This is a genomic window from Serratia sp. G204Y, assembly GCF_051172435.1.
GTDB classification, from domain to species: Bacteria; Pseudomonadota; Gammaproteobacteria; order Enterobacterales; family Enterobacteriaceae; genus Serratia; species Serratia sarumanii.
Window position 1 is genome coordinate 1 of record NZ_JBPIZA010000003.1, and the last position, 113,756, is coordinate 113,756.

At 60.6% G+C, this 113,756-nt stretch carries 106 protein-coding genes and 1 pseudogene (1 of these 107 running past the window's edge); 62 read left to right on the forward strand and 45 right to left on the reverse strand.

The window, feature by feature from the left end; genetic code table 11:
* Positions 1-441 precede the first annotated feature (441 nt).
* Together ACSBQQ_RS17050 and mdtD are read left to right on the forward strand one after the other, a co-directional pair.
* On the forward strand, positions 442-1,131 hold the full coding sequence (locus tag ACSBQQ_RS17050) for a FadR/GntR family transcriptional regulator (protein WP_060429027.1): 690 nt from the start codon (positions 442-444) through the stop codon (positions 1,129-1,131).
* Positions 1,132-1,198: 67 nt separating this feature from the next.
* Positions 1,199-2,614, forward strand: a complete 1,416-nt coding sequence (mdtD, locus tag ACSBQQ_RS17055; protein WP_025160302.1) for a multidrug transporter subunit MdtD — start codon at positions 1,199-1,201, stop codon at positions 2,612-2,614.
* Here the strand turns inward: mdtD and rbsR are convergent.
* From rbsR to kup, 7 genes are all read right to left on the reverse strand, one after another.
* Positions 2,611-3,612, reverse strand: coding sequence for a ribose operon transcriptional repressor RbsR (gene rbsR / locus ACSBQQ_RS17060; RefSeq protein ID WP_025160301.1), 1,002 nt, complete (start codon positions 3,610-3,612; stop codon positions 2,611-2,613). The two genes, mdtD and rbsR, sit on opposite strands and share 4 nt — an antisense overlap.
* 4 nt (positions 3,613-3,616) lie before the next feature.
* Positions 3,617-4,543 (reverse strand): ribokinase, encoded by a 927-nt coding sequence (gene rbsK / locus ACSBQQ_RS17065; protein WP_060429029.1) that lies wholly within the window; start codon positions 4,541-4,543, stop codon positions 3,617-3,619.
* Positions 4,544-4,604: 61 nt separating this feature from the next.
* Positions 4,605-5,492: a ribose ABC transporter substrate-binding protein RbsB gene (gene rbsB, locus ACSBQQ_RS17070; protein WP_033649580.1), complete on the reverse strand. Its 888-nt coding sequence runs from the start codon at positions 5,490-5,492 to the stop codon at positions 4,605-4,607.
* Positions 5,493-5,516: 24 nt separating this feature from the next.
* Entirely contained in the window at positions 5,517-6,485 is a 969-nt protein-coding gene (gene rbsC / locus ACSBQQ_RS17075) for a ribose ABC transporter permease (RefSeq protein ID WP_019455467.1), read from the reverse strand.
* Between the two features lie 6 nt (positions 6,486-6,491).
* A complete protein-coding gene (gene rbsA, locus ACSBQQ_RS17080) occupies positions 6,492-7,997 on the reverse strand; it encodes a ribose ABC transporter ATP-binding protein RbsA (RefSeq protein ID WP_033636505.1) in 1,506 nt (501 codons plus the stop codon).
* Between the two features lie 7 nt (positions 7,998-8,004).
* Positions 8,005-8,424 (reverse strand): D-ribose pyranase, encoded by a 420-nt coding sequence (gene rbsD / locus ACSBQQ_RS17085; protein ID WP_033649571.1) that lies wholly within the window; start codon positions 8,422-8,424, stop codon positions 8,005-8,007.
* A 170-nt stretch (positions 8,425-8,594) separates the two neighbouring features.
* On the reverse strand, positions 8,595-10,463 hold the full coding sequence (gene kup, locus ACSBQQ_RS17090; protein ID WP_033636508.1) for a low affinity potassium transporter Kup: 1,869 nt from the start codon (positions 10,461-10,463) through the stop codon (positions 8,595-8,597).
* 283 nt (positions 10,464-10,746) lie between these two features.
* Between kup and ravA the strand changes: the two genes are divergently transcribed.
* The gene (ravA, locus tag ACSBQQ_RS17095) at positions 10,747-12,255 is read left to right on the forward strand and encodes an ATPase RavA (protein WP_086556989.1); all 1,509 of its coding nucleotides are present in this window, start codon (positions 10,747-10,749) and stop codon (positions 12,253-12,255) included.
* A 2-nt stretch (positions 12,256-12,257) separates the two neighbouring features.
* On the forward strand, positions 12,258-13,721 hold the full coding sequence (gene viaA / locus ACSBQQ_RS17100) for an ATPase RavA stimulator ViaA (RefSeq protein ID WP_033649569.1): 1,464 nt from the start codon (positions 12,258-12,260) through the stop codon (positions 13,719-13,721).
* Between the two features lie 6 nt (positions 13,722-13,727).
* Here viaA and asnA read toward each other — a convergent pair whose 3' ends face one another.
* On the reverse strand, positions 13,728-14,720 hold the full coding sequence (asnA, locus tag ACSBQQ_RS17105) for an aspartate--ammonia ligase (RefSeq protein ID WP_033636511.1): 993 nt from the start codon (positions 14,718-14,720) through the stop codon (positions 13,728-13,730).
* 155 nt (positions 14,721-14,875) lie between these two features.
* Between asnA and asnC the strand changes: the two genes are divergently transcribed.
* The 23 genes and pseudogenes from asnC to ACSBQQ_RS17220 form a co-directional block, all read left to right on the forward strand.
* Entirely contained in the window at positions 14,876-15,337 is a 462-nt protein-coding gene (gene asnC, locus ACSBQQ_RS17110) for a transcriptional regulator AsnC (protein WP_004933786.1), read from the forward strand.
* A gap of 100 nt (positions 15,338-15,437) precedes the next feature.
* Positions 15,438-15,878 (forward strand): FMN-binding protein MioC, encoded by a 441-nt coding sequence (gene mioC, locus ACSBQQ_RS17115; RefSeq protein ID WP_033649568.1) that lies wholly within the window; start codon positions 15,438-15,440, stop codon positions 15,876-15,878.
* 380 nt (positions 15,879-16,258) lie between these two features.
* On the forward strand, positions 16,259-18,148 hold the full coding sequence (gene mnmG / locus ACSBQQ_RS17120) for a tRNA uridine-5-carboxymethylaminomethyl(34) synthesis enzyme MnmG (protein ID WP_033649567.1): 1,890 nt from the start codon (positions 16,259-16,261) through the stop codon (positions 18,146-18,148).
* Positions 18,149-18,286: 138 nt separating this feature from the next.
* Entirely contained in the window at positions 18,287-18,907 is a 621-nt protein-coding gene (rsmG, locus tag ACSBQQ_RS17125) for a 16S rRNA (guanine(527)-N(7))-methyltransferase RsmG (protein ID WP_033649566.1), read from the forward strand.
* 639 nt (positions 18,908-19,546) lie between these two features.
* Entirely contained in the window at positions 19,547-19,930 is a 384-nt protein-coding gene (gene atpI / locus ACSBQQ_RS17130; protein ID WP_004933796.1) for a F0F1 ATP synthase subunit I, read from the forward strand.
* Between the two features lie 22 nt (positions 19,931-19,952).
* A complete protein-coding gene (gene atpB, locus ACSBQQ_RS17135; RefSeq protein WP_025160299.1) occupies positions 19,953-20,732 on the forward strand; it encodes a F0F1 ATP synthase subunit A in 780 nt (259 codons plus the stop codon).
* A 49-nt stretch (positions 20,733-20,781) separates the two neighbouring features.
* Positions 20,782-21,021 carry a F0F1 ATP synthase subunit C gene (gene atpE / locus ACSBQQ_RS17140; protein WP_004093904.1) on the forward strand — a complete coding sequence of 80 codons (240 nt, stop codon included), beginning with the start codon at positions 20,782-20,784 and terminating at the stop codon, positions 21,019-21,021.
* A 57-nt stretch (positions 21,022-21,078) separates the two neighbouring features.
* Entirely contained in the window at positions 21,079-21,549 is a 471-nt protein-coding gene (gene atpF, locus ACSBQQ_RS17145; RefSeq protein ID WP_004933804.1) for a F0F1 ATP synthase subunit B, read from the forward strand.
* A 14-nt stretch (positions 21,550-21,563) separates the two neighbouring features.
* Positions 21,564-22,097, forward strand: a complete 534-nt coding sequence (gene atpH, locus ACSBQQ_RS17150) for a F0F1 ATP synthase subunit delta (protein WP_033649565.1) — start codon at positions 21,564-21,566, stop codon at positions 22,095-22,097.
* 12 nt (positions 22,098-22,109) lie between these two features.
* On the forward strand, positions 22,110-23,651 hold the full coding sequence (atpA, locus tag ACSBQQ_RS17155) for a F0F1 ATP synthase subunit alpha (RefSeq protein ID WP_033636516.1): 1,542 nt from the start codon (positions 22,110-22,112) through the stop codon (positions 23,649-23,651).
* 59 nt (positions 23,652-23,710) lie between these two features.
* On the forward strand, positions 23,711-24,574 hold the full coding sequence (gene atpG / locus ACSBQQ_RS17160) for a F0F1 ATP synthase subunit gamma (protein ID WP_004933811.1): 864 nt from the start codon (positions 23,711-23,713) through the stop codon (positions 24,572-24,574).
* A gap of 32 nt (positions 24,575-24,606) precedes the next feature.
* Positions 24,607-25,989, forward strand: a complete 1,383-nt coding sequence (gene atpD, locus ACSBQQ_RS17165; protein WP_004933813.1) for a F0F1 ATP synthase subunit beta — start codon at positions 24,607-24,609, stop codon at positions 25,987-25,989.
* Positions 25,990-26,009: 20 nt separating this feature from the next.
* Positions 26,010-26,429, forward strand: a complete 420-nt coding sequence (locus ACSBQQ_RS17170) for a F0F1 ATP synthase subunit epsilon (RefSeq protein WP_004933814.1) — start codon at positions 26,010-26,012, stop codon at positions 26,427-26,429.
* Between the two features lie 290 nt (positions 26,430-26,719).
* Positions 26,720-28,093 carry a bifunctional UDP-N-acetylglucosamine diphosphorylase/glucosamine-1-phosphate N-acetyltransferase GlmU gene (gene glmU, locus ACSBQQ_RS17175; RefSeq protein ID WP_039568300.1) on the forward strand — a complete coding sequence of 458 codons (1,374 nt, stop codon included), beginning with the start codon at positions 26,720-26,722 and terminating at the stop codon, positions 28,091-28,093.
* A 149-nt stretch (positions 28,094-28,242) separates the two neighbouring features.
* On the forward strand, positions 28,243-30,072 hold the full coding sequence (glmS, locus tag ACSBQQ_RS17180; RefSeq protein WP_033649563.1) for a glutamine--fructose-6-phosphate transaminase (isomerizing): 1,830 nt from the start codon (positions 28,243-28,245) through the stop codon (positions 30,070-30,072).
* 335 nt (positions 30,073-30,407) lie between these two features.
* Positions 30,408-31,448, forward strand: coding sequence for a phosphate ABC transporter substrate-binding protein PstS (gene pstS, locus ACSBQQ_RS17185; RefSeq protein ID WP_033636519.1), 1,041 nt, complete (start codon positions 30,408-30,410; stop codon positions 31,446-31,448).
* Positions 31,449-31,539: 91 nt separating this feature from the next.
* Entirely contained in the window at positions 31,540-32,496 is a 957-nt protein-coding gene (pstC, locus tag ACSBQQ_RS17190; protein ID WP_004933822.1) for a phosphate ABC transporter permease PstC, read from the forward strand.
* 1 nt (position 32,497) lies between these two features.
* On the forward strand, positions 32,498-33,388 hold the full coding sequence (pstA, locus tag ACSBQQ_RS17195; protein ID WP_033636520.1) for a phosphate ABC transporter permease PstA: 891 nt from the start codon (positions 32,498-32,500) through the stop codon (positions 33,386-33,388).
* A 54-nt stretch (positions 33,389-33,442) separates the two neighbouring features.
* Entirely contained in the window at positions 33,443-34,213 is a 771-nt protein-coding gene (pstB, locus tag ACSBQQ_RS17200) for a phosphate ABC transporter ATP-binding protein PstB (RefSeq protein ID WP_016929614.1), read from the forward strand.
* 11 nt (positions 34,214-34,224) lie between these two features.
* Positions 34,225-34,959 (forward strand): phosphate signaling complex protein PhoU, encoded by a 735-nt coding sequence (gene phoU / locus ACSBQQ_RS17205; RefSeq protein ID WP_033636521.1) that lies wholly within the window; start codon positions 34,225-34,227, stop codon positions 34,957-34,959.
* 168 nt (positions 34,960-35,127) lie between these two features.
* Positions 35,128-35,967 carry an ABC transporter substrate-binding protein gene (locus ACSBQQ_RS17210; protein ID WP_019455482.1) on the forward strand — a complete coding sequence of 280 codons (840 nt, stop codon included), beginning with the start codon at positions 35,128-35,130 and terminating at the stop codon, positions 35,965-35,967.
* A gap of 81 nt (positions 35,968-36,048) precedes the next feature.
* Entirely contained in the window at positions 36,049-36,762 is a 714-nt protein-coding gene (locus tag ACSBQQ_RS17215) for an amino acid ABC transporter permease (RefSeq protein WP_025304748.1), read from the forward strand.
* A 1-nt stretch (position 36,763) separates the two neighbouring features.
* Positions 36,764-37,486 (forward strand): annotated as a pseudogene (locus ACSBQQ_RS17220) (amino acid ABC transporter permease); the annotation flags it as partial.
* Between the two features lie 15 nt (positions 37,487-37,501).
* On the opposite strand, the gene yieH reads toward ACSBQQ_RS17220, so the two are convergent.
* Complete coding sequence (yieH, locus tag ACSBQQ_RS17225) at positions 37,502-38,170, reverse strand: 6-phosphogluconate phosphatase (protein ID WP_041037333.1); 669 nt, start codon at positions 38,168-38,170, stop codon at positions 37,502-37,504.
* Positions 38,171-38,216: 46 nt separating this feature from the next.
* Positions 38,217-38,621 carry an NUDIX hydrolase gene (locus ACSBQQ_RS17230; protein ID WP_033653947.1) on the reverse strand — a complete coding sequence of 135 codons (405 nt, stop codon included), beginning with the start codon at positions 38,619-38,621 and terminating at the stop codon, positions 38,217-38,219.
* 219 nt (positions 38,622-38,840) lie between these two features.
* Between ACSBQQ_RS17230 and ACSBQQ_RS17235 the strand changes: the two genes are divergently transcribed.
* The gene (locus tag ACSBQQ_RS17235; RefSeq protein WP_033636524.1) at positions 38,841-40,178 is read left to right on the forward strand and encodes an NCS2 family permease; all 1,338 of its coding nucleotides are present in this window, start codon (positions 38,841-38,843) and stop codon (positions 40,176-40,178) included.
* A 35-nt stretch (positions 40,179-40,213) separates the two neighbouring features.
* Here ACSBQQ_RS17235 and ACSBQQ_RS17240 read toward each other — a convergent pair whose 3' ends face one another.
* The 9 genes from ACSBQQ_RS17240 to rpmH form a co-directional block, all read right to left on the reverse strand.
* A complete protein-coding gene (locus tag ACSBQQ_RS17240) occupies positions 40,214-41,266 on the reverse strand; it encodes a hypothetical protein (protein ID WP_033649559.1) in 1,053 nt (350 codons plus the stop codon).
* A gap of 77 nt (positions 41,267-41,343) precedes the next feature.
* On the reverse strand, positions 41,344-41,910 hold the full coding sequence (locus ACSBQQ_RS17245; protein ID WP_025304752.1) for an NADPH-dependent FMN reductase: 567 nt from the start codon (positions 41,908-41,910) through the stop codon (positions 41,344-41,346).
* 161 nt (positions 41,911-42,071) lie between these two features.
* Entirely contained in the window at positions 42,072-42,797 is a 726-nt protein-coding gene (locus ACSBQQ_RS17250) for a 4'-phosphopantetheinyl transferase family protein (protein ID WP_060429031.1), read from the reverse strand.
* Between the two features lie 95 nt (positions 42,798-42,892).
* Entirely contained in the window at positions 42,893-44,206 is a 1,314-nt protein-coding gene (locus ACSBQQ_RS17255; RefSeq protein WP_060426673.1) for a lysine N(6)-hydroxylase/L-ornithine N(5)-oxygenase family protein, read from the reverse strand.
* A 107-nt stretch (positions 44,207-44,313) separates the two neighbouring features.
* A complete protein-coding gene (gene mnmE, locus ACSBQQ_RS17260) occupies positions 44,314-45,678 on the reverse strand; it encodes a tRNA uridine-5-carboxymethylaminomethyl(34) synthesis GTPase MnmE (RefSeq protein ID WP_060429032.1) in 1,365 nt (454 codons plus the stop codon).
* A gap of 96 nt (positions 45,679-45,774) precedes the next feature.
* Positions 45,775-47,412 carry a membrane protein insertase YidC gene (yidC, locus tag ACSBQQ_RS17265; protein ID WP_016929601.1) on the reverse strand — a complete coding sequence of 546 codons (1,638 nt, stop codon included), beginning with the start codon at positions 47,410-47,412 and terminating at the stop codon, positions 45,775-45,777.
* A 2-nt stretch (positions 47,413-47,414) separates the two neighbouring features.
* Entirely contained in the window at positions 47,415-47,672 is a 258-nt protein-coding gene (yidD, locus tag ACSBQQ_RS17270; protein ID WP_004933881.1) for a membrane protein insertion efficiency factor YidD, read from the reverse strand.
* Positions 47,636-47,995, reverse strand: coding sequence for a ribonuclease P protein component (rnpA, locus tag ACSBQQ_RS17275; protein ID WP_004933883.1), 360 nt, complete (start codon positions 47,993-47,995; stop codon positions 47,636-47,638). The genes yidD and rnpA overlap by 37 nt, the downstream gene beginning before the upstream one ends.
* 17 nt (positions 47,996-48,012) lie before the next feature.
* Positions 48,013-48,153, reverse strand: a complete 141-nt coding sequence (rpmH, locus tag ACSBQQ_RS17280; RefSeq protein WP_000831330.1) for a 50S ribosomal protein L34 — start codon at positions 48,151-48,153, stop codon at positions 48,013-48,015.
* Positions 48,154-48,835: 682 nt separating this feature from the next.
* Between rpmH and dnaA the strand changes: the two genes are divergently transcribed.
* The 5 genes from dnaA (at position 48,836) to yidA (ending at position 55,839) form a co-directional block, all read left to right on the forward strand.
* Entirely contained in the window at positions 48,836-50,230 is a 1,395-nt protein-coding gene (gene dnaA, locus ACSBQQ_RS17285) for a chromosomal replication initiator protein DnaA (protein ID WP_080431119.1), read from the forward strand.
* 4 nt (positions 50,231-50,234) lie between these two features.
* On the forward strand, positions 50,235-51,335 hold the full coding sequence (dnaN, locus tag ACSBQQ_RS17290; protein ID WP_004933892.1) for a DNA polymerase III subunit beta: 1,101 nt from the start codon (positions 50,235-50,237) through the stop codon (positions 51,333-51,335).
* 45 nt (positions 51,336-51,380) lie between these two features.
* Complete coding sequence (gene recF / locus ACSBQQ_RS17295; RefSeq protein ID WP_033653950.1) at positions 51,381-52,466, forward strand: DNA replication/repair protein RecF; 1,086 nt, start codon at positions 51,381-51,383, stop codon at positions 52,464-52,466.
* Between the two features lie 18 nt (positions 52,467-52,484).
* Positions 52,485-54,899 (forward strand): DNA topoisomerase (ATP-hydrolyzing) subunit B, encoded by a 2,415-nt coding sequence (gene gyrB / locus ACSBQQ_RS17300; protein WP_039568277.1) that lies wholly within the window; start codon positions 52,485-52,487, stop codon positions 54,897-54,899.
* Between the two features lie 124 nt (positions 54,900-55,023).
* Positions 55,024-55,839, forward strand: a complete 816-nt coding sequence (gene yidA / locus ACSBQQ_RS17305; RefSeq protein ID WP_033649554.1) for a sugar-phosphatase — start codon at positions 55,024-55,026, stop codon at positions 55,837-55,839.
* A gap of 25 nt (positions 55,840-55,864) precedes the next feature.
* Here the strand turns inward: yidA and ACSBQQ_RS17310 are convergent, their stop codons facing one another.
* The gene (locus ACSBQQ_RS17310) at positions 55,865-56,806 is read right to left on the reverse strand and encodes an ornithine cyclodeaminase family protein (RefSeq protein WP_039568275.1); all 942 of its coding nucleotides are present in this window, start codon (positions 56,804-56,806) and stop codon (positions 55,865-55,867) included.
* Positions 56,793-57,761, reverse strand: coding sequence for a threonine/serine dehydratase (locus tag ACSBQQ_RS17315; protein WP_039568273.1), 969 nt, complete (start codon positions 57,759-57,761; stop codon positions 56,793-56,795). Before ACSBQQ_RS17315 ends, ACSBQQ_RS17310 begins: the two co-directional genes overlap by 14 nt.
* 218 nt (positions 57,762-57,979) lie before the next feature.
* Between ACSBQQ_RS17315 and ACSBQQ_RS17320 the strand changes: the two genes are divergently transcribed.
* Together ACSBQQ_RS17320 and ACSBQQ_RS17325 are read left to right on the forward strand one after the other, a co-directional pair.
* A complete protein-coding gene (locus ACSBQQ_RS17320) occupies positions 57,980-58,714 on the forward strand; it encodes an acid phosphatase (RefSeq protein ID WP_060429036.1) in 735 nt (244 codons plus the stop codon).
* Positions 58,715-58,804: 90 nt separating this feature from the next.
* On the forward strand, positions 58,805-60,085 hold the full coding sequence (locus ACSBQQ_RS17325) for a DUF3748 domain-containing protein (RefSeq protein WP_041037321.1): 1,281 nt from the start codon (positions 58,805-58,807) through the stop codon (positions 60,083-60,085).
* A 30-nt stretch (positions 60,086-60,115) separates the two neighbouring features.
* Here the strand turns inward: ACSBQQ_RS17325 and ACSBQQ_RS17330 are convergent, their stop codons facing one another.
* Positions 60,116-60,463, reverse strand: coding sequence for a YceK/YidQ family lipoprotein (locus tag ACSBQQ_RS17330; protein ID WP_049197081.1), 348 nt, complete (start codon positions 60,461-60,463; stop codon positions 60,116-60,118).
* Positions 60,464-60,773: 310 nt separating this feature from the next.
* On the opposite strand from ACSBQQ_RS17330, the gene ibpA reads away from it, so the two are divergent.
* The 3 genes from ibpA (at position 60,774) to ACSBQQ_RS17345 (ending at position 63,541) form a co-directional block, all read left to right on the forward strand.
* Positions 60,774-61,187 (forward strand): small heat shock chaperone IbpA, encoded by a 414-nt coding sequence (gene ibpA / locus ACSBQQ_RS17335; RefSeq protein ID WP_004933919.1) that lies wholly within the window; start codon positions 60,774-60,776, stop codon positions 61,185-61,187.
* Between the two features lie 100 nt (positions 61,188-61,287).
* The gene (ibpB, locus tag ACSBQQ_RS17340; RefSeq protein ID WP_004933922.1) at positions 61,288-61,716 is read left to right on the forward strand and encodes a small heat shock chaperone IbpB; all 429 of its coding nucleotides are present in this window, start codon (positions 61,288-61,290) and stop codon (positions 61,714-61,716) included.
* Positions 61,717-61,882: 166 nt separating this feature from the next.
* Positions 61,883-63,541, forward strand: coding sequence for a putative transporter (locus ACSBQQ_RS17345; protein ID WP_033649549.1), 1,659 nt, complete (start codon positions 61,883-61,885; stop codon positions 63,539-63,541).
* A 10-nt stretch (positions 63,542-63,551) separates the two neighbouring features.
* Here ACSBQQ_RS17345 and ACSBQQ_RS17350 read toward each other — a convergent pair whose 3' ends face one another.
* The 4 genes from ACSBQQ_RS17350 to ACSBQQ_RS17365 all read right to left on the reverse strand — a co-directional run bounded on the left by ACSBQQ_RS17350 (position 63,552) and on the right by ACSBQQ_RS17365 (position 67,678).
* Positions 63,552-63,932, reverse strand: a complete 381-nt coding sequence (locus tag ACSBQQ_RS17350; protein ID WP_033649548.1) for a type II toxin-antitoxin system VapC family toxin — start codon at positions 63,930-63,932, stop codon at positions 63,552-63,554.
* Positions 63,932-64,153 (reverse strand): ribbon-helix-helix domain-containing protein, encoded by a 222-nt coding sequence (locus ACSBQQ_RS17355; RefSeq protein ID WP_039568270.1) that lies wholly within the window; start codon positions 64,151-64,153, stop codon positions 63,932-63,934. The genes ACSBQQ_RS17350 and ACSBQQ_RS17355 overlap by 1 nt, the downstream gene beginning before the upstream one ends.
* Before the next feature lie 75 nt (positions 64,154-64,228).
* Entirely contained in the window at positions 64,229-65,479 is a 1,251-nt protein-coding gene (locus ACSBQQ_RS17360) for a valine--pyruvate transaminase (protein ID WP_060388266.1), read from the reverse strand.
* Positions 65,480-65,614: 135 nt separating this feature from the next.
* Entirely contained in the window at positions 65,615-67,678 is a 2,064-nt protein-coding gene (locus ACSBQQ_RS17365) for an alpha-amylase (RefSeq protein WP_060388267.1), read from the reverse strand.
* 196 nt (positions 67,679-67,874) lie between these two features.
* Here ACSBQQ_RS17365 and ACSBQQ_RS17370 point away from each other — a divergent pair, with 196 nt between their 5' ends.
* The gene (locus ACSBQQ_RS17370; RefSeq protein ID WP_019455508.1) at positions 67,875-68,027 is read left to right on the forward strand and encodes a hypothetical protein; all 153 of its coding nucleotides are present in this window, start codon (positions 67,875-67,877) and stop codon (positions 68,025-68,027) included.
* A 1-nt stretch (position 68,028) separates the two neighbouring features.
* Here the strand turns inward: ACSBQQ_RS17370 and ghrB are convergent, their stop codons facing one another.
* The 8 genes from ghrB to ACSBQQ_RS17410 all read right to left on the reverse strand — a co-directional run bounded on the left by ghrB (position 68,029) and on the right by ACSBQQ_RS17410 (position 75,467).
* A complete protein-coding gene (gene ghrB / locus ACSBQQ_RS17375) occupies positions 68,029-69,006 on the reverse strand; it encodes a glyoxylate/hydroxypyruvate reductase GhrB (RefSeq protein ID WP_016929588.1) in 978 nt (325 codons plus the stop codon).
* 72 nt (positions 69,007-69,078) lie between these two features.
* A complete protein-coding gene (locus ACSBQQ_RS17380) occupies positions 69,079-70,347 on the reverse strand; it encodes an MFS transporter (protein ID WP_033636543.1) in 1,269 nt (422 codons plus the stop codon).
* A gap of 139 nt (positions 70,348-70,486) precedes the next feature.
* Positions 70,487-71,452, reverse strand: a complete 966-nt coding sequence (locus ACSBQQ_RS17385; protein WP_060429101.1) for a sugar kinase — start codon at positions 71,450-71,452, stop codon at positions 70,487-70,489.
* A 7-nt stretch (positions 71,453-71,459) separates the two neighbouring features.
* Entirely contained in the window at positions 71,460-72,212 is a 753-nt protein-coding gene (locus ACSBQQ_RS17390; protein ID WP_033653959.1) for a sugar phosphate isomerase/epimerase family protein, read from the reverse strand.
* Between the two features lie 166 nt (positions 72,213-72,378).
* Positions 72,379-73,413: a LacI family DNA-binding transcriptional regulator gene (locus tag ACSBQQ_RS17395; RefSeq protein ID WP_060429038.1), complete on the reverse strand. Its 1,035-nt coding sequence runs from the start codon at positions 73,411-73,413 to the stop codon at positions 72,379-72,381.
* A gap of 126 nt (positions 73,414-73,539) precedes the next feature.
* Positions 73,540-74,202: an OmpA family lipoprotein gene (locus ACSBQQ_RS17400; protein WP_033631402.1), complete on the reverse strand. Its 663-nt coding sequence runs from the start codon at positions 74,200-74,202 to the stop codon at positions 73,540-73,542.
* A gap of 249 nt (positions 74,203-74,451) precedes the next feature.
* Positions 74,452-74,904 carry an N-acetyltransferase gene (locus ACSBQQ_RS17405; RefSeq protein WP_060429040.1) on the reverse strand — a complete coding sequence of 151 codons (453 nt, stop codon included), beginning with the start codon at positions 74,902-74,904 and terminating at the stop codon, positions 74,452-74,454.
* Positions 74,901-75,467, reverse strand: a complete 567-nt coding sequence (locus ACSBQQ_RS17410) for a DNA-3-methyladenine glycosylase I (protein WP_033636547.1) — start codon at positions 75,465-75,467, stop codon at positions 74,901-74,903. Before ACSBQQ_RS17410 ends, ACSBQQ_RS17405 begins: the two co-directional genes overlap by 4 nt.
* A 196-nt stretch (positions 75,468-75,663) precedes the next feature.
* On the opposite strand from ACSBQQ_RS17410, the gene ACSBQQ_RS17415 reads away from it, so the two are divergent.
* The 7 genes from ACSBQQ_RS17415 to ACSBQQ_RS17445 all read left to right on the forward strand — a co-directional run bounded on the left by ACSBQQ_RS17415 (position 75,664) and on the right by ACSBQQ_RS17445 (position 86,747).
* Positions 75,664-77,652, forward strand: coding sequence for an autotransporter outer membrane beta-barrel domain-containing protein (locus ACSBQQ_RS17415; protein WP_060429042.1), 1,989 nt, complete (start codon positions 75,664-75,666; stop codon positions 77,650-77,652).
* A gap of 737 nt (positions 77,653-78,389) precedes the next feature.
* Positions 78,390-79,307, forward strand: coding sequence for a glycine--tRNA ligase subunit alpha (glyQ, locus tag ACSBQQ_RS17420; RefSeq protein ID WP_004933966.1), 918 nt, complete (start codon positions 78,390-78,392; stop codon positions 79,305-79,307).
* A 9-nt stretch (positions 79,308-79,316) separates the two neighbouring features.
* Positions 79,317-81,386 carry a glycine--tRNA ligase subunit beta gene (gene glyS, locus ACSBQQ_RS17425; RefSeq protein ID WP_033649541.1) on the forward strand — a complete coding sequence of 690 codons (2,070 nt, stop codon included), beginning with the start codon at positions 79,317-79,319 and terminating at the stop codon, positions 81,384-81,386.
* A 329-nt stretch (positions 81,387-81,715) separates the two neighbouring features.
* Positions 81,716-82,435: a DUF3053 domain-containing protein gene (locus ACSBQQ_RS17430; protein WP_033636551.1), complete on the forward strand. Its 720-nt coding sequence runs from the start codon at positions 81,716-81,718 to the stop codon at positions 82,433-82,435.
* 542 nt (positions 82,436-82,977) lie between these two features.
* Positions 82,978-84,897 carry a PTS mannitol transporter subunit IICBA gene (locus ACSBQQ_RS17435; RefSeq protein WP_041037303.1) on the forward strand — a complete coding sequence of 640 codons (1,920 nt, stop codon included), beginning with the start codon at positions 82,978-82,980 and terminating at the stop codon, positions 84,895-84,897.
* A gap of 58 nt (positions 84,898-84,955) precedes the next feature.
* The gene (locus ACSBQQ_RS17440) at positions 84,956-86,101 is read left to right on the forward strand and encodes a mannitol-1-phosphate 5-dehydrogenase (protein ID WP_033649538.1); all 1,146 of its coding nucleotides are present in this window, start codon (positions 84,956-84,958) and stop codon (positions 86,099-86,101) included.
* Between the two features lie 91 nt (positions 86,102-86,192).
* Complete coding sequence (locus tag ACSBQQ_RS17445) at positions 86,193-86,747, forward strand: MltR family transcriptional regulator (RefSeq protein WP_033638634.1); 555 nt, start codon at positions 86,193-86,195, stop codon at positions 86,745-86,747.
* Here ACSBQQ_RS17445 and ACSBQQ_RS17450 read toward each other — a convergent pair.
* Positions 86,744-87,352, reverse strand: coding sequence for a LysE family translocator (locus tag ACSBQQ_RS17450; protein WP_033649537.1), 609 nt, complete (start codon positions 87,350-87,352; stop codon positions 86,744-86,746). The two genes, ACSBQQ_RS17445 and ACSBQQ_RS17450, sit on opposite strands and share 4 nt — an antisense overlap.
* Before the next feature lie 142 nt (positions 87,353-87,494).
* On the opposite strand from ACSBQQ_RS17450, the gene ACSBQQ_RS17455 reads away from it, so the two are divergent.
* On the forward strand, positions 87,495-88,961 hold the full coding sequence (locus ACSBQQ_RS17455; RefSeq protein WP_033636555.1) for a PLP-dependent aminotransferase family protein: 1,467 nt from the start codon (positions 87,495-87,497) through the stop codon (positions 88,959-88,961).
* 73 nt (positions 88,962-89,034) lie between these two features.
* Positions 89,035-89,397 carry a YibL family ribosome-associated protein gene (locus ACSBQQ_RS17460; RefSeq protein WP_004933989.1) on the forward strand — a complete coding sequence of 121 codons (363 nt, stop codon included), beginning with the start codon at positions 89,035-89,037 and terminating at the stop codon, positions 89,395-89,397.
* A gap of 11 nt (positions 89,398-89,408) precedes the next feature.
* On the opposite strand, the gene ACSBQQ_RS17465 is transcribed toward ACSBQQ_RS17460, so the two are convergent.
* From ACSBQQ_RS17465 to sodA, 4 genes are all read right to left on the reverse strand, one after another.
* On the reverse strand, positions 89,409-90,188 hold the full coding sequence (locus ACSBQQ_RS17465; protein WP_033649536.1) for a class I SAM-dependent methyltransferase: 780 nt from the start codon (positions 90,186-90,188) through the stop codon (positions 89,409-89,411).
* A 101-nt stretch (positions 90,189-90,289) separates the two neighbouring features.
* Complete coding sequence (gene yiiM / locus ACSBQQ_RS17470; protein WP_033649535.1) at positions 90,290-90,961, reverse strand: 6-hydroxyaminopurine reductase; 672 nt, start codon at positions 90,959-90,961, stop codon at positions 90,290-90,292.
* Between the two features lie 99 nt (positions 90,962-91,060).
* A complete protein-coding gene (locus ACSBQQ_RS17475) occupies positions 91,061-92,989 on the reverse strand; it encodes a methyl-accepting chemotaxis protein (protein ID WP_047569926.1) in 1,929 nt (642 codons plus the stop codon).
* Positions 92,990-93,115: 126 nt separating this feature from the next.
* Entirely contained in the window at positions 93,116-93,736 is a 621-nt protein-coding gene (gene sodA / locus ACSBQQ_RS17480) for a superoxide dismutase [Mn] (RefSeq protein WP_004934003.1), read from the reverse strand.
* A 415-nt stretch (positions 93,737-94,151) separates the two neighbouring features.
* Here sodA and fdnG point away from each other — a divergent pair, with 415 nt between their 5' ends.
* From fdnG to ACSBQQ_RS17530, 10 genes are all read left to right on the forward strand, one after another.
* The gene (fdnG, locus tag ACSBQQ_RS17485; RefSeq protein ID WP_140367573.1) at positions 94,152-97,199 is read left to right on the forward strand and encodes a formate dehydrogenase-N subunit alpha; all 3,048 of its coding nucleotides are present in this window, start codon (positions 94,152-94,154) and stop codon (positions 97,197-97,199) included.
* 12 nt (positions 97,200-97,211) lie between these two features.
* On the forward strand, positions 97,212-98,114 hold the full coding sequence (fdxH, locus tag ACSBQQ_RS17490; protein WP_033649532.1) for a formate dehydrogenase subunit beta: 903 nt from the start codon (positions 97,212-97,214) through the stop codon (positions 98,112-98,114).
* Positions 98,111-98,746 carry a formate dehydrogenase cytochrome b556 subunit gene (gene fdoI / locus ACSBQQ_RS17495; protein ID WP_004934017.1) on the forward strand — a complete coding sequence of 212 codons (636 nt, stop codon included), beginning with the start codon at positions 98,111-98,113 and terminating at the stop codon, positions 98,744-98,746. The genes fdxH and fdoI overlap by 4 nt, the downstream gene beginning before the upstream one ends.
* Positions 98,746-99,675: a formate dehydrogenase accessory protein FdhE gene (gene fdhE, locus ACSBQQ_RS17500; protein WP_033649531.1), complete on the forward strand. Its 930-nt coding sequence runs from the start codon at positions 98,746-98,748 to the stop codon at positions 99,673-99,675. Before fdoI ends, fdhE begins: the two co-directional genes overlap by 1 nt.
* A gap of 114 nt (positions 99,676-99,789) precedes the next feature.
* Entirely contained in the window at positions 99,790-100,440 is a 651-nt protein-coding gene (locus ACSBQQ_RS17505) for a DcrB-related protein (protein WP_033636562.1), read from the forward strand.
* A 40-nt stretch (positions 100,441-100,480) separates the two neighbouring features.
* A complete protein-coding gene (locus ACSBQQ_RS17510; RefSeq protein WP_033649529.1) occupies positions 100,481-101,086 on the forward strand; it encodes a glutathione S-transferase in 606 nt (201 codons plus the stop codon).
* 69 nt (positions 101,087-101,155) lie between these two features.
* Positions 101,156-102,550 carry an L-seryl-tRNA(Sec) selenium transferase gene (gene selA, locus ACSBQQ_RS17515; protein WP_060429046.1) on the forward strand — a complete coding sequence of 465 codons (1,395 nt, stop codon included), beginning with the start codon at positions 101,156-101,158 and terminating at the stop codon, positions 102,548-102,550.
* On the forward strand, positions 102,547-104,388 hold the full coding sequence (gene selB, locus ACSBQQ_RS17520) for a selenocysteine-specific translation elongation factor (protein ID WP_060429048.1): 1,842 nt from the start codon (positions 102,547-102,549) through the stop codon (positions 104,386-104,388). The genes selA and selB overlap by 4 nt, the downstream gene beginning before the upstream one ends.
* A gap of 82 nt (positions 104,389-104,470) precedes the next feature.
* Complete coding sequence (locus ACSBQQ_RS17525; RefSeq protein WP_033649526.1) at positions 104,471-104,731, forward strand: CopG family ribbon-helix-helix protein; 261 nt, start codon at positions 104,471-104,473, stop codon at positions 104,729-104,731.
* Positions 104,731-105,006: a type II toxin-antitoxin system RelE/ParE family toxin gene (locus tag ACSBQQ_RS17530; protein ID WP_060429050.1), complete on the forward strand. Its 276-nt coding sequence runs from the start codon at positions 104,731-104,733 to the stop codon at positions 105,004-105,006. Before ACSBQQ_RS17525 ends, ACSBQQ_RS17530 begins: the two co-directional genes overlap by 1 nt.
* An 11-nt stretch (positions 105,007-105,017) precedes the next feature.
* On the opposite strand, the gene ACSBQQ_RS17535 is transcribed toward ACSBQQ_RS17530, so the two are convergent.
* Positions 105,018-105,929, reverse strand: coding sequence for a LysR family transcriptional regulator (locus ACSBQQ_RS17535; RefSeq protein ID WP_033636572.1), 912 nt, complete (start codon positions 105,927-105,929; stop codon positions 105,018-105,020).
* Positions 105,930-106,050: 121 nt separating this feature from the next.
* On the opposite strand from ACSBQQ_RS17535, the gene ACSBQQ_RS17540 reads away from it, so the two are divergent.
* Positions 106,051-106,677 (forward strand): LysE family translocator, encoded by a 627-nt coding sequence (locus ACSBQQ_RS17540; protein ID WP_047569917.1) that lies wholly within the window; start codon positions 106,051-106,053, stop codon positions 106,675-106,677.
* A gap of 53 nt (positions 106,678-106,730) precedes the next feature.
* On the opposite strand, the gene ACSBQQ_RS17545 is transcribed toward ACSBQQ_RS17540, so the two are convergent.
* Positions 106,731-107,978: an MFS transporter gene (locus ACSBQQ_RS17545; RefSeq protein ID WP_041038165.1), complete on the reverse strand. Its 1,248-nt coding sequence runs from the start codon at positions 107,976-107,978 to the stop codon at positions 106,731-106,733.
* A 217-nt stretch (positions 107,979-108,195) separates the two neighbouring features.
* Between ACSBQQ_RS17545 and ACSBQQ_RS17550 the strand changes: the two genes are divergently transcribed.
* Positions 108,196-109,188 (forward strand): acyltransferase, encoded by a 993-nt coding sequence (locus ACSBQQ_RS17550; protein ID WP_049213612.1) that lies wholly within the window; start codon positions 108,196-108,198, stop codon positions 109,186-109,188.
* Here ACSBQQ_RS17550 and ACSBQQ_RS17555 read toward each other — a convergent pair.
* The 3 genes from ACSBQQ_RS17555 to ACSBQQ_RS17565 form a co-directional block, all read right to left on the reverse strand.
* Positions 109,183-110,106 carry a GlxA family transcriptional regulator gene (locus tag ACSBQQ_RS17555; protein ID WP_033636576.1) on the reverse strand — a complete coding sequence of 308 codons (924 nt, stop codon included), beginning with the start codon at positions 110,104-110,106 and terminating at the stop codon, positions 109,183-109,185. The genes ACSBQQ_RS17550 and ACSBQQ_RS17555 overlap by 6 nt on opposite strands.
* 2 nt (positions 110,107-110,108) lie before the next feature.
* Complete coding sequence (locus ACSBQQ_RS17560) at positions 110,109-110,660, reverse strand: isochorismatase family protein (protein WP_033636578.1); 552 nt, start codon at positions 110,658-110,660, stop codon at positions 110,109-110,111.
* A 100-nt stretch (positions 110,661-110,760) separates the two neighbouring features.
* Entirely contained in the window at positions 110,761-112,149 is a 1,389-nt protein-coding gene (locus tag ACSBQQ_RS17565) for an amidohydrolase family protein (protein WP_041037271.1), read from the reverse strand.
* Between the two features lie 206 nt (positions 112,150-112,355).
* Here ACSBQQ_RS17565 and ACSBQQ_RS17570 point away from each other — a divergent pair, with 206 nt between their 5' ends.
* On the forward strand, positions 112,356-112,976 hold the full coding sequence (locus ACSBQQ_RS17570; RefSeq protein ID WP_041037269.1) for a nucleotidyltransferase domain-containing protein: 621 nt from the start codon (positions 112,356-112,358) through the stop codon (positions 112,974-112,976).
* The gene (locus ACSBQQ_RS17575; RefSeq protein ID WP_041037267.1) at positions 112,927-113,367 is read left to right on the forward strand and encodes a hypothetical protein; all 441 of its coding nucleotides are present in this window, start codon (positions 112,927-112,929) and stop codon (positions 113,365-113,367) included. Before ACSBQQ_RS17570 ends, ACSBQQ_RS17575 begins: the two co-directional genes overlap by 50 nt.
* Positions 113,368-113,373: 6 nt before the next feature.
* On the opposite strand, the gene ACSBQQ_RS17580 is transcribed toward ACSBQQ_RS17575, so the two are convergent.
* Positions 113,374-113,756, reverse strand: partial view of a LysR family transcriptional regulator gene (locus ACSBQQ_RS17580; protein ID WP_033649519.1) — the 3' end only. 472 nt of this gene lie beyond the right edge of the window; 383 of the gene's 855 nt are visible here — the last part of the coding sequence; the start codon falls outside the window, past its right edge; the stop codon is at positions 113,374-113,376.

Genomic DNA, 113,756 nt, shown 5'->3' on the forward strand with positions numbered 1-113,756 from the left:
TTACTGCATGAATTTTACTTCAGTTAGTCACTCTTCAAGACTTGATATTTTTTTGCATCCGAAGATGCTGGATATCGTCTTGTGGAGTGCCCACACAGATTGTCTGATAAATTGTTAAAGAGCAGTGAGTTAGGCGCTTTCGCTTGCTAACTCGAGGTGGCGTATATTACGCTTTTCACCCGGAGAGTCAAGCGTTTATTTCGCTTTCCTCTCGCTGACCCGGCGGCTTGTCAGTCGTTGTTCCCGGTCAGTGGAGGCGCATTATAGGGAGTTCTCGGCGGGCCGCAACCCCTAATTGCAAAAAACTTTTCAAGCGCGCTTTTTTTCAACAAAAGGGCGAAAAAGCGACGAATTTATGTCACTTTTTCCGGCAAACAGCCATAAAAGCTGGCGATCACTGGAGTAAAATAGAAATAACGATGTCAGTAAGGACCCGCAGCCATGCAGCTAAATGCACAACAACAGGCCGCCCAACGCAATCTTTCTTATCTGCTTGCAGAGAAACTCGGCCAACAAATTCTGGCGGGCGATTATCAGGCCGGCAGCATCCTGCCCGGTGAAATGGAACTGGGCGAGCAATTCGGCGTCAGCCGCACCGCAGTACGCGAAGCGGTAAAGATGTTAGCCGCCAAAGGCATGTTGTTGCCGCGCCCACGTATCGGCACCCGCGTGATGCCGCAAAGCCAATGGAATTTTCTCGACCAGGATTTACTGACCTGGTGGATGACGCGGGAAAACTTCGATCAGGTGATGCAACACTTCCTTATCCTGCGCACTTCGCTGGAGCCGCAGGCCTGCGCGTTGGCGGCAAACCACGCCAGCCCGCAGCAAACCAAGCTGCTGGCGGAGCTGATGGCGGAAATGCGCGCGCTGCATACCCAGTTTGATCGCGAGCGTTGGATCCAGGTCGATACCCAATTCCACCAGCTCATCTACGAGGCCAGCGGCAACCCGTTCCTGACCTCGTTCGCCAACCTGTTCAGCTCGGTGTACCAAAGCTACTTCCGCGCCATCACCGGCAATGAAGTGATCAAGCTGCGCCATCATCAGGCTATCGTCGATGCGATACTCGCCGGAGACAGCGCCGGCGCGCTCGTCGCCTGCCAGATACTGCTGAAAGAGAAAGACTAGACACGCTCCCCGCTTATATATAGAAGAAAGAGACGAGGGACAGACGACCATTTAACCAGGACCGACCATGACCCAATCCGCGCGCAGTATGGCAGGACTTCCGTGGATCGCCGCAATGGCGTTCTTTATGCAGGCGCTGGACGCCACTATCCTCAATACCGCGCTGCCGGCGATCGCCCAAAGCCTGGGGCGTTCGCCGCTGGCGATGCAATCGGCCGTCATCAGCTACACGCTGACGGTAGCGATGCTGATCCCGGTCAGCGGCTGGCTGGCGGACCGCTTCGGCACCCGGCGCGTGTTCATCTTCGCCGTCACGTTATTCACCCTCGGCTCGCTGCTGTGCGCTCTGTCCCCTACGCTGAGCGCGCTGGTAGCCTCTCGCGTGCTGCAGGGCATCGGCGGCGCGATGATGATGCCGGTCGCGCGATTGGCGCTACTGCGAGCCTACCCGCGCAGCGAACTGCTGCCGGTGCTGAACTTCGTCACCATGCCCGGCCTGGTCGGGCCGATTCTGGGGCCGCTGCTGGGCGGCTGGCTGGTCACCTACGCCACCTGGCACTGGATTTTCCTGATCAATATCCCTATCGGCCTGCTCGGCATCTTCTATGCGCGTAAATACATGCCGGACTTCACCACGCCCAAGCGCCGCTTCGACTTCCTTGGCTTTATGCTGTTCGGCCTGAGCCTGGTGCTGATCTCTACCGGGCTGGAACTGTTTGGCGAGCGGGTACTGGCGAGCTACGTTTCGCTGGGCATTCTGCTCAGCGGCTTCGTGATGCTGTTCGGCTACATCGCGCACGCACGCCGTCATCCTCAGCCGCTGATCGGTCTCGACCTGTTCAAAACCCGCACTTTCTCGGTCGGCATCGCCGGCAACGTCGCCTCCAGGCTGGGCACCGGCTGCGTGCCGTTTTTAATGCCGCTCATGCTGCAGGTGGGATTCGGCTATACGGCGATCGTCGCCGGCTGCATGATGGCGCCAACCGCCATCGGTTCGCTGATGGCGAAATCCACCGTCACTCAGGTGCTGCGCTGGTTCGGCTACCGAAAAACGCTGGTCGGCATCACCGTCATCATCGGGGTGCTGATCGCCCAGTTCGCCCTGCAAAGCCCGGGCATGCCGCTGTGGCTGATGATCCTGCCGCTGTTCGTGCTGGGCATGGCGATGTCCACCCAGTTCACCGCCATGAACACCATCAGCCTGGCGGATTTGAACGACGCCAACGCCAGCGCCGGCAACAGCGTCCTGGCGGTCACCCAACAGCTGTCCATCAGCTTCGGCGTGGCGATCAGCGCGGCGGTGCTGCGTTTTTACGAATCCCTGTCGTTAGGCACCATGATCGACCACTTCCATTACACCTTTATCACCATGGGGATCGTCACCGTGGCATCGGCGCTGGTGTTTATGTTGCTGAGAAGGAAGGATGGCCGCAATTTGATCAGCGGCCAGGAAAGCAAGAAAGAAGCGAAGGCGGCGAGTTAACGGCGGCCCACCGAGGCGCGTTCCACCAGCTCGGGCGTCAGCACCAGCACCTGGGGGGCGCGCTCCGGGTTTTGCAGACGGTTGATCAGCGCATCGATCGCCAGTTCGCCCAGCGAATCCTTCGGCTGATGAATGGTGCTCAGCGGCGGCGCCAGATAGCGCGCCAGCTCAATGTCATCGTAGCCCATCACCGCCATATCCTGCGGCACGGAGAGCCCGGCCTGATACAGCGCCTGATAAACGCCCACCGCCACCGCGTCGTTACCGGCGAACACCGCATGCGGCGGCTCATCCAGCGCCAGCAGTTGGCGCATGGCGTTCACGCCGCCCTCAAACTCAAAATCGCAGTGCACTTCATACCCTGGCGGAACCGGCAATCCGGCGCGCCGCATCGCGTTGCGATAGCCTTCCAGCCGGTGACGAGCGGTGGTTTTATCCTGCGGGCCGGCGATGCAGGCGATCTTGCGGTAGCCGCGGGCGATCAGATGATCGGTCGCCATCTCGCCGCCCAGCAGCGAGTTATCCTGAATAATGTCGTTGGCACCCTCGAACGGCGCCCAGTCCATCATCACGATCGGCAGTGACGGGTAGCGGCTCAGGGCATCCTGCGACGGCCGGTGGTTTTCGGTGCACATCAGCAGCAAACCGTCGACGCGCTTTTGCAGCAGCGTCTCCATGCTGCGGTTCATGCGCGCGGCGTCTTCTTCCGTGTTGCACAGGATTAAACTGTAGCCGCGTTCATAGCAGCTGCGCTCCACGCCGCGCACCACTTCGGCATAAAACGGGTTGTTGCTGGCGGTCACCAGCATGCCGATGGTGCGCGTCTGGTTGAGCTTCAGGCTGCGCGCCAGCGCGGAAGGCGCATAGTTCAGCTGTTCTACGGCCGCCATGACCTTGTCGCGCACGCTGTCGCTGACAAAGCGATTGTTGTTGACCACATGCGAAACGGTAGAGGTTGAAACACCCGCCAGGCGGGCGACATCTTTCATGGTGGCCAAAGGATCACCCCTGCTGCTGCAAGAAGGCGTCAATATCTTCACGCCACGGCACCGAAGGCTGCGCGCCAGGGCGGGTCACGGCGATCGCCGCCGCCGCATGGGCGAAACGCACCGCGTCGGCCATGGCCTTGCCTTCCAACAGGGCAGTGACCAGCGCACCGTTAAAGGTATCGCCGGCGGCGATGGTATCCACCGCTTGCACCTTGAAGCCGGGCACCCGTTTGCCGTGGCCGTTTTCACTCAGCCACACGCCGCGGCTGCCGAGGGTGATGATCACCGTCGCGATGCCCTTGTCGTGCAGTGCCTGCGCCGCGCGCGCCGCATCGGCGTCGTTGTCCACGGCGATGCCGGTCAGGCGCTGGGCTTCGGTTTCATTCGGGGTGATCATATCGATCATGCCCAGCAGCTCGTCCGGCAGCTCACGCGCCGGGGCCGGGTTGAGGATCACTTGCGTGTGATGCTGCTTCGCCAGGCGGGCGGCGGCGATCACCGTCTCCAGCGGCGACTCCAGCTGCATCAGGAGGGCATCGGCGTCGATCACTTTTTGTTGGTAGCGTGCCAGGTAATCCGGCGTCACCGCCGCGTTGGCGCCGGCATCGATACCGATCACGTTCTCGCCTTCGGCGTTGACGAAGATCAGCGCCACGCCGGTGGTGCTGTCGGCGATGGCTTCAATCGGTTGGGTATCAATACGATCGCTCGCCAGCTGCCGGCGGACACGTTCGCCAATGTCGTCGGCGCCCACGCAGGCGATAAAGGCGATCTCCGCCCCGCTGCGCCCGGCCGCCACCGCCTGATTCGCGCCCTTGCCGCCAAACGCCACCTTATACTGTTTCCCGATCACCGTTTCGCCCGGGTGGGGGAAGTGTTCAATATTGAGGATATGGTCGGCATTGATGCTGCCAAGAACCACCAGCTTACCTGTTTCCATCGCATTGATTCCTGAATTGCGCGCCATCGTAAACACCCCGTTCCGATGGCGCTGGTATGACTTATTTAGTGACCAGTTTCAAATCGACCGGGATGGTCGCCGGCACTTTTTCGCCTTTCAGCACTTTATCGGCGGTTTCCACACCGATCACGCCGATCTGATCGGGACGCTGCGCCACGGTCGCCGCCAGCTTGCCGCCTTCAACCGCTTTCACGCCGTCGGCGGTGCCGTCGAAGCCTACCACGATCACGTCGGTTTTACCGGCGGTTTGCAGCGCGCGCAGCGCACCCAGCGCCATTTCATCGTTCTGGGCGAACACCGCCTGCACGTCCGGGTGCGCGGTCAGCAGGTTCTGCATCACGTTCAGGCCCTTGGTGCGATCGAAATCGGCCGGCTGGCTGGCCAACAGTTTGAATTTATTCTGATCCAGCGACTGCTTGAAGCCTTCACCGCGTTCACGCGCGGCGGAAGTGCCGGCGATGCCTTCCAGCTGAATCACCTTGGCATCGGCGCCCACTTTCTTGGCGATGAAGTCGCCGGCCATTTTACCGCCCACGCGGTTGTCCGAAGCGATGTGGCTTACCACCTCGCCCTTGCTCGCCACGCGATCCAGCGTGATGACCGGGATCTTAGCCTGGTTGGCCATCTTGATCGCGTTGCCCACCGCATCGGAGTCGGTCGGGTTGATCAGCAGCAGCTTGGGCGCGCGCACCATCAGATCCTGCACGTTGGCCAGCTCTTTCGCCGGGTTATTCTGGGAATCCAGCACCACCAGGTTGTAGCCCAGCTTGTTGGCCTCTTGCTGCGCGCCATCCTTCATCGAGACGAAGAACGGGTTGTTGAGGGTGGACACCACCAGCGCGATGGTGTCTTTGGCCATGGCATTGGCGCTCAGGGTGGCGCTCAGCGCGAGGGCGGAAGCTAAGGTTGCCAGTTTTTTCATTTTCATCATCGTGATTCCTGTAGGGGGAGGTTACTTGTTGCTTTTGTTATCTACCAGAACCGCCAGCAGTATCACCACTGCCTTCACGATCATTTGGTAGTAGGAAGAAACACCCAGTAAATTCAGGCCGTTGTTCAGGAAGCCGAGGATCAGCGCCCCGATCAGCGTGCCGACGATGCGGCCCTTGCCGCCGGCCAGGCTGGTGCCGCCCAGCACCACGGCGGCGATGGCGTCCAGCTCATAGCCGGTGCCGGCGGTCGGCTGCGCTGACGACAGGCGCGCCACTTCGATCACCCCGGCCAGCGCCGCCAGCAGGCCGCACAGCGAGTAGACGATAATCTTCACTTTATCGACGCTGATGCCGGACAGGCGGGTTGCCGCTTCGTTGCCGCCCAGGGCATAAATATAGCGGCCCAGGCGCGTATGGTGCAGCATATACCAGGCGGCGATGAACACGATCGCCATGATCCAGATCGGCGTAGGCACGCCCAGCGGGCGGCCGATGCCAAACCAGCCGAAGGTGTCGGCCACGTCGGTGAAACCGGTGTTGACCGGGCTGCCGTTGGTGTACACCATGGTGACGCCGCGCAGCAGCAGCATCATCACCAGCGTGGCGATAAAGGCCTGCACTTTGCCTTTGGCGACGATCACCCCGGTGCAGGCGCCAACCGCGGCGCCCAGCGCCAATGCCGCCGCCACCGCCACCAGCGCGTTGACCTCAAAGCCGACGATCGACGCCGCCACCGCGCCGGTCAGCGCCAGCAGCGATCCCACCGACAGATCGATGCCGGACGTAAGGATCACCAGCGTCATCCCCACCGCCATGATGGCGTTCACCGAGGTTTGCTGCAGAATATTGAACAGATTGTTCAGGGTGAAGAAGTTCGGGCTCATGGAAGAGACCACGGCGATTAGCACCAGCAGCGCAATCAACGACTTCTGCTCTAACAGCCACTCTTTACTGAACCAGCGCTTGGCTGCGATAGTCTGGGAACTCATATCTGATTACTCCTGCTTTACGCCGTATTGCTTGCCGACGGCTGCCGCCATCAACGCTTCCTGGGTGGCCTGTTCAATCGGGAACTCGCCGCTGAGATGCCCTTCGTGCATCACCAGAATGCGATCGCTCATGCCCATCACCTCCGGCATTTCCGAAGACACCAGAATGATGCTCAGCCCTTCCTGCTTGAACTGGTTGATTAACTGATAGATCTCTTTTTTGGCGCCGACGTCGACGCCGCGCGTCGGCTCATCGAGGATCAGCACCTTCGGCCGAGTCATCAGGCCGCGGGCGATCGCCACTTTTTGCTGATTGCCGCCGGAAAGCAGACCGATCGGCTGTTCCATCGACGGCGTTTTGATATTAAACAGCCGGATGAAATCCCCCACCGCCTGCCGCTCGTCGGCCTGTTTCAGGCTGCCGTCGGCGCGGCTGAAGTAGCGCAGCGCGGTCAGCGACATGTTTTCCTTCACCGACATGCCCAGCACCAGGCCGTCGCGCTTGCGGTCTTCCGAGATATAGACGATGCCGTTCGCCAACCCGTCCTGCGGCGAATGGGTGACCACCTCGCGGCCATCCAGGCTGACGGTGCCGGCCTTGCGCGGCGCGGCGCCGTACAGGATCTTCATCAGTTCGGTGCGCCCGGCGCCCATCAGCCCGGCCACGCCGAGGATCTCGCCGCGATACAGCGTAAAACTGACGTCCTCAACGCCGGGGCCGGAAAGGTGGCTGACTTCCAACCGTTTTTCCCCGCGCGGCAAATCAAGGCGCGGGTACTGCTCTTCCAGCTTGCGGCCGACCATCATCTCAATCAGCGAATCTTCCTGCAGCTCGCTCACCGGCCGCTCGGCGATAAACTGCCCGTCGCGGAACACGGTCACGTCGTCGCAGATTTCAAAAATCTCTTTCAGGCGGTGCGAGATATAAACGATGCCGCGCCCTTCGGCCTTCAGCTCGTTGATCACTTTGAACAGCGAGGCGGTTTCGGTGTCGGTCAGCGCGTCGGTCGGTTCGTCCATGATGATCACTTTCGATTCGAAGCTCAGCACCTTGGCAATCTCCACCATCTGCTGATCGCCGATCGACAGCTCGCCCACCAGCCGGTGGCTGCTGTAGCGCAGGTTGAGGCGCGCCAACAGGCGATCGGCCTCGGCGTACATACGCTTCCAGTCAATGCGGCCGAAACGGTTGACGAACTCGCGGCCGAGGAAGATGTTTTCCGCAATCGTCAGCTGCGGGATCAGATTCAGCTCCTGATGGATAATGCCGATGCCCGCTTCCTGCGAATCTTTAGGCCCGTTGAACGCCACCTCGTTACCGAGAAAATACTGGCTGCCGGCGTCTTTCTGGTAGATGCCGGTCAGCACTTTCATCATGGTGGACTTCCCGGCGCCGTTTTCCCCCACCAGCGCCATCACCTTGCCGGGATAAACGCTGAGGGCGGCGCCGGAAAGCGCCTTCACGCCGGGAAAGGCTTTATCAATCCCTTTCAGTTGCAGTAAAGGTTGCATAAACGCCTCAGAAAGTTACGCCGGCGCACAGGATCAGGTTCGCGTAAGGCGAACACTCCCCGCTGCGGATCACCGCCCGGCTGTGCTCGGTTTGCGCTTTAAACGCCTGATGGCTGATATAACGCACGCTGATGGTATTGCCCTGGCGTTGGCCCAGTGCGGTCAGTTCAGCCAGCAGTGCCTCGTGAAGCGACGGATTCTGTTTCACGATCTCTTCCGCCAGGATGGCGCTTTCTACCTGCATCTCTTGCGTAACCGCCGCGAACACCTGCATGAAGGTCGGCACGCCCTGCGTCAGCGCCAGATCGATGCGCTGCGTCGCCGCCGGTATCGGCAGGCCCGCGTCGCACAGGGTGAGCTGGTCGGTATGCCCCAGCCGGGCAATCACGGCAGACACATCGGAATTCAGTAATACGCCTTTTTTCATCTTCTCACTCCGCTAGCGAAACGTTTCGCTCTCTGGGGGAGTTTAAAAAAACGGCAGGGGAAGGCAACCGGGACAATGCAGAAGTGTGATCGCTATCGAAACGTTTCGTTCACGCACGGACAATGCGCAAACAAAAGGGGCTCAGCCATGCTGAGCCCCTGTCAGGCGGGTTAGATCTCGACCTGCGTGCCGAGCTCGATGACCCGGTTCGGCGGGATCTCAAACTGATCCGGCGCGCGCAGCGCGTTGCGGCTCAGGGCGACGAACAGCTTGCCGCGCAGGTAGAGGTACCACGGCCGCTTGGTGAGGATCAGCGATTCATGGGACATGAAGAACGAGGTCTCCGACATGCGGCACGGCAACCCTTCCAGCCCGCAGCGGTGGAATACCTCCTCGACGTTCGGCGTTTCCCGCCAGCCGTAGCTGGCCACTACCCGCCAGAAGGTCGGCGACAGCTGTTCGATGGTCACCCGGCGCACGTTGTGCACGTAAGGCGCATCCTCGGTGCGCAGCGTCAGCAGCACCACACGCTCATGCAGCACCTTGTTGTGCTTCAGGTTGTGCAGCAGCGCAAAAGGAATGACGTTGGTGGCGCGCGACAGGAACACCGCGGTACCCGGCACCCGCACCGGCGGCGATTTCTCCAGCGAGGCGATCATCGCCTCCAGCGAGTTGCCGTGTTCATGCAGGCGGCGCAGCAGGCGGAAGCGCTCGCTCTTCCAGGTGGTCATAATGATAAACATCACCAGCGCCAAGGTCAGCGGCAACCAGCCGCCGGAGAACAGCTTCAGGGCATTGGCGGAGAACATCGGCACGTCGATGATCAGCAAGATGGCAGCGATGCCGAGCGCCAGGAAGCGATTCCAGTGCCAGTTGTTGATCGCCACCGAGGTGACCAGAATGCTGGTCAGCACCATGGTGCCGGTGACGGCGATGCCGTACGCCGCCGCCAGGTTGCTGGAGTGTTCGAAACCGACAATCACCAGCACCACCGAGATGTACAGCGTCCAGTTGATCACTGGAATGTAGATCTGGCCGGATTCCATTTCCGAGGTGTGAATAATGCGCATCGGCGACAGATAGCCCAGGCGCACCGCCTGGCGGGTCAGCGAGAAGACGCCGGAAATCACCGCCTGCGAAGCGATAACCGTCGCCAGGGTCGCCAGAATCAGCAGCGGGATCAGCGCCCAGTCGGGTGCCAGCAGGAAGAACGGGTTTTTGATCGCCTCAGGGTTTTTCAGCAGCAGCGCGCCCTGGCCGAAGTAGTTGAGCACCAGCGAAGGCAGCACCACGGTGAACCAGGCCAGGCGGATCGGGAACTTACCGAAGTGCCCCATATCGGCATACAGCGCCTCGACGCCGGTGATCGACAGCACCACCGCCCCCAGCGCAAAGAACGACACCTTCTTATATTCCATGAAGAAGTTGAGCGCCCATTTGGGGTTCAGCGCCTGCAGCACTTCCGGGTTCGAAATGATGCTGCGCGCGCCCAGTACCGCCAACACGATGAACCACAACAGCATTACCGGGGCGAACAGCTTGCCGACGCTGCCGGTACCGTGCTTTTGGATAACGAACAGCAGCGTCAGCACCAGAATGGAGAGCGGCACGATATAGGCATCGAGCGCAGGCGCGGCGATTTCCAGCCCCTCTATCGCCGACATCACCGAGATAGCCGGGGTGATCACCACCTCGCCATAGAAGAAGCTGCCGCCGATCAGGCCCAGTATCACCAGCACCGCGGTGGTGCGCGCCGAAGTGTTGCGCCCGGCCAGCGACATCAGCGTCAGAATGCCGCCCTCGCCGGCGTTGTCCGCGCGCATCACGTAGGTGAGATATTTGAGGGAAACGATCACGATCAGCATCCAGAAAATCAGCGACAGGAAGCCGAAAACCACGTCTGGACGAACATCGAAGCCGTAATGGCCGGAGAAACACTCTCTCAACGTATAGAGAGGGCTGGTGCCGATATCACCGTAGACCACGCCGATGGCCGCCAGGGTTACCGCCGATAAGGACTGCTTATGCTCTGCGCTCATAATTCGTTTCTTTATCAGAACATCCGTTAGCGATGCATCCGCATCAGGCAAAATACGGGCTCAAAGATCCGTCACGCCCACCAGAAAGCCGCACAGTATGCACCATTTATACGGCTTGCCTACCCTTATATCAGAGCCGAAAAATAAACAAAATGTGAACCGGATATCCGGCTCAACTTAGAAAAATATTACTAATCAACAAGCTATACCACTAAAAATAATGGTGGTTTATCATCGGATTATCGACCAAGATTGGCTAACTCTCGGACAATGCGACAATTATATGACGCCATCATCCCTTCTGGCAGAACGAATTTCCCGCCTCAGCAGCGCGCTGGAGAGCGGTCTTTATGAGCGGCAAGAAGCGATTCGCCTGTGCCTGCTGGCGGCGCTGAGCGGCGAAAGCGTATTCCTGCTCGGCCCGCCCGGCATCGCCAAGAGCCTGATCGCGCGCCGGCTGAAGTTTGCCTTCCGCAACGCCCGCTCCTTTGAATACCTGATGACGCGCTTTTCCACGCCGGAAGAGGTCTTCGGCCCGCTCTCCATTCAGGCGCTGAAAGATGAGGGGCGCTATCAGCGCCTGACCGCCGGCTACCTACCGGAAGCGGAGATCGTGTTTCTGGACGAGATCTGGAAGGCCGGCCCGGCGATCCTCAACACCCTGCTGACGGCGATCAACGAACGGCGCTTTCGCAACGGCAACAGCGAAGAACCGATCCCGCTGCGCCTGCTGGTCACCGCCTCCAACGAACTGCCCGAAGCGGACAACAGCCTCGAAGCCTTATATGACCGCATGCTGATCCGCCTGTGGCTGGATAAGGTGCAGGATAAGCAGAATTTCCGCTCGCTGCTGGTCAACCGCCAGAGCGAAAGCCAAAACCCGGTGCCGGCGGCGCTGAGCGTCAGCGACGAAGAGTTTCTGCAGTGGCAGCCGCAGATCGATAAGGTGGCGCTGCCGGAAGCCTGCTTTGAGCTGATTTTCCAGCTGCGCCAGCGGCTGGACGCGCTGGAACAGGCGCCGTACGTCTCTGACCGACGCTGGAAAAAAGCCCTGCGCCTGCTGCAGGCCTGCGCCTTCTTCAGCGGGCGCGACGCTATCGCCCCGCTCGACCTGATGCTGCTGAAAGACTGCCTGTGGCACGATCTCACCTCGCTGAAGCTGCTGCAACAGCAGATCGATCAGCTGTTGACCGAATCGGCCTACCAGCAACAGTCGATGCTGATCCAACTGCAACAAATCCACACCCGCTGGCTGCAGGATCAGCAGCAACAAAGCGACCGGCAGGCCATCAGCCTGGTGAAAAAGGGCGGCATGTTCAGCCGTAAACCGCAATACGCACCGGCCACGCCGTTCGCCGGCGGCACCCTCACCCTGTTGCTGCAAAAGCCGCTGCAGCTGCATGACATTCAGGTCAACCATCTGAGCATCGAAAGCAGCGTGCTGGACAACTGGCTGCAAAAAGGCGGCGACGTGCGCGCCAAGCTGAACGGCATCGGCTTCGCGCAGCCGATCGATTTGGAGGTCGACGACCAACTGCACCTGACGGTGCTGGACGTCAGCCGCCAGCCGTCGCTGCTGGCGCTGCCAGGCAAACAGGCCACCGCCACGCCGCAGGCGCTGCTGGACGAAATGGACGCGTTGGCCCAACGCCTGGCGGAGCAGCGCCGCGCCTTCAGCCAACATCAGCCCTGTCTGTTCACACCCGCCGCCGGCCTGGCCAAGATCGAAGCCAGTCTGCTACAGGTGGCGGAGCAGGTTAAACAGCAACTGCAGCAAATGCGCGGCCAGTAACCATGCTCAGTCTGGAGACGCTCGATCTGCTGCTGGCGATCGCCGAAGGCGAAATGATCGAGGAGATGATCGTCGGCATGCTGGCGGCGCCGCAGCTGTCGGTGTTCTTTAAAAAGTTTCCGGCCCTTCGCCGGGCGTTGGATCGCGATCTGCCACGCTGGAAACTGCAGCTCAAGGAGCGTCTGCAGGAAGCTATGGTGCCGCCGGCGCTGGCGCAGGAATTTTACCGCTACCAACAGTGCCAGCTGGAGAACAACACCCAGTTCTATCACAACCTCAACGACACGATGGAGCTGCTGCGCCAGCTGGTCTCGCCGTTTTATGAACAGGCGCGCGCGCTGGTGGACGCCGCCGATCTGCCCAATCATCCGCTGGACGACAGCTTCCAAACCCTGTTCCTGCAGCGCTGGCGCATCAGCCTGACGCTGCAGGCCACCATGCTGCACCACCAGCTGCTGGAACAGGAGCGCGAGCAACTGATGGCGGAACTGCAGGAGCGATTGGCGCTGAGCGGCGCGCTGGAGCCGCTGCTGTCGGAAAACGACACCGCCGCCGGCAGGCTGTGGGACATGAGCAAAGGCCAGCTACAGCGCGGCGATTACCAGCGGCTGGTGGAGTACGGCAACTTTTTGCAGCAGCAGCCGGAGCTGAAAAAGCTGGCGCAGCAGTTGGGCCGCAGCTATCAGGCCAAGGCGGTGCAGCAACAGGACGCGCAGCCGGAGCCGTTCAGGGTGATGGTGCAGGTGCCGGCCACGCTACCGGAAGAAGTGAGCGGCATTCATCAGAGCGACGACATCCTGCGCCTGCTGCCGCCGGAGCTGGCGACGCTAGGCATTGAAGAGCTGGAGTTCGAATTTTATCGCCGCCTGTTGGAAAAGCGGCTGCTGAGCTACCGCCTGCAGGGCGACGTCTGGCAGGAGCAGATCCTGATCCGCCAGGTCACCCATCAGCAGCAGGATCAACAGCCGCGCGGGCCGTTTATCGTCTGTGTGGACACCTCAGGATCGATGGGCGGCTTCAACGAACAGTGCGCCAAGGCGTTCTGCCTGGCGCTGCTGCGCATTGCGCTGGCGGACAACCGCCGTTGCTACATCATGCTGTTCGCCAACCAGATCGTGCATTATGAGCTCACCGCCGCCAGCGGCATCGAACAGGCGGTGCGCTTTCTCGGCCAGCAGTTTCGCGGCGGCACCGATCTGGCGGCCTGCCTGAACGCCACCGTCACCAAAATGGCGGAGAGCGGCTGGTTTGACGCCGATGCGGTGATCATTTCCGATTTTATCGCCCAGCGGTTGCCGGAGGAGGTAATAAAGAAGGTGAAACAGCAGCAGCAAAGCCACCAGCAGCGTTTCCATGCGGTGGCGATGTCCGCCTACGGCAAACCCGGCATCATGCGCATCTTCGATCATATCTGGCGCTTCGATACCGGGCTGAAAAGCCGTTTGATGCGCCGCTGGCGGCGCTAGGCGGGATCAGAGCAGGCCTTCGACCGCCCCGCGCACTTCCGGCGACCACACGCCGCACTGCACCTGGCCGATATGCGACAGTTGCAGCAGCAGCATCACCAAGCGCGACTGACCGATGCCGCCGCCGATAGTCTGCGGCATATCGCCGCGCAGCAGCGACTGGTGCCACTCCAGCTTCATGCGCTCTTCATCGCCGGTCAGCGCCAGCTGACGTTTCAGCGCGGCGGCGTCGACGCGGATGCCCATAGAGGACAGCTCGAAAGCGTCCTGCAGCACCGGGTTCCACACCACGATATCGCCGTTCAGGCCCGCCAGGCCATCCGCCGCCGGGGTGGTCCAATCATCATAATCCGGTGCCCGCACATCGTGCGATTTGCCGTGCGACAGCTTGCCGCCGATGCCGATCAGGAACACTGCGCCCAGCTCTTTGGCGATCGCCCGCTCGCGCCCTTTGGCGTCCAGATCCGGGTAACGCTGCAGCAGGGTTTCGCTGTGCACAAAGTGGATCTGTTCCGGCAGGAACGGGGTCAGACCATGCTCGCGGCTGACTTCCGCCTCCGTCGCCTTGATGGCGGCGTAAATGCTGCGCACGGTGCTTTTCAGGTAGTCCAGGCTGCGCTCTCCGTCGCCCATCACCCGTTCCCAGTCCCACTGATCGACGTACACCGAGTGGATAGGCGTCAGGCGATCTTCATCCGGGCGCAGCGCCTTCATATGGGTGTACAGGCCTTCGCCGGCGCCGAAATCGTAGCTGCCCAGCGTTTTACGTTTCCATTTCGCCAATGAATGCACCACTTCGAAGGTGGCGTCCGGCAGGGTTTTCACCTTAACCTGCACCGCTTTCTCGCTGCCGGAGAGGTTATCCTGCGTGCCGTCGCCCAGACGGCTGAGGATCGGCGCCTGCACTTCGATCAGGCCAAGCTGTTGCTCCAGCTGGCGGGAGAAGAAGGATTTGACCTGGCTGATTTGTTGTTGTTTTTGGATAAACTGTTTTTTCATTGCCATATCTCTTGTAAACCTGTCTCTGTTGCCATCGATTAAGCAACAAAATGACATGTCAATTCAATATCCATTAATCAATATTGCCTTTTCACTTTTAATCGTTCATTTTTATCCGGACAGAATTCAACAATCGTTAATTAATGGGGGATTAAATGGCGGAAATTTATCAGATCGATAATCTCGATCGCGGCATCCTCAACGCTCTGATGGACAACGCGCGCACGCCGTACGCCGAACTGGCGAAAAACTTCGCCGTCAGCCCCGGCACCATTCATGTGCGGGTAGAGAAGATGAAACAGGCCGGGATCATCACCGGCGCGCGCATCGACGTCAGCCCCAAACAGCTGGGCTACGATGTGTGCTGCTTTATCGGCATCATATTAAAGAGCGCCAAGGACTACCCTTCGGCGCTGAAAAAGCTGGAAAGCCTGGAGGAAGTGGTGGAAGCCTATTACACCACCGGCCACTACAGCGTCTTTATCAAGGTGATGTGCCGATCGATCGACGCACTGCAGCAGGTACTTATCAACAAGATCCAGACCATCGACGAGATCCAGTCTACCGAAACGCTGATCTCGCTGCAGAACCCCATTATGCGCACCATCGTGCCGTAACCCGCCAAATTGCATACCCACATTATCCACAGGTAGATCCCAGCCGATTCACAGCGTACAATGCAGCCACTTTGAGTGAGAAGGTTGGGATCGTTGGTTCATGGCAGACATTACTCTGATCAGTGGCAGTACGCTTGGCAGCGCCGAATACGTGGCTGAACATTTGGCTGAAAAGCTGGAAGACGCGGGTTTCTCTACCGAGATGCTGCACGGCCCTGAACTGGATGAACTGCCGTTGACCGGCCGCTGGCTGGTGGTCTCTTCCACGCACGGCGCCGGCGAACTGCCGGATAACCTTCAGCCGCTGCTGGAGCAGATCGCCGAACAACAGCCGGATCTTTCCGAGGTGCAGTTCGGCGCCGTCGGTTTGGGCAGTTCGGAATACGACATCTTCTGCGGCGCGATCAAACAGATCGACGATCTGCTGATCGCCAGAGGCGCGAAAAGGATCGGCGATCGTCTCGAGATCGACGTGACCGAGCATGAAATTCCCGAGGATCCGGCCGAGGAATGGGTAAAAAACTGGATTAATTTACTCTAGTTTGTCTAAAGATCGCGCGAACGATTGTGGATAACTAAGCTTAAAAGCAGGGTAAAAGCCGTAGTTATCCAAATAACAACCGTAGGTCGCTTTTTGTCCTGTGCATAACAAGCCTTTTAGATCCCAGCTTATCTGCGTCGGGATCACCGATCATTCACAGCAAACGATCCTCCTTAATCTGCTGATCTTCTTCGTGAATAGTTACTTATCCACAGAGGATCGCGATCCTAATAAGAGATCTAATAAAGAGATCTTTAAATAAAAAAGATCTTCTTTTAATTACCGACGATCCTGACCGCTTGGTCGATCGTCTAAACTTGAGTAGAATCCCCCACCCCAGGGCAAATACGATCGTTCGCAATACGGCGAGGTGCAGTTCCATGTTTTATCCAGATCAATTTGACGTCATCATCATCGGTGGTGGCCATGCAGGTACCGAGGCCGCCATGGCCGCGGCGCGCATGGGACGTCAGACTTTATTATTGACACACAATATCGATACGCTGGGACAGATGTCCTGTAACCCGGCGATTGGCGGTATTGGTAAAGGGCATCTGGTTAAGGAAATTGATGCACTCGGCGGCCTGATGGCCACGGCGATCGATCATGCCGGCATCCAGTTTAGGATACTAAACGCCAGCAAAGGCCCTGCCGTCCGCGCCACTCGCGCGCAGGCGGATCGCGTACTGTATCGCCAGGCGATCCGCACCGCGTTGGAGAACCAGCCCAACCTGATGATCTTCCAACAGCCGGTTGAGGATCTGATCGTCGAAAACGATCGCGTAGTGGGCGCCGTAACCCAAATGGGCCTGAAATTCCGCGCCAAGGCGGTGGTATTGACCGTCGGCACCTTCCTGGACGGCAAGATCCATATCGGCCTGGAGAATTACAGCGGCGGCCGCGCGGGGGATCCTCCTTCGATCTCGCTGTCGCAGCGTTTGCGTGAACTGCCGCTGCGCGTCAACCGCTTGAAAACCGGTACGCCGCCGCGCATCGACGCCCGCACTATCGATTTCAGCGTACTGGCGCCACAACACGGCGATACGCCGGTGCCGGTATTCTCGTTCCTGGGCGATGCCAGCCAGCACCCGGAACAAATGGCGTGCTACATCACCCACACCAATGAAAAAACCCATGACGTGATCCGCAATAACCTCGATCGCAGCCCGATGTATGCCGGGATCATCGAAGGGATCGGCCCACGTTACTGCCCGTCGATCGAAGACAAGGTCATGCGCTTTGCCGATCGCAACGCGCACCAGATCTTCCTCGAACCGGAAGGCCTGACCAGCAACGAAATTTACCCTAACGGCATTTCCACCAGCCTGCCGTTCGACGTGCAGATGCAGATCGTCCGTTCTATGGAAGGGATGCAGAACGCGCGTATTATTCGCCCTGGTTATGCCATCGAGTACGATTTCTTCGATCCGCGCGATCTGAAGCCGACGCTGGAAAGCAAATTCATTCAGGGGCTGTTCTTCGCCGGCCAGATCAACGGCACCACCGGGTATGAAGAAGCCGCTGCGCAGGGCCTGTTGGCCGGCCTGAACGCCGGGCGCTTCGCCGACGAACAGGAAGGCTGGGCGCCACGTCGCGATCAGGCCTACCTGGGCGTGCTGGTGGACGATCTCAGCACCCTCGGCACCAAAGAACCGTACCGCATGTTTACCTCGCGCGCCGAGTATCGTCTGATGCTGCGCGAAGACAACGCCGATCTCCGCCTGACGGAAAAAGGCCGTGAACTCGGCCTGGTGGACGACGTGCGTTGGGCGCGTTACAGCGAGAAGCTGGAGCGAATCGAACGCGAACGTCAGCGCCTGCGCGACATCTGGATGCACCCGCACGCCGAGAACGTCGAACAAGTCAATGCGCTGCTGAAAGCGCCGCTGTCGCGCGAAGCGAACGGCGAAGAGCTGCTGCGCCGTCCGGAGATGGATTACGCGCAGTTGACCGGCACCGAGGCCTTCGCGCCGCCGCTGGACGACGTACAAGCCGCCGAACAGGTCGAGATCCAGGTCAAATACGAAGGCTACATCGCTCGCCAGCAGGAAGAGATCGAAAAACAACAGCGCAACGAGAACACCGTGCTGCCGTTGGATCTCGACTACCGTCAGGTTTCTGGGCTGTCGAACGAGGTGATCGCCAAGCTGAACGATCACAAACCGAACTCCATCGGCCAGGCTTCGCGCATCTCCGGCATTACGCCGGCGGCGATCTCGATTTTGCTGATCTGGCTGAAAAAGCAGGGACTGCTGCGCCGCAGCGCATAAATCCCGCATCCAGGCGGCCGTTTGCTCATCCCGTAGCCAAACGGCCGCTGACATCACTTGCGCCCTGAATTATCATAGGCGCCTCATTGCGCCAGCTAACCATCCGCTGGTCGTTCAGCGCCTGCCAAAGGATCCGTTGTGCAAAAAAAATTAGACTCGCTGCTCGCGGCAGCAGGCATTGAGCTGCCCGATCAGCAGAAACAGCAGCTGCTGGGCTATGTCGGCATGCTGGATAAGTGGAACAAGGCTTATAACCTCACGTCGGTGCGCGATCCGCAGCAAATGCTGGTGCGCCACATCCTCGACAGCATCGTGGTCAACCCGCATCTGCAGGGCTCGCGTTTTATCGATGTCGGCACCGGCCCCGGCTTGCCGGGCATTCCGCTGGCGATCGTGCGCCCGGACGCGCATTTCACGCTGCTCGACAGCTTGGGCAAGCGCGTACGTTTCCTGCGTCAGGTGCAGCATGAGCTGGGCCTGAACAATATCGAGCCGGTGCAGAGCCGCGTTGAGGAGTTTCCGGCCGAGCCGCCGTTCGACGGCGTGATCAGCCGCGCGTTCGCTTCGCTGCAGGATATGCTGTCCTGGTGCCATCACCTGCCGGCGAAAGGGCAGGGGCGTTTTTACGCGTTGAAAGGCGTGCGCCCGGATGAAGAGCTGGCGCAGCTGCCGGCGGGCGTTAGCCTGGAATCCATCGTGCGGTTGCAGGTGCCTGAACTGGAAGGCGAACGCCACCTGGTGATTCTTAAGGCAAACTGAGTTTGCTTTTGATCAAACAAGCGTGAATTAAAGTCAGTACCAGGAAGAAAGATAAGCAGGCTAATTAGTTGGTCGCTTTTTTTAGTTAATTTACTTTCTATTAACACAAAAAACGCGGCTAATTAGCGACAATAGAGTAATTGCATTTGGAAATAGTCACGTTAGCAATCATGTGCGAAAGATTGGCGTTTGCTGCTAATGTTAATTGGCTGTTGGAATATTGCCCCGCGGCTTGTCAATAAAAGGTTTTCGTCGGGTATACGGATTGTTTTTGAACAGTTAACTGATAATGTTTTGATTTATATAATCTTTTGATCGCTCAAATTGCTAAAGACGGTTTGGTTGACCATCGGCTATAAATCAGGAAGGGACATTACTGTGATCGGCTTCGCGTTTCTAAACGCAACGCTGGAATAATCAGACAATTAAATGCGCCCTATTATTCCGACCGTTTTCTTGTGAAAATAGGCTGGAATAGGGAAATTTAAATAATTGTTCACCTTTTCGCTACTTATCGATTGAATTCGTTGGTATGCCCCGTATAATTTGCTCGTTTTTTGCTGCTTGACTCTGGACAGCAAAAACAGTTGTATACGTCACTCAGCATACCCCCTCTGGGGTACGGAGAGAACAAACGTCATGTCTGTGTCCCTTTACAGCGGGAAAGTCGCACGCAAACTGCTGTTTTTGCAGTTAATGACTTTTGTTCTGATCAGCGTTGCTTTCTGGCTGAAAAGCCCGGAATGGAGCGCTTCGGCGCTGGCGGGCGGTCTCGCCGCCTGGTTGCCGAGTGCAATGTTTATGCTGTTTGCCTTGCGCCATCAGGCGCAAACGCCGGCGCCCGGTAGGGTTGCCTGGTCGTTCGCCATCGGCGAGGGGCTAAAGGTCGTGATCACCATCGTTTTGCTGATCGTGGCGCTGGGGGTGTTCAAGGCGGAGTTTATACCGCTTGGCCTGACCTATTTAGCGGTGTTAGTGGTGCAGATAGTGGCACCGGCCGTGATTAACAGTTACCGAACTTAACTAAATAAGGGTAAGAGGCATCATGTCTGCAGGAGAAGTCTTGACTCCACAGGAGTATATCGGTCACCACCTGACGCAGCTTCAGGTCGGGACTGGGTTTTGGTCGATTAACCTCGACTCGATGTTTTTCTCCGTCGTCCTCGGGGCGCTCTTCCTGGTGATCTTCCGCAAAGTGGCCAAAAACGCCACCAGCGGCGTGCCGGGTAAACTGCAAACCGCCGTGGAGCTGGTGGTCGGTTTCGTCGACAGCAGCGTGCGCGACATGTACCACGGCAAGAGCAAGGTCATTGCGCCGTTGGCACTGACCGTGTTCGTCTGGGTGTTCCTGATGAACCTGATGGACCTCATCCCGGTTGACTTCCTGCCTTATCTCGGCACCCACGTTCTCGGTCTGCCTGCGCTGCGCGTCGTGCCTACCGCCGACGTGAACGTCACGCTGTCTATGGCGCTGGGCGTGTTTATCCTGATTCTGTTCTATAGCATCAAAATGAAAGGCGTTGGCGGGTTCGTTAAAGAGTTGACCATGCAGCCGTTCAACCACCCTGTATTCATTCCTATCAACCTGATTCTTGAAGGTGTCAGCCTGCTGTCCAAACCTGTTTCACTGGGTCTGCGACTGTTCGGCAACATGTATGCGGGTGAGTTGATCTTCATCCTGATTGCCGGCCTGTTGCCGTGGTGGTCACAGTGGGTCCTGAGCTTGCCTTGGGCTATCTTCCACATCCTGATCATTACGCTTCAAGCCTTTATTTTCATGGTTCTGACGATCGTCTATCTGTCGATGGCGTCTGAAGAGCACTGATTTTCTTAAAACACTTGCACTTTTAAACTGAAACAAACTGGAGACTGTCATGGAAAACCTGAGTATGGATCTGCTGTACATGGCTGCCGCTGTGATGATGGGTTTAGCGGCAATCGGTGCTGCGATCGGTATCGGCATCCTGGGTGGTAAATTCTTGGAAGGCGCTGCTCGTCAGCCTGACCTGATTCCTCTGCTGCGTACACAGTTCTTTATCGTTATGGGTCTGGTCGACGCCATCCCGATGATCGCTGTAGGTCTGGGTCTGTACGTGATGTTCGCCGTCGCGTAAGTAGAGCAACCCTCTACGACGTAACCAAACTATTAACTTTTAAAGAGGCATTGTGCTGTGAATCTTAACGCAACAATCCTCGGCCAGGCCATCGCGTTCGTTCTGTTTGTCTGGTTCTGCATGAAGTACGTATGGCCGCCGATCATGGCTGCCATCGAGAAACGTCAGAAAGAAATCGCTGACGGCCTCGCTTCTGCAGAGCGTGCCAAAAAAGATCTGGACTTAGCGCAAGCCAATGCGACCGACCAGCTGAAAACTGCTAAAGCAGAAGCTCAGGTGATCATCGAGCAAGCGAACAAACGCAAAGCTCAGATCATGGATGAAGCGAAAGCCGAAGCCGAGCAGGAACGTAACAAAATCGTGGCGCAGGCTCAGGCTGAGATCGAAGCCGAACGTAAGCGCGCTCGTGAAGAGTTGCGTAAGCAAGTCGCGATGCTGGCAATTGCCGGCGCCGAGAAGATCATCGAACGTTCCGTGGATGAAGCTGCTAACAGCGACATCGTTGATAAACTGGTCGCTGAACTGTAAGGAGGGAGGGGCTGATGTCTGAATTTGTCACTGTAGCTCGCCCCTACGCCAAAGCAGCTTTTGACTTTGCCGTTGAGCACCAAAGCGTAGAGCGCTGGCAGGAAATGCTGGCGTTTGCGGCTGAAGTCACTCGCAATGAACAGATTTCTGAACTGCTGTCTGGCGCGGTCGCGCCAGAAACGCTGTCCAAGACGTTCATCGCGGTTTGTGGCGATCGGCTCGACGAACATGGCCAGAACTTTATCCGCGTAATGGCCGAAAATGGACGTTTACTGGTTCTTCCTGCCGTGCTGCAGCAGTTCATCGAACTGCGCGCCTCGCTGGAATCCACCGTCGAAGTCGAAGTGCTCTCTGCGAGCGCGCTGAGCGACGAACAGCAGGCGAAAATCGCCGCTGCGATGGAAAAACGTCTGTCACGCAAAGTTAAGCTGAATTGCAAAATTGACAAGTCTGTACTGGCCGGCATCGTTGTTCGCGCCGGCGATATGGTGATTGATGGCAGCGTTCGCGGTCGTCTTGAACGCCTGACAGACGTCTTGCAGTCTTAAGGGGACTGGAGCATGCAACTGAATTCCACCGAAATCAGCGAACTGATCAAGCAGCGCATTGCTCAGTTCAATGTAGTGAGCGAAGCTCACAATGAAGGTACTATCGTTTCCGTCAGCGACGGGATCATCCGCGTACACGGCCTGGCCGACGTTATGCAGGGCGAAATGATCGCGCTGCCTGGCAACCGTTACGCAATCGCATTGAACCTGGAGCGCGACTCCGTCGGTGCCGTGGTTATGGGTCCGTACGCGGATCTGGCCGAAGGCATGAAGGTTAAATGCACCGGCCGTATCCTGGAAGTTCCAGTCGGTCGTGGTCTGCTGGGCCGCGTAGTTAACACCCTGGGCGCGCCAATCGACGGCAAAGGCCCGATTGAGAACGACGGTTTCTCTCCGGTAGAAGCTATCGCGCCAGGCGTTATCGAGCGTCAATCCGTTGATCAGCCGGTTCAGACTGGCTACAAATCCGTTGACGCCATGATTCCAATCGGCCGTGGCCAGCGTGAGCTGGTGATCGGTGACCGTCAGACCGGTAAAACCGCGCTGGCGATCGATGCGATAATCAACCAACGCGACTCCGGCATCAAATGCGTTTACGTGGCTATCGGCCAGAAAGCGTCCACCATCGCTAACGTGGTGCGCAAACTGGAAGAGCACGGCGCACTGGCCAACACTATCGTGGTTGTGGCGACCGCTTCCGAATCCGCTGCACTGCAATACCTGGCGCCATACGCCGGTTGCGCAATGGGCGAATATTTCCGTGACCGCGGTGAAGATGCGCTGATCGTGTACGATGACCTGTCCAAACAGGCCGTTGCTTACCGCCAGATTTCCCTGCTGCTTCGTCGTCCGCCAGGTCGTGAAGCTTACCCAGGCGACGTATTCTACCTGCACTCCCGCTTGCTGGAGCGTGCAGCGCGCGTTAACGCCGAATACGTTGAAGCCTTCACCAAAGGTGAAGTTAAAGGCCAAACCGGTTCACTGACCGCTCTGCCGATCATTGAAACCCAGGCGGGTGACGTTTCCGCGTTCGTTCCGACCAACGTAATCTCGATTACCGATGGTCAGATCTTCCTGGAATCCAACCTGTTCAACTCCGGTATTCGTCCGGCAGTTAACCCGGGTATCTCCGTATCCCGTGTTGGTGGCGCCGCGCAGACCAAGATCATGAAGAAACTGTCCGGCGGTATCCGTACAGCGCTGGCGCAGTATCGTGAACTGGCTGCGTTCTCCCAGTTCGCATCCGATCTGGACGACGCGACCCGCAAACAGCTGAGCCACGGTCAGAAAGTGACCGAGCTGCTGAAACAGAAACAGTATGCGCCGATGTCGGTCGCACAACAGTCTCTGGTGCTGTTTGCCGCAGAACGCGGTTACCTGAACGACGTCGAAGTCGCCAAAGTGGTGAGCTTCGAAGCCGCGCTGGTCGCCTATGCGGACCGCGAGCACGCCGAGCTGCTGAACCACATCAACCAAACTGGCAACTTCAATGATGAGATCGAGGGCAAGTTGAAAGACATCCTCGAGACCTTCAAGAAAACCCAGTCCTGGTAACGCCGAACGGTCCTGCTGTTGAAAGACAGCAGGCCGTCTGGCACTGAGGAGAAGCAGAGATGGCCGGCGCAAAAGAGATACGTAGTAAGATCGCTAGCGTGCAAAACACGCAAAAGATCACTAAAGCGATGGAAATGGTCGCCGCCTCCAAAATGCGTAAATCGCAGGATCGCATGGCGGCCAGCCGTCCTTATGCAGAGACCATGCGCAAAGTGATTGGTCACCTTGCGTTAGGGAATCTGGAGTACAAGCACCCGTACCTGGATGAGCGTGACGTTAAGCGCGTCGGGTATCTGGTGGTGTCTACTGACCGTGGTCTCTGCGGCGGCTTGAACATCAACCTGTTCAAAAAGCTGCTGGCGGAGATGAAAGCCTGGTCCGAAAAAGGCGTCGAAACCGATTTGGCGCTGATTGGCTCTAAAGCGGCCTCTTTCTTTGGTTCCGTGGGCGGCAACGTGGTTGCCCAGGTGACCGGCATGGGGGACAAACCTTCCCTGTCGGATCTGATCGGGCCGGTGAAAGTGATGCTGCAGGCCTACGACGAAGGTCGTTTGGACAAGCTGTACATTGTCAGCAACAAATTTGTTAATACGATGTCCCAAGAGCCGCAGGTGCTTCAGCTGCTGCCGTTACCGCCAGCCGATGACGAAGAGCTGAAGAAAACGCCTTGGGATTACCTGTATGAACCCGATCCAAAAGTGCTGCTTGATACCTTGCTGCGCCGCTATGTGGAGTCGCAGGTTTATCAGGGCGTCGTGGAAAACCTGGCCAGCGAGCAGGCCGCACGAATGGTCGCGATGAAAGCCGCAACCGATAACGGCGGTAGCCTGATCAAAGAGCTGCAGTTGGTATACAACAAGGCGCGTCAGGCCAGCATCACTCAGGAACTCACCGAGATCGTTTCGGGAGCCTCCGCGGTTTAAGCTAGGTTTACGAATTACGTAGAGGATTCAAGATGGCTACTGGAAAGATTATCCAGGTAATCGGCGCCGTGGTGGACGTCGAGTTCCCTCAGGATGCCGTACCGAAAGTGTACGACGCCCTTGAGGTAGAAAACGGCACCGAAAAACTGGTGTTGGAAGTTCAGCAACAGCTGGGCGGTGGCGTGGTTCGCTGTATCGCAATGGGGACCTCCGACGGTCTGCGTCGCGGTCTGAAAGTGAACAACCTGGACCACCCGATTGAAGTGCCGGTGGGTAAAGCTACCCTGGGCCGTATCATGAACGTATTGGGTCAACCGATCGACATGAAAGGCGACATCGGCGAAGAAGAGCGTTGGGCGATTCACCGCGCGGCGCCAAGCTACGAAGAGCTGTCCAGCTCCCAGGAACTGCTGGAAACCGGTATCAAGGTAATGGACCTGATTTGTCCGTTCGCCAAGGGCGGTAAAGTCGGTCTGTTCGGTGGTGCGGGCGTGGGTAAAACCGTAAACATGATGGAGCTGATCCGTAACATCGCGATCGAGCACTCCGGTTATTCCGTGTTTGCGGGCGTGGGCGAGCGTACTCGTGAGGGTAACGACTTCTACCACGAAATGACCGACTCCAACGTTCTGGACAAAGTATCCCTGGTTTACGGCCAGATGAACGAGCCACCAGGTAACCGTCTGCGCGTTGCGCTGACCGGCCTGACCATGGCGGAGAAATTCCGTGACGAAGGCCGTGACGTTCTGCTGTTCGTTGACAACATCTACCGTTACACCCTGGCCGGTACCGAAGTGTCCGCACTTCTGGGCCGTATGCCATCCGCGGTAGGTTATCAGCCAACGCTGGCGGAAGAGATGGGCGTTCTGCAAGAACGTATCACCTCGACCAAGACCGGTTCCATCACTTCCGTACAGGCCGTTTACGTTCCTGCGGATGACTTGACTGACCCGTCACCAGCCACCACCTTTGCGCACTTGGACGCAACCGTGGTACTGAGCCGTAACATCGCTTCTCTGGGTATCTACCCGGCCGTTGACCCGCTGGATTCCACCAGCCGTCAGCTGGATCCGCTGGTTGTTGGCCAGGAGCACTACGACGTAGCGCGTGGCGTGCAGTCCATTCTGCAACGCTACCAGGAACTGAAAGATATCATCGCGATCTTGGGTATGGACGAGCTGTCTGAAGAAGACAAACTGGTCGTATCCCGTGCGCGTAAGATCCAACGCTTCCTGTCTCAGCCGTTCTTCGTGGCAGAAGTCTTCACCGGTTCTCCGGGCAAGTTCGTATCGCTGAAAGACACCATCCGTGGTTTCAAAGGCATTATGGACGGCGACTATGACCACCTGCCGGAGCAGGCGTTCTACATGGTTGGCACCATTGAAGAAGCAGTGGAAAAAGCCAAGAAACTGTAACGCCTTGAGAGGAGGGTGATATGGCTATGACTTACCATCTGGATGTAGTCAGCGCGGAAAAACAGATGTTTTCCGGCCTGGTGCAGAAGATCCAGGTGACAGGCAGCGAAGGTGAACTGGGGATCTTCCCTGGCCATGCGCCGCTGCTGACTGCCATCAAGCCTGGCATGGTGCGTATTGTTAAGCAGCACGGTGAAGAAGAGTTCATCTACCTGTCCGGCGGCATCCTCGAGGTGCAGCCGAGCGTGGTTACCGTGCTGGCGGACACTGCTATCCGTGGTACTGACCTCGACGAAGCGAGAGCGTTGGAAGCTAAGCGTAAAGCTGAAGAACACATTCGCAGCTCTCATGGCGATGTCGACTATGCTCAGGCATCCGCTGAACTGGCGAAAGCGATCGCGAAACTGCGCGTTATCGAGCTCACCAGAAAAGCGATGTAATGTTTGGGTGCAAAGCACCCAACTTTAAGAAAGCGGCCTATAGGGTCGCTTTTTTTTTACTTTAAAATAAGCATTTCAGCCCGGCGGGCGGTGTGGTGTATAACCCCTGATATCGGGAAATAAACGTCGCCGATCGCCGACAGTTTTTTCGTCCCGGCGCCGAATTGGCCACGATAGCGGCAGGCCAAGGCCCACGCGGCCTGCGCCGGGTTCGTGATGAGAAATATGTAGTAATATTGTCGCTAAACGGTTTTACTTTCGTCTATCAAAATGGAGTTATCAGGTTGCTTATGTCGAACAGCGCAATGAGCGTGGTTATCCTCGCCGCGGGCAAGGGAACACGCATGTATTCCGATCTTCCCAAGGTTTTACATCCGTTGGCCGGTAAGCCGATGGTGCAACACGTCATTGATGCCGCGATGAAACTGGGCGCGCAACATGTTCACCTGGTATACGGCCACGGCGGCGATCTGCTGAAAAGCACGTTGACTGACGGCGCGCTGAACTGGGTGCTGCAGGCAGAGCAATTGGGTACCGGCCATGCAATGCAGCAGGCCGCGCCGCACTTTGCCGACGATGAAGACGTGCTGATGCTGTACGGCGACGTGCCGTTGATCTCCGTGGATACGCTGCAACGCCTGCTGGCGGCCAAACCGCAGGGCGGTATCGGTCTGCTGACGGTCAAGCTGGACGATCCGAGCGGCTACGGCCGCATCGTGCGCGAGCAGGGCAACGTGGTGGGCATCGTCGAACACAAGGATGCCAACGAGGCGCAGCGCCAGATCAACGAGATCAATACCGGCATCCTGGTGGCGAACGGGCGCGATCTGAAGCGCTGGCTGGGGATGTTGAATAACGACAACGCACAGGGCGAGTTTTACATCACCGATATCATTGCGTTGGCCCATGCCGACGGCAAGAAAATCGAAACCGTGCATCCGTCGCGCCTGAGTGAAGTGGAAGGCGTGAACAACCGCCTGCAGCTGGCGACCCTGGAGCGCGTCTTCCAGTCGGAACAGTCTGAAAAGCTGCTGTTGGCCGGCGTGATGCTGCTGGATCCGGCGCGTTTTGACCTGCGCGGGGAACTTGTTCACGGCCGCGACATCACTATTGATGCGAATGTGATTATCGAAGGTCACGTCAAGCTGGGCGACCGGGTGAAAATCGGCGCCGGCTGCGTGCTGAAAAACTGCGTGATCGGCGATGACTGCGAGATCAGCCCTTACAGCGTGCTGGAAGACAGCGTGCTGGAAGCCGACTGCACCGTGGGGCCGTTCGCCCGCCTGCGCCCTGGCGCGGAGCTGGCGGCAGGGGCCCACGTCGGCAACTTCGTGGAAATGAAAAAGGCGCGTTTGGGCAAAGGCTCCAAGGCCGGTCACCTCAGCTACCTGGGCGATGCCGAAATCGGCGATGACGTGAATATCGGCGCCGGCACCATCACCTGCAACTACGATGGCGCCAACAAGCACAAGACGCTGATCGGCGACGGCGTGTTCGTCGGTTCCGATACTCAGCTGGTGGCGCCGGTGTCGGTCGGCAAAGGCTCCACCATCGCCGCCGGCACCACGGTGACGCGCGATATCGCCGAGAACGAACTGGTGCTGAGCCGCGTCAAGCAGGTGCACATTCAGGGCTGGCAACGTCCGGTGAAGAAGAAGTCATAGTGTGTTTTGCGTTGGGCTCCGTTCAGAGCCCAATATAAAACATAATAACCCCCACCATCTACAGGCTCGGGGACGCACGGTAAAACCGGCAAAAATCAGGTCAAGACATCGAAAGCGCCCATGAAGGGCGTTCATTAGGAATACAACTGATGTGTGGAATTGTAGGCGCAGTAGCGCAACGTGATATCGCAGAAATCCTGTTGGAAGGTTTACGCCGTCTCGAGTACCGCGGTTACGACTCCGCCGGTCTGGCGGTGGTCGACGAAAAAGGCAACGTCAGTCGCCTGCGTCGCGTAGGCAAGGTGCAAAAACTGGCCGAAGCGGCGGAGCAGACCGATCTGCACGGCGGTACCGGCATCGCTCACACCCGCTGGGCAACGCACGGTGAACCGACCGAAGCGAACGCGCACCCGCATGTTTCCGACTACATTACCGTGGTGCATAACGGCATCATCGAAAACCACGAACCGCTGCGCGAACTGCTGATCGAACGCGGTTACCGCTTCAGCTCCGAAACCGACACCGAAGTGATCGCGCACCTGGTGCATTGGGAACAACAACAGGGCGGCACGTTGCTGGAAGTGGTTCAGCGCGTGATCCCACAGCTGCGCGGCGCTTACGGCACCGTGGTGATGGACAGTCGCGATCCGAGCGTATTGGTCGCGGCGCGCTCCGGCAGCCCGCTGGTTATCGGCCGCGGCGTCGGGGAAAACTTCATCGCTTCCGATCAGCTGGCGCTGCTGCCGGTCACCCGCCGCTTCATCTTCCTGGAAGAAGGCGACGTGGTGGAAGTGACTCGCCGCACCGTCAACATCTTCGACAAGCAGGGCAACGCCATCGAGCGCCCTGAGATCGAATCCCAGGTGCAGTATGACGCCGGCGACAAGGGCGCTTACCGTCACTACATGCAAAAAGAGATCTACGAACAGCCGCTGGCGCTGAAAAACACCCTGGAAGGGCGTTTCAGCCATGGCCAAATCAACCTGAGCGAGCTGGGCCCGCGCGCCGACGAGCTGCTGGCCAAGGTGCAGCACGTGCAGATCATCGCCTGCGGGACTTCTTACCACTCCGGTATGGTGGCGCGCTACTGGTTTGAAGCGTTGGCCGGCGTGCCGTGCGACGTCGAGATCGCGTCCGAATTCCGTTACCGCAAATCGGCGGTGCGTCCGGGCAGCCTGATCATCACCCTGTCGCAGTCCGGCGAAACCGCCGATACGTTAGCGGCGCTGCGTCTGTCCAAAGAGCTGGGGTATCTCGGTTCGCTGGCAGTTTGTAACGTGGCCGGCTCTTCGCTGGTGCGCGAATCGGATCTGGCGTTGATGACCAAAGCGGGCACGGAAATCGGCGTGGCCTCGACCAAGGCTTTCACCACGCAGCTCACCGTGCTGTTGATGCTGGTGGCGCGTCTGGGCCGCCTGAAAGGCATGGCGGAAAGCGTGGAGCAGGAAATCGTGCATGGCCTGCAGGCGCTGCCGGCGCGTATAGAGCAGATGCTGTCGATGGATAAAGAGATCGAAGCGCTGGCGGAAGGGTTCTCCGACAAGCACCATGCGCTGTTCCTCGGCCGCGGCGATCAGTATCCAATCGCCATGGAAGGGGCGCTGAAGCTGAAAGAGATCTCCTATATTCACGCCGAAGCCTATGCGGCGGGTGAGCTGAAACACGGCCCGCTGGCGCTGATCGACGCCGATATGCCGGTGATCGTGGTGGCACCGAACAATGAACTGCTGGAAAAGCTGAAGTCCAACATTGAAGAAGTGCGCGCGCGCGGCGGCCAGCTGTACGTGTTCGCCGATCAGGACGCCGGCTTCGTCAGCAGCGAAGGCATGACTATCATTCCTCTGCCGCACGTCGAGGAAATCGTGGCGCCGATCTTCTACACCGTGCCGTTGCAGCTGCTGTCTTACCACGTGGCGCTGATCAAAGGCACCGACGTTGACCAGCCGCGCAACCTGGCGAAGTCTGTCACCGTAGAGTAATCTGCCGCAGGTAAACTGCAAAAGCCGGCCTTTGCGCCGGCTTTTTTCATGAGCGGCCTTAAAGATGACAGCGCGACCGATTCGGCGATAAACATTGTCATATTCAAGCGGATAGGCCGCGCCAAACCGTTTTTTTATTGCACGTCAATTGCGCTGTTTTTTGACTAATTAATTGATTTTTAAAGAAACAAACGTCTGTCTGGCGCACTGTAATATAACTGTCATATTGCGTACATTTTTCTGTCACCAAACTGTCCTATTTTCCCTCCTGCAGCAATACTTACTCTGATTAAAACGACTCGAAGTCGATTTTAAATATCCCATTAGGAGGGATTATGAAACTGATGCGTACCACCGTCGCCAGTATTGTGGCAGCGACCTTCTCCCTGACCACCGTGTCCGCGTTCGCTGCTGCCAGCCTGACCGGTGCAGGTGCGACATTCCCCGCTCCGGTTTACGCCAAGTGGGCAGATTCTTATCAGAAAGAAACCGGCAACAAAGTTAACTATCAGGGCATCGGCTCCTCTGGCGGCGTGAAGCAAATCGTGGCCAACACCGTTGACTTTGGCGCTTCCGACGCCCCGCTGTCTGACGACAAACTGGCGGCCGATGGCCTGTTCCAGTTCCCGACCGTGATCGGCGGCGTGGTGCTGGCCGTGAATATCCCGGGCATCAAATCCGGCGAACTGACGCTGGACGGCAAAACCCTGGGCGATATCTACTTGGGCAACGTCAAAAAATGGAACGATCCGGCTATCACCAAGCTGAACCCAGGCGTGAAACTGCCTGACCAGAACATCGCCGTGGTGCGCCGCGCCGACGGTTCCGGCACCTCGTTCGTGTTCACCAGCTACCTGTCCAAGGCCAATGCGCAGTGGAAAGAGAAGATCGGCGCCGGTTCTACCGTTAACTGGCCGACCGGTCTGGGCGGTAAAGGCAACGACGGCATCGCCGCCTTCGTTCAGCGTCTGCCTGGCTCTATCGGCTACGTAGAATACGCTTACGCCAAGCAGAACAACCTGGCTTACACCAAGCTGGTATCCGCCGACGGTAAACCGGTCAGCCCGACCGAGGAGAGCTTCAGCAACGCGGCCAAAGGCGTGGATTGGAGCAAGACCTTCGCTCAGGATCTGACTGACCAGAAAGGCGACAACGTGTGGCCGATTACATCCACCACCTTCATCCTGGTGCACAAAGAGCAGAAAAACCCTGCTCAGGGCGCCGAAGTGCTGAAGTTCTTCGACTGGGCTTACAAAACCGGTGCCAAGCAGGCTAACGAGCTGGATTACGCCACCCTGCCGGCAGAAGTGGTTGAGCAGGTGCGCGCGGCCTGGAAAACCAACGTAAAAGACAGTTCAGGCAAAGCGCTGTACTAACAACGCAGGGGCGCGGGTTCGCCGCGCCCCACACAGTTCTTCAGGCTCCGATCCCGGTTGGGGCTGCCAGGGTTCAAACAGAGAGTAATCTATGGCTGAGTACAAGCCGACCATCAAAGCACCGGGCAAAAACGGTGACATCATTTTCAGCGCGCTGGTGAGACTGGCTGCGCTGATTACCCTATTGTTGCTGGGCGGCATCATTGTTTCGCTGATCTTCGCCTCCTGGCCAAGCATGCAGAAATTCGGCTTCGCCTTCCTGTGGACCAAAGAGTGGGACGCGCCGGCGGAGCAGTTCGGCGCGCTGGTGCCGATCTACGGCACCGTGGTCACCTCGCTTATCGCGCTGATCATCGCCGTGCCGGTGAGCTTCGGCATCGCGCTGTTTCTGACCGAGCTGGCGCCTAACTGGCTGAAGCGGCCGCTGGGCATCGCCATTGAGCTGTTGGCGGCCATCCCCAGCATCGTTTACGGCATGTGGGGCCTGTTCGTGTTCGCGCCGCTGTTCGCCGAATACTTCCAGACGCCGGTCGGCGAAGTGCTGTCGGGCATTCCGATCGTCGGCGAGCTGTTCTCCGGCCCGGCCTTCGGCATCGGCATTCTGGCCGCCGGGGTGATCCTGGCGATCATGATCATTCCTTACATCGCGGCAGTCATGCGCGACGTGTTCGAACAGACCCCGGTGATGATGAAAGAGTCGGCCTACGGCATCGGCTGCACCACCTGGGAAGTCATCTGGCGCATCGTGCTGCCGTTCACCAAAAACGGCGTCATCGGCGGCGTGATGTTGGGCCTGGGCCGTGCGCTGGGGGAAACCATGGCGGTGACCTTTATCATCGGCAACACCTACCAGCTCGACAGCGCTTCGCTGTACATGCCGGGCAACAGCATCACCTCGGCGCTGGCCAACGAATTCGCCGAAGCCGAGTCCGGCGTGCACACCGCCGCGTTGATGGAGCTGGGCCTGATTCTGTTTGTTATCACCTTTATCGTGCTGGCGCTGTCGAAACTGATGATCATGCGTCTGGCCAAGAATGAGGGGCGTTAACATGGCGACGATGGATATGCAAAACGCAGTCGTTCTGGCGGAAAGCCGCCGCAAAATGCAGGCCTGGCGCCGGCAGAAAAACCGTCTCGCGCTGTTCCTGTCGATGGCGACCATGGTGTTCGGGCTGTTCTGGCTGATCTGGATCCTGATCGCCACCGTGACCAAAGGCTTCGACGGCATGTCGCTGGCGCTGTTCACTGAAATGACCCCGCCGCCGAACACCGCAGGCGGCGGTCTGGCCAACGCCATCGCCGGCAGCGGCCTGTTGATCCTGTGGGCGACCATCTTCGGCACGCCGCTGGGCATCATGGCCGGCATTTACCTGGCAGAATACGGCCGTAAATCCTGGCTGGCGGAAGTGATCCGCTTTATCAACGACATCCTGCTGTCCGCACCGTCGATCGTGGTGGGCCTGTTCGTTTACACCATCGTGGTGGCGAAGATGGAACACTTTTCCGGCTGGGCCGGCATCGTCGCGCTGGCGCTGCTGCAGGTGCCGATCGTCATTCGCACCACCGAGAACATGCTGAAGCTGGTGCCGGATACGCTGCGCGAGGCCGCTTATGCGCTGGGCACGCCGAAATGGCGCATGATTTCCGCCATCACGCTGAAGGCGTCGGTGTCCGGCATCATCACCGGCGTGCTGCTGGCGATTGCGCGCATCGCGGGGGAAACGGCGCCGCTGCTGTTCACCTCGCTGTCGAACCAGTTCTGGAGCACCGACCTGATGCAGCCGATCGCCAACCTGCCGGTGACCATCTTCAAATTCGCCATGAGCCCGTTCGCCGAATGGCAACAGCTGGCCTGGGCCGGGGTGCTGTTGATCACCCTGTGCGTACTGTTACTGAATATCCTGGCGCGCGTGATTTTCGCCAAGAAAAAGCATTCATAAAATTTTGAGCGCCGCTCTGGCGGCGCTGATGAAAAGAGAGAAGTCTTGATGAGTATGGTTACTGACGCTTCCAGCAGCAAAATTCAGGTACGCGATCTGAACTTCTACTACGGCAAATTCCATGCGCTGAAGAACATCACGCTGGATATCGCCAAGAACAAGGTCACCGCGTTTATCGGCCCGTCCGGCTGCGGCAAATCCACCCTGCTGCGCACCTTCAACAAGATGTACCAGCTGTACCCGGAACAGCGCGCGGAAGGCGGCATCCTGCTGGACGGCCAGAACATCCTGACCGACAACTCGGATATCGCGCTGCTGCGCGCCAAGGTCGGCATGGTGTTCCAGAAGCCGACGCCGTTCCCGATGTCGATTTACGACAACATCGCCTTCGGCGTTCGCCTGTTTGAAAAGCTGTCGCGCGCCGATATGGACGAGCGCGTGCAGTGGGCGCTGACCAAGGCGGCGCTGTGGAACGAAACCAAGGACAAGCTGCACCAGAGCGGCTACAGCCTTTCCGGCGGCCAGCAGCAACGCCTGTGCATCGCCCGCGGCATCGCCATTCGCCCGGAAGTGCTGTTGCTGGATGAGCCTTGCTCGGCGCTGGATCCGATCTCCACCGGCAAGATTGAAGAGCTGATCAGCGAGCTGAAGGCCGATTACACCGTGGTGATCGTAACCCACAATATGCAGCAGGCGGCGCGCTGCTCCGACTCCACCGCATTTATGTATCTGGGCGAGCTGATCGAGTTCAGTGATACTGATAACCTGTTCACTGCGCCGCAGAAAAAGCAGACTGAAGACTACATCACTGGCCGTTATGGTTGATAGGAAGCATCATGGATAACCTGAATTTAAACAAACACATTTCCGGCCAGTTCAACGCAGAGCTTGAGCATATCCGCACCCAGGTGCTGACCATGGGCGGGCTGGTGGAGCAGCAGCTGACCGACGCCATCACCGCGATGCACAATCAGGATGGCGAGCTGGCCAAGCGAGTTATCGAAGGCGACGCCAAGGTCAACATGATGGAAGTGGCGATCGACGAAGCCTGCGTGCGCATCATCGCCAAGCGCCAGCCGACCGCCAGCGATCTGCGCCTGGTGATGGCGATCATCAAAACCATTTCCGAGCTGGAACGCATCGGCGACGTGGCGGACAAAATCTGCCGCACCGCGCTGGAGAAGTTCTCGCACCAGCACCAGCCGCTGCTGGTCAGCCTGGAATCGCTGGGGCGCCACACAGTGCAAATGCTGCACGACGTGCTGGACGCCTTCGCGCGCATGGATCTGGACGAGGCGATCCGTATTTACCGCGAAGATAAAAAGGTCGACCAGGAATACGAAGGCATCGTGCGTCAGCTGATGACCTATATGATGGAAGACTCACGCACCATTCCGAGCGTGCTGACCGCGCTGTTCTGCGCCCGTTCTATCGAGCGTATCGGCGACCGCTGCCAGAACATCTGCGAATTTATCTTCTATTTCGTCAAAGGACAGGATTTCCGTCATTTGGGCGGCGACGCCCTGGAAAAGCTGCTCTCCCCGGGCGGTAAAGACGACAAAGCCGACTGACCCTTTCCGGGTAATATCCTTCAAAGGCGCGGTTTCCCGCGCCTTTATTCCATCTTAAGTTCTTAAAGATAAAAAGGTTATAAATATAGCTTTTTATATTATTTCCTGACCTATGTGGCGCTTGCTAGCTTATCCGCCAGCAGGACATCAACCACTTAGGAGCTCTCTATGAAACATCGCGCTTTGGCCTTAACGTTGTTAGCCAGTCTGACCGGCCTCGCCGCCGGCGCCGCGCACGCGGACAAACTTGACGATATCAAGCAAGCCGGCGTGGTGCGTATCGCGGTGTTCGACAGCAACCCGCCGTTCGGCTACATCGATCCGCAGAGCAAGAAGCTGGTGGGCTACGATGTGGACGTCGCCGATGCGATCGGCAAAGCGCTGGGGGTAAAAGTGGAGCTGCGCGCCACCAACCCGGCCAACCGCATTCCGCTGCTGGTGTCGAAGAAGGTTGACCTGATTGCCGCCAACTTCACCATTACCGACGAGCGCGCCAAGGAAGTGAACTTCAGCGTGCCGTACTTCGCCACCGGCCAGAAATTCATCGCCCGCAAAGGCGTGCTGAAAACCCCGGAAGACATCAAAAAACTGCGCATCGGCGCGGACAAGGGCACGGTGCAGGAAATCACCCTGCGCGAGCGTTTCCCGACGGCGAAAGTGATCTCCTACGATGACACCCCGCTGGCGTTCGTGGCGCTGCGCAACGGCAACGTGCAGGCGATCACCCAGGACGACGCCAAGCTGGTCGGCCTGCTTGGCAACCTGCCGGCAGCGCAGAAGGCGGAGTTTGAAATTTCGCCGTTCAGCCTGACCAAAGAGTACCAGGGCGTCGGCATTCCCAAGGGCGAAGATCGCCTGACCGCCGCGGTGAACGAGACGCTGATCAAGCTGGAAAAAGACGGCGAAGCGGTTAAGATTTACGATCGCTGGTTCGGGCCGGAAACCCAATCCGCCCAACCGCGCGGCGATTTCAAAATCGCGCCTTTGGATCAGCAACCGAAAGCCTGATTTAACCGCTCGCGGTGAGATCGGCACGGAGGGGCGCAGCTTGCTGCGCCCCTGATGCATTCTGCAAGACAAGGATTGAACATGAACCTGGACTGGCTGCTGGCGCCGCAATACCTGAGCTGGCTGTGGCACGGTTTTCTGCTGACGCTGTGGCTTTCCGCCTGCGCGGGCCTGGCGGCCACGCTGCTGGGCTTCGTGCTGGCGGCGATGCGCGACAGCAGCCTGCGGCCGTTGCGTTGGCTGGCGATGGGCTACAGCTCGCTGTTTCGCAATACGCCGCTGCTGGTGCAGCTGTTCTTCTGGTACTTCGCCGCCGGGCAGATCCTGCCGTCCGCCGCCATGCAGTGGCTGAACAGCTCACATCAGGTCGGCCCGCTGGAATGGCCGTCGTTCGAGTTTCTCGCCGGTTTCTTCGGCCTGACGCTCTACTCCACCGCCTTTATCGCCGAAGAGATCCGTTCCGGCATTCGCGGCGTCGCCGGCGGGCAGAAATATGCCGCTCAGGCGCTGGGGCTGACCGGCTGGCAGGCGATGCGCTACGTGGTGCTGCCGCAGGCGCTGAAAATCGCGCTGCCGCCGCTGCTGGGGCAATACATGAACGTGATCAAGAACTCGTCGCTGACCATGGCGATCGGCGTAGCCGAACTCTCTTACGCCTCGCGTCAGGTCGAAACCGAAACCCTGCGCACCTTCCAGGCGTTCGGCGTGGCGACGGTGCTGTATATCGCCATCATCGCGCTGCTGGAAGGCTGGGGCATGTGGCGCCAACAGCGTAAACCGCTGGGAGGGCATTGAGATGGATTTCAGCGTAATTCACGATAACCTGGGCTACCTGCTGTGGGGCACCTGGCCGGATGGTCCATTAGGCGGCGCGGCGCTGACGTTGGCGATCAGCCTGATGGCCGGCGTCGCCTCGGCGGTGCTAGGCACCTTGCTCGGCGTGGCGCTGGCGATGTCGCGCGGCGTCGCTGCCGGATTGCTGGCGGCGGTGCTGGGCTTTTTCCGCGCCATACCGGTCATCATGCTGATCTTCTGGACCTATTTCCTGCTGCCGATGGTGTTTGGCGTCGAGATCCCGGAAATCACCACCGTGGTGTGCGCGCTGGCGCTGATCGCTTCGGCCTATCTGGCCCATGCGGTGAAGGCCGGCATCGCCGCGATCGGCCCCGGCCAGTGGCAGGCCGGGCTTTCCCTGGGGCTGACCCGCTGGCAGACGCTGCGCATGATCGTGCTGCCGCAGGCGCTGCGCATGATGGTGCCGTCGTTCATCAACCAGTGGATATCCCTGATCAAAGACACCTCGCTGGCTTATATCGTCGGCGTTGGCGAACTGACCTTCCTGGCGACCCAGGTCAACAACCGCAGCATGGTCTATCCGATGGAAGTGTTCCTGTTCGTGGCGCTGGTCTATTTCGTGTTCTGCCTGGCGCTCGATCTGCTGGCCAACGCGGTCAACCGCCGCTTCGGCGCGCAAACCCGCGCGCTGAAGCGGTCGTGGCGCTGGTGGCGCAACAAGCCACCGTTGGCCGGCCAGTTAATCGGCCGTCAGCCGCCAGCCGCGTTCGCGCCACAGCGCGGGCAGCTGGGCCAGGTCGTTAAACGTCGTCACCAGCGGGTGGTCGATCGGCGGGTTATGCGGATCGGCGCAGAAGTAAAAGACCGGGATGCCGGCATTGATACCAGCCTGCGCGCCGGCGGGCGAGTCGTCCACCAGGATGCAGCGCGTTACCGGCACCTGCATCTGTTCGGCGGCGTGGAACACGATCGCCGGATCCGGCTTCCAGCGCTGAATGTCATAGCCGCTGAACAACCGGTCATCAAAATAAGGCAGCATGCCGGTCAGGCCGAGCGAGTGCTGCATCTTGCTGACCGGTCCGTTGGAGACGGTGCAGACAGGCACCGTCACCTGCGCCAGCAGCTCGCGGGCGCCGGCAATCTGCTGTAGCTCGCTGTCGAACAACCGCGCCACTTCCTGCCGATACAGCGGCTCCAGCGCCTCTTTTGCCAGGTCAGTGCCCTGCTCGGCGTTGACCCGATCGATGATCTCGTACAGCTTCACCCCTTTGTATTTCTTGAACACCTCTTCCAGCGACAGATGAATGCCGTAGCGGGCGAACATGTGCACATAGGCTTTGCTGCACAGCACTTCGCTGTCCACCAGCGTGCCGTCGCAGTCGAACAAAATGCAGTCAATCTGATTCATGCGGGACAGGTTCCTTCGGGTTAACGGCGCTGAGGCCGCTCAGCGATCACTTGATCAGGTTACGCGCCTTGAGATCGTGCAAAATCAGCGCGGCGACGTGTGAGCAGTGCGGTAAATCGCGGCTGTCGCACCACCTCAGCTCGGCGATTTCGGCGGCCGGCTGCAGCTGCCCGGTAACGTCGGCCTGATAGCAGCGAATGCGCACCTGGGTGCCGTCCTGCTTGCCGTCCGCCGGGCCGGCGAACTCGCCGTAAAACGCGATGGAGCTCGGCTGCAGCGCGACGGTCAGCTCTTCGTCGATTTCGCGGCACAGCGCCTGTTCGTCGGTTTCGCCCGCTTCGCGCTTTCCGCCCGGCATATAAAACAGCGTCTTATTGTGTGAACGCACCAGCGCCACTTTGTCATCTTTCAGCGCGATCAACGCGAGCTTATCGATAAAGGTTGAAGACATGCGGATTCCTGTTTTTTCGCGGGTAGGGTAAGAGATGCGATAGGTCATTTTATCGGCCGTGTCGGCAAACGGCAACGCGGGATGAAAGCCTGTAAATACAAGCCGTTGACGCGTTTAGCCGTAAAGATGGCGAAAAAAACCTGTGACCGGCGTCAAAAGCCCCACTTTTTGTTATAGGATAGCCGGCGACTGTCCATTCCCATTTTCGGAATTCTGATAATGACCAAACCAGTATCTGGCCTTGACGCTGAGCAAGGCTTGCTTGGGCGCGTGTTTAAACTCAAGCAACATGGCACGACGGCGCGTACGGAAACGATTGCCGGTATCACCACCTTCCTTACCATGGTGTATATCGTGTTCGTTAACCCGCAAATTTTGGGCGCGGCGGGCATGGATACCCAGGCGGTATTTGTCACCACCTGTTTGATAGCCGCTTTCGGCAGCATCTTTATGGGCCTGCTGGCGAACCTGCCGGTGGCGCTGGCGCCGGCGATGGGCCTGAACGCCTTCTTCGCCTTCGTGGTGGTCGGGGCGATGGGCATCTCCTGGCAGGTGGGCATGGGCGCCATCTTCTGGGGGGCGGTCGGCCTGCTGCTGCTGACCATTTTCCGCATCCGCTACTGGATGATCGCCAACATTCCGGTCAGCCTGCGGGTCGGCATCACCAGCGGCATCGGCCTGTTCATCGGCATGATGGGGCTGAAAAACGCCGGCATCGTGGTGGCCAACCCGGACACACTGGTGACCATCGGCAGCCTGACCTCGCACAATGTGCTGCTGGGCGCGCTCGGCTTCTTCATCATCGCCGTGCTCTCTTCGCGCAACTTCCACGCGGCGGTGCTGGTGTCGATCGTGGTCACCACCCTGATCGGCTGGATGCTGGGCGACGTGAAATACGGCGGCCTGTTTTCCCTGCCGCCGAGCATCACCTCGGTGGTGGGCCAGGTCGACGTGGCCGGCGCGCTGAACATCGGGCTGGCCGGGATCATCTTCTCGTTTATGCTGGTGAACCTGTTTGACTCTTCGGGCACCTTGATCGGCGTCACCGATAAAGCCGGCCTGACCGACAACCAGGGCAAGTTCCCGCGCATGAAGCAGGCGCTGTACGTCGACAGCATCAGCTCGGTGGCCGGTTCGCTGGCGGGCACCTCTTCCGTGACCGCTTACATCGAAAGTTCGTCCGGCGTCGCCGTCGGCGGCCGCACCGGTTTGACGGCGGTGGTCACCGGCCTGCTGTTCCTGCTGGTGATCTTCCTGTCGCCGCTGGCGGGCATGGTGCCGGCTTACGCCGCCGCCGGCGCGCTGATCTACGTCGGCGTGCTGATGACCTCCAGCCTGGCGCGGGTGAAGTGGGACGATCTGACCGAAGCGGTACCGGCGTTTGTCACCGCGGTGATGATGCCGTTCAGCTTCTCGATCACCGAAGGCATCGCGCTCGGCTTTATCTCCTACTGCGTGATGAAGCTCGGCACCGGCCGCTGGCGTGAAATCAGCCCGTGCGTGGTGGTGGTGGCGCTGCTGTTCGTGCTGAAGATCGTCTTCGTCGACGGCCATTGACCGCCAAAGGGCCGACGCCTGTCGGCCCTGAACCCCTAGGCGCCCGGCGTCGCATCCGGCGCCTTACCCAACACCCACTGCAACGGCCGCTTGAAGCGCGCCTGCCAACTGCCGGCGGCATCCTCTCCCTGGGCGAAGTGCAGCGTTTCTACCTGATTATCCTCTCCGAACAGATTGGCGAAGTGCAACGCCAGCGCCTGCTCGCTGAAATTCTGCCGATCGTAATACGCCATCACGATTTTCTTTTGCGCCGCCAGCGACTGCTGGGCCGGCTTGATCTCGCCGTTGGGGGCGATCAGCAGCGCGCCGGCGTAAAACTGCGGGTACTTCGCGATCAGGTTGGCGGCGTGCAGCGCGCCCTGGCCGCGGGCGCTGAGGTAAATCCGCCGGGGATTCAGCTTTAGCTGCGGAGCCAGCTGTTGCAGCGTACGCTGAATGGCGGTTTGGGTGCTCTCGTCGCTGTAATTCGACCAGCGGAAACTGTTTTCCGACAGCATCTGCGTGCCGTTGAGCTCGATGTAGGCCACGCCCATTTCGCCGAACAGCAGCCGTTCTTCGGGGCTGATGGCGGCGGCTTTGCCGTAGGTATGCAGGAAGATCACCGTTGGCCAGCCTTCGGGCGGCGCTTCGCCGTCCGGCATCGCGTAGCTGGCCTTGCCTTCATAGTGGCGGGCGTGCTGCAGATAGCGCGCTTTGGTGGCGGCCAGGATCGATTGGTAGGTGGCGGAGTGCTGGATGCTGTTGAAGGCGTCGTCCTCCAGCAGGTTGTAGTAGTACCACAGGCCGCGGTCGGCGCTCAGCTGCAGGTAGCGCTCCGCCAGCTCGGTTTGCCCTTTCTCCGCCGATGACACCGCCAGCTGGTAGGGCGCCCAGACGTTGCGGCCGTCTTCGCGCATCAGCGTCAGGTACAGCGACATGGCGCCCAGCTTTTTATCTTCCTGGTTTTGCGCGGATCGCGACAGCTGGGCGTTGAGCGCGCTGTGTGCCGGCAGCTCCAGCGGCTCTTCACCGGCGGGATAACGCATCTCTGCCGCGAAAGCGGGACTGGTGATGGAAACAAAAAATAACGCTAAAATGAAAAAATACATGATGCTATGGCTTTAATTTTCAATGAATTGATGGACTTCATGTCCTGTTGCGGCGCCTAAGGGGCGCCGCGAGACCTTCACTCCACGCGGCGAATAAAATCGCTGAACGCAGACAGCTGGCCGGTCAGAAAATCCAGCGTTCCCTGATCGCTCAGTTCACCGGCCTGTTCGTCGACCTTGCTCTGGATCACGCCGCCCATAAACTCAGGCTTGTTCATTACCATCGCATCGAGGAACACCAGGATCTGGCGCAGGTGGTATTGGCAGCGCGCGCCGCCGATCGGCCCCATCGAGCTGGTCTGAATGGCGACCGGCTTGCCGGCCAGCGGCTGATTCGGCAAGCGAGACAGCCAGTCGATGGCGTTCTTCAACCCGCCGGGCACGGAATAGTTATATTCAGGGGTGACGATGATCACGCCGTCGGCCTGGCGGATCTGTTCGGCGATCGCCTCGACCGCGGCAGGGAAGCCTTCACCCTGTTGCATGTCGGCGTCGTACAGCGGGATATCGCGGATGGAAGGCAGCGCTTCAATTGTGACGCCTTGTGGGGCCAGCCCAGGCAGGGCGCGGGCCACCATGGCGTTGTAGGAGCCTTTGCGCAGGCTGCCGAGCAGAGTGACGATTTTTAAGGCTTGGTCTGACATGGTGATTCTCCCTTTCGAATGAGCAGATTCAGCGTACAACATGGGCGAATAGTAGGCTAAAGCGCTGGTCGAGAATAGGCGATTGCTCAACATTTAGCTGTCTTTACAATTTAATCCAGCAACTCGTGCGGTAAAGACAGCGTTATCCGCTTTGCGCTGCGTTAACCGGGCGTCTTCAGGCCCGTCAGTTTAACGAAACGTGAGGACGCCGCCGGGCTGCGCGGCGAGATTTCCCCGTCTTTGTGCAGGCCGCCGCGCTCTTCGTAGCGCCAGCACAGCAGGCGATCCAGGCCGGGGCTGCCGGCGCAGGCCCAGCTCAGGTATTCGTCGGCGTCGCTCATCACCTGAACGTCCGGCGTGGCGCTGGAGCGCAGGTGGCCGGAGAAGGGATGCAGACGCAGCGTAGACTGGCCGCTGTTGCCGAGGCCGGAAATTTTCAGCACGCTTTGCCGAATGCTCCACAGCTGAGTCTCCGCCTCCAGCCGATCGTCCTGCGCGCCGATCCAGGCACTTTCCGCCGGCGTCTGATGCGCGTGTTGCAGCGCGCTTTGCCGGGTGCCGCGCGCCCGCATCACTTCGATATCCAACCCGACTTTGCCCTCGTCGCTGAGCAGCACGCCCACGGTGTTGCTGGCGTAAGCGAGGCTGAAATCGGGCAGCTGATGATCGGCGAAACAGGGGCGGCCGGTCGGCGTGGTGGCGATGGGGGGCAGCGTCGGCAGGCCGTACAGGTAGAACATCATTTCGGCGAGCAGAATGCGCCCTTGCAGGAAGCGCGTGCGGCGTTTAACGGAAAAGGTGCGGGTGGCGGCTATCACTTCGTCGGCGAGTCTCTGGGTATCCAGGACGGCGGAGGCCGGGGTCCATCGGGCAAAATGACACGCCATTGTTCGCTCCATGACAGAGGGTCGCTAAGAACGCAGGGGTGTTAGATTAAGACTAAGTTGAGGATTTATCATCAAAAAACGCTATGCGGATTATCCTATTTATCAGCGGTGGTAGAGATATCGCCCGGCGCGGCATCGCTCCACCATTGGATCATTGATGCGTTCGGTGCCAAATCAAAGCACGGCTTACCCAGCAAGTGATTGAGGATGCGGGCTGAACGCCAGGCCATCAGGCTCAGTCCGCCTTCTGCGCTGCCGTGGCTGTGTATTCCGGCATTAACCGCATAAATTCGATTTTGCTCCGGCCCGAGCCAGTCCAGATTAAAATTCGGCAGTAGCGGCAGATGCTGTTCCGCATCGAGAGGAATGCGCGGCAGCAAGGGTTTCAGGTAAGCGGGCAGCGAAGCGCGATAGCCGGTGGCCAGAATGACGATATCGGCCCTGAAACTTTCCTGGCGATTTTCCAGGCCGTGAAGCGTGCACAGATGAAAAGCTTCACCCATTGATTCGATGGCCAGTAGGGTGCGATGAGGCAGTAAACGCACATTGCGCGTCTGGCGCATCACGTCAAAACGCATATATAGCTCACGGTACAGGGTTCGCAGCGTATGATTGCTGATGCCGTCTGCCGGCAATTTCTGTGTTTTGATTTCACGCTCGCGGATTTCTGACGGCAGTGTATAGAAATAGTCGACGTATTCGGGAGTGAAGTATTCGTTGGTGAAGGGGGACTCATCCAGCGGCTGAAAATTGGGACGGCGCGAGAGCCAGTCCAGCTGCGCCGGTTCGCCCCAGTGCCCCTGCAATGCGTTCAAAAACACATCGGCGCCGCTTTGGCCGCCGCCCACCACCATAACTCGCTTGCCGCTGAAGTCCGGATTGCGCAGGGCTATTTCGGCGGCATGCATGCAGTTTTCGCCCAGCGCCGGGTAAAACGCGTTCGGTAACCAAGGGTTATGGCCGGTGCCCAGACAGATATTTTTCGCCCACAGCGTCTGATCATGGGTGGTTACCTTGAACAAACTCTTTTCATCGTCAAAATCAATGCGCTCTACGGACTGTGAAAACTGTAGCCCGTCTAATCTTTCGCAGGCCCAGCGTAGATAGTCGGAAAATTCTTCTCGGCTGATAATTTGCTGCTCGGTGATTAAAAACCGATAAATTTTTTTCTGTTCTACCAAGTAATTAATAAATGAAAATTGGCTGCGTGGGCTGACGGCGGTAACCAAATCCTGCAGCACATATGTCTGCATATAAGCGGAAGGCAGCAGCATGCCGGGGTGCCAGCGGAAGCTCGCGTTACGATCGAGAAAGGTATAGTTGACGGCGCCGCTTTCGGCGGCCAGAGCGGCCAGACTGAGATTGAAAGGCCCCAATCCCACGCCAATCAAGTCGAAAGGTTCGTTCATTTAAGCTTATCTCTCACGCGGAAAAATTGATGAGATAAGCTTAGGTGAGTTTTGGCGCCGGAGACGTAAAATGCGGTCGCCGAAGAGGATATGGCGCCCGCAGGCGATTATTTGCCGATGCAGAAGCTGGAGAAGATGCGGCCCAGCAGATCGTCTGAGGTGAATTTGCCGGTGATTTCGCTCAAGGCCAGCTGCGCCTGGCGCAGTTCCTCGGCCAGCAGCTCGCCCGCGTAAGCGCTCACTAACTGTTCTTTGCCCTGCACCAGATGCTGCGCCGCCAGTTCCAGCGCCTGCAGGTGGCGACGGCGCGCCAGGAAGCCGCCTTCCATGTTGCTGGTGAAGCCCATGCTCTGTTTAAGATGATCGCGCAGCACATCGACGCCTTCGCCGGTGCGGGCCGACAGGCGAATAAGCGAGTGGTTGTTCACTTCTGTCAGACCCAGCGTTTCGCCGGTGATGTCGGCCTTGTTGCGCACCACGGTGATCGGCAGCGTGTTCGGCAGGCGCGCCATAAACTCCGGCCAGATTTCGGCCGGCTCGGTGGCGGCGGTGGTGGTGCCGTCAACCATAAACAGCACTCTGTCGGCCTGTTCGATCTCGTTCCATGCACGTTCGATGCCGATGCGCTCCACTTCGTCGCTGGCGTCGCGCAGGCCGGCGGTGTCGATGATGTGCAGCGGCATGCCGTCGATATGGATGTGTTCGCGCAGAACGTCGCGGGTGGTGCCGGCGATATCGGTGACGATCGCCGCTTCGCGCCCGGCCAACGCATTGAGCAGGCTGGATTTACCGGCGTTAGGACGCCCGGCGATCACCACCTTCATCCCTTCGCGCAGCAGGCTGCCCTGGCGCGCTTCACCGCGCACGTTGTCCAGATCCGCCATCACGTCATTGAGCTGCGCCTCGATTTTACCGTCGGACAGGAAGTCGATTTCCTCGTCCGGGAAGTCGATCGCCGCCTCCACGTAGATTCGCAGGTGAGTGAGCGCTTCCACGAGCTGGTGGATGCGGGTGGAGAACGCGCCCTGCAGCGAGTTCATCGCCGAACGCGCCGCCTGCTCGGAGCTGGCGTCGATCAGGTCGGCGATCGCTTCGGCCTGCGCCAAATCGAGTTTGTCGTTGAGAAACGCGCGTTCGGAGAACTCGCCGGGCCGGGCGATGCGTACGTCGGGTAGCGCCAGCACGCGCTTGAGCAGCAGATCGAGGATCACCGGCCCGCCGTGGCCCTGCAGTTCCAGCACGTCTTCGCCGGTAAAGGAGTTCGGCCCGGGGAACCACAGCGCGATGCCCTGATCGAGAGTGTCACCGGCGGCGTCGCGGAACGGCAGATAGTCAGCGTAGCGCGGCTTCGGCAGCTTGCCGAGCAACGCCTGGGCGACGTCTTTGGCCTTGCTTCCGGAAATGCGCAGAATGCCGACGCCGCCGCGTCCCGGCGGGGTGGCTTGGGCTACGATGGTATCGGTGGTGCTCATAACGGTTCTCTCTGACGATTAAGATGCAAAAAGGCGGTCTAATGACCGCCTTTGGGGTGACTGCAAGGGTCGGCGCGCCGAACCCCTACAATACGCTTAGCTTTTTTTCTTGTCGCGGCTGTGCAGGCCACGTTTTTCCAGACCACGGTAAATCAGCTGCTGCTGCAGGATGGTCACCAGGTTACTGACGATGTAGTACAGCACCAGACCGGACGGGAACCACAGGAAGAACACTGTGAAGATCACCGGCATGAAGGTCATGATTTTCTGCTGCATCGGGTCAGTCACGGTGGTCGGCGACATCTTCTGAATGAAGAACATCGTCACGCCCATCAGGATTGGCAGGATGTAGTACGGGTCTTGCGCCGACAGGTCATGGATCCACAGGGCGAACGGCGCGTGGCGCAGCTCGACCGAACCCATCAGCATGTAGTACAGCGCCAGGAAGATCGGCATCTGAATGATCAGCGGCAGGCAGCCGCCGAGCGGGTTCACTTTCTCCGCCTTGTACAGCGCCATCATCTCTTGGCTCATGCGCTGCTTGTCATCGCCGATGCGCTCGCGCATCGCCTGCAGCTTCGGCTGCAGCATGCGCATTTTCGCCATCGAGGTGTACTGCGCCTTGGTCAGCGGGTACATGATGCCGCGCACGATGAAGGTGATGATAATGATGGAGAAGCCCCAGTTACCGATAAAGCCGTGGATGAACTTCAGCAGTTTGAACAGCGGCTGGGAGATGAACCACAGCCAGCCGTAATCCACGGTCAGATCCAGGTGCGGCGCCAGCTGGGCCATCTGGTCCTGCAGCTCCGGGCCGACCCACAGGGTCGCGTTCAGCTGCTGCTGAGCACCCGGCTGCACCACGACCGGCGTAGATTTGAAGCCGATGGTGGACAGGTTGTCACCCGGTTTGGCGGTATAGAAGGTGTTGTCACCTTTGGTCGCCGGTACCCACGCGGTGGCGAAGTACTGTTGCAGCATGGCGACCCAACCGTCTTTGGTGGTGACGCTCAGGTTTTCATCTTTGTCGAACGCGTATTTTTGGTACTTGTCCTCGCTGGACGAGTACGCCGCGCCGCGGAAGGTGTGCAGCGCGAAGTTGCTGCTGCCGGTGTCGCGGTGTTTAGGCAATTCGGTGGTCTGCTTCAGCTGGCCGAACAGGGTCAGCTCCAGCGGCGTCGCGCCTTTGTTGTCGATGCTGTAATCCACGCCGACCGCATAGTGGTTGCGTTTGAGCACGAACGTCTTGGTGTAGACTGCGCCGTCTTTATCGGTGTAGGTCAGCGGGATGCGCAGCTCGTCCTGGCCTTCCGGCAGGGTGTAGCTGTCTTGCGCCGCCTGATACAGCGGGCGTTCGCCGTTGGCCGGGTTGTCCGGGCCGTTTTTACCGGTCAGGCCGCTTTGCGCCTGATAGACGAACGACGGAGTGGTTTCCAGCAGTTGGAACGGAGTCGATGAACCCAGAGTATCCGGGTAGGCCAACAGTTTAGCCTGCTCGATATCGCCACCACGGGTGTTGATGGTCAGTGACAGCACGTCGGTGTTCACGGTAATCAGCTTACCCTGACCACTGGCTGGCACGGCCTGGCTGGCGGCATCACCGGCTACTGCGTTCGAAGTCTGTTGCGTGGTCTGTGCGGCCGGCTGCGGAGCGTTGTCCGTTTGCCATGCCTGCCAGATCATGAAAGACACGAACAGCAGAGCGATGAGGAGAAGATTGCGTTGCGAATCCATCGTTAGTGTTCTCTGTTATCGTCGGTTTTTGGCGGCACCGGATCATCGCCACCTGGGTTCAAAGGGTGGCATTTTAATACGCGTTTCAATGCTAACCAACTGCCTTTTATCATGCCAAACCTGCTTAATGCCTCAATTGCGTAATGAGAGCATGTCGGCTGGAAGCGACAACGAGGCCCTAGCAGCGGACTGATGACGAGCTGATAGGCCCGCACCAGCCCGATCAGGATGCGGGAGCCTGGCGACAGTGGCGACGCCATAATTTATCCAAAGCTTCCGTCAGCGCGCGGTTATCCAAATCCGCTATCCCCTTTTTGGCCACCACGACAAAATCCATCGCCGGTAATTCGTGCTGGCGCAGGCGGAAGCTTTCGCGGGTTAGGCGTTTGATCCGATTACGCTCGTGCGCGCGTTTGACGTGTTTTTTGGCGACGGTAAGACCGATGCGGGGATGCCCCAGCTGGTTCAGGCGGCCGAGGATGGTAATTTGCGGCGTGCCAGCCCGTTGTGGCTGCTGGAAGACGAAAGTGAAATGAGTGGGAGTTAACAAACGTAACTCCCTGGGAAAAGCGAGCTTAACCACTCAGCGGGTTAGCTTTATTACTTAGAAACAGTCAGACGAGCACGGCCTTTCGCACGACGGCGGGCCAGAACTTGACGACCATTTTTGGTGGCCATACGAGCACGGAAACCGTGGCTACGGTTGCGCTTCAATACGGACGGTTGGAAAGTGCGTTTCATAGCGATTTCTACCTAAACTTAAAATAATTACTGATCAGTAAACGCGTTTGGCTACTCGGCGTGAAGATGACCGACGCCTCAATCGCAATACATAAAGAAGCGGGATTGTAATAATTGTACAGTCCTGAGTCAATTCACATCGCGCCAGCCTACCTGGTTGTCTGCCAATAACGGAACAAAATCCGGTCTTGGCCCGTGGTCACCGCAGAATCCTGTCTGGCTAATGACGCACCATAAGGAACCAGGTATCACACGTAGGGCGAAGATTATACGGACTCGGGGTGAAATCGCAAGGATCCCCGAGAGATCCTTTGCGCGCGATCGCAGGATCCGGCGTGGATAACAGGGTATAACCGGTTGACAATGTAAAAAATGCGGCGCAGCGGCCGGGATCTGCGCGGTCATCCGGCGCCGACGGTGAAAAGATCGCCGCCGGCCGCGGCCTGTGGATAAAATGGATCTAATCTGTGAGGAAGGGGAGGATCTCTTGCGCGGATTGCGCTATGATCCGTCATTCCGATCGCGATCCCTCATGCCGGGATCGTGAGGGACACAAACCGTGAAAGGCGGTTCGCATCCCCCACAGGCAAACCGCCGATGCCGGGTATGTGTCAAAAATCATGAGTTATAAAAAAGTTGCCCGTTTCTTTTCTTTATTGATCTTGTTCGAGTGGAGTCCGCCGTGTCACTTTCGCTTTGGCAGCAGTGTCTTGCCCGATTGCAGGATGAGTTACCTGCCACAGAATTTAGTATGTGGATACGCCCATTGCAGGCGGAACTGAGTGACAACACCTTGGCGCTGTATGCGCCTAACCGCTTTGTGCTGGATTGGGTTCGCGATAAGTACTTAAACAACATCAATGGTCTGCTGAATGATTTCTGCGGCACGGACGCGCCTTTGCTGCGTTTTGAAGTCGGCAGCAAGCCGATCGCGCAGGTGATCAGCCAGACCGTGACCGCCAGCGTCAGCAGCGCCCCTGTGGCCCCCGCGGCGCGCACGGCCGCGCCTTTGCGCCCGAGCTGGGACAACGCGGCGGCGCAACCCGAGCTCTCTTACCGCTCCAACGTCAACCCCAAACACACCTTCGACAACTTCGTCGAGGGTAAGTCCAACCAATTGGCGCGCGCGGCGGCTCGTCAGGTGGCGGACAACCCGGGCGGCGCCTATAACCCGCTGTTCCTGTATGGCGGCACCGGCCTGGGTAAAACCCACCTGCTGCACGCGGTCGGCAACGGCATCATGGCGCGCAAGGCCAACGCCAAAGTGGTCTACATGCACTCGGAACGCTTCGTGCAGGACATGGTCAAAGCGTTGCAGAACAACGCCATCGAAGAGTTTAAGCGTTACTACCGTTCGGTCGACGCCTTGCTGATCGATGACATCCAATTCTTCGCCAACAAGGAGCGTTCGCAGGAAGAGTTCTTCCATACCTTTAACGCTCTGTTGGAAGGCAATCAGCAGATCATCCTGACCTCGGATCGCTACCCTAAAGAGATCAACGGGGTGGAAGATCGTCTGAAGTCGCGCTTCGGCTGGGGGCTGACGGTGGCGATCGAGCCGCCGGAGCTGGAAACCCGCGTGGCGATCCTGATGAAAAAGGCCGACGAAAACGACATCCGCCTGCCGGGCGAAGTGGCGTTCTTCATCGCCAAGCGCCTGCGTTCCAACGTGCGTGAGCTCGAAGGGGCGCTGAACCGCGTGATCGCCAACGCCAACTTTACCGGCCGGGCCATCACCATCGATTTCGTGCGCGAAGCGCTGCGCGATCTGCTGGCGCTGCAGGAAAAGCTGGTCACCATCGACAATATCCAAAAGACGGTGGCGGAGTATTACAAGATTAAAGTCGCGGATTTGCTGTCCAAGCGGCGTTCGCGATCCGTTGCCCGCCCGCGCCAGATGGCGATGGCGTTGGCGAAGGAACTCACCAACCACAGCCTGCCGGAAATCGGCGATGCGTTTGGTGGCCGCGACCATACCACGGTGTTGCACGCCTGCCGGAAGATCGAGCAGCTGCGTGAGGAAAGTCACGACATCAAAGAAGATTTCTCCAATTTAATCAGAACATTATCTTCATAGCGCTATGAAATTTATCGTTGAACGTGAGCATCTGCTAAAACCGCTGCAACAGGTAAGCAGCCCGCTGGGCGGCCGCCCGACCTTGCCGATCCTGGGCAACCTGCTGCTGCAGGTGACGGAAGGCTCCCTGCTGCTGACCGGCACCGATCTGGAGATGGAGATGGTGGCGCGCGTCGCCCTGTCCCAACCGCACGAGCCGGGCGCGACCACCGTGCCCGCGCGTAAATTCTTTGATATCTGTCGCGGCCTGCCGGAAGGGGCGGAGATCGCCGTCACGCTGGAAAGCGAGCGCATGCTGGTGCGGTCCGGCCGCAGCCGCTTCTCGCTGTCCACGCTGCCGGCGGCGGACTTCCCGAACCTGGACGACTGGCAGAGCGAGGTGGAGTTCACCTTGCCGCAGGCGACGCTGAAGCGCCTGATCGAAGCCACCCAGTTCTCGATGGCCCATCAGGACGTGCGTTACTACCTGAACGGCATGCTGTTTGAAACCGAAGGCGAAGAACTGCGCACCGTCGCGACCGACGGCCACCGCCTGGCGGTGTGCTCGATGCCGATCGGCCAACAGCTGCCGTCGCATTCGGTGATCGTGCCGCGTAAAGGGGTGATGGAGCTGGTGCGCCTGCTGGACGGCGGCGATTCGCTGCTGCAGCTGCAGATCGGCAGCAACAACATTCGCGCCCACGTCGGCGATTTCATCTTCACCTCCAAGCTGGTTGACGGCCGTTTCCCGGACTATCGCCGCGTCTTGCCGAAGAACCCGGATAAAACGCTGGAAGCCGGCTGCGATCTGCTCAAGCAGGCGTTTGCCCGCGCGGCGATTCTCTCGAACGAGAAATTCCGCGGCGTGCGACTGTACGTCAGCCAGAACCAGCTGAAGATCACCGCCAACAACCCGGAGCAGGAAGAGGCGGAAGAGATCCTCGACGTCAGCTACGACGGCGCGGAGATGGAGATCGGCTTCAACGTCAGCTACGTGCTGGACGTGTTGAACGCGCTCAAGTGTGAAGACGTGCGCCTGCTGTTGACCGATTCGGTCTCCAGCGTGCAGATCGAAGACGGCGCCAGCCAGGCGGCGGCCTACGTTGTCATGCCAATGCGGTTGTAGTCTCGTTACCTTGAATTACAGCACCGTCATCGGTAAAGAGATTGCATGGCTCTGACGCGTTTATTGATTAAAGATTTCCGCAATATCGAGGCGGCGGATTTGGCGCTGGCGCCGGGATTCAACTTCCTGGTCGGCGCCAACGGCAGCGGCAAGACCAGCGTGCTGGAAGCGGTGTATACGCTCGGCCACGGCCGCGCCTTTCGCAGCCTGCAGGCCGGTCGGGTCATTCGCCACGACCAGCCGGAGTTCGTGCTGCACGGCCGCATCGAAGGCGCGGAGCGCGAGCTGTCGGTAGGATTGAGCAAGAGCCGTCAGGGTGACAGCAAAGTACGCATCGATGGCAGCGATGGCCACAAGGTGGCCGAGCTGGCGCAGCTGCTGCCCATGCAGCTGATCACCCCCGAAGGTTTTACCCTGCTGAACGGCGGGCCGAAATTCCGGCGCGCCTTCCTGGACTGGGGCTGTTTTCATAACGAACCCGGTTTTTTCACCGCCTGGAGCAACCTGAAACGGTTACTGAAGCAGCGCAATGCCGCGCTGCGCCAGGTGAGTCGCTATGCGCAGATCCGCGCCTGGGATCAGGAACTGATCCCGCTCGCGGAGCGCATCAGCGAATGGCGGGCGGAATACAGCGACGCGATCGCCGCGGATATCACCGCGACCTGCGCGCAGTTTCTGCCTGAATTCGCCCTGACCTTCTCCTTCCAGCGCGGCTGGGACAAAGAGAGCGACTACGGCGAGCTGCTGGAGCGCCAGTTCGAGCGCGACAGGGCGTTGACCTATACCGCGGTGGGGCCGCATAAAGCGGACTTCCGCATTCGTGCCGACGGCACGCCGGTAGAGGATTTGTTATCGCGCGGTCAGCTTAAGCTGCTGATGTGCGCGTTGCGCTTGGCGCAGGGTGAGTTTCTCACCCGGCAGAGCGGGCGGCGTTGCCTGTATCTGATTGATGATTTTGCCTCCGAGCTGGACACCGGCCGTCGCCGGTTGCTGGCCGATCGCCTGAAAGCCACCCAGGCCCAGGTTTTTGTCAGCGCGGTGAGCGCTGAACAAGTGACCGACATGGCCGGTGAAAAGGGCAAGATGTTCCGCGTGGAACAGGGTAAAATAGAGGTTCAACCACAGGACTAAAATGAGCGAGAAACGTTGATGTCGAATTCTTATGACTCCTCAAGTATCAAGGTATTAAAAGGGCTGGATGCGGTGCGCAAGCGCCCGGGCATGTATATCGGCGATACCGATGACGGCACCGGTCTGCACCACATGGTATTCGAGGTTGTGGACAACGCTATCGACGAAGCGCTCGCGGGCCACTGTAGTGACATTCAGGTCACCATCCATGCCGACAACTCGGTATCGGTACAGGATGACGGCCGCGGCATTCCGACCGGCATTCACCCGGAAGAAGGGGTTTCAGCCGCAGAGGTCATCATGACCGTGCTGCACGCCGGCGGTAAATTCGACGACAACTCCTATAAGGTTTCCGGCGGCCTGCACGGCGTGGGCGTCTCGGTGGTTAACGCCCTGTCGGAGAAACTGGAGCTGGTGATCCGCCGCGAAGGCAAAGTGCACGAACAGACTTACAGCCACGGCGAGCCGCAGGCGCCGCTGACCGTGGTGGGCGAAACCGAACAGACGGGCACCATGGTGCGCTTCTGGCCGAGCCACCAGACCTTCACCAATGTGACCGATTTCGAGTACGACATTCTGGCCAAGCGTCTGCGCGAGCTGTCCTTCCTCAACTCCGGCGTGTCTATCCGCCTGAAGGACAAGCGCACCGACCGTGAAGATCACTTCCATTACGAAGGCGGCATCAAGGCGTTTGTCGAGTACCTGAACAAGAACAAAACCCCGATCCACCCGAACGTGTTCTACTTCTCGACCGTGAAAGACGACATCGGCGTGGAAGTGGCGCTGCAGTGGAACGACGGTTTCCAGGAAAACATCTACTGCTTCACCAACAACATTCCGCAGCGCGACGGCGGCACGCACCTGGTCGGTTTCCGTACCGCGATGACCCGTACGCTGAACAGCTACATGGAGAAGGAAGGCTACAGCAAGAAGGCCAAGGTCAGCGCCACCGGCGATGACGCGCGTGAAGGTCTGATCGCCGTGGTGTCGGTGAAGGTGCCGGATCCCAAGTTCTCTTCTCAGACCAAGGACAAGCTGGTCTCTTCCGAGGTGAAAACCGCGGTTGAAACGCTGATGAACGAGAAGCTGGTGGATTACCTGATGGAGAATCCGGGCGACGCGAAAATCGTGGTCGGCAAAATCATCGACGCGGCGCGTGCGCGCGAAGCGGCGCGTAAAGCGCGTGAGATGACCCGCCGCAAAGGCGCGCTGGATCTGGCCGGCCTGCCGGGCAAGCTGGCGGACTGCCAGGAACGCGATCCGGCGCTGTCCGAACTGTACCTGGTGGAAGGGGACTCCGCGGGCGGCTCTGCCAAGCAGGGGCGCAACCGCAAGAACCAGGCTATCTTGCCGCTGAAGGGGAAAATCCTCAACGTCGAGAAAGCGCGTTTCGACAAAATGCTCTCCTCGCAGGAAGTCGCGACGCTGATCACCGCGCTGGGTTGCGGCATCGGCCGCGACGAGTACAGCCCGGACAAGCTGCGTTACCACAGCATCATCATCATGACCGATGCCGACGTCGACGGTTCGCACATCCGTACGCTGCTGTTGACCTTCTTCTACCGCCAGATGCCGGAAATCATCGAGCGTGGCCACGTGTTTATCGCACAGCCGCCGCTGTACAAGGTGAAGAAAGGCAAGCAGGAGCAGTACATCAAAGATGACGAGGCGATGGATCAGTACCAGATCGCCATCGCGATGGACGGCGCTACGCTGCATACCAATGCCAGCGCACCGGCGCTCGGCGGTGAGCAGCTGGAAAAACTGGTGGCCGAACACTACGGCGTGCAAAAGCTGATTGGCCGCATGGAGCGCCGCTACCCGCGCGCGCTGCTGAACAACCTGATCTATCAGCCGACGCTGAACGAAGGCGATCTGAGCGATGAGGCCAAGGTGAAAACCTGGATCGCTTCGCTGGTGCAGGCGCTGAACGACAAAGAGCAGCACGGCAGCAGCTATGACTTCGTGATCTTCGAGAACCGCGAACGCCAGATGTTCGAACCGGCGCTGCGCATCCGCACCCACGGCGTGGATACCGACTATAAGCTGGACTTCGACTTCATCCACGGCGGCGAATACCGCAAGATCTGCCAGCTGGGCGAACAGCTGCGCGGGCTGATCGAAGACGGCGCGTTCATCGAGCGCGGCGAACGTCGTCAGCCGGTAGACAGCTTCGAGCAGGCGCTGGAGTGGCTGGTGAAAGAGTCGCGCCGCGGCCTGTCGGTGCAGCGCTATAAAGGCCTGGGCGAGATGAACCCGGAGCAGCTGTGGGAAACCACCATGGATCCGGAAAGCCGCCGCATGCTGCGCGTGACCGTCAAGGACGCCATCGCTGCCGATCAGCTGTTCACCACGCTGATGGGCGATGCGGTTGAGCCGCGCCGCGCCTTTATCGAAGAAAACGCCCTGAAAGCGGCGAACATCGATATCTGATGCGTTAATGGCTGTGAAAATCCGCGCCGGGCGACCCGCGCGGATTTTTTTACGCCTTTTTTGGCGCTGACAGCCAAGGCTGAAACGCGTTAGCATGGGAAAAAACCACTGGGAGAAGCGTTGAATGGCTATTGAACTGATTGCGATCGACATGGACGGCACGTTGCTGGATCCGCAGCACCAAATCACGCCGGCGGTAAAGCAGGCTATCGCGGCGGCGCGGCGCAAAGGGGTGCACGTGGTGCTGGCCACCGGGCGGCCTTATGTCGGCGTGCAGGACTATCTGCGCCAGTTAGACATTCAGGGCCCCGGCGATTTTTGCATAACCTACAACGGCGCGCTGGTGCTGCGCGCGGCCGACGGCGCCTGTATTCTGCAGGAAACCCTGGGTTTTGAGGACTATCTGCACTTCGAGCAGATGGCGCGCGAGCTCGGCGTTCACTACCAGGCGTTTGACTTTGACACCCTGTATACCCCGAACAAAGACATCGGCAAATACACCATACACGAGGCGGAAATGACCGGTATTCCGTTGAAATACCGCAGCGTGGAGGAGATGGATCGCCAGATGCGTTTCCCGAAAGTGATGATGATCGACGAGCCGGCGCTGCTGGACAACGCGATTGCGCGCATCCCGGCGGAAACGCGCGAGCGTTACACCATTCTGAAAAGCGCGCCTTACTACCTCGAAATCCTGCATAAGAACGTCGATAAGGGCGCCGGGGTGAGAATGCTGGCCGAGCACCTCGGCGTGGCGCGGGAAAACATCATGACGCTGGGGGATCAGGCCAACGATACGGCGATGATCGAGTATGCCGGCGTCGGCGTGGCGATGGGCAACGCCATTCCCGAGCTGAAAGCGGTGGCGCAGTTTGTCACCGGCGCCAATACCGAAGACGGCGTGGCGCGCGCCATCGAGAAGTTCGTGCTCAACGCCTGATCAAGTGGGGCGCTACGGCGCCCCTTTATATTGCCGCCAACACCCCTTTGGCGATCTGCAGATCCTGAATCGCCAGCCCGGTAAGATCGGCGATGGTGATGTGCAGCGGCTCGCTTCGCAACCGCCCTCCCAGCGCCAAGATGGCGCCCATTTCGACGATTGGCGTTGAAATCAGCCTATTTTGCCGATAAGCCGTCGCGATCTCGCCATAGTCAGCGCACTGCGCCAGCGCATCGACCAGCAGTGCGTCCGCGCGAGCCACCAGATCGGTCGCCAGCTCCTGCTTGCCGGGCGCGTCGGCACCCACGGCGGTGATGTGCGTGCCGGGCCGAATATCCGCCGCCTGTAAAATCGGTTCGCGGCTGGGCGTGGTAGTGACGATCAGCTGACAGTGCGCCGCCAGTTCCGCCGCATCCTGCGTAACCCGCACCCGAAAACCTTCGGCCTCGGCTTCGCGCCGATACGCCGCCAGCGCCTGATCGTTGCGGCCCCACACCCACACTTCGCGGCAATCGGTCACCGGTTTCAGACATTGCAGCTGCAGCCGGGCCTGCAGGCCGGTGCCGACCATGCCGATCGCCTGAATATGCGGCGGCGCGCACAGTTCGGCGGCGATGCGGCCGGCCAGTGCGGTGCGCAGCGCGGTCAGCCAGCCCTCATCCTGCAGCAGCGCCCGAGGTTCGCCGGTCTGGGCGGAGAACGCCACCACCAGCCCCTGATTGCTGGCCAAACCGCGTTCGGCGTTGCGATAGAAACCGGCGGAGACCTTGACCACGAACATCTCTTCGCCTTCCAGCCAGGCGGATTTGATGCAGCAATCGCCGGCGGCCTGCTCGAACAGGAAATGCTGTACCGGCGGCTGTTGCACCCGCCGTTGCGAATAGGCGATAAAACCCTGCTTCAACAGCGGGGTTATAGCCTCGGCGTCGAACGCGGCGAGGATTTGCTGCCGATTAAGGATGTGCATCGGCGATGGCCTTGAGGTACTTCTCCAGCACGATGTTTTTACCGCACAGCACCACCGCCACTTTTTTTCCCTGGTATTCCGGTGCCAGCTTGATCGCCGCCGCCAGCGCCACGCCGGCCGCGCCTTCGATAATCCACCGATCGCTGGCGGCGATCCGGCGCATCGCGTGCTTGATCTCCGTCTCGCTGACCAGCACTTTGCGGTCGATCAGCTGTTGGCACAGCGGGAAGGTCACGGCGCCCGGCTCGACGCCGCCGGCGGTGCCGTCGGACAGGGTGTCTTGCTCTTCCACCGGGAAGATATGGCCCGCTTCCAGCGCGCTGTACATACTGGTGGCGTTTTCCGGCCAGCAGGCGATAAGCTGCGTGTTCGGCGACAATTGCCGCAGAACGGTGCCGATACCGGCGATATAGCCACCCCCGCCGACCGCCACGAACACGGCGTCCAGACCGGTGAGCTGTTCAACCAGCTCCATGCCGCAGGTGCCCTGGCCGGCGATCACCTGCTCGTCGTTATACGGCGAGATATAGGTTTTTCCCTGTTCGCGGGCGGCCTGTTCTCCGGCCAGTTCGGCGTTCAGCGCATCGCCCGGCACCCGTTCCACGGTGCCGCCCAGCGCGCGGATGGTGTCTAGCTTGATGCTCGCCGCCGTCTCTGGCGCATAAACCGTGACGCCAACGCCCATCAGCTGCCCCGCCAAAGCGACCGCCTGGCCGTGGTTGCCGGTAGAGGCGGCGATCACGCCGCGCCGGCGTTGCTCGCTATCCAGTAACCTTAGCTTGTTGCTGGCGCCGCGAAATTTAAAGGAGCCGGTGTGCTGCAGATGGTCGCATTTCAGATACAGCTCGCAGCCCAGCTGCTGTGAAAGCAGCACGCTGCGCTCCAATGGCGTGACCCGTACCTGAGGGCGCAGCTGTTGATGGGCAGAAACAATGGCATCGAAGAGGGGGTTCATACCGGCTCCAGAATGTTTGGACTTAAAAATCCAGTTTGTACTTTTTTGTATTAATTGTAAACCCCGTCGCCCGGCCGCCGGGCAAAAGCGGGCACGGGGTAATGTGATCGCACTGGCGGCGAAAAATAATCATTAACGTATAGTTTAGCGGCACGATTTTTTATTTATTTGCGTTAAGGAAGTCGCAACCGCTCAATTATTTTAATAAGGGAACGACAATGAAAAAAATATTACTCGCCTCATTAACCTACGCCGCGCTGACACCGTTTGGTTTCGCCGCCAAAGATGTGACCACCCAACCGGAGGTCTATTTTCTGCAAGAGTCGCAATCGATAGACAGCCTGGCGTTATTGCCGCCGCCGCCCGCCGTTGACAGCATCGATTTTATGAATGACAAGGCGCAATATGATGCCGGGAAATTATTGCGTAATACCGAACGGGGCAAACAGGCTTATCACGACGCACACGTAACGGGGGATGGCGTCGCCGCCGCATTATCCGGCGCTTTCGGTACGGAAATCACCCAGGATAATACGCCGGAGCTGTTCAAACTGGTGATGAAAATGCGTGAAGACGCCGGCGATCTGGCTACCCGCAGCGTCAAAAATCACTATATGCGCATTCGGCCGTTCGCTTTTTACCATGAGCCCACTTGCCGACCGGATGAAGAGAGCACGCTATCGACGAACGGCTCTTATCCTTCCGGGCACACCGCCATCGGTTGGGCGACCGCGCTGGTGCTGGCGGAGATTAACCCTCCCAGGCAGGGGACGATACTGCAGCGCGGCTATGAGATGGGCCAGAGCCGGGTGATTTGCGGTTATCACTGGCAAAGCGACGTGACCGCCGCGCGCTTGGTCGCCTCGGCCATCGTCGCCCGACTGCACGCGGAGCCCACCTTCGCCGCGCAGTTGCAAAGGGCCAAAACGGAATTCAACGCCCTGAAAAAATAACCCTGCTTCACGCGGCAGCGCGCCATATGAAACGCTGCCGCCGATCCGGTAAGATGGCGACTCAGTGCCGGCATGCGCAGGAGAACCGCCATGAGCCATCGGGAAAAACAGCTGACTTTCGACCCTCGCGGGCATCAGTTAACCAATATCAACGTCTGGACGCCGGACAGCCAATGGCTGGCTTATGACGTGCGCCCGCGCGGCGCCTCTTTCACCGGTCTGAGCATCGAGCGGGTCAACGTCGCCAGCGGCGCGGTGGAGGTGGTTTATCGCGCTCAGCACGGCGCCCACGTCGGCGTGGTCACGGTCAGCCCCGATGCGCCGGCGCGCTATGCCTTTATCCATGGCCCGGAGCACCCGGACAGCGCCTGGCAATATGATTTTCACCACCGCCGCGGGGTGATCGTCAGCGAACCGGATCGCGAGTTGGCCATCACCCTCGACGCGCTGGATATCACCGCCCCCTACACCCCCGGCGCGCTGCGCGGCGGCAGCCATGTGCACGTTTTCAGCCCGGACGGCAGCCGCCTCAGCTTTACCTATAACGATCACGTCATGCACGAGTGCGATCCAGCGCGCGATCTGCGCAACGTTGGGGTGGCCGTGCCACTGCACGGGGTCAATCCGCCGAAACAGCATCCGCGCGAGTATGACGGCAGCCACTATTGCGTGCTGGTCAGCGAGACCGTGCCGCAGCCGCAGCCGGGCAGCGATCAGATCAATCGTGCTTACGAAGAAGGCTGGATTGGCCGCGAAGGTTACCGTAAGGCCGACGGCAGCCGGCAGCGCTGGGCGCTGGCGTTCATCGGCGATACGCTGTCCGCCGCCGGTGAAAAGCTGCCGGAGGTGTTTATCGTTGATCTGCCGGAGAACGATGCCGATTACGCCAGGGCGGGCGCTCTGCCGCTGCAGGGAACGGAAAGCGAGCTGCCGGCGCCGCCGCAGGGCGTCAGGCAGCGGCGGGTGACCTTTACCGGCGATCGTCGTTTTCCGGGCGTGGCCGGCGCACCGCGCCACTGGCTGCGCAGCTCGCCGGACGGCAGCCAGATCGCGTTTTTGATGAAGGATGACGGCGGCGTGGTGCAGCTGTGGACGGTGTCGCCGAACGGCGGGGAGCCGCGCCAGGTGAGCCACAGCGAGCATGATATCCAGTCTGCCTTCAGCTGGCACCCGCAGGGCGGGGCGATTGCCTTGGTGTGTGACAACAGCGTGATGCTGTGCGAGGTCGCCGGCGGCCGTCTACAGCGTTTGACGCAGCGCAGCGCGCAGCCGCCGTCAGGGGACGCCGTGGTGTTTTCACCGGACGGCAAGAAAGTGGCGTTTATGCGCGAGATAGCGGGATTCAACCAGATCTTTGTGGTTGAGGTGTAAGGCGGGCCTGATGGCCCGCTGCGTGTGTGATTAGTGTGTGGCGGCGCTGTCGTTGCCTTCGCCGGGATTGCCGGTTGCCGCCAGATTCTGCTGCTCGCTGCGCAGGATGCGCGCTTTTGGCGAGTCTGTGGTGGCGTCGTTGCCGGAACGCAGATAGTCGTAAGGCAGCAGTACGGTGTCCATCACCGCAGAGAACGGCAGATCCAGTGCCACCAGCGGCATCATCGCCCAACTGGTGTTGTCGTCCTTCAGCATGTCCACGCTGGCGCGGGTGCCGGGATAGTAACCCTGATTCGGGCCGGTATGGCTCATCACGCTGGAGCAACCGCTGGTCGCCAACAACATGCAGCCCGTCGCTATCGCTTTCATCGTCGTCATTAATCCATCCTGCAGGGTTGCTGTGCCCCTAAAATTAAGCTGAGTTATAACATCCTGTCGCTGCTTTAAAAGAAGCAAAATCCCGCTCTGTGGCGGCTCTCTCACTTTAGTGTAAGTGGTAAAAAAACTTTCGCCTAATCGGTACGAAGTTTTTTTGATCCTCGCCTGTTGAATTTATGAAATCAACCCCCATTTTATCATCAGAGCCGAATTGAGAATTCGCCGTAAGGGAATTCTGGCTTAATTAGCCTGTCCAGAGTGGAAGGCGTATTTATTTCAACCTCGCTGAAGTGCCTTAGGAGGCTGTTTTATGCGTAATTTTGATCTTTCCCCGCTATACCGTTCCGCCATTGGTTTCGATCGCCTGTTCAACGCGCTGGAAGCCGGCCAGAGTCAGGGCAACGGCGGTTATCCGCCTTATAATGTCGAGCTGGTGGACGAAAATCATTATCGCATCGCCATCGCGGTAGCCGGGTTTGCCGAGCAGGAGCTGGAGATCACCACGCAAGATAATCTGCTGATCGTGCGCGGGGCGCACAATAACGAACCGGCAGAAAAAACCTATTTATATCAGGGCATCGCCGAGCGCAATTTCGAGCGTAAATTCCAGCTGGCCGAACACATTCAAATTAAAGGTGCCAAACTGGAGAATGGCCTGTTGTATATCGACATGCAACGCATCGTGCCGGAAACATTAAAACCGCGCCGCATCGAAATTAAATAAATTTCCGTTTCGCCGGCAGGTACGCTGCCGGCAAATAATACCTAGCCTGCCGTCAGGGGGCTGAATAAACACATCTCGCTTAATGAAAGGAGTTGTTCCTATGCGTAATTACGATTTATCCCCGCTTCTGCGTCAGTGGATTGGTTTTGATAAATTGGCCAGCTCAATGGGCGGCCAGGAACCCCAGGGGTTCCCGCCGTATAACATCGAGAAAAGCGATGACAATCACTACCGCATTTCTCTGGCGCTGGCCGGTTTCCGGCAGAGCGAACTGAATATTGAAGTGGAAGGGCCGCGGCTGACCGTCAGCGGTAAACCCACTCCGCCGGAAAAACAGGTCGAATACCTGCATCAGGGCCTGGTGTGCAAAGAGTTCCAGTTGACCTTCACCCTGGCGGAGCATCTGCAGGTGTCGGAGGCCAAATTTGAAAACGGCCTGCTGCACATCGATCTGGTGCGTCAGGTGCCGGAAGCCTTGCAGCCGCAGCGCATCGCCATCGGGGCGACGCCGGAGCTGGAAGCCAAATAACCGACTGAAAAACGGTCATCATCATGCGGGGGAGATCCAGACGGGTCTCCCCCGCTGCGTTATGTGGCGCATGCCACAGTCCCCCCGTTTGTCCGATGTCATAATCCTTGTTAATTGTGTGTCTTTGGCCGCAAATTCCTTTTCAACTTTGGCAAGGATGTGACCTATGAGCGATATCGCCCTGACCGTCAGCATGTTGGCGCTGGCGGCCGTCATTGGGCTGTGGATGGGGAACTGGAAGCTGTACGGCGTTGGGCTGGGCATCGGCGGCGTGCTGTTCGGCGGCATCCTGGTCGGCCACTTCGCCCAGAGCGGGCAAATCAACCTGAACGGGGACATGCTGCACTTTATTCAGGAGTTTGGCCTGATCCTGTTCGTGTACACCATCGGCATTCAGGTCGGCCCCGGTTTCTTCTCTTCGCTGCGCGTCTCCGGGCTGCGCCTCAACGCCTTCGCGGTGCTGCTGGTGCTGACCGGCGGCGTCGTGGCGGCGGCGGTACACAAGCTGTTCGACGTGCCGCTGCCGATCATCCTCGGCGTGTTCTCCGGCGCGGTCACCAACACCCCGGCGCTGGGCGCCGGTCAGCAAATCCTGACCGATCTCGGTTCCGATCCGGCGTTGGTGGACGGCATGGGGATGGGTTACGCCATGGCCTATCCGTTCGGCATATGCGGCATCCTGCTGGTGATGTGGCTGATTCGGCTGTTTTTTCGCATCAACATCGAGCGCGAGGCGCAGGCGTTTGAAAGCAGCCTGGGCAATCAGCGTGAGCTGCTGCACGCCATCAACGTGGCGGTGCGCAACCCCAATCTGCAGGGCATGGCGATCAAGCAGGTGCCGCTGCTCAACGGTGAAGCGATCGTCTGTTCGCGCCTCAAACGCGGGGAGCTGCTGATGGTGCCGGCGCCGCACGAGCGGCTTGAGCTGGGCGACTACCTGCACCTGGTGGGCAAACGCGAAGATCTGGAGAACGCCCGACTGGTGATCGGCGAAGAGGTGGACGCCTCGCTGTCCACGCGCGGCACCGCGCTGCAGGTGGTGAGGGCGGTGGTGACCAACGAGCAGGTGCTGGGCAAGAAAATCCGCGATCTGAACCTGAAGCAGAAGTATGACGTGGTGATTTCACGCCTCAACCGCGCCGGCGTGGAGCTGGTGGCCGGCAGCAACGTGACGCTGCAGTTCGGCGACATTCTGAACCTGGTCGGCCGGCCGGAGGCCATCGACGCGGTGACGGCAATCGTCGGCAACGCCCAACAAAAACTGCAGCAGGTGCAGATGCTGCCGGTGTTTATCGGCATCGGCCTTGGGGTGCTGCTCGGCTCCATTCCGCTGTTCGTGCCCGGCTTCCCGGCGGCATTGCGGCTGGGGCTGGCCGGCGGGCCGCTGGTGGCGGCGCTGATCCTGGGGCGCATCGGCAGCATCGGCAAGCTGTACTGGTTTATGCCGCCGAGCGCCAACCTGGCGCTGCGCGAACTGGGTATCGTGCTGTTTCTGGCGGTGGTCGGATTGAAGTCGGGTGGCAACTTCATCGATACCTTGCTGCACGGCGAGGGGCTGACGTGGGTCGGGTACGGCGCGTTGATCACCGCCATTCCGCTGCTGAGCGTCGGTATTCTGGCGCGCACGGTGGGCAAGATGAACTACCTGACGCTGTCCGGCATGCTGGCGGGATCGATGACCGATCCGCCGGCGCTGGCCTTCGCCAACGGTCTGCATCCTACCAGCGGCGCCGCCGCGCTGTCTTACGCCACCGTGTATCCGCTGGCGATGTTCCTGCGCATCATGTCGCCGCAGCTGCTGGCGGTGCTGTTCTGGACGCTGTAACGCTGCCCGACTACAGCCGATAAGGCATTAACACGCCGTTGTCAGTGCCAAAATCTTTGGGGTTGCGGGAGATGAGCGTCCGGAACCCCACCTGCGCGGTGGCCCAGACAATGGCGTCCGGCAGCTTCACATGCTGTGAGTGGCGCAGTTCTACGGCGCGTTCGGCAACTTCATCGGTAATAGGCAGCAGCAGGAATTGCCCTAAAAACTGGCGCGTTTTCAACTCCAGCGCCGGCCCCTGTTTTTTGGCACCCACCATCACTTCCATCCAGGTGATGGCGCTAATAGCCGGGTTGATGTGGTATTCGGTCAGAACGTCTTTGGCTTGAGGAATGCCGTTGAGATAATCGATCAGGATATTGGTGTCGAATAACGCCCGTTGAGCCACCATTATTCCCACTCCTCGCGCTGACGATTTTCGTAGTCTACGCCATCGCCCATCGCCCCGGACCAGAGCCCGAAAGCATTGCTGGGATCTTCAACGTGGTTCTCCGTCAGATAACGGGAGACGGCCTGACGGATGATTTCGGCCCGGGGAATGTGGCGGATATTTTTCAGATTGTCGAGCTGCCGCAGGTCTTCTTCAGGTAAATCGATCACGATGCGAGTCATCGCTAGCCCTCCAAAAAAAAGATATACGATATATGCATCGTATATCTTTATCGGTCGATTTTCAATCAGCTGGCGTTAGCCTTCCTGATGCGCGCGTTCGATCTCTTCCGCCAGGATCGCCACGCCGCGCTCGATTTTCTCCGGATCGGGCACGTAGTTCATGCGCATGCACTGGTGGGTGTGCGGCCATTCGTGCTCCAGCCCCGGGAAGAAGTAATGGCCCGGCACCATCAGCACGCCGCGCTTTTTCAGGCGCTGATACAGTACTTCGGTGGTGATCGGCAGATCTTTGAACCACAGCCAGAGGAAGATAGCCCCTTCCGGTTTGTGGATCAGGCAGCGCTCCGGCGACAGGTAGCGGCGGATAATCTCGATGGTGTGCTCGACGCGCTGTTTGTAGAACGGGCGAATCACCTCGTTCGACAGGCGCAGCAGATCGCCGCGCGCGATCATTTCCGTCGCCATCGCCGGCCCCATGCTGCCCGGCGACAGGCTGATGATGCCGTTCATGTTGGTCAGCGCGGTGATCACCTTCTCGTCGGCGATCACGATGCCGCAGCGCGAGCCCGGTAGGCCGAGCTTGGACAGGCTCATGCACAGGATGGTGTTCGGGTTCCACAGCGGCGTGGCGTCGCTGAAGATGATGCCGGGGAACGGCACGCCGTAGGCGTTGTCGATCACCAGCGGAATGTCGCGCTGCTGCGCCAGCAGGTCGAGCTTCATCAGCTCTTCGTCGGTGATCACGTTGCCGGTCGGGTTGGTCGGCCGCGAAACGCAGATCATGCCGATGTCGTCGCCGATGGTGAGGTGTTCGAAATCAACGTGATACTTGAACTGGCCGTCCGGCAGCAGCTCGATGTTCGGTTTGGCGGAGACGAACAGCCCTTCGTCCAGCCCGGCGTCGGCATAGCCGATGTATTCCGGCGCCAGCGGGAACAGCACGCGGCGGCGCGAACCGTCGGCGTAGCGGCCGGCGAACAGGTTGAACAAGTAGAAAAACGCGCTTTGGCTGCCGTTAGTCAGTGCAATATTCTGTGGCGAAATCTCCCAGCCGAGCTCGTCGCACAGCAGATTGGCCAGCGCTTTCAGCAGCGCGTCCTTGCCTTGCGGGCCGTCGTAGTTGCACAGCGCTTCGGTCAGTTTGCCCTGATCGAGCATCTCCTGGCACAGCTGTTTGAAGTAGGCTTCCATCTCTGGGATCTGCGCCGGGTTGCCGCCGCCGAGCATGATGGCACCGGGGGTGCGCAGGCCTTCGTTCAGGTCGTCCATCAAACGGGTAATGCCCGCATAACGGGTAAATTTTTCGCCGAAAAGTGAGAAAGTCATAGGTGCAGCAGTACTGTTTCTTAGCAGGTAATCCCCCACCATACCGCCAGACAAATCCCGCTGCAACGCGGCCGATAAATCGACCAATGGGCACAAACTTCGCCCATTGGCCGATTGGTAGCATATTACGCTGGATTATTGTGACCGTTCGCCGGCCCACACCACCATCACCTTATCGTCGCCGAGCCGGCGGCTGAAGGCGTAGTAGGCGGCGTGTGGCTGCGGGGTTTGCACGCCGCCGCCGATCGCCGGATGGCGAGCGCGGAACTGCCCCAACCGTTGCCAGTGGGCCAGCATCGGGGCTTTTTCCCCCAGCAGCTCACGCCAGTTCATGTCGGAGCGGGTGCCCTGCAGCGGATCGGAACCGGTGGGGCCGAGCGGGCGGCCGCTTTCATCGCCGTAGTAAATCTGCACCGCGCCCGGCGCCAGCAACAGCAGGTTCGCCGCCCGCTGTTGCAGCGGCAGCGAGCCTTTGGCGTCGCTGGCGAAGAACAGCCGGGTGTCGTGTGAAGAGAGGTAGCTCAGCACGTTGAAATCCTGCAGCCGCTCTGCCATCTGCCGGTAGGTGGCATCAATGTCGGCAAAGCAGCCCAATGCCTGCGCCGCCTGGTCCTGGAAGTCGAAGTTGATCATCGCGTCGAAGCCGTTTTGGTAATAGTCGCTTTTCATCACCCCGTGGCCCCAGGCCTCGCCGGTCATCCAAAACGGCGCGTCATCCAGCGCCTGCTGCGGATGATCCGCTTTCCACGCCGCCAATGCCGCCGTGGCGCGCTGCTTCAACAGCGCCAGCGTCGGTTTTTCCACGTGCTTGGCGGTATCGACGCGAAAACCGTCGATGCCGTAATCGCGCACCCACTGGCTGAGCCAGACGGTCAGGTAATCGCGGGTGGTGGCGCCGGGCATGTCGCGCGCGGCGGTGTCGGGTTTGTGGCGATAGAACAGCGGCAGGCCGCTGGCGCCGGGCGCTTCGGTTTTGATGTCCGGCAGGAAGGCCAGCGACATCGTCAGATCGTCATAGCCCGGTGAGTCATAGTCGCCGATGTCGGTGCGGATCCAGTTTTTCCCCCACCATTGGCGCCAGCCCGCCTTGTCGCTGAAGTTGATGTAGTCGTTGAAACTGTGCCAGTTTTGCCCTGGCCCGGGGCGCCAGTCGCCCCAGTTTTTCCCCAGGGTTTTCTCCACCTCCGCGCCTTGCAGATACAGCGAGCCGAAGTGAAACGTCTGCATATCCGCCAGCGTGGCGTAACCGACATGGTTCACCACCACGTCGAACAGAATGCGAATGCCGCGCCGATGCGCTTGTTCGACCAGCGTGCGCAGCTCCTGTTCGGTGCCCATGTTGGCGTCGAGGCGAGTCCAGTCCAGCGCGTAATAGCCGTGATAGGCGTAATGCGGGAAATCGCCTTTGGTGCCGCCGCCGACCCAGCCGTGGATCTGCTCCAGCGGCGAGCTGATCCACAAGGCGTTGACGCCGAGCTGCTGCAGATAATCCAGTTTTTGCGTCAGGCCGGCCAGATCGCCGCCGTGAAAGGTGCCTATTTCCTGCAGGCCGTCGCTGCGGCGCCCGTAGCTGTGGTCGTTGGCCGGGTTGCCGTTCTCAAAGCGATCGGTCAGCACGAAGTAGACTGTGGCGTTATGCCAGCTGAACGCCGCCGGTTTCGCCGTGGCGGCGGACTCCAGCAGCAACAGGCCGCCGCTGGCGGCGGTGGGCTGCAGCGTGATTTTCCCCTGGCTCACCTGCGCCGTTTGGCCGGAATAGAAATCGCGCAGCGTTTCGCCTTCGGCGAAGGTGGAGGCGACGTCGACCGTGACCGGCTTGCCGTCCCAGCGCGGGCAGCTGCGGGCAACAACGGCGGCGCTTTCCGGCGCGCTGCGCAGGCTGAGCTGCAGCGTCGGCGTGCCGCTGCGGGTGTCGATGCGCACCTGATAGTCGCCGGCGCGGAACTGCCGCCAGCTGGCCGGCGGATGGGCGCCGCAGGGCTGCAGCGACAGCGTCTGGTTAAGCTTCACCGCCTCGGCCGGCTGCCAGCAGTGGTTATCCAGATACAGGCGCAGCGGCAGTTGGCCTTTGGGCAGCGCGGCCTGGCTGGTAAACAGCCCGGCGGCAGTTTCGTCGAAGGCCGGGAAACCCGGCAGCGTCCAGCCGGCCAGCACCGAAGGCGACAGCAGCATCAACAAGGGCAGGGGTAACAGTTTCATGGCTCTCCTTACGCGCGGCAGGAAGCGTTTTTCTCGCAGGGTAGCGCCCAGTGTGGCAAACGGCGGAAAAATAGCCTCCTCCCTGCGAGGGTTTTTCGGGGAGGAGAGAAAGGGCGGAGCGTTTTCGGATTGATTCGGCTTGGCTTTGCGCGCGCGCTGCGGCAGATTAAACGATGAACATCAAAGGAGGTTAGCGATGACGGACAAAAACTGGCGAGAAGAGATCGTTCAGGCAATTCAGGATGCCGAATTGCAGCACTTCGCCGAAGAACATCAGCTGCAGGCGCTGTTCGCGCCGCAGCAGGAAGAGCAACACGGCCGGTTATCCGCAGACCACCGGCCGCGCTGAGTTATTTCCGCAACAGCTGCGGGTTGACGCAGTTTTCTTTCACCGTGCCGGTCAACGCGGCGATCAAATTATCCACCGCGCAGGCGGCCATGCCGTAGCGCGTTTCATGGGTGGCGGAGCCGATGTGCGGCAACGCCACCACGTTCGGCATGCTGAGCAGCGGTGAGTTGGCCGGCAGCGGCTCTTTCTCGAACACGTCCAACCCGGCGGCGTGGATCACGCCGTTTTGCAGCGCTTCGATCAGCGCCTGCTCATCCACGACCGGCCCGCGGCCGGCGTTGATCAGAATGCCGCTTTTCTTCATCTTCGCCAGCTGATCGCGGCCGATCATGTGGAAGGTTTGTTCGGTCAGCGGCAGCGTGATGCAAACGAAATCCGACTCGGCCAGCAGGGTATCCAGATCGCAGCGGCGCGCGTTAAAGCGCTGCTCCGCCTCTTCGTGCGTGCGGCGGGCGTTGTACAGCACCGGCATGCCGAAGCCGAAGTGCGCGCGCTGCGCCAGCGCCAGGCCGATGCGCCCCATGCCGAGGATGCCGATGGTTTTATGGTGCACGTCGACGCCGAACCAGTCCGGCCCGATGCTGCCGCGCCATTCGCCGGCCTTCACCCGCTCCGCCACTTCCACCACCCGGCGCGCGGTCGCCAGCACCAGGCTCATGATGGTGTCGGCGACGGTTTCGGTCAGCACCGTCGGGGTGTGCATCAGCAGCACGTTATGGGCGTTGAGCGCCTCGACGTCGAAGTTGTCGTAGCCGACGGAAACGGTCGAGGCCGCGCGCAGTTTGGGCGCTTGCTGCAGGAAGGCTTCGTCAATTTTACCGCCGGAACCGATGATCCCTTCGGCCTGCTGCAGCGCCTGGCGCAGTTCGTCGCGGTTCTCCGGCTGCAGGCCGTTGAAGGCGTGCACGGTGAAGTGCTGCTCCAGCCGTTCACGCAGATCGGCGGGCAGGCTTTTGTACAATACGATAGAAGGCTTCATCACGAACTCCAGCTGGGCCAAAGGGGGCATGGCGCCCCCCGGTTGGGTTAACAGATAAAAAGTATAACCGGATCAAGCCAATTGCGGCTGGATCTCGTTGCGGGCGGGTTTGACGATCAGCGTCAACACCACCGCCACCACCAGTGCGATGGCCATAAACATGTAAGAGGCCGCCGGGCTGCCGGTGGCGCCATTCAGATAGCCGACGAACCACGAACCGAAGAACGACCCCAGCGCGCCCATGCTGTTGATCAGCGCCATGGCGCCCCCGGCGACGTTTTTCGGCAGCATTTCCGGAATGATGGCGAAGAACGGCCCGTAGGGGGCGTACATCGCGGCGCCGGCGACCACCAGCAGGCCGTAGGAGATCCAGAAGTGGTTGGCGCCGACGGCGTAAGAGCCGAAGAACGCCAGCGCGCCGATCAGCAGCAGCGGCCAGACGAACAGCTTGCGGTTTTGCATTTTGTCCGACGCCCAGGAGACCACGATCATGGCGATGGTCGCCGCCAGGTAAGGCACCGCCGACAGCCAGCCGGCTTCCACCATGCCCATCTGCATGCCGCTGCGCAGGATGGAAGGCAGCCACAGCACGAAGCCGTACACGCCGATGCTCCAGGCGAAGTACTGCACGCACAGCAGGATCACGTTGCGCGAACGGAAGGCTTCGCCGTAGTTGCGCACGGCCTTGATGCCTTTCTGCTCTTCGTCCAGCTGCTGCTGCAGCGCCTGTTTCTCATCGGCACTCAACCAGCCGGCCTGCGCCGGTTTGTCTTTCGCCAGCACCCACCAGCAGAACGCCCAGATAACCGCTGGAATGCCTTCGATGATGAACATTTCACGCCAGCCGAAGGCGTGGATCAGGTAGCCGGACACCACCGACATCCACAGCACCGTCACCGGGTTGCCGAGGATCAGGAAGGTATTGGCGCGTGACCGCTCCGATTTGGTGAACCAGTTGCTGATGTAGATCAGCATCGCCGGCATTACCGCCGCTTCCACCACGCCGAGGATAAAGCGGATGGCGGCCAGCATCGGAATATTGCTCACCACGCCGGTCAGCGAGGCGCAGCCGCCCCACAGGATCAGGCACCAGAAGATCAATTTTTTGACGCTGCGGCGTTCGGCGTAGATGGCGCCGGGAATTTGGAAGAAGAAATAACCGAGGAAAAACAGCGCGCCCAGCAGCGAGGACATGCCTTTGGTGATGCCGAGATCTTCATTGATGCCGGCGGCAGAGGCGAAGCTGAAGTTGGCGCGATCGAGATAGGCCAGGCTGTAGGTGATAAACACGATGGGCATGATGTACCACCAGCGTTTGGCCGCGACAGTCGCTTTGTTCATGTTCAGTATCCTTCAGTGGTGTTGCGTCCCCTTCGCCCGGCACGCTGGGCATGCAAGAGGAAGGGGCAGATGCTCTCCCGACGCGTCCCGGTTGTAGGGCCAGAGGTTGACGTCATGCGGAGAAGTCGTTTTTTTATTGTTATTCGGCCAGCGCCGCGCGGGTCGGCAGGCCCTCGCTGTCGCCGATGGCCTGGATCGCCAGCGAACCGATTTTGTTGCCGCGCTGCACCGCCTGTATCAGCGTTTTGCCTTCCAGCAGGGCGCTGAGGGTGCCGACGGCAAAGCCGTCACCGGCGCCGACGGTATCCACCACGTTGTCGACCTTGACCGCGGCCACCGCCGCCTTGTCGCCGGCGGCGGTTTTAAACCAGGCGCCGTCCGGGCCGGTTTTGATGATCACCGCCTGCACGCCGCGTTCCAGATAGAAATCGGCGATGCCTTCCGGCGTCGATTGGCCGGTGAGGATCTGCCCCTCTTTCAGCCCCGGCAGCACCCAGTCGGCGGCGAACGCCAGCTGGTTCAACTGCTCGATCATCACCTCGCGGGTGGGCCACAGCACCGGGCGCAGATTGGGATCGAATGAAATGGTTTTGCCCATGGCGCGCATCTCGCGCGCCGCATGGTGGCACAGCGCCAGCGATTCGCTGGACAGCGCCGCCGCCACGCCGCTCAGGTGCAGGTGGCGCGCAGAACCGAAATACTCAGGGTTGAAATCGGCGACCGACAGGTGGCTGGCCGCCGAGCCTTTGCGGAAGTATTCCACGCTGGGATCGGTACCATCGGCGGTTTTGGATTTCACCTGAAAGCCGGTGGGATAGTGGCCGTCGACCGTCACCTGCCGGTAGTTGATGCCTTCTTTTTTCAGCTGCTGCAGGGTGAAGCGGCCGAACGAATCGTTGCCGACGCGGCTGACCCAGCCGACATTCATGCCCAGGCGCGCCAGGCCGATCGCCACGTTCAGCTCGGCGCCGGCGATGCGTTTGGTGAAGGTTTCCACCTCCGCCAAATCGCCGGTTTGCGCCGCCACGAACATCGCCATGGCTTCGCCCAGCGTGACCACATCCAGGGGTGCCTGCTGCGCCGTCGTTGCCGTTAACGTTGTCATCATGGGGTTACTCCGCACGCAAAATATTGACGTAATGGCGGGTGACGGCTTCCAGATCATCGCCCTGCAACGGGAATTCGATGCCGCGCGGCGCATCGTGCGGCAGGCGGGCCAGCAGATCGCGCCAGCTGCCGTCGGTATCGTCCAGCGCGACGGCGCGCCAGCCGCGCGGGCCTTGGGTGGCGGCTTTGACGTGCACGTAACCGACGTGGCGGGCCAGGCGTTCGGCGGCGGCGAAAGCGTCTTGCCCCACCCATAGCCAGTTGGCCATATCGAAGGTCATGCTGACCGGCAGGTGGCTATCTTCCGCGGCGTGGAAAAAGGCGTTCAGCATCGACAAAATGCCGCAGTCCGGCGTCTGATCGTTTTCGACCACCAGTTTGACCGGGTGCTGCTCCAGCGCCACTTTCAGCTCGGTAAAATCAAAACCGGGGCGGAAATGGCCGAGGGACAACTTCAGCCGGCGCGCGTTCAGCGCCTGCGCTTCCGCCAGCAGCGCCGCCAGGTTGGGGTTCAGCGTATGTTGCGGGGTGAACAGCGCCTCAGGGGCGGAGTAGACGGCGAACAGCTGTTGGCGTTCGATTTCTTGCGCCAGGGCCGGCAGGCTGTCCAATTCGCCGGCGGCGAACAGTTCGCGGCGGATCTCCACCCCGTCGGCGCCCGCGCCGGCGATGATGGGCAACAGCGCGCGCTGGCCGCCGTATTGTTTGACGGTATCGGTGCCGTAGGCGCCGGTGACCACGATGATTTCTGTTTTCATTTTGACTCCTGAGGCGGCATTGTCGCCGCCGCTGCTGTTACCGGTACGTTAAATGGAACCGGTTCCAGCGAAAAGCGACAGAGTGTAAAAATATGATCGCAATCACGAAGCTGAGCAAAAAACAGCCGATGAGGGCGGGGCGGGCAACGGCCCCGGAGAAGGCGGGTTAGCGGGTGGTGGAGCCGCGAACGATCAGCTCGCCGGAGAACATCTGCTCGCCGCTGGGGGCGGCCAGGCCCTGAATGCGCTGCACCAGCCGCTCCAGCGCCGCGTGCCCCATTTGGTAGGTGGGCTGTTTCAGCGTGGTGATGCCGACGCCCGCCAGCTCCGCCCACTCCAGCTCGTCGAAGCCCAGCAGGCCGATGTCGTTGCCCCACTGAATGCCGAGCCGGCGCATGGCGCGCGCCACCTGCAGCGTCAGGGCGCCGTTGGCGGAGATCACCGCCTTGCGCATGCCGCGATGGCGGCCGCTGAAATCGCTCAGCACCTGCTCCAGCTTCTGCCGATCGTTGAGCGGCGTTTCGGCCTGCTCCGCTGACAGCGTGGGGTGCTGCGCCATGGTATGTCTGAAAGCGTGCAGGCGCTCGAGACGGGTATTGACCGTACCGAGCGGCTCGCTGAGGAACAAAATCGCTTCGAAACCTTGTTGCAGCAGGTGTTCGGTGGCGACGGTGGCGGCTTCGCGGTTGTTCAGGCCCACCACGTCGCAGGCGAAATCGGGGATTTTGCGGTCGATCAGCACCATCGGCAGCATCGACTGCTGCAGCATGGATAACGCTTCCTCGCGCATGCCGACCGCGTTGACCACGATGCCCTCCACCCGGTAACTGCTGAGCAGCTGCAGGTAGTGCTGTTCCTGATTGACTTCGTTGTTAGTGTTACACACCAGCAGGGTAAAGCCGTGCTGGCGGCAGGCGGCCTCGATGCCGCGCATCACGTCCACCGAATAGGGGTTGGTGATATCGGCGAGGATCAGGCCGATCAGGCGGGTCTGGCCGCCCTTCAGGCTGCGCGCCATCTGGCTTGGCCGGTAGTCGAGCTGCTGGATCGCCTGTTCGATGCGCTGTTTGAGATCGTCGGAAAGCAGGTGCTGTTCACCATTCAGATAGCGCGACACGCTGGTCTTGCCGGTTTTGGCGATGCTGGCCACATCGCTGATGGTGGCGCGCCCTGAGGCGCGCGTTGCCTTGACAGTGCTCACAGCCGATCCCTCCTGCGGTTAATTGCCAAGGAGACTACCATACCCGATGTGCGGGCGGGAATGTTGAAGGGTAAGGAGAAAATCGCAGGGAGGCGGCGGGGCGCCGGTTGCGCGCCCCGCACGGGATTACTGCAGCGGGCTGAGGGTGATCTCGACGCGGCGGTTTTGCGCCTTGCCTTCCGCGGTGCTGTTGGAGGCGATCGGGTTGTCCGGACCGGCACCGGTGGTGCGGATACGGTTCGCCGCCACGCCCTGGGTGATCAGCGCGCTGGCTACGCCGTCGGCGCGCTGCTGCGACAGGTTCATGTTGAGCGAGCGGGAGCCGGTGCTGTCGGTGTAGCCGACAACGTTGACCGCGGTTTTCGGATACTCTTTCAGCACCATGGCGACGCCGGTCAGGGTGTTGGCGCCCGCCGGTTTCAGCGTGGCGCTGCTGCTGTCGAAGGTCACGTTGTTCGGCATGTTCAGCACGATGTTGTCGCCCTGGCGGGTGACGCTGACGCCGGTGCCTTTCATCTTGTCGCGCAGTTTGGCTTCCTGCACGTCCATGTAATAGCCTGCGCCGCCGCCGAGGGCTGCACCGGCCGCTGCGCCGATCAGCGCGCCCTTGCCGCGATCTTTCTTGGAAGAGGACAGCACGCCGACACCGGCGCCCAGTGCGGCCCCGAGGCCCGCGCCGATGCCGGATTTACCGGCTTCGGATTCACCGGTGTAAGGGTTGGTGGTACAGGCCGACAGCGCGAGCGTGAGGCTCACGGCGCCGGCAATAATTGCAATGCGTTTTTTCATGTTCTTGTCCTTAATGGCATCAGAATCTGTACGCGCCGGCCCAAAGCGGGGACGCAAAAAAAAGTGGGTGACGCAGGGAGCCCGCGTCGCCGCGCTACCTATGACGCGCGGTTTCGCCGGCAGTTCCGGAGAAAAACGTGACAAATGATGAGCGCGGGTAAGTGCTGGGGGAGTTATGCGGTAAAACGCCGGGCGGCGCTATGCAGCGGATTCTTAATTGTGCGCATCCGGAGTGCAGATGCGCCTTTTTTAAGCATAACGGGTTGAATTTTCGACTGCCGGCCAGTTCATGATCAGCGTATAGGCCTGGGTTTCATCGTTGAACAGGCGCTGCGTCACCTGAAAACCGTGCCTGTGGTAGAACGCGCAGGCGCGCAGGTTCTGCTGGTACACCTCCAGGCTGAGCCGGCGGTAGCGCTGCTGCACGTGCGTCATCAGCGCCTGGGCGACGCCGCGGCCGTGAAACGCCCGCTCGACAAACAGCGCGCCGATGAACTGCTCGTCCAGCACGCTGATAAAGCCGACGATCTCGTCGTCATGCCAGCAGGCCCAGCTTTGCGCGCGCGGCAGGTAGTTTTCACGCACCAGCGTGGCGCTCTCACGCCAGTATTTTTCCGCCACGAACGGATGAGCGGCGATGGTGCTGGGCAGCCATAGCGCCATCAGCCGGTCGATATCCTCCGGGCCACAGGGGCGGATCACCGTGGCTTTGGGTAGCACATGCATCCCGTGAGATGATCGTTCACCAGCCCGCTGGCCTGCATGAAGGCGTAACAAACGGTGGAGCCGATAAACTTGAAGCCGCGTTTTTTTAGCGCCTTGGACATGGCGTCGGACTGCTCGGTTTTGGCCGGCACCTGGTTCAGCGCCTGCCAGCGGTTGAGCTGCGGCCGGCCGCCGACGAAGTCCCAAATGAAGGTAACGAAATTCTCGCCGGCCGCCTCCATCGCCAGATAGGCTTTGGCGTTGGTGATGATGGCTTCTATCTTGCCGCGGTGGCGGATGATGCCGCTGTCCTGCAGCAGGTTTTCCACGTCTTGTTCGGTCATGGCGGCGACCCGCTGCGGATCGAAACCGTGGAAAGCGCGGCGGTAGTTCTCGCGCTTTTTCAGCACGGTGATCCAGGAAAGGCCGGCCTGCTGCCCCTCGAGGCACAGCATTTCAAACAGCTCGCGCGCGTCGGTGGTGGGCGCGCCCCATTCCTGGTCGTGATACTCGAGATACAACGGATCGGCCGTCACCCAACCGCAACGTTCGTCTGCCATCCTGACTGTCCTTACGCTGTATTTATGAACAGTAATCATCGCTCGAAGCGCCGAACTTGGCAAGCCTCTGATTGTTTTGTCATCAGCCCGCTTGACGTGACGAAAAAGCCGACAATAGTTACTACATGGCCGGTGGAAAACCGGCCAACGATAAAAACGACATTGCCTTCATTTGCAGGCTCTCAGGAGTCGATTCATGCCTCTAAAAATAACGTGCATGCCCCGCCCGGCGGCGCTTGCAGTGGCGTTGCTTTGCAGTGTGACCCTTCCGGCTCAGGCGTACGATCAACTCTACGTCTTTGGCGATAGCCTGAGCGATACCGGCAACAACGGCCGGTTCACCTATGACGGTAACCAGCACCTGCTGTACGACGAAGCGTTGGCGCAACGCATCGGGGCGGCGCTGGTGGCTTCGGACAACGGCGGTGAGAACTACGCCGCCGGCGGCGCCGTGGCGGTGCCGGGCCTGAACCCGGCCGATAACACCCAGGATCAGGTGCAGCGCTATCTGAACCGGGTCAACGGCCAGGCCGACGGCGACGGTTTGTACGTTCATTGGATCGGCGGCAACGATCTGGCGGCGGCGGCATTAAATGCCGCTACCGCGCCCGGCGTGGCCTACAACAGCGCCGCCGCGGCAGCCGCGCAGGTGCATTCGCTGCTGAACGCCGGCGCCGGCACGGTGATCGTGCCGACGGTGCCGAACATCGGCTCCACGCCGCAGCTGATGGAATTGATCATTCAACAGGCGCTGTCGCCGGTGCAGGGGGCGGCGATCCAGGCGGCCTATGCCACGCTTAATTCGGTGGCGACGCCGGACAACGCTTCACGCACGCAGGCGATTCATGCGGCGTTGGCCGCCGCGGCGAAGCAGGGCAGCGCCATTCCTCAGGTGCAGCAGGCGATCGCCACGCAGCTTATTGCGGCGTATGACAGCCTGAGCGAGCAGGCCGCCCAGCTGACCGATTTCTATAATCAAAGTGAAGACCTTTTGCTGGCGCAGGGCGGCGGCAATATCGTGCGGGTGGACGTCAACAAGCTGTTCGCCGAAGCGATCGCCAATCCGGCGCAGTTCGGCTTCGCCAACACCGCCGGCATGGCTTGCCCGCCGGGCGTTTCCTCGGCGGTCTGCAGCTCCGATATGCCCGGCTTCGACGCCGGCCAGTCCTATCTGTTCTCCGACCATTTCCACCCGAGCCCGCAGGCGCACCTGCTGATTGCTGATTATATCCAGGCGGTGTTGGATGGCCCGGCGCAGGTGGTGGCGCTGAATCAGGCGACCGCGGCGATGGCGCGCGACAGCCGCGCCACGCTCGACAGCCGCTTCCAGCAGCTGCGCCACGGCGAAAACCCGCAGGGTTCGCTGGGCGTGTTCGGCGGTTACGCCGGCCAGCACTATGACTATGCCGATAACCGGGCTGCGGGGGAGGGCAACGCCACCACCCACAACCTGACCGTCGGGGTGGACTATCAGCTGACCGACGGCTGGCTGATCGGCGCGTTGATCGCCGGTTCCAACGACGATCAACATCCTTCCAGCCGCTTTGATTACAAGGCGCGCGGGCTGCTGCTGTCGGCTTTCAGTTCACTGGCGATATTCGAGCAGGGCTGGGTCAACGCCGATTTGCACTATACGACGATGGATTATGACGACATCCGCCGCAGCCTGCGGCTGGGGCCGCTGACGCGCACCGAAACCGGTTCGACCACCGGCAGGCAGTGGGGCGCGCGCGTGACCGCCGGCTATGACTTCCCGATCGCTTCTTACCTGACCACCGGGCCGGTGGCGCAGTTCGCCTGGGATTACAGCCGCGTTTCCGGCTACAGCGAAGATGGCGATGACAGCACCGCCATGCGCTTCAACGATCAAACCTACCACTCGCAGATCGGCGCGTTGGGCTGGCGGCTGGATACGCAATTCGGCGTGTTTAACCCTTATGCGGAAGTGAGTTATCAGCACCAGTTCGGCGACGACGTCTACCGCGCCGGCGGCGGCCTGAAATCGACGCAAACCTCGTTCACCCGCGACAGTGCGGGCCAGGACAAAAACTGGGTGGATGTCACGTTGGGGGCCAACATGCCGTTGACGGACAGGGTATCGGCCTTCGCCACCGTCTCGCAAACCGGCGGGCTGAGCAGCGGCGAGCAGTTTATGTATAACGTAGGCGTCAGCGCGCGCTTTTGAATTGGCCATCGGCGCGTTCAAGGGCGCAGGATCAGGATAAGCCATAAGGTCTGATAAGGGATTTATGCGAAAGGCGGCTTGGGGGGAATTATGCGGGCCGCAGTGACGTTGGCGGAAATACAAAAAAAAACTGATCCTATGAAAGGATCAGGTAGCCACTTGGCCAACACCAGGGAAAATTTTATTTATTATTGTATAACCAAAGATTAACTGTCAATTTGTTTCTGTGGCCCGTTAGCGCCGTATTTCATCCATGGCCATTCCTTCCATACCCAACGCGTCGGCACGCCGCGCGATATCGCCTTATTTTTCACGACATAAGAAATAATCTGGCACTTGATCACATTATCTCTCGATGAAGGGAGTTTTTTAGTTGATAAAATTAACAAAAATAACATTGGTGCAACTTTATCTCGTGGGAAATATAAGGATATACGCACGTAAATCAGCTTAAATTTGGTCGATGAAGAGGGAAATAGCGTTCAGCCAATTGACTATTTAAACGGCGGTGAGTGATATTTTTGTTAAGGGGATCTAATGTGTGTGTCGGGTATGTCTTTCTGAACGGCAAGGTAACCGGCCAACGTGTTGTCCTTCCCGCTGCGCCCGCCGCGGGAAAATCCAGCGCTTCTCGTCCCGATTCGCACTTGTTGCCGGATTCTGGCTGTATATCTTACGGTCAAAGGGTATACTGGCGCATTCCATCTAAATCCACTTGTATCGCGTGCGAATTCAACATGCAAAAGTTTGATACCAAGACCTTCCAGGGCCTGATCCTGACACTGCAGGATTATTGGGCGCGCCAGGGCTGCACCATCGTTCAACCATTGGACATGGAAGTCGGCGCGGGAACCTCACACCCGATGACGTGCCTGCGCGCACTGGGGCCGGAGCCGATGGCCGCCGCCTATGTGCAGCCATCCCGCCGCCCGACCGACGGCCGCTACGGTGAAAACCCGAACCGTCTGCAGCACTACTACCAGTTCCAGGTGGTGATTAAGCCATCGCCGGACAACATTCAGGAACTCTACCTGGGCTCGCTGAAAGAGCTGGGTCTGGATCCGACCATCCACGACATTCGCTTCGTGGAAGACAACTGGGAAAACCCGACGCTCGGCGCCTGGGGCCTGGGTTGGGAAGTGTGGCTGAACGGCATGGAAGTGACGCAGTTCACCTACTTCCAGCAGGTCGGCGGCCTGGAGTGCAAGCCGGTGACCGGCGAGATCACTTACGGCCTGGAGCGCCTGGCGATGTACATCCAGGGCGTGGACAGCGTATATGATCTGGTGTGGAGCAACGGCCCGCTGGGCGTCACCACCTACGGCGACGTGTTCCACCAGAACGAAGTGGAGCAGTCCACCTACAACTTCGAATACGCCGATGTCGACTTCCTGTTCTCCTGCTTCGAGCAGTACGAGAAAGAAGCCCAATCGCTGCTGGCGCTGGAAAAACCGCTGCCGCTGCCGGCCTACGAACGCATCCTGAAGGCGGGCCATACCTTCAACCTGCTGGATGCGCGCAAGGCGATTTCGGTGACCGAGCGTCAACGCTACATTCTGCGCATCCGCACGCTGACCAAAGCCGTTGCCGAAGCCTACTACGCTTCCCGCGAAGCGCTGGGCTTCCCGATGTGCAACAAGAAGAACGAGAACTAAGAGGCAGCCATGACTCAACAGACTTTCCTGGTGGAAATCGGCACGGAAGAGCTGCCGCCGAAGGCTCTTCGTTCCCTGGCGGAATCTTTCGCCGCCAACTTCACCGCCGAGCTGGACAACGCCGGCCTGGAACACGGTGACGTGAGTTGGTTCGCCGCACCGCGCCGTCTGGCGCTGAAAGTGGCCAACTTGAGCGCGGCGCAGGCCGATCGCGAAATTGAAAAACGCGGCCCGGCGATCGCCCAGGCGTTCGACGCCGAAGGCAAACCGAGCAAAGCGGCCGAAGGCTGGGCGCGCGGCTGCGGCATCACCGTCGATCAGGCTGAACGCCTGGTGACCGACAAGGGCGAGTGGTTGATGTACCGCGCCCACGTCAAAGGCCAGTCGGCGCAGGCGCTGCTGGCCGGCATGGTCAGCACCGCGCTGGCTAAACTGCCGATTCCGAAACTGATGCGTTGGGGCGACTCCGACGTGCAGTTCGTGCGTCCGGTGCACACCGTCACGATGCTGCTGGGCGCCGATCTGATCCCGGGCACCGTGCTGGGCATCGACTCTGCGCGCACCGTGCGCGGCCACCGCTTCATGGGCGAAGCCGAGTTCACCCTCGACAACGCCGACCAATACCCGCAGATCCTGCTGGAGCGCGGCAAAGTGGTCGCCGATTATGAAGCGCGTAAAGCCCTCATCAAGCGCGACGCCGAGCTGGCGGCGCAGAAGATTGGCGGCAAGGCCGATCTGAGCGACAGCCTGCTGGAAGAAGTGGCCTCGCTGGTGGAATGGCCGGTGGTGCTGACCGCCAAATTCGAAGAGAAATTCCTGGCGGTGCCGGCGGAAGCGCTGGTGTACACCATGAAGGGCGACCAGAAGTATTTCCCGGTGTACGACGCCGCGGGCAAACTGCTGCCGAACTTTATCTTCGTGGCCAACATCGAGTCGAAAGACCCGCAGCAGATCATCTCCGGTAACGAGAAAGTGGTGCGTCCGCGTCTGGCCGACGCCGAGTTCTTCTTCAACACCGACCGCAAGAAACGCCTGGAAGACAACCTGCCGCGCCTGGAAACCGTGCTGTTCCAACAGCAGCTGGGCACCCTGCGCGACAAGACCGACCGCATTCAGGCGCTGGCGGGCTGGGTTGCCGGCCAGATCGGCGCCGACGTCAACCACGCCACCCGCGCGGGCCTGCTGTCGAAGTGCGACCTGATGACCAACATGGTGTTCGAATTCACCGACACCCAGGGCGTGATGGGCATGCACTACGCGCGCCACGACGGTGAGGCGGAAGACGTCGCCGTTGCGCTGAACGAGCAGTATCAGCCGCGCTACGCCGGCGATGCGCTGCCGCAGTCGCTGGTGGCCTGTTCCCTGGCGATCGCCGACAAGATGGACACCCTGGCCGGCATCTTCGGCATCGGGCAGCATCCGAAAGGCGATAAAGACCCGTTCGCGCTGCGCCGCGCCGCGCTGGGCGTATTGCGCATCATCGTCGAGAAAAACCTGCCGCTGGATCTGCAGACCCTGACCGAAGAGGCCGTGCGCCTGTACGGCAGCAAGCTGACCAACGCCAAGGTGGTCGACGAGGTGGTGGAATTCATGCTGGGCCGCTTCCGCGCCTGGTATCAGGAAGAAGGCCACGCTGTCGATACCATTCAGGCGGTGCTGGCGCGCCGTCCGACCAAGCCGGCCGACTTCGACGCGCGCGTCAAGGCGGTCTCCCACTTCCGTACGCTGGAAGCGGCGGCGGCGCTGGCTGCGGCCAACAAACGCGTCTCCAATATTCTGGCCAAGTCTACCGAAACGCTGAACGACAGCGTGCGCGCCTCGGTGCTGAAGGACGCGGCGGAGATCCAGTTGGCGACTCACCTGGTGGTGCTGCGCGACAAGCTGCAGCCGTACTTCGCGGCGGGCAACTACCAGGAAGCGCTGGTGGAGCTGGCTGCGCTGCGCGAGCCGGTGGATGCGTTCTTCGACAACGTGATGGTCATGGCGGACGATGCGGAAGTGCGCGTGAACCGTCTGACGCTGTTGAGCAAGCTGCGCGAACTGTTCCTGCAGGTGGCGGATATCTCCGTGCTGCAGTAAGTGGCCTCTCTGCTGTGACAAGGCGCCTGCGGGCGCCTTTTTTTATTTCCGTTTCCTGGGGGCGAAGGCAAGGTCGCCTGGCGACTTGGGGGGCGACTTGGGGGGCGGGGGGGCGACTTGGGGAAATTGAAGCGTCCGGTCGCCGACGGCAATGAACCTCAGTGCGTTTTGCGCACGATTTTCAACCGCATCCGGCCGGGGCAATGCTCATCGCAAGCGGAATCGCGTATCGGAATGCCGCCAGTTGATCTATTCTTATAGGCGCACGGAGTGCGGTAAAAGGGGCGGAGTCCAATGAAAAAGCAGGTTTATAACAGGAGTTATGTCACATGGCGGTAGGGATCCAGAGCAGAGGTTTCGCGCGTTGGTTGGCACCGGTATTGGCATTGTTGGTGGTCATGCAATTGACCGCCTGCGGCGATAAAGAGCCGGAACAGCGCAAAGCATTTATCGATTACTTACAGAATACCGTGATGCGCAGCGGGGCGAACATCCCCACGCTGAGCGAAGACCAGAAGCAGAAGTTCGGCAACTATGCCGGCGATTACGCGATTTTGGTCGGCTTTTCGCAGCAGCTGTCCAAGTCGGTCGGCGCCAGCCTGACGCCGGCGCTGGATCAGATTAACCAGATCCGCACCGCGCAGGACTACCTGAACAAACGCGACGCGCTGCAGCAATCGGTCGGCGCGTTGAACCTGCTGGGCCAGCAGATCCAGTCCGCTAAATCGCAGGCGGATACCGCCCGCGCGGCGCTGAAGCAGCCCGACGATCTGAAGGCGGTGTACAACCAGGCCTATGACAAGATCGTTACCGCACCGGCCAACGCCTTGATGCCGGCGATCCCGACCACCGCCGGCTTCGTGCAGGATCTGGTGCAGGTTGGCGATTTCCTGCAGAGCCAGGGCAATCAGGTCAGTTTCAACAACAACGGCGTGCAGTTCCGCACCGCGCAGCAGGTGGCGCAGTACAACACCATGATGTCGAATCTGGTGGCCAAGCAGCAGAACCTGCTGAATGCGCAGAAAGCCGTTCAAAGCGTGACGCAATAACGCACCGCATGCACGACATACGGGCCGGCATTGCCGGCCCGTTTTATTTCCCCTCAGCGTTTCCAATAGCTTGCTGGTTTATTGCGCAGGCTTCTGTACTACACTTCAATTAATCCATTCATTCGGCAATGTAGTTTTCTTTCATTCATCACTTCGCTAGTTCCCGGCGGGATGAATGCTCACAGGGATGATCAAACAGAGCGTCGCGATCGGCGCCGCAGTTGAAAATAAATTGTGATGTTTATCACAATTTAAAAACAAACAATCAGCTTAAAAATGTGATCAACATCACTTTATTGTGGGTTTTCAGGCGATTTTTTTCTCACTGTGCTTTTTTTACACGCCATAAGTGTGATCTTTATCACTATAAAGGGTGGTTTGTTGGGGTGTTGTGTGTGATTTGTGTCACAAAAAATCCGTGAAGTTCGCGTGACAAAAACAGCGTGATAGAGTCCGTTTCGCATACAGCGGCAACACGGCTGGATCGTCACAACAATAATCACGCGCTCTATTGTCAGCGCGTAACAATAGGGGTGTGTTTTATGTTTTCACCAGACATCAAGGTTAAAGTACAAAACTTTGGCCGCTTCCTGAGCAACATGGTGATGCCCAACATCGGCGCCTTTATCGCCTGGGGGATTATCACCGCGCTATTCATTCCAACCGGCTGGCTGCCGAATGAAACCTTAGCCAAGCTGGTCGGCCCGATGATCACCTACCTGCTGCCATTGCTGATCGGTTATACCGGCGGGCGGCTGGTGGGCGGCGAGCGCGGCGGTGTGGTCGGCGCTATCACCACCATGGGCGTCATCGTCGGCGCCGACATGCCGATGTTCCTCGGCTCGATGATCGCCGGTCCGCTGGGCGGCTGGGCTATCAAGCACTTTGACCGCTGGGTGGACGGCAAGATCAAAAGCGGTTTTGAAATGCTGGTGAACAACTTCTCCGCCGGCATCATCGGCATGCTGCTGGCGATCCTGGCTTTCCTGGGCATCGGGCCGCTGGTGGAGGTGCTCTCCAAGCTGCTGGCGGCGGGCGTGCACGTGATGGTGAAGAACAACCTGCTGCCACTGGCGTCCATCTTCGTTGAACCGGCGAAAATCCTGTTCCTGAACAACGCCATCAACCACGGCATCTTCTCGCCGCTGGGTATCCAGCAGGCCACGGAAGTCGGCAAGTCGGTATTCTTCCTGATCGAAGCCAACCCAGGCCCGGGCATGGGCGTACTGATGGCCTACATGTTCTTCGGTCGCGGCAGCGCCAAGCAATCCGCCGGCGGTGCGGCAATCATTCACTTCCTGGGTGGCATCCACGAAATCTACTTCCCTTACGTGCTGATGAACCCACGCCTGCTGCTGGCGGTGATCCTGGGGGGCATGACCGGCGTCTTCACCCTGACGATGCTGAACGGCGGCCTGGTTTCTCCGGCTTCTCCGGGTTCGATCCTGGCAGTGCTGGCGATGACCCCGAAAGGCGCCTACTTCGCCAACATTGCGGCGGTGTGCGCAGCCTTTGCCGTCTCCTTCGTGGTGTCCGCTTTCCTGCTGAAAACCTCCAAGGTGAAAGAGGATGACGATCTGGAAGCTGCGACCCGTCGCATGCAAGAGATGAAATCGCAGTCCAAAGGCGGCGCGGCGACGCCGGCATCGGTCGACGGCGATCTGAGCACCGTGCGCAAAATCATCGTCGCCTGCGATGCGGGCATGGGTTCCAGCGCCATGGGCGCCGGGGTGCTGCGCAAGAAAGTGGCCGACGCCGGGCTGAAGAACATCTCGGTGACCAACAGCGCCATCAACAGCCTGCCGGACGATGTGGATCTGGTGATCACCCACCGCGATCTGACCGAGCGTGCGATGCGCCACGCGCCGCAGGCCCAGCACATCTCGCTGACCAACTTCCTCGACAGCAAGCTGTACAGCGATTTGGTCGACCGTTTGCTGGCGGCCAACAAAACCAGCGACAACCAACAAAAGGTACTGGGCGCGCTGGACGACAGCTTCGAAGCCGGTGAATCGAACCTGTTCAAGCTGAGCGAGAGCAACGTGTTCCTCAACCTGCAGGCCAGCGACAAAGAGCAGGCGATCCGCTTCGCCGGCGAGCAGCTGGTGAAAGGCGGCTACGTCGAGGCGGAGTACGTGCCGGCGATGCTGGAGCGCGAGAAACTCACCTCCACCTACCTGGGCGAGTCGATCGCCGTGCCGCACGGCACCATTGAGGCCAAAGACCGGGTGCTGCGCACCGGCGTGGTGTTCTGCCAGTACCCGCAGGGCGTGCGCTTCGGCGAGGAAGAGGATGAAGTGGCCCGTCTGGTGATCGGCATCGCCGCGCGCAACAACGAGCATATCCAGGTGATCACCAGCCTGACCAACGCGCTGGATGACGAGAGCGTGATCGAGCGGCTGGCGAATACCACCAGCGTGCAGGAAGTGCTGGACCTGCTCGGCGGCAAAAAAGCCGGATAACGGAATCATTTTAAAGGGTGCAGCTTGCTGCACCCTTCGACATTAAGAAGGTAGAGTTATGAAAGCATTACATTTTGGCGCAGGGAACATCGGCCGCGGTTTTATCGGCAAGCTGCTGGCGGACGCCGGGGTTGAGCTGACCTTCGCCGACGTCAATCAAACGGTGCTGGATCTGTTGAACAGCCGTAAAAGCTATCAGGTGCACGTGGTGGGCGAGCAAGAACGCGTGGAGAGCGTCAACAACGTCAGCGCCGTCAACAGCGGCAGCGAGGCGGCGGTGGCGCTGATCGCCGAGGCGGATCTGGTGACCACTGCCGTTGGCCCGCAAATTCTCGGCAAAATCGCCGGCACGATCGCCAAAGGGCTGGTGCTGCGTCATCAGCAGGGCAATGCGCAGCCGCTGAATATCATCGCCTGCGAGAACATGGTGCGCGGCACCAGCCAGCTGAAGCAGCATGTGTTCGCTGCGCTGCCGCAGGACGAACAGGCATGGGTTGAGCAGCACGTCGGCTTCGTCGATTCGGCCGTCGACCGCATCGTGCCGCCGGCGGACAGCAGCGATCCGCTGGAAGTGACGGTGGAAACCTTCAGCGAATGGATCGTCGATCAGACCCAGTTCAAGGGCCAGCCTCCGGCGATCGCCGGCATGGAGCTGACCGATAACCTGATGGCGTTCGTCGAGCGCAAGCTGTTCACCCTCAATACCGGCCACGCCATCACCGCCTACCTTGGCCAACGGGCCGGGCTGCAAACCATTCGCGACGCCATTCTCGACCCGGCGATCCGCCGCGTGGTGAAAGGAGCGATGGAAGAGAGCGGTGCGGTGCTGATCAAGCGCTACGGCTTCGACGCCGACAAGCACGCCGCCTACATCAACAAAATCCTCGGCCGCTTCGAAAACCCGTATCTGCACGACGACGTCGAGCGCGTGGGGCGCCAGCCGCTGCGCAAACTGAGCGCCGGCGATCGCCTGATCAAACCGCTGCTGGGCACGCTGGAATACGGCCTGCCGCACGCCAACCTGATCCAGGGCATCGCCGCCGCCATGAGCTACCGCAGCGAACAGGATCCGCAGGCGCAGGAGTTGGCGGAATTGCTGAACACGCTCGGGCCGAAAGCCGCGCTGGCGCAAATTTCCGGCCTGCCGGCGGAAAGCGAGGTTGTAGAAGAGGCCGTTGCTGTGTATAACGCCATGCACAAGTAGAATCGTGATGATGAACACCCGAGCGCAGCTTGCTGCGCTCCTGCAATCCGAGTTCGACATCGACGGCCCTCCCCACGCCTTTCGAAAAGCGATGATGGAAGAAGCACAGGCATTTGAAAATCAGGTTCTGGAAAAGCTGAACGCGGGCAAAACGGTGCGCAGTTTCCTGATCGCGGCGGTAGAGCTGCTGGCGGAAGCGCTCAACGTGCTGGTGGTGCAGGTATTCCGCAAGGACGACTATGCGGTGAAATATGCCGTCGAACCGCTATTGTCCGGCAGCGGCCCGCTGGGGGAGCTGTCGGTGCGCCTGAAGCTGATGTATGGGCTGGGGGTGATCTCCCGCCACGAATATGAAGACGCCGAGCTGCTGATGGCGATGCGCGAAGAGCTGAATCACGACGGTGCGGAATACCGCTTCGTCGACGACGAAATCCTCGGGCCGTTCGGCGAGCTGCACTGCGTGGCCGCGCTGCCGCCGGCGCCGACCTTCCTGCAGCCGGGCGAAGCGGATGAAGCGCTGATCGCCATGCAGCGTCAGCGCTATCAGCAGATGGTGCGCTCCACCATGGTGCTGTCCATTACCGATCTGATCGCCGGCATCGGCGCCAAACAACCTTCCCGACTCTCTCCTCTCGGCCGCGGCTAAGCAAAGGCCGCGCGCCACTCGTCGAACAGCAACCACAGCGCGGTGGCGGCCATCAGGCCGGACATGACGCCGTTAAACGCGCGCAGCTTCCAGGCGACCTGGAGCGCGTTGCGCAACCGGTCGCCCAGCACCGCCCACAGCAGCACACAGGGTAAATTCAGCACGACGAAACCTGCGATGACGCTCAGCGTATGGAAGAAGGTGGCGCCTTCGCGCGGGGTGAACAGGATCGCCACGTTGATCACCATCAGCCAGGCCTTGGGGTTGACCGCCTGAAACAGCGCGCCGTTGAGGAAACTCATTGGCCTCACCTGCTCTTTGGCGTCCGGCGAGGCCGCCTTGAACAGTTTCCATGACAGCCACAGCAGGTAGGCGCAGCCGATCACCGCCAGCGGGAAGCGGATGACGCCGGCCCAGCTGAGCGCCAGCGCCAGCAGCGGGATAATGATAGCCAACTGCACCGCGCAGCCGGCGCCGATGCCGAACAGCATCGGCAGGGTGCGGCGCAGGCCGAAGTTGACGCCCGACGAGGCCAGCAGCAGGTTGTTGGGGCCGGGGGTAATCGACATGACGGTGACGTAGCTGACAAAGGCGGAGTCCAGCATGGCAGGTTCCTTGAAAATGACGGTAATAACGAGAGGATCAGCATAATCGCTGCAATGGGGTGGTGACAGAACCACAAATTGGATATTGTTATGGTTACAGTTGTGCAAAATGTAAACTGTACCCATTGCCTGGAGAGAAACTGTGACCCTGCTCGATGAAACCCCGGATACCCGTTACCTGCAGCTGGCGGATACGCTGGCCGAGGCCATTCGCCGCGGCACGCTGCTGCCCGGCGACCGCTTGCCTTCGGTGCGGCGCTGTGCGCAAACCCATCGCGTCAGTATTAATACTGTGGTGTCGGCTTACCGCACGCTGGAGGATCGCGGGCTGATCGAAGCGCGGCCGCAATCGGGGTTTTATGTCCGCAGCACGCTGCCGGCGCTGAAGATGGCCTCGGCGCCCAGCGGCCGCATCGAGCCGCCGGCGGACGACGTGCTGGCGCTGATCGATACTGTGTTCGCCGCCCAGCAGAATCCGGCCTTCACCAACATTGCGCTGGCCTGCCCGCAGACCAGCGATTTTTATCCCGGCGGCAAGCTGGGGCGCATGCTGTCCTCTCAGCTGCGCCGTCAACCGGATCTGATCGGACAGTATTCGTTGCCGCCCGGCAGCCTGCGGCTGCGTCAGCAGATCGCCCGCCGTTCGATGACGCTGGGCATGCTGCTGGAGCCGGGCGACGTGGTGCTGACCCACGGCTGCATGGAGGCGTTGCAGCTGGCGCTGCGCGTCACCACCAAACCGGGCGACTGCGTCGGGCTGGAGTCACCGACCTACTTCTACCTGCTGCCGCTGCTGGCCAGCCTGGGGCTGAAAGCGCTGGAAATCCCCACCGATCCGCAGCTGGGGCTGTCGCTGGACGCGCTGGAGCTGCTATTGAACGAGAAACGGCTGAACGCGGTGATTGCCATGCCCACGGTGCAAAACCCGCTGGGCTGCACCATGCCGCTGGCGGCGAAAAAGCGGCTGGCTCGGCTGATGAACGATCATCAGGTGCCGTTGATTGAAGACGGGCTGTATGCCGAGATTCAGTTCGGCGGCGCGCTGTCGCCGGCGGTGAAGGCGTTCGATCGCGACGGCTGGGTGCTGTTTTGCTCCAGCTTCACCAAAACGCTGGCGCCGGATTTTCGCGTCGGCTGGATCTGCGGCGGCCGCTTTCACGAGGCGTTGCGCAAGCTGAAGGCGGTGTCGTCGATGTCCGAGTCGCAGCTGCTGTCGGAAACGCTGGCGACCTTCCTGGAGAGCGGCGGTTACGATCACCATTTGCGCAACCTGCGCAAGCGCTATGCGGCGCAGGTAGACGAGGCGCGGGCGCTGATCGCCCGGCATTTCCCGCGCGGCACGCTGGCCACGCAGCCGGCGGGCGGCTTCGTGTTTTGGGTTGAGTTCCCCCCCAACGTGGACAGCGTAGCGCTGTTCCACCAACTGCTGGAAGAGCAGATCTGTTTGACGCCGGGCACCCTGTATTCCCCCAGCGGGCGCTACCGCAACGCGCTGCGGCTCTCCTGTTGCTACCCGTTCAACGCGCGCTACACCCAGGCGTTGGCCCGGCTCGGCGCCAGAGCCTGCGAGATGAGCGGCCTGCCGCCCGGCATTGCGCAGGACGGGTAACGGCGCGCGCCTTTTGCTACAATGCCGGTATCATTGATTAGCGTGCCATTTTGGGCACAACGGGCCAGAGACCATGAAAGAGAAAGAAAAGGCAGAGATCAAGCGCCTGAGCGACCTGCTGGACGCCTTGAACCACAAAGACGCCACCGTGATCCAACAGGGCAACCCTGAGTTGATTGCGCAGCACACCAAAGAGAAAGAGAAGCTGGCGACGGAGATCGAGCGCCTGAAAAACGTGCGCGGCGAGAAGCTGAGCGCCGAAGCGCAGAAGCTGAGCAAGCTGCCGTTCAGCCGCGAAATCACCAAGAAAGAGCAGGCCGACATGGGCGCGCTGAAGAAAAGCGCGCGCGGGCTGATCGTGGTGCATCCGATGACCGCGCTGGGCCGCGAGATGGGCCTGAAAGCGGTCACCGGTTACGCCAAGAAAGCGTTCTGAACCCCCGGGCGTCAGACCTTGGTGGTGAAATACGCCTTGGTCTGATAGGGCACGGTGACCGTGTCCTGGCCCCGTAGCTCCTCTTCTTCCGCCACCAGCTGGCGCAATTGATCGATAACCTGCTCCTGTTGCGGCTGCGGCAGCGCGGCGATAAAGCTGGTTGAACGCACCCGGTTGTAGATCACGTCCTCCATCGCGCCGCGGTGGCTCAACATAAAGACCTGCTCCTGCAGCGGTTCAAAGCCTTTGAACGGGAAGAACTTGCGCCATTCGCCGGTATAGAAACGCGGCGCATCGCCTTCGTGGCGATCGACGATCTGATTCAGTTTACGCACCCAGCCGACGCGCGCATCGCGCATGTTCCACACCAGACCGAGTTTGCCGCCGGGTTTGAGAATGCGCCGGATCTCCGCCAGCGCCTGCGGCGTGGCGAACCAGTGGAAGGATTGGGCGCACACTACCGCATCGACCGACTCGTCCGGCAACGGGATCGCCTCGGCGGTGCCCGCCAGCGTTTTCACCTGCGGCAGCGCCGCCGACAGTTTTTCCAGCATTTGCGGCACCGGTTCGACGGCGATCGCCTGAGCGCCGGTTTCCAGCAGGCGCGGGGTGAACTTGCCGGTGCCGGCGCCGAGATCGATGACCGTCATGCCGGCGTGCAGGCCGATAGTCTCGCGCAGCCAAGCGGCGATTTCCGGCGGATAATCCGGCCGGCCTTTCATATAGCGATCGGCATTGGCCTGATAGCCCTCGGCGGCGGCGTGATGAATCGAATGGTTCGGGGTGGTCATTACCTGGCTCCTGGCTGAAAAACACGCGGCTACAGTATAGGCGGAAGAACAGGGTTAACGCGGCATTCGGCGCACGTTTTTCATCTTTTCCGCCCGCGCTTTCAACGGCCGAGCAGGCGGCGGTTGAAGTCCTCAAGGTGCCCTTCGGCAAGCCGCGTGAGCATGGTCTTGCTCCAGCTGGCGGAGAGGCCGGCGACCGCCAACAGGCGGCGATACTGTTCGGCGTCGAACGGCATATGCCAGGCGATGGCGATGGCTTCGGCCACCGACACGTCGCTGTTGCGCGCCGCCAGCGCCAGCGGACGATCGCCGCTGACCGCGCCGGGCGACACCACCCGATACAGCCAGCCGCAGCGGCCGCTTTGCTGCATCAGCACCGAAATGTCCTCGATGGCGAAGTGATAATTGAGCTTGAAGCACGGCGAACGAGGCTGGGTGACCTGGATCAGCGCCTCGCCCCAGCGGAAGATGTCGCCCATAAACACATTGTGTTCGGTCAGCCCTTCGGTGGAGATATTCTCGCCGAAGGCCGGGGCGCAAAATTGCTCGGCCTGCGCCGGAAACTGCGCGCGCCAGTGGGCGTAATGCTCGCGCGGGTAGTGGCACAGTGCGCGGTCCGGCCCGCCGTGATAGCTTTTTTCCGCCTGCTCGTCGCCTTCCAGGCCGAGCGGCGTGAGCCGGATGGCGCCATCCACCTGGCGTTTGGCGATGGCGCTGGGGCGCCCGCCTTCATAGGGTTGGATGCTGCCGATGTAAACGTCTGGGTGATGCATGTGCGCCTCCGTGTCTCGCGTCGAAGGCTCAGCATAGCCTGAGTTGCGCCGGGGGGACATAACAACCCGCCCGAAAATCCTCGGGCGGGCGGCGGGGCGTCAGAAGGTGGTCCAGTTCTCTTCCGCTGCGGCGTTGGCGGCCGCGGGTTTTACCGCCGGCGCTTTCGGCGCGGCGGCTTTCACGGCGGCGGGTTCGGTCTGCTCCGCCAAACGGAACACCGAGACGCTCTGCAGCAGCATGTCGGCCTGTTCTTCCAGCGAATCGGCGGCGGCGGCGGACTCTTCCACCAGCGCGGCGTTCTGCTGGGTGGTGTGGTCCATCTCGACGATCGCCTGGCCAATCTGGGCGATGCCACGCGTCTGCTCATCGGAAGCGGCGGCGATTTCAGCCATGATGTCGCGCACGTGGGTGACCGAGCGGACGATCTGTTCCATGGTGTTGCCGGTGCTTTCCACCAGTTCGGTGCCGGTTTTCACCCGGCTGACCGATTCGGCGATCAGCCCTTCGATCTCCTTGGCCGCCTGGGCGCTGCGGCTCGCCAGGCTGCGCACTTCGCTGGCGACCACCGAGAAGCCGCGGCCCTGTTCGCCGGCGCGCGCCGCTTCCACCGCGGCGTTGAGCGCCAGGATATTGGTTTGGAAGGCAATACCGTTGATCAGGGTGGTAATTTCGGCGATGCGCTGCGAACTGCTGGAAATATCGCGCATGGTGCTGACCACGTTTTCCACCAGCTTGCCGCCCTGCTGCGCGGTCTGCGAGGCGTCGGTGGCCAGCTGATTGGCGTGATGGGCGTTGTCGGCGTTCTGTTTCACCGTGGCGGTCAGCTGTTCCATGCTGGCGGCGGTTTCCTCGACCGCCGCCGCCTGCTGTTCGGTGCGTGAGGAGAGGTCGGTGTTGCCGGCGGCAATTTCCGCCGAGGCGGTGGAGACCTGGCTGACCCCCATCTGGATCTTCTCAATCATGGTGCGCAGGTTTTGGCTCATCGCCGCCACCGCGTTCAGCAGCTGCCCCAGCTCGTCGCGCCGGGTGCTGGTCTGCGCCTGGCGCAGGTCGCCGCTGGCGATGCGTTCCGCCATGGCCAGCGTGCTGTGCAGCGGACGGGTGATCTGCAGGGTGATGCGCCAGGCGATAAGCACCCCGGCGATGATGGCGATCAGCGTGGTGATGCCCATCTGCAGCTGCGCCAGATTGATATCATTGTGGGTCTGCGCCAGCTCGTCCTGCATAAAGGCGTTCACCAGCATGCCGATCGCCTGCGCGCGTTCGCCGAGCCGCCGGCTGATCTGCTGCTCGTGCTCATAGGCAGGCAGGTAGGCCGCGATGCGGTTTTTGTAATCGTCCAGCGCGGCCAGCAGCGGTTGCAGCTGCGGGCGCTGCGCGTCGCTGACCCGGCGGCTCAAGGCACTGGCCGCGTCGCGCGCATCGTCGATGGCCGCCATCAGCGGGGCTTCGGTTTCCTTGTTCAGGCTCAGCAGCAGGCCGCGCGCGCCGTAGCGCACCTGGGTCAGCTTCTGGTTCAGCTGGATGAAGGCCAACTGCAGATCGCCGTTGGTCAGCTGGCGCTCCACCTGGCTCAGGCTGGCCTGCACTTCCGACATGTTCCAGCTCTGGCGCACCGCGTCTTTCGCCGTGACCGCCTGTTCAAACTCTTTTTGCTGCTGCTGATATTCCCCGATCAGCGTCACCAGACGCTGCAGATCCTTGCGGCTTTGGGCGTCCCAGTCCAGCGCCTGCCCGTGGTCTATCAGTTTGACGGCGTTTTCAATATTGGCGCGGTTGTTCTGAATATACTCCGGCCGGTAGGTCTGGCCGTACATGGCGCGGTTGTATTTGGCCTGGTTGATCTCTTCGTTCAGCCGGTTGCTGAAGTCGATGCGATCGGCGCGTGATTCGATGATATGCAGATATTGCGCCCCGGTGCCGGCGATGATGACCGCCAACAGCAGCAACAGTGCGAAGCCGAGACCGAGCTTTTTACCTACGGTGAGATGAGTGAACTTTCCTGCCAATGCTTGCAATGCCGCCATAGCGTTTTTTCCTTCTCCGGGCGAACGTCAATTGAACAAACCATCGGCAAGACGTGGTCAAACTTTAGCGGATTTCAGGCAAAAAAATACCCGCCGGTGGCGGGCATCTTCATCAACGGGGGCGAATTACTTCTTCGCGGCGAAGCGTGCGGCGGCTTCATCCCAGTTGACCACGTTCCAGAACGCCTTGATGTAGTCAGGACGTTTGTTCTGATATTTCAGGTAGTAAGCGTGTTCCCACACGTCCAGGCCGATGATTGGGAAACCGGAAGCGCCGGCGACCGCTTCGCCCATCAGCGGGCTGTCCTGGTTAGCGGTAGACACCACGGCCAGTTTGCCGTCTTTCAGCACCAGCCAGGCCCAACCGGAACCGAAGCGGGTGGCAGCGGCTTTCTCGAACTCTTCCTGGAATTTCTCAACGCTGCCGAAATCGCGCTCGATGGCCGCTTTCAGATCGCCGCCCAGCGTGGTGCCGGTTTTCAGGTTTTTCCAGAAGAAGCTGTGGTTGGCGTGGCCGCCGGCGTTGTTGCGCATGAAGGTGCGTTTGTCGGCAGGCACTTTATCCAGATCCTGGATCAGCTCTTCAACGCTGTATTTGGCCAGCTCAGGGTAGGCTTCCAGCACGGTGTTGGCGTTGTTGACGTAGGTCTGATGGTGTTTGGTGTGATGGATTTCCATCGTCTGCTTGTCGAAATGCGGTTCCAGTGCGTCGTAAGCGTACGGCAGGGATGGCAGTGAATAACTCATAATCATCATCTCCAGTGGTGTATGGGCGGCGCAAAGCGTGAGCACCGCGTAAGCAGTCGGATCATTATAGTTAATTAAATGATATTGAAAATGATTATCAATGCCCTGTGAACTGTGTGGTTAACGATCAAATCGCTGCGCTAACCTACTGATAGAAGAAGGGGCGGATGGCTGCGTGAAGCCGTCGCCCCGGCGCGCGGGTTACTCTCTATACTGTAGGGAGCGCCAACGCCGAAATGTATCGAAATGTGCCAAAGCGTTCACTGAATGAGCACGAGTGTGTAACAACCACAAGCACGCTGTGGTAATATGGCCGGCGTTCGTAGCAAGCATAACAACAGTGACATTCGCGTTTGCCGCGCTAGCGGGCAGGCGCCTTTGAACAATGTGACAATCGAGAGTAAAGGAGACCCCCATGCAGGTCAGCAGAAGGCAGTTCTTTAAGATCTGCGCTGGCGGTATGGCAGGAACGACGGTGGCCGCGCTGGGCTTTGCCCCCGAAGTGGCGTTGGCGGAAACCCGGCAGTACAAACTGCTGCGCGCCCGCGAGACCCGTAATACCTGTACGTATTGTTCCGTCGGCTGTGGGCTGTTGATGTACAGCCTTGGTGATGGCGCCAAAAACGCCAAAGAAAGCATTTTCCATATCGAAGGGGATCCGGATCATCCGGTAAACCGCGGCGCGCTTTGCCCGAAAGGCGCCGGCCTGGTTGACTTCATCCACAGCGAAAGCCGCCTCAAGTACCCGGAATACCGGGCGCCAGGATCGGACAAATGGCAACGCATCAGCTGGGACGACGCCTTTACCCGCATCGCCAAGCTGGTGAAAGAAGACCGCGACGCCAACTTCATCAAAACCAACGATCAGGGCGTTACCGTCAACCGTTGGCTGACCACCGGCATGCTGTGCGCCTCGGCCGCCAGCAACGAAACCGGTTTTCTGTCGCAAAAATTTAGTCGCGCTCTCGGCATGCTTGCCGTAGACAACCAGGCGCGTGTCTGACACGGACCAACGGTAGCAAGTCTTGCTCCAACATTTGGTCGCGGTGCGATGACCAACCACTGGGTTGATATCAAGAACGCGAATTTGATTATCGTCATGGGCGGTAATGCGGCGGAAGCGCATCCGGTGGGGTTCCGCTGGGCGATGGAAGCCAAAATACACAACAATGCCAAGCTGATCGTGATCGATCCGCGCTTTACCCGAACCGCATCGGTGGCGGACTTCTACACGCCGATCCGCTCCGGGACCGACATCGCTTTCCTGTCGGGCGTGTTGCTGTATCTGATGACCAACAACAAGTTCAACCGCGAGTACGTCGAGGCCTACACCAACGCCAGCCTGCTGGTGCGGGAAGATTTTGCCTTCGAAGACGGCTTGTTCAGCGGCTACGACGCGGAAAACCGCAAGTACGACAAAACCACCTGGAACTACCAGTTCGACGAGAACGGCTTCGCCAAGCGCGACGTCACGCTGCAGGATCCGCGCTGCGTGTGGAACATGCTGAAACAGCACGTGAGCCGCTACACGCCTGACGTGGTGACCAACATCTGCGGCACGCCGAAGGACGATTTCCTCAAGGTGTGCGAATACATCGCCGAAACCTGCGTCGCGGATAAAACCGCTTCGTTCCTGTACGCCCTGGGCTGGACTCAGCACTCGGTCGGCGCGCAGAACATCCGCACCATGGCGATGATCCAACTGCTGCTCGGCAACATGGGCATGGCGGGCGGCGGCGTCAACGCGCTGCGTGGCCACTCCAACATTCAGGGTCTGACCGATCTCGGCCTGCTGTCGCAGAGCCTGCCGGGCTACCTGACGCTGCCGTCGGAGAAACAGACCGATCTCGACACCTACCTGAAGGCCAACACGCCGAAGGCGCTGCTGCCGGGCCAGGTTAACTACTGGGGCAACTACCCGAAATTCTTCGTCAGCATGATGAAGACCTTCTACGGCGACAAGGCGCAGAAGGACAACAGCTGGGGCTTTGACTGGTTGCCGAAGTGGGACAAAGGCTACGACGTGCTGCAGTACTTCGAGATGATGGCGCAGGGCAAGGTCAACGGCTACTTCTGCCAGGGCTTTAACCCGGTGGCGTCGTTCCCGAACAAAAACAAGGTGGTGGCTTCGCTGTCCAAGCTGAAGTTCCTGGTGACCATCGATCCGTTGAACACCGAGACCTCCAACTTCTGGCAGAACCACGGCGAGTTCAACGAGGTGGATCCTGCGCAGATCCAGACCGAAGTGTTCCGCCTGCCATCCACCTGCTTCGCCGAAGAGAACGGCTCGATCGTCAACTCCGGCCGCTGGCTGCAGTGGCACTGGAAAGGCGCGGACGCCCCGGGCGAAGCGCTGAACGACGGCGAGATCCTGGCGGGCATCTTCAGCCGCCTGCGCGAGATGTATGCGCGCGACGGCGGTGCGGTGCCGGAACAGGTGCTGAACATGACCTGGGACTACCTGACGCCGGGCAACCCGGCGCCGGAAGAGGTGGCGCAGGAAAACAACGGCAAGGCGCTGGCGGATCTGCTGGATGCCGACGGCAAGGTGCTGGTGAAAAAAGGCGAGCTGCTCAGCTCGTTCGCGCAGCTGCGCGACGACGGCACCACCGCCAGCGGCTGCTGGATCTTCGCCGGCAGCTGGACGCCGGCCGGCAACCAGATGGCGCGGCGCGACAACGCCGATCCGTCCGGCCTCGGCAATACGCTGGGCTGGGCCTGGGCATGGCCGCTCAACCGCCGCATCCTGTATAACCGCGCCTCGGCGGATCCGCAGGGTAAACCGTGGGATCCGAAACGCCAGCTGCTGGAGTGGGACGGCGCCAAGTGGGTCGGGGCCGATATCCCGGACTACAGCACCGCCGCGCCGGGCAGCGACGTCGGGCCGTTCATCATGCAGCCGGAAGGCATGGGCCGCCTGTTCGCCACCGACAAGATGGCGGAAGGGCCGTTCCCTGAACACTACGAGCCGTTCGAAACGCCGCTCGGCACCAACCCGCTGCACCCGAACGTGGTGTCCAACCCGGCGGCGCGCGTGTTCAAGGACGATCTGGCGGCGATGGGCAAATCCGATAAGTTCCCGTACGTCGGCACCACCTATCGTCTGACCGAGCACTTCCACTACTGGACCAAGCACGCTTTGCTGAACGCCATCGCGCAGCCTGAGCAGTTTGTGGAGATCGGCGAAAAGCTGGCGGAGAAAAAAGGCATCAAGCACGGCGATACCGTGAAGGTCAGCTCCAACCGCGGCTACATCAAGGCCAAGGCGGTGGTGACCAAGCGTATTCGCACGCTGCAGGTGCACGGCCAGGAAGTCGACACCATCGGCATCCCGATCCACTGGGGTTACGAAGGGGTGGCGAAGAAAGGCTTTATCGCCAACACGCTGACGCCGTTCGTCGGCGACGCCAATACGCAAACGCCGGAGTTCAAGGCGTTCCTGGTCAACGTGGAAAAGGTGTAACGGAGACGAATTATGGCCATGCAATCTCAAGACATCATTCGTAAATCCGCCACCAATGGTTTCACGCCGGCGCCGCGCGCCCGTGACCACCAGGAAGAAGTGGCCAAACTGATCGATGTCACCACCTGTATCGGCTGCAAGGCCTGTCAGGTGGCCTGTTCCGAATGGAACGACATCCGCGACGAAGTGGGGCACAACGTCGGGGTGTACGATAACCCCGCCGATCTGACCGCCAAGTCGTGGACGGTGATGCGCTTCTCCGAGGTGGAGGAAAACGGCAAGCTGGAATGGCTGATCCGCAAGGATGGCTGCATGCACTGCGCCGATCCGGGCTGCCTGAAGGCCTGCCCGTCGGAAGGCGCGATCATTCAGTACGCCAACGGCATCGTCGACTTCCAGTCCGAGCACTGCATCGGCTGCGGCTACTGCATCGCCGGCTGCCCGTTCGACGTGCCGCGCATGAACAAGGACGACAACCGGGTGTACAAGTGCACCCTGTGCGTCGACCGCGTGGACGTCGGCCAGGAACCGGCCTGCGTGAAAACCTGCCCGACCGGCGCCATTCACTTCGGCACCAAGGAAGCGATGAAGCAGGTGGCGGCGGATCGCGTCAGCGAGCTGAACACTCGCGGCTACCAGAACGCCGGTCTGTACGATCCGGCGGGGGTGGGCGGCACGCACGTGATGTACGTGCTGCACCACGCCGACAAACCGCAGCTGTACCACGGTTTGCCGGACAACCCGAGCATCAGCCCGGCGGTGACCTTCTGGAAGGGCGTGTGGAAACCCCTGGCGGCCATCGGCTTTGCCGCCACCTTCGCGGCCAGCGTGTTCCACTATGTCGGCGTCGGGCCTAACCGCGTCGACGATGAGGACGAGCACGACGAGTCGCACGACGAGGAGACGCGCAAATGAGAAAGGAAAAGCCCATTCAGCGTTACAGCGCACCGGAGCGCATCAACCACTGGATCGTGGCGTTCTGCTTTGTGTTCGCCGCCATCAGCGGGCTGGGGTTCTTCTTCCCCTCCTTCAACTGGCTGATGAACATCTTCGGGACGCCGCAGCTGGCGCGCATTCTGCACCCGTTTGTCGGGGTGATCATGTTTGCCGCGTTCCTGCTGATGTTCCTGCGCTACTGGAAGCATAACCTGATCAACCGGGAAGATATCGTCTGGGCCAAGAACATCCACAAAATCGCCATGAACGAGGAAGTGGGTGACACCGGGCGCTATAATTTCGGCCAGAAGTGCGTGTTCTGGGCGGCGATTATCAGCCTGGTGCTGCTGCTGGCCAGCGGCGTGGTGATCTGGCGGCCGTATTTTGCGCCGTCGTTCTCCATCCCGCTGATCCGCATCGCGCTGCTGGTGCATTCGCTGGCCGCGGTCGGCCTGATTATCGTGATTATGGTGCACATTTACGCCGCATTGTGGGTAAAAGGCACCATTACCGCGATGGTGGAAGGCTGGGTGCCGGCGGCCTGGGCCAAGAAACATCATCCGCGCTGGTACCGTGAGGTCCGCGAGAAACGACAGGAAGATAAACCCTGATGAGTATCCGCATCGTTCCTAAAGAGCAGTTAGGGGCACAGCGTGAGAAGTCCTCAACGGCGGAGAACATCCCGCCGTTACTTTTCGCCAACCTGAAAAGCCTGTACAGCCGCCGCGCCGATCGCCTGCGTCAGCTGGCTGTCGACAATCCGCTGGGCGACTATCTGAACTTCGCCGCCGAGCTGGCGCAGGCGCAGCAGCATGCGCTGCACGATAATCCGCTGCAGCTCGATCTGAGCGAAGCGCTGGCGCAGGGTGCCGCCAGCGGCAAACCGCCGCTCGATCTGAGCGTGTTCCCGCGCAGCGAGCACTGGCGCAAGCTGCTGGCGTCGCTGATCGCCGAGCTGCGCCCGCAGGCGCCGGAGCATATCCTGGCGGTGCTGGACAACCTGGAGAAAGCCTCGGCGCATGAGCTGGAGCTGATGGCCGACGCCTTGCTCAACCGCGAGTTCGGCAAGGTGGGCAGCGAGAAGGCGCCGTTCCTCTGGGCCGCGCTGTCGCTCTATTGGGCGCAGATGGCCAGCCTGATCCCCGGCAAGGCGCGCGCCGAATACGGCGAGCAGCGCCAGTTCTGCCCGGTGTGCGGCAGCATCCCGGTCTCCAGCATGGTGCACATCGGCACCGTCAACGGCCTGCGCTACCTGCACTGCAACCTGTGCGAAAGCGAATGGCACGTGGTGCGGGTGAAGTGCAGCAACTGCGAGCAGACCCGCGATCTCAACTACTGGTCGCTGGACAGCGAGCAGGCGGCGGTGAAGGCGGAAAGCTGCGGCGACTGCGGCACTTACCTGAAGATCCTGTATCAGGAAAAAGACCCGCAGGTCGAAGCGGTGGCCGACGATCTGGCTTCGCTGGTGCTGGACGCCCGCATGGAAGAAGAAGGCTTCGGCCGCAGCAGCATCAATCCGTTCCTGTTCCCGGCGGAGTAACCGCCCGGCCCCGTTCGCGCGGGGCCGGACCAGCAATTTCAGCACGGGCTTCTGGCATTCGCCCGGACGAGTTGCTACGTTTAGGCCATAACGCGCCAAGCGAAAGGAACCACGATGTTAAACACCCTGGCAAAACTGACCGCGGTCGCCGTGCTGGCGGTCGGACTGGCGGCCTGCGACAACAAAGACGACACCAAACCGGCGGTGCCGCCACCGGACACCAAGCCGACCGTGACGCAGCCCGCGCCACCGCCGCCGCCTGCGCCGGTAGAAACCCCGCCCGCGCCGCCGGGGCTGAACGTGTCGCTGCAGAAGGGCAAAATCACCTTCGAGCTGCCGCCGGGCTTTAGCGATCAAACGCTGAACAGCGGCATCATCAACGACAGCACCTCCACCATTCAGCGCTTTCTCGACGGCAAGTCGCGCCAGAGCGCGGTCTCTTCCGAAGTGATCCCGCCGGACGGCATGAAGCTCAACACCAGCGACAAAATGCTGAAAGAGCTGGCGCAGAGCGCCATCACGGTGCTGGCCGAGCGCTATCAGAATATCCAGACCACCAAAGAAGAGAACTTCAGCGTCGGCAAACAGAAGTTTCGCCGGGTGGATACCGAGCAGACCGTCAACGGGCAAAAGGTGGTCTCCACGCTGGTGTTGACGGTGTTCAACAAGCGGGTGGTGACGCTGCAAATGCTGTCGCCGGCCAAAACGCCGGAAGTGCATCAGGCGCTGGTGCAGCGGATTATCGATACCCTGGCGGTGAAGTAAGGGCGCCGCGCCGCGGCCAGGACGAAGCGGAGGAGACCGGATGAAGCTTATCGGCAGTTACACCAGCCCCTTTGTGCGCAAGATTTCCGTAATGCTGCTGGAAAAAGGGATCGCGTTCGAATTCGTCAACGATCCGCCGTATGAGCCCGGCAGCCGGGTGAAGGAGCTTAACCCGCTCGGCAAGGTGCCGGTGCTGATCGCCGATGACGGCGAGGTGTTTTACGATTCGCCGGTGGTGGCCGAATACCTCGAACTGCTGACGGTGGAGCCGGCGTTTTTGCCGGCCGATCGCGCCGCCGCACTGCGCGTCCGCCAGGTGGCGGCGCTGGCGGACGGCGTGACCGAAGCGGCGGCGACCCTGTTTCGCGAAAGCCGGCGCGCGCCGGAAAAACAGGACGAAAACTGGATGCTGCGCCAGCGTGACAAACTGACGCACGGGTTGGATGCGCTGGAGGCGCTGGCGCGGGACAAAACGTGGCTCAATGCCGAGCGGCTGACGCTGGCGGATATCGCCACCGGCTGCGCGCTGGGCTACCTCAATTTCCGCCGCATTCTGCCCAACTGGTGCGTCGGGCGCCCGGCGCTGGTCAAGCTGGCCGAACGCCTGTTCGCCCGTGAAAGCTTCGCCCGCACCGCGCCGCCCTGAGCGTTCTTTTCTCCCCGCCGCGGCGGGGTTTTGCTATGCCGATACGTCTAAATTGAAAACCGAGCGACCATGAGCACTGAATCCCACCTTCTTTACAGCCAACTGCCCGCCATCGACCGCCTGCTGCGAGAACCCGCGATTGAACCGCTGGTGGCGCAGCATGGCCAGACGCTGATCGGCGAACTGCTGCGCCGGCTGCAGGCCCAGGCGCGCGACGCGATCGGGCAACAGCAACGTTTACCCGCCTGGTGCGGCGACTGGCCGCAGGCGCTGCGGGCCGAGCTGGCCCGGCAGCAACGCCCGGCTTTGCTGCCGGTGTTCAACCTCAGCGGCACCGTGCTGCACACCAACCTCGGGCGCGCCCTGCTGGCGCAGCCGGTGAAGGAGGCGGTGAGCGCGGTGATGGGGGAGGCGGTGACGCTGGAGTACGATCTGGACGGCGCCGGGCGCGGCCATCGCGATCGGGCGGTGGCGGATCTGCTGTGCCGGCTGACCGGCGCGGAGGACGCCTGCATTGTCAATAACAACGCGGCGGCGGTGCTGCTGATGCTGGCGGCGATCGCCCCCGGTAAAGAGGTGGTGGTGTCGCGCGGCGAGCTGGTGGAGATCGGCGGCGCATTCCGCATACCCGACGTGATGCGCCAGGCCGGCTGCCAACTGGTGGAGGTCGGCACCACCAACCGCACCCATCTGAAAGATTACCGCCAGGCTATCAACGAGCAGACCGGCCTGTTGATGAAAGTGCACACCAGCAACTACAGCATTCAGGGCTTTACCGCGGCGGTCGACGAGGCTGAACTGGCGCAGCTCGGAGCCGAACAGGGCGTGCCGACCGCCACCGATCTGGGCAGCGGCTCGCTGATCGACATGGCGCAGTACGGCCTGCCCGCCGAACCGATGCCGCAGCGGCTGCTGGCCGCCGGCGTCGACTTGGTGACGTTCTCCGGCGATAAGCTGCTGGGCGGCCCGCAGGCCGGGATCATCGTCGGCAAAAAGGCGTTGATCGCCCGCCTGCAGCAGCATCCGCTCAAGCGCGCGCTGCGCGTCGGCAAGCTGACGCTGGCGGCCCTGGAGGCCACGCTGCGGCTCTATCTGCAGCCGGAAAAACTGGCTGAGCAGCTGCCGACGCTGCGGCTGCTGACCCGCCCGCAGCAGGAGATGCAACAGGCGGCCGAACGGCTGCTGGCGGCGCTGGCACCGCGGTTCACCGCCGATTTCGAGCTGCGCGTCGAACCGTGCTGGTCGCAAATTGGCAGCGGTTCGCTGCCGGTGGATCGCCTGCCAAGCTATGCGCTGACCTTCACGCCGCGCGACGGCCGCGGCGCCACGCTGGAAGCGTTGGCCGAACGCTGGCGCCGCCTGCCGCAGCCGGTGATCGGCCGCCTCGGTGACGGCCGGCTGTGGCTGGATCTGCGCTGTCTGGAACAGGAAGGGGCGCTGATCGACGCGCTGAGCGCCTCATGATCATCGCCACCGCCGGCCATGTCGATCATGGCAAAACCACCCTGCTGCAGGCGATCTCCGGGATCAACGCGGATCGCCTGCCGGAAGAGAAGCGCCGCGGTATGACCATCGATCTGGGTTACGCCTACTGGCCGCAGCCGGACGGCCGGGTGCTGGGCTTTATCGACGTGCCCGGCCACGAGAAATTCCTCGCCAACATGCTGGCGGGCGTCGGCGGCATCGACCATGCGTTGCTGGTGGTGGCCTGCGACGACGGCGTGATGGCGCAAACCCGCGAACATCTGGCGATCCTGCGCCTGAGCGGGCGCCCGGCGCTGACGGTGGCGCTGACCAAGGCCGACCGGGTGGACGCGGCGCGTGTCGGCGAGGTACGCCGCCAGGTGCGCGACGAACTGGCGCGCCAGGGCTGGCCCGATGCACCGCTGTTTGTTACCGCGGCGGCGGCGGGAGAGGGTATCGAGGCGCTGCGCGCGCATTTGCTGGCGCTGCCCTCCGGCGAGCACGCGCTGACGCGCCGTTTTCGCCTGGCGGTTGACCGTGCGTTCAGCGTCAAAGGGGCGGGGCTGGTGGTGACCGGCACCGCGCTCGGTGGCCGGGTGCAGGCGGGAGATACGCTGTGGCTGACCGGCGCCGACGCGCCGGTGCGGGTGCGCGGCCTGCACGCCCAAAATCAGGCCGTGGAACAGGCCCAGGCCGGGCAACGCATCGCGTTGAACATCAGCGGCGATGTCGATAAAGACCGTGTCGCGCGCGGCGACTGGCTGCTGGCGCAGCGTCCGCCTGAGGCGGCGGAACGCATTCTGGTGGCGCTGGAAGCGGATCGGCCGATCCGCCATTGGCAGCCGCTGCATCTGCACCATGCCGCCAGCCACATCACCGGGCGCATTTCGCTGCTGAACGACGGGCTGGCGGAACTGATCCTCGATCGCCCGCTGTGGCTGGCGGAGAACGATCGGCTGGTGCTGCGCGATATCGGCGCACGGCAAACGCTGGGCGCGGCCCGGGTGCTCAGGCTGAGCGCGCCCAAGCGCCGCAAGCGCCAGCCGGACTACCTGGCATGGCTGCAGGCCCTGGCGAACGCGCAGGACGATGCGCAGGTGCTGACGCTTGAGCTGCCACACGGCGCGCTGTCTCTGACGGCGTTCGCCTGGGCGCGTCAGTTGACCGACGACGGCCTGGCGGCACTGCTGGCGAACCGCGATCTGCTGATCGTCGGTGATCGGGCGCTGGCGCAGGATCAGGTGCAACAGGCGGAGAGCCGGCTGTTGCAGGTGCTGGCGGAGTACCACCAACAGCACGCCGATCAACTGGGCTTAGGGCGCGCCCGTCTGCGGCGCATGGCCCTGCCCCAGCAGCCGGAAACGCTGGTGTTTATGATGATCGATCGGCTGCTGAAGGCCGGCGCACTGCGCAATACGCGCGGCTGGCTGCACCTGCCGGAACACGGTCTGGCGTTCAGCGCCGAAGAGGCGCCGCTGTGGGCGCGCATCGAACCGCTGTTCGGCGACGAGCCGTGGTGGGTGCGCGATCTGGCGAGCGAGTTGGGCGAAGAGGAGAGTCGGGTGCGGGCGCTGCTGCGCAAGGCGGCCCAGCTGGGCCATGTGACAGCGGTGGTGGTGGATCGCTATTACCTCAGCCGACGCATCGATCAGTTCGCGGCGCTGATCCGCGAGCTGGATGCTGAGCGGGGCGGCGCCAACGCCGCCGACTTCCGCGATCGGCTCGGCGTCGGGCGCAAGCTGGCGATCCAGGTGCTGGAGTTCTTCGATCGCAGCGGCTTTACCCGCCGCAAGGGTAACGAGCATCTGCTGCGCGACGGCGGGTTGTTCGGCAACTGATTGCGTGTTTTTTGTTCTCTGATGGCGGTATAATCAGCTTTAATCACTTTGATTGATATTGATTGTACTGAGGAGCAAGACGATGAATACGAAAGTCATCACCGCTCATGTCCCGCTGCCTTTGGCTGAAAAGGTGGATGAAATGGCCGCCAAACTTGAACGCTCACGGGGATGGATAGTGAAGCAAGCCCTCACCGCCTGGCTCGAGCAAGAGGAAGAGCGCCGTCGGTTAACGCTGGCGGCGCTGGCCGATGTCGAACAGCAAAACGTTATCGATCATGAATCGGTAGAAGCCTGGGCTGCCAGCCTGGACAGTGACGATCCGCTGCCGGTACCGCGCTGATGGAGTTAAAATGGACGAGTAAGGCGCTATCGGATTTGGCGCGTTTGTTTGAGTTTCTTGCCTTGGCTAACCGTACTGCGGCAGCGAATTCGGTGAAGGCCTTGGTCGCCGCGCCTAAAGCGTTGCTTGATAATCCTCGCCTGGGTGAAAGACTGGACGAGTTTTTACCGCAGGAAGTGAGGCGTATTCTGGTCGGCCGTTATGAGATACGTTACCAGGTGCAGCCGGCAACGATTTATGTTCTGCGTATTTGGCATACCCGCGAAGAGCTATAGGCCGAATTCCCCTACCCGATAAATCTGACGGCGGCCCGGCTGACGTCTGGCGTCTGGGCGGTCAGAAACGCCTGTAAGCGTTCGATCAGCGGCCGCTTCGCCGATTCTTCCGGCCAAACCAGATAGTAACCGTCGCCGGTACGCACGGCGGCGTCACAGGGCAGCGCCAATAACCCCTCCTCAATCGTCCGCAGGCTCAGCGCCAGATCGCCGATCGAGACGCCGTGCCCGGCGATGGCCGCCGTGTTGCCCTGTTCCAGCGAATCAAATACCTGGCCGCGCGTGAGATCGATCGGGGCCGCGATGCCGCTTTTTTGCAGCCAGCGCCGCCAGTCGCGCCGATCGGGCGAAGGGTGGATCAGCGGGCAGGCGGCGAGGTCGCGCTGCCCGTCGGCGAGCAGCGCGGGGGCGCAAATCGGGATCAGCCATTCGTCGAACAGCTTGGCGGCGGCGGTGTTGGCGCCGAAGTGGCCGTTGCCGAGCAGGATGGCGCAGTCGTAGGGTTCGCTGAAAAAATCCACGCTGTCGATGTCCATCCAGACGCTGGCTGCCTGCACCTCGAACGCCTGCGCCGTTTGCCGGAACCGGCTCAGGCAGTCCAGCAGCCAGCGCAGGGTCAGCGTGGAGGGCGCCTTCAGCCGCAGCAGATCGCGGTGGCTTCTGAACAACTCGCACGCTTGCTCGATGCGGCCAAACCCTTGCTGCAGCTCGGCGGCGAAGATTTTCCCCTGCGGCGTGACCTCGATGCGCGGGCCGTTGCGCTGGAACAGCCGACAGCCGAAGTGCTGCTCCAGCGTTTTGATGTGCTTGCTGACGGCGCTCGGGGTGAGATGCAGCTCCTCGGCGGCCAGCGTGAACGAGCCGGTGCGGGCGGCGCTTTCGAAGGCGCGCAGGGCGTAAAGCGGCGGAAGGGAACTGGCCATCGCGGCGTCTCTAATAATGAGTCTGATTCACAGTAAACGACAGGATTACTCCTTTTTCAAGGCGGGGGCGGCGGCAGGATAATGGCGCGACGCCAACTGACTGAATGTGAGTGAAATAAAGATGAACCTGTCGTTGCTGGCGGCGTATTTCGCCGCCATTTTCTTGCTGATCGCCACGCCGGGGCCGGTGGTGGCGATGGTGGCCAACACCGCGGCGCGCTTTGGTGCCCGGCGCGCGCTGTTGACTGCGCTGGGCAGCAACGGGGCCTCCTTGTTGCTGATCGGCATCGCCGCGCTGATTATCACCGGGCTGTTCGCGGTGGATATGCGCTTGCTGCAGTGGATAGGCCTGCTGGGTTGCCTGTTTATCGGCCGTATGGCGATCGCCTCGCTGTATGAGGATTTATCCGCGCGAACCCCGGATGCGCAGCCCGTTGCGCCGCCGCAAAAACGCTCGGCGATCCTGACCGGTTTTCTGGTGGGCATCGCCAACCCCAAAGACATTATCTTCTTCGTCGCTTTTTTCCCGCAGTTTATCGCCGTCACCCCCTCGATCGGCGCCAGCCTGACGCTGTTGACTGCACTGTGGGTGCTGGCGGACTTCGCCATCTTGCTGGCCTATATCACCCTGCTGTCTGGAACGGCGCTGCAGCGTGCGCGGCGGGCGATCTCTGTCCTGTCGGCGTTGCTGCTGTTGGGGGTGGCGGTGGTGGGAGCGGGGTATGCGCTGTGGGGTCTGCTCGGCTGAAGCCGCATAAAAAAACGCCGGTCGGGAAACCGGACCGGCGTTTATCGTGGCGTTTAAGCCGCGCCGGTCGGCTGCGGCGTGGGGTCACCGTTGCGGCGTTTGCCGATAAACAGCGCCACCAGCGTCAGCCAGCACAGGCCGCTGATGAGGTTGAACAGGTTGAACAGCCCGCTGCCGCCCCAGACGTAGGCGACCTTGGCCAGTTCGATGCCGACGGTGAACACCATCATGCTCAGCATGCCCATAGTGGCCGACACCGTGCCCTTGCTGACGTTGCTGGAGAACAGCGTCAGGCGGTACAGCCCGGCGTTGGCCAGGCCAATGCCGAAGGCGTACAGGCTCAGGCCGGCGGTCATCCACAGGTAGGCATGGCTGGAGAACTGGGTCGCCAGCGCGGCGATCAGCAGCCCCAGCAGCATTGGGCCCGCGCCCAGCTTGATCAGGCGCTCCACGCTGTTTTTGCCGGTCAGGCGCGCCAGCGTCAGGTTGCCGAGGATCAGCGCGCCGAACACCGGGATTTGCAGCAGGCCGTAATCCAGCGTCGACAGCGACTCACCGCTGATCAGGATCACCGGTGACTGGGCGATCCAGGCCAGCAGCGGCAGGCTGGCGAAACCGATCGCCAAAGCGCCGCACAGGAAGCGGCGGTTGCCCAGCACCTGGCGGTAGTCGCGCCACAGGTTGGCGGCGGAAAACGCCTCGCCCTGCAGCGTGGCGGTTTCCGGCATCGCTTTCCACAGGCCGTAGAAGGCGATGGCCGCCAGCGCGGCGAACAGCACGAACATGCTCTGCCACGGCGCGACGTGGATCAGCGCCGCGCCGGCCAGCGGCCCGAGCAGCGGGGCGATCAGCGCCACGTTGGCCATCAGTGCGGTGATCTTGATGCACACCGATTCTTCAAACGACTCCTGGATGGTGGCGTAGCCGACCGCGCCGATAAAGCACAGGCCGATGCCCTGCAGGAAACGCATGGCGATGAACTGTTCGATGGTGGTGACCAGCAGGATCGCCAGGCAGGAGACGATAAAGAACGCCACCCCGGCCAGCATCACCGGGCGGCGGCCGCGGCGATCCGACAGCGGACCGAGCAGCCACTGCAGGAAGATGCCGCCGGCCAGATAGGCGGTCATCGAGGTGGGCACCCACTCTTCGCCAGCGTTGAAATCCGCCACGACGGCCAGCATGCCCGGCTGAATCATATCGTTGCCGATATAAGTGGCGAACTCGAACAGCACCAGACAAAGAGGAAATAAAAGCGCCTGTCGGCCCAAACGTGCCGCAGGTGGTAATGTCGTTTTCATATTATTGTACTGATAGTAAAAGAGAAAAAGGAACTGCCAGGGCGGGAAGCGCAAACTGAGCGAGTTGTGGCGGCTATTTTGCCGCCAATTGTTCACCTTCGCAATCATAAGGTGTTGTTTAAGTGCATTCTGATATTTCGCTTTTGGGTTGTCGCCGAACGCCGTGCCCGATAACCTCTTCTTAACATATCAATATGACACAAGATCGGGCGAGCGTTTGAGCGAGAAAATCGGCTGGATAGACAACCTGCGGGCGATAGCGTGCATGATGGTGGTGATGATCCACGCCACCACCTATTACGTCACCAACGGCGCGGCGATAGGGCTGCACAACTGGGATATCGCCAACGCGCTGAACTCGCTGTCGCGCGTGTCGGTGCCGCTGTTCTTCATGATTTCCGGCTACCTGTTCTTCGGTGAAAAGAGCGCCGGCCGGCGGCATTTCACCCGTATCGGCTGCTGCATTCTGTTCTACAGCGCCATCGCGCTGATCTATATCGCGGCCTTCACCAAGATCGGCTTCTGGCCGTCGCTGCGCGCCATCCTGCAAAAGCCGGTGTTCTACCACCTGTGGTTTTTCTACGCTATTACGGTGATTTACCTGCTGTCGCCGCTGATCAGCGTCAAGCCGGTGTCGCGCCGTTACCTGGCCGCCGCGCTGGTGGTGTTGGCGGCGATCGCCAACCCGAATACCGACAAGCTGACCTTCGGCAATGCGCACCTGCTGCCGGTTAACCTGTATATCTACGGCGATACCTTCTACTACCTGCTGTATGCACTGGCCGGGCGGGCGATTGGCATGATGGAGGCGCGCGGGCGCGCCGTGGGCTGGCTGGCGGCGCTGGGATTTGCGCTGTGCGTGGCGCTGATCGCGCGCGGCACCAAGCACCAGTTGTTCATCAACGGCAACTTCGCCGATACCTACTACATCTACAGCGGCCCGCTGGTGTTTATGGCGGCGGTGGCGCTGCTGGTGTGGGTGAAAAACTGTTTGCCGCAGCCGATCGGCTGGTTGAGCGCGTTCTCCCGCCATTCGCTGGCGATCTACGGTTTTCACGCCCTTATCGTCAACGTGATGCGCAGCCGGCACCTGGATTTCACCGGCCACCCGCTGCTGGATATCTTCTGGGTGTTCGGCGTGGCGCTGGGGCTCAGCCTGCTGCTGTCTGTCGGCCTGCAGCGGCTGGATACCCGCCGGCTGGTGTCATAGCGGCGAGCGCTGGCGCTGCTGGGCGCGGCGCAGCTGCCGCCCGGAAGAAAAGCCGGCCGCCAGCGCGGCCTTCTCCAACCCATATCCTTGCTGCAGGCGCTGTTGCGCCACCGCCAACCGCAGCTGCTCATGATACTCCCGCACGCTGATGCCGACGTGGTTGCGAAACAGCCGCGCCAGGTGGCGGCTGCTGACGTGCGCCTTCTCCGCCACCTGCGGCACCGACCAGTCGGCCTCCGGCTCGGCGGCCATCACGTCCTGCGCGCGGTGTACCGCCGGGTGCAGGTGGTTGCGATAGCGCAGCCAGGGCGACAGCTGCGGATCGTCCCCGGCACGGCGGAAATAGACCACCATATCGCGGGCGACGTCGCGCGCCCGGCCGGAGCCGCAGTGGCGGTGGACCAGGTGCAGCGCCAAATCGATGCCGGTGGTGATGCCCGCGCTGGTGTAGACGCCGCGATCTTCGACGAAGATACGGTTCTCTTTCACCTGCGCCGCCGGCGCCTGCCGGCGGATACGTTCGATGACGTCGTGGTGGGTGGTGCACTGATAGCCGTCGAGCAGCCCGGCCTGCGCCGCCAGCAGCGCGCCGGAACAGATGCACACCAGGGTGATGCGCTGCCGCTGCAGATCGGGCCGCAGCGTCGCCAGCCAGCGGCGCGCCTGCTCGGCCTCTTCCCCGGCGAAATAGCGCTGCGAATCGCCGACGCCCGGCAGCACCAGAATGGCGCCGTCTTCCAAGCGTTCGGGCAACGGCTGCAGGCCGCTCAGCGTCATGCCGATGGAGCAGACGATCTGCGGCGCCGGGCTGAGATAACGCAGGCTGAACTGCCCGGCGAGGCGCAGGGTTTCCGCCGGGCCGCTGACGTCCAGCGACAGCACGTTGGGCAACAGCAGAAAATAGACGGCCTGCGACATGGTTACTCCTGTGCGAGTTGCGCCAGCGCCTCATCCACGCTGGCGATGCGGGCGAAACGATCGACCAGTACGGTTTCAGTATGCCGCTTCAGCTGCGCGGGGGTAAAGGTTTCACCGTCGGGATGACGCATCGGGAAGGTCAGCGTCGCCTCGGTGACGAAGGTCACCCGATAACCGAGATCGGACGCTACCCGGGTGGTGGTTTCGCAACACTGTTCGGTGCGGATGCCGGAGACGATCAGGTGGTTGATATCCCGCTCGCGCAACCAGGCGTCGAGGCCGGATTCGGTCAGCGCATTGTGTACGTGCTTATGCACGGTGATATCTGCCTGGTGGGTGAGGAACGGCAGGCGCTGCACATGGCCCGAAGCCAGCGAGAACGGCCCCTGCGGCGAAACGTGCAGCACATCGACCAGCGCTGCGCCGCGTTGTTGGCAACCCGCGATCAGGCGCGTCAGCGCCTGCTGAAACGCCGGCAGATCGTCCTCCTGCCAGAATGGACGGTGCTGGAATGATTGCTGGACATCGATGATCAATAACGCGCTCTGTGACATTTTCGGCCCTCAGCCTGTGTGTGTAGCGACCATCTTGCGCCGCTCCTTACTCTGGCAGAAGGCCAAAAACGGCCATCATGATGACAACAGCGGACCGACCTTAGGCTTTGCTCACCTGGCCGGCCACCAGACGCCCCTGATGGAAGGTGGCGCTGCGCGCCGGCAGGCGGGCGACCGCCTCGGCGGAACAGCTGGCGTTGACCAGCACGAACTCGGCGGCATCGCCGGCTTTTGGCCAGGCGCGCTGGCCCTTATCGTCCAGCGGCAGCACGCCGCCGGTGGAGATGGCCATGGCGCGCGACAGGTGATACTCGTCGGAGCCACGGTACAGCTGGGCGTACAGGTTGGCCTTCTCCAGGATGTCGCCGGTACCGAACGGCGACCAGTGGTCGATCACGCTGTCGGTGCCGGTCATCACGAACACCCCTTTCTCGCTGAGCTGCGGCAGCGGCATCATCAGGCCGCCGATCGGCACCGTGGAGGCGATGGTGATCTGCTGCGCCGCCAGCCGGGTGGCGGTTTCCGCCAGTTCGCCCGGCGTCAGCGTGGTCAGGGCGAAAGCGTGGCTGATGGTGACCTTGCCACGCAGCGCCGGGTTTTGCTCCACGGTGGCGATCATATAGTTGATGGCGGCGACCCCGGCCGGGCTGGTCTCATGCAGGTGGATATCCACGCCTTTGCCGGTATCGAGGGCGATCTGGAACATGGCGTCGAGCGATTGCTCCATCGCGCCGTCGACGTTGGTCGGATCCAGCCCGCCGACGTACTGCACGCCCATCTGCATCGCTTCGCGCATCAGCGCATCGACTTTGGAGTGCAACAGCCCGTGCTGCGGGAAGGCGACGATTTCACAGCTGAAGTCCGCCCGGTGGTTTTCCAGCGCGCGCTGCAGGTGCTCCAGGCTTTTCAGGCCGCTGACCGGATCGATATTGCAGTGGCTGCGCGCCACGGTGCTGCCTTTGGACTGCAGCAGGGCGATCAGATTTTCCGCCCGCTGCTGCGAGGTGGGCAGCAGTTTCGGGATCAGCGTCTGCTCCAGTGCGATCATGTCCATGATGGTCTTGCCCTGGCGCGGGCGCGGCGCCTGCCACGGGCCGCTGTAGAAGGTTTTGTCCAGGTGGATGTGCATGTCGCGAAACGCCGGCAGCAGCAGCTGGCCCTGCGCCTTATAGCGGGGCACGCCGGCGGGCAACGCGGCGTTGGCGGCGTGAATGGCGGCGATCTTGCCGTCTTTGATCTCCAGCGTGTACAGCGCAGTGCGGGTGCCGATCACCGTTTCGCCGTCGTATTCAAAGCCGTCTTCCAGCCGCACCTCGCTCAGGCAGTAGTGGCGATCGGTCAGGGTCATCGGTGCCGGTGCGCACTGCCCGTCGCCCGGTGACGCGGCCTGCGCCATGCCGCCCGTAAGGCCGATCACCGCACAGGCGGTGGTAAGTTTGCCGGTTTGGCTGAGGAAGGCTCTGCGGCCCGGTTGTTGAGGGTTTTCCACGTTCGGTTCCTTAATCCAGAGGTGAGGGGTGAAAACATCCCCCAATTTAGGAGAGGAACCGGCCGGTTGGCAGCGACATTTGCCACTGGTGACTATTCGATTTGGTAATGATCGGCGTGTGCTGGTGGGATGGTTCTCCTGGCTTGCTCTTTCGCAGCTTTAATGGCTACATTTGTAGTCATTAAAGCTACATTGAGGCCAGCGTGATGCACGATCCGATGCTCGAATTACTGTTCAGCGAATACCGTAGAAAAGTGCTAAGCCTGCTGTTTATTGAAGCCGGGCAGGCGTTTCATGTGCGAGAAATTGCGCGGCGCACCGCAACTCAGGCCGGGACTTTACATAAAGAGTTGAGCAGGCTGGCTGAAGGCGGCATCTTGCTCAGGCAGCGGCAGGGCAACCAAATTTGCTATCAGGCTAACGCCGATTGCCTGATTTTTCCCGAGTTGGCGGCGATTTTCCGCAAGGCTTGCGGGCCGGCTGCGCGCTTACGGCAGGTACTGACTGGATTTGGGGAAGACATCGAACGGGCTTTCATCTTTGGTTCCGTCGCCAGTGGCAAAGCGACGGCGGCCAGTGATATTGATGTTCTGATCGTCGGTAAACTGTCTTTTGCGGATGTGATTCAGGCGGTTTATCCGCTGCAGGAAACGCTGGGTCGGGAAATTAACCCCAAACTGTACTCGCCGGAAGAGTGGCGAGCGGCTTTGGCCGAGAACTCCGCGTTTATTCAGGACATTATGGATAAACCCCAACTTTGGATTGCGGGAGACAAGGATGACGCTGGACAATCTGGTCGGGCTGGGACTGGAGGTGATAACGCCTGACGCGGGGGCGATTAAAAAATTGCTGGCCGCCGCCGCTCGCAACCGACGCGATGCGGGTATCACTCAGCTCAGCAATGAGAGCCGTTTCGACACGGCATATAAGGCGGTCATGCAAATGGCTAATGCCGCTTTACAAGCCAAAGGATACCGCACGCTGACCAGCAAGCCCGGCCATCACCAGATCATGATCCAATCGTTGCCGCTCACCGTAGGGCTGCCGCGCGAGGAAATGATCTGCCTGGACGCATTGCGAAAGCAGCGCAACGTGGCGGATTACTCCGGCGACTTGGTGACGGACGCGGCGGTACAGGCTTGCCTTGAGCAGACAGAGGCGCTGTGGGGGCGGCTTATCGACTGGCTGCAACGTGAATATCCGCAGATAGTGGCGTAAGCGGCCTCACTTCAACCCGCAAAACACCGCCAGCCGCTGGGCCAGCGACAGCGTGGCGGCGGGGGCGCCGTCGCGGTAGTAGAGCGCCAGTTCGAAGTTGTCTATCGGCGGCAATCCTTCGGCTTCGCCCAGCACCCGATGCGTCGGCAGACGGCAGCCGGCCGGCAACAGGGTGACGCCCAGCCCGGCGGCGGAAGCGGCGGTCAGCGCCGCCAGGCTGGCGCTGCTGTAGCCGATGCGCCAGCGTTTGCCGAGGTTGTCCAGCGCCTGGCACAGCTCGTCGCGGTACAGGCCGCTGAGCGGAAATACCGCCAGCGGCACCGGCGATTGCTCTATGGCCGGGAAGGCCAGGCTGTCCAACCACAGCAGCGGTTCCGGCCGCGCGGCGC

Coding starts and splice junctions, on each gene's coding strand:
- ACSBQQ_RS17050 (WP_060429027.1), top strand. CDS start 442: ATGCAGCTAAATGCACAACAACAGGCCGCCCAACGCAATCTTTCTTAT.
- mdtD (WP_025160302.1), top strand. CDS start 1,199: ATGACCCAATCCGCGCGCAGTATGGCAGGACTTCCGTGGATCGCCGCA.
- rbsK (WP_060429029.1), bottom strand. CDS start 4,543: ATGGAAACAGGTAAGCTGGTGGTTCTTGGCAGCATCAATGCCGACCAT.
- rbsB (WP_033649580.1), bottom strand. CDS start 5,492: ATGAAAATGAAAAAACTGGCAACCTTAGCTTCCGCCCTCGCGCTGAGC.
- rbsC (WP_019455467.1), bottom strand. CDS start 6,485: ATGAGTTCCCAGACTATCGCAGCCAAGCGCTGGTTCAGTAAAGAGTGG.
- rbsA (WP_033636505.1), bottom strand. CDS start 7,997: ATGCAACCTTTACTGCAACTGAAAGGGATTGATAAAGCCTTTCCCGGC.
- rbsD (WP_033649571.1), bottom strand. CDS start 8,424: ATGAAAAAAGGCGTATTACTGAATTCCGATGTGTCTGCCGTGATTGCC.
- kup (WP_033636508.1), bottom strand. CDS start 10,463: ATGAGCGCAGAGCATAAGCAGTCCTTATCGGCGGTAACCCTGGCGGCC.
- ravA (WP_086556989.1), top strand. CDS start 10,747: ATGACGCCATCATCCCTTCTGGCAGAACGAATTTCCCGCCTCAGCAGC.
- viaA (WP_033649569.1), top strand. CDS start 12,258: ATGCTCAGTCTGGAGACGCTCGATCTGCTGCTGGCGATCGCCGAAGGC.
- asnA (WP_033636511.1), bottom strand. CDS start 14,720: ATGAAAAAACAGTTTATCCAAAAACAACAACAAATCAGCCAGGTCAAA.
- asnC (WP_004933786.1), top strand. CDS start 14,876: ATGGCGGAAATTTATCAGATCGATAATCTCGATCGCGGCATCCTCAAC.
- mioC (WP_033649568.1), top strand. CDS start 15,438: ATGGCAGACATTACTCTGATCAGTGGCAGTACGCTTGGCAGCGCCGAA.
- mnmG (WP_033649567.1), top strand. CDS start 16,259: ATGTTTTATCCAGATCAATTTGACGTCATCATCATCGGTGGTGGCCAT.
- atpI (WP_004933796.1), top strand. CDS start 19,547: ATGTCTGTGTCCCTTTACAGCGGGAAAGTCGCACGCAAACTGCTGTTT.
- atpB (WP_025160299.1), top strand. CDS start 19,953: ATGTCTGCAGGAGAAGTCTTGACTCCACAGGAGTATATCGGTCACCAC.
- atpE (WP_004093904.1), top strand. CDS start 20,782: ATGGAAAACCTGAGTATGGATCTGCTGTACATGGCTGCCGCTGTGATG.
- atpH (WP_033649565.1), top strand. CDS start 21,564: ATGTCTGAATTTGTCACTGTAGCTCGCCCCTACGCCAAAGCAGCTTTT.
- atpA (WP_033636516.1), top strand. CDS start 22,110: ATGCAACTGAATTCCACCGAAATCAGCGAACTGATCAAGCAGCGCATT.
- atpG (WP_004933811.1), top strand. CDS start 23,711: ATGGCCGGCGCAAAAGAGATACGTAGTAAGATCGCTAGCGTGCAAAAC.
- atpD (WP_004933813.1), top strand. CDS start 24,607: ATGGCTACTGGAAAGATTATCCAGGTAATCGGCGCCGTGGTGGACGTC.
- ACSBQQ_RS17170 (WP_004933814.1), top strand. CDS start 26,010: ATGGCTATGACTTACCATCTGGATGTAGTCAGCGCGGAAAAACAGATG.
- glmU (WP_039568300.1), top strand. CDS start 26,720: ATGTCGAACAGCGCAATGAGCGTGGTTATCCTCGCCGCGGGCAAGGGA.
- glmS (WP_033649563.1), top strand. CDS start 28,243: ATGTGTGGAATTGTAGGCGCAGTAGCGCAACGTGATATCGCAGAAATC.
- pstS (WP_033636519.1), top strand. CDS start 30,408: ATGAAACTGATGCGTACCACCGTCGCCAGTATTGTGGCAGCGACCTTC.
- pstC (WP_004933822.1), top strand. CDS start 31,540: ATGGCTGAGTACAAGCCGACCATCAAAGCACCGGGCAAAAACGGTGAC.
- pstA (WP_033636520.1), top strand. CDS start 32,498: ATGGCGACGATGGATATGCAAAACGCAGTCGTTCTGGCGGAAAGCCGC.
- pstB (WP_016929614.1), top strand. CDS start 33,443: ATGGTTACTGACGCTTCCAGCAGCAAAATTCAGGTACGCGATCTGAAC.
- phoU (WP_033636521.1), top strand. CDS start 34,225: ATGGATAACCTGAATTTAAACAAACACATTTCCGGCCAGTTCAACGCA.
- ACSBQQ_RS17210 (WP_019455482.1), top strand. CDS start 35,128: ATGAAACATCGCGCTTTGGCCTTAACGTTGTTAGCCAGTCTGACCGGC.
- ACSBQQ_RS17215 (WP_025304748.1), top strand. CDS start 36,049: ATGAACCTGGACTGGCTGCTGGCGCCGCAATACCTGAGCTGGCTGTGG.
- yieH (WP_041037333.1), bottom strand. CDS start 38,170: ATGAATCAGATTGACTGCATTTTGTTCGACTGCGACGGCACGCTGGTG.
- ACSBQQ_RS17230 (WP_033653947.1), bottom strand. CDS start 38,621: ATGTCTTCAACCTTTATCGATAAGCTCGCGTTGATCGCGCTGAAAGAT.
- ACSBQQ_RS17235 (WP_033636524.1), top strand. CDS start 38,841: ATGACCAAACCAGTATCTGGCCTTGACGCTGAGCAAGGCTTGCTTGGG.
- ACSBQQ_RS17240 (WP_033649559.1), bottom strand. CDS start 41,266: ATGTATTTTTTCATTTTAGCGTTATTTTTTGTTTCCATCACCAGTCCC.
- ACSBQQ_RS17245 (WP_025304752.1), bottom strand. CDS start 41,910: ATGTCAGACCAAGCCTTAAAAATCGTCACTCTGCTCGGCAGCCTGCGC.
- ACSBQQ_RS17250 (WP_060429031.1), bottom strand. CDS start 42,797: ATGGCGTGTCATTTTGCCCGATGGACCCCGGCCTCCGCCGTCCTGGAT.
- ACSBQQ_RS17255 (WP_060426673.1), bottom strand. CDS start 44,206: ATGAACGAACCTTTCGACTTGATTGGCGTGGGATTGGGGCCTTTCAAT.
- mnmE (WP_060429032.1), bottom strand. CDS start 45,678: ATGAGCACCACCGATACCATCGTAGCCCAAGCCACCCCGCCGGGACGC.
- yidC (WP_016929601.1), bottom strand. CDS start 47,412: ATGGATTCGCAACGCAATCTTCTCCTCATCGCTCTGCTGTTCGTGTCT.
- yidD (WP_004933881.1), bottom strand. CDS start 47,672: ATGGCGTCGCCACTGTCGCCAGGCTCCCGCATCCTGATCGGGCTGGTG.
- rpmH (WP_000831330.1), bottom strand. CDS start 48,153: ATGAAACGCACTTTCCAACCGTCCGTATTGAAGCGCAACCGTAGCCAC.
- dnaN (WP_004933892.1), top strand. CDS start 50,235: ATGAAATTTATCGTTGAACGTGAGCATCTGCTAAAACCGCTGCAACAG.
- recF (WP_033653950.1), top strand. CDS start 51,381: ATGGCTCTGACGCGTTTATTGATTAAAGATTTCCGCAATATCGAGGCG.
- gyrB (WP_039568277.1), top strand. CDS start 52,485: ATGTCGAATTCTTATGACTCCTCAAGTATCAAGGTATTAAAAGGGCTG.
- yidA (WP_033649554.1), top strand. CDS start 55,024: ATGGCTATTGAACTGATTGCGATCGACATGGACGGCACGTTGCTGGAT.
- ACSBQQ_RS17310 (WP_039568275.1), bottom strand. CDS start 56,806: ATGCACATCCTTAATCGGCAGCAAATCCTCGCCGCGTTCGACGCCGAG.
- ACSBQQ_RS17315 (WP_039568273.1), bottom strand. CDS start 57,761: ATGAACCCCCTCTTCGATGCCATTGTTTCTGCCCATCAACAGCTGCGC.
- ACSBQQ_RS17320 (WP_060429036.1), top strand. CDS start 57,980: ATGAAAAAAATATTACTCGCCTCATTAACCTACGCCGCGCTGACACCG.
- ACSBQQ_RS17325 (WP_041037321.1), top strand. CDS start 58,805: ATGAGCCATCGGGAAAAACAGCTGACTTTCGACCCTCGCGGGCATCAG.
- ACSBQQ_RS17330 (WP_049197081.1), bottom strand. CDS start 60,463: ATGACGACGATGAAAGCGATAGCGACGGGCTGCATGTTGTTGGCGACC.
- ibpA (WP_004933919.1), top strand. CDS start 60,774: ATGCGTAATTTTGATCTTTCCCCGCTATACCGTTCCGCCATTGGTTTC.
- ibpB (WP_004933922.1), top strand. CDS start 61,288: ATGCGTAATTACGATTTATCCCCGCTTCTGCGTCAGTGGATTGGTTTT.
- ACSBQQ_RS17345 (WP_033649549.1), top strand. CDS start 61,883: ATGAGCGATATCGCCCTGACCGTCAGCATGTTGGCGCTGGCGGCCGTC.
- ACSBQQ_RS17350 (WP_033649548.1), bottom strand. CDS start 63,932: ATGGTGGCTCAACGGGCGTTATTCGACACCAATATCCTGATCGATTAT.
- ACSBQQ_RS17355 (WP_039568270.1), bottom strand. CDS start 64,153: ATGACTCGCATCGTGATCGATTTACCTGAAGAAGACCTGCGGCAGCTC.
- ACSBQQ_RS17360 (WP_060388266.1), bottom strand. CDS start 65,479: ATGACTTTCTCACTTTTCGGCGAAAAATTTACCCGTTATGCGGGCATT.
- ACSBQQ_RS17365 (WP_060388267.1), bottom strand. CDS start 67,678: ATGAAACTGTTACCCCTGCCCTTGTTGATGCTGCTGTCGCCTTCGGTG.
- ACSBQQ_RS17370 (WP_019455508.1), top strand. CDS start 67,875: ATGACGGACAAAAACTGGCGAGAAGAGATCGTTCAGGCAATTCAGGAT.
- ghrB (WP_016929588.1), bottom strand. CDS start 69,006: ATGAAGCCTTCTATCGTATTGTACAAAAGCCTGCCCGCCGATCTGCGT.
- ACSBQQ_RS17380 (WP_033636543.1), bottom strand. CDS start 70,347: ATGAACAAAGCGACTGTCGCGGCCAAACGCTGGTGGTACATCATGCCC.
- ACSBQQ_RS17385 (WP_060429101.1), bottom strand. CDS start 71,452: ATGACAACGTTAACGGCAACGACGGCGCAGCAGGCACCCCTGGATGTG.
- ACSBQQ_RS17390 (WP_033653959.1), bottom strand. CDS start 72,212: ATGAAAACAGAAATCATCGTGGTCACCGGCGCCTACGGCACCGATACC.
- ACSBQQ_RS17400 (WP_033631402.1), bottom strand. CDS start 74,202: ATGAAAAAACGCATTGCAATTATTGCCGGCGCCGTGAGCCTCACGCTC.
- ACSBQQ_RS17410 (WP_033636547.1), bottom strand. CDS start 75,467: ATGGCAGACGAACGTTGCGGTTGGGTGACGGCCGATCCGTTGTATCTC.
- ACSBQQ_RS17415 (WP_060429042.1), top strand. CDS start 75,664: ATGCCTCTAAAAATAACGTGCATGCCCCGCCCGGCGGCGCTTGCAGTG.
- glyQ (WP_004933966.1), top strand. CDS start 78,390: ATGCAAAAGTTTGATACCAAGACCTTCCAGGGCCTGATCCTGACACTG.
- glyS (WP_033649541.1), top strand. CDS start 79,317: ATGACTCAACAGACTTTCCTGGTGGAAATCGGCACGGAAGAGCTGCCG.
- ACSBQQ_RS17430 (WP_033636551.1), top strand. CDS start 81,716: ATGGCGGTAGGGATCCAGAGCAGAGGTTTCGCGCGTTGGTTGGCACCG.
- ACSBQQ_RS17435 (WP_041037303.1), top strand. CDS start 82,978: ATGTTTTCACCAGACATCAAGGTTAAAGTACAAAACTTTGGCCGCTTC.
- ACSBQQ_RS17440 (WP_033649538.1), top strand. CDS start 84,956: ATGAAAGCATTACATTTTGGCGCAGGGAACATCGGCCGCGGTTTTATC.
- ACSBQQ_RS17445 (WP_033638634.1), top strand. CDS start 86,193: ATGATGGAAGAAGCACAGGCATTTGAAAATCAGGTTCTGGAAAAGCTG.
- ACSBQQ_RS17450 (WP_033649537.1), bottom strand. CDS start 87,352: ATGCTGGACTCCGCCTTTGTCAGCTACGTCACCGTCATGTCGATTACC.
- ACSBQQ_RS17460 (WP_004933989.1), top strand. CDS start 89,035: ATGAAAGAGAAAGAAAAGGCAGAGATCAAGCGCCTGAGCGACCTGCTG.
- ACSBQQ_RS17465 (WP_033649536.1), bottom strand. CDS start 90,188: ATGACCACCCCGAACCATTCGATTCATCACGCCGCCGCCGAGGGCTAT.
- yiiM (WP_033649535.1), bottom strand. CDS start 90,961: ATGCATCACCCAGACGTTTACATCGGCAGCATCCAACCCTATGAAGGC.
- ACSBQQ_RS17475 (WP_047569926.1), bottom strand. CDS start 92,989: ATGGCGGCATTGCAAGCATTGGCAGGAAAGTTCACTCATCTCACCGTA.
- sodA (WP_004934003.1), bottom strand. CDS start 93,736: ATGAGTTATTCACTGCCATCCCTGCCGTACGCTTACGACGCACTGGAA.
- fdxH (WP_033649532.1), top strand. CDS start 97,212: ATGGCCATGCAATCTCAAGACATCATTCGTAAATCCGCCACCAATGGT.
- fdoI (WP_004934017.1), top strand. CDS start 98,111: ATGAGAAAGGAAAAGCCCATTCAGCGTTACAGCGCACCGGAGCGCATC.
- fdhE (WP_033649531.1), top strand. CDS start 98,746: ATGAGTATCCGCATCGTTCCTAAAGAGCAGTTAGGGGCACAGCGTGAG.
- ACSBQQ_RS17505 (WP_033636562.1), top strand. CDS start 99,790: ATGTTAAACACCCTGGCAAAACTGACCGCGGTCGCCGTGCTGGCGGTC.
- ACSBQQ_RS17510 (WP_033649529.1), top strand. CDS start 100,481: ATGAAGCTTATCGGCAGTTACACCAGCCCCTTTGTGCGCAAGATTTCC.
- selA (WP_060429046.1), top strand. CDS start 101,156: ATGAGCACTGAATCCCACCTTCTTTACAGCCAACTGCCCGCCATCGAC.
- selB (WP_060429048.1), top strand. CDS start 102,547: ATGATCATCGCCACCGCCGGCCATGTCGATCATGGCAAAACCACCCTG.
- ACSBQQ_RS17525 (WP_033649526.1), top strand. CDS start 104,471: ATGAATACGAAAGTCATCACCGCTCATGTCCCGCTGCCTTTGGCTGAA.
- ACSBQQ_RS17530 (WP_060429050.1), top strand. CDS start 104,731: ATGGAGTTAAAATGGACGAGTAAGGCGCTATCGGATTTGGCGCGTTTG.
- ACSBQQ_RS17535 (WP_033636572.1), bottom strand. CDS start 105,929: ATGGCCAGTTCCCTTCCGCCGCTTTACGCCCTGCGCGCCTTCGAAAGC.
- ACSBQQ_RS17540 (WP_047569917.1), top strand. CDS start 106,051: ATGAACCTGTCGTTGCTGGCGGCGTATTTCGCCGCCATTTTCTTGCTG.
- ACSBQQ_RS17545 (WP_041038165.1), bottom strand. CDS start 107,978: ATGAAAACGACATTACCACCTGCGGCACGTTTGGGCCGACAGGCGCTT.
- ACSBQQ_RS17555 (WP_033636576.1), bottom strand. CDS start 110,106: ATGTCGCAGGCCGTCTATTTTCTGCTGTTGCCCAACGTGCTGTCGCTG.
- ACSBQQ_RS17560 (WP_033636578.1), bottom strand. CDS start 110,660: ATGTCACAGAGCGCGTTATTGATCATCGATGTCCAGCAATCATTCCAG.
- ACSBQQ_RS17570 (WP_041037269.1), top strand. CDS start 112,356: ATGCACGATCCGATGCTCGAATTACTGTTCAGCGAATACCGTAGAAAA.
- ACSBQQ_RS17575 (WP_041037267.1), top strand. CDS start 112,927: ATGACGCTGGACAATCTGGTCGGGCTGGGACTGGAGGTGATAACGCCT.